Source organism: Bordetella genomosp. 13 (genome assembly GCF_007679965.1).
GTDB lineage: Bacteria > Pseudomonadota > Gammaproteobacteria > Burkholderiales > Burkholderiaceae_B > Bordetella.
The window spans coordinates 55,408-169,399 of record NZ_VEHL01000001.1 but is presented as its reverse complement, the minus strand read 5'-3'; the positions used below and the strand labels follow the sequence as shown (position 1 = coordinate 169,399).

The 113,992-nt window shown below is 67.5% G+C and carries 97 protein-coding genes and 1 pseudogene (2 of these 98 running past the window's edge); 49 read left to right on the top strand and 49 right to left on the bottom strand.

Annotated features, from left to right (window positions below; genetic code table 11):
- From FS845_RS00785 to FS845_RS00765, 5 genes are all read left to right on the top strand, one after another.
- On the top strand, window positions 1-131 hold the 3' end of the coding sequence (locus tag FS845_RS00785; RefSeq protein ID WP_144629968.1) for a 2OG-Fe(II) oxygenase. It extends 562 nt beyond the left edge of the window; 131 of the gene's 693 nt are visible here — the last part of the coding sequence; its start codon lies off the left edge, out of view; the stop codon is at window positions 129-131.
- A 4-nt stretch (window positions 132-135) separates the two neighbouring features.
- Window positions 136-786, top strand: coding sequence for a DNA oxidative demethylase AlkB (gene alkB, locus FS845_RS00780; RefSeq protein ID WP_144629966.1), 651 nt, complete (start codon window positions 136-138; stop codon window positions 784-786).
- Window positions 787-874: 88 nt separating this feature from the next.
- Window positions 875-1,948, top strand: a complete 1,074-nt coding sequence (ada, locus tag FS845_RS00775; protein WP_144629964.1) for a bifunctional DNA-binding transcriptional regulator/O6-methylguanine-DNA methyltransferase Ada — start codon at window positions 875-877, stop codon at window positions 1,946-1,948.
- Window positions 1,945-2,412 (top strand): 2OG-Fe(II) oxygenase, encoded by a 468-nt coding sequence (locus FS845_RS26925; RefSeq protein ID WP_409929241.1) that lies wholly within the window; start codon window positions 1,945-1,947, stop codon window positions 2,410-2,412. Before ada ends, FS845_RS26925 begins: the two co-directional genes overlap by 4 nt.
- A gap of 172 nt (window positions 2,413-2,584) precedes the next feature.
- On the top strand, window positions 2,585-2,986 hold the full coding sequence (locus FS845_RS00765; protein ID WP_144629960.1) for a DUF4168 domain-containing protein: 402 nt from the start codon (window positions 2,585-2,587) through the stop codon (window positions 2,984-2,986).
- 57 nt (window positions 2,987-3,043) lie between these two features.
- Here the strand turns inward: FS845_RS00765 and FS845_RS00760 are convergent, their stop codons facing one another.
- Genes FS845_RS00760 through FS845_RS00750 form a run of 3 tightly spaced genes read right to left on the bottom strand, consistent with a single transcriptional unit; the run spans window position 3,044 to window position 5,407 of the window.
- Entirely contained in the window at window positions 3,044-3,526 is a 483-nt protein-coding gene (locus tag FS845_RS00760; protein WP_144629958.1) for a thioesterase family protein, read from the bottom strand.
- 57 nt (window positions 3,527-3,583) lie between these two features.
- The gene (locus FS845_RS00755; protein ID WP_144629956.1) at window positions 3,584-4,426 is read right to left on the bottom strand and encodes a class II glutamine amidotransferase; all 843 of its coding nucleotides are present in this window, start codon (window positions 4,424-4,426) and stop codon (window positions 3,584-3,586) included.
- 57 nt (window positions 4,427-4,483) lie between these two features.
- Window positions 4,484-5,407 (bottom strand): LysR family transcriptional regulator, encoded by a 924-nt coding sequence (locus FS845_RS00750; protein ID WP_144629954.1) that lies wholly within the window; start codon window positions 5,405-5,407, stop codon window positions 4,484-4,486.
- Between the two features lie 119 nt (window positions 5,408-5,526).
- Here FS845_RS00750 and FS845_RS00745 point away from each other — a divergent pair, with 119 nt between their 5' ends.
- Window positions 5,527-6,534 carry a zinc-binding alcohol dehydrogenase family protein gene (locus FS845_RS00745; RefSeq protein WP_144629952.1) on the top strand — a complete coding sequence of 336 codons (1,008 nt, stop codon included), beginning with the start codon at window positions 5,527-5,529 and terminating at the stop codon, window positions 6,532-6,534.
- A gap of 5 nt (window positions 6,535-6,539) precedes the next feature.
- On the opposite strand, the gene FS845_RS00740 is transcribed toward FS845_RS00745, so the two are convergent.
- A complete protein-coding gene (locus tag FS845_RS00740) occupies window positions 6,540-7,001 on the bottom strand; it encodes a carboxymuconolactone decarboxylase family protein (protein ID WP_144629950.1) in 462 nt (153 codons plus the stop codon).
- A 196-nt stretch (window positions 7,002-7,197) separates the two neighbouring features.
- Entirely contained in the window at window positions 7,198-8,637 is a 1,440-nt protein-coding gene (locus tag FS845_RS00735; protein ID WP_144629948.1) for a PLP-dependent aminotransferase family protein, read from the bottom strand.
- 119 nt (window positions 8,638-8,756) lie between these two features.
- Between FS845_RS00735 and FS845_RS00730 the strand changes: the two genes are divergently transcribed.
- Together FS845_RS00730 and FS845_RS00725 are read left to right on the top strand one after the other, a co-directional pair.
- On the top strand, window positions 8,757-9,200 hold the full coding sequence (locus FS845_RS00730; protein WP_144629946.1) for a GNAT family N-acetyltransferase: 444 nt from the start codon (window positions 8,757-8,759) through the stop codon (window positions 9,198-9,200).
- A complete protein-coding gene (locus tag FS845_RS00725) occupies window positions 9,197-9,823 on the top strand; it encodes an FMN-dependent NADH-azoreductase (RefSeq protein ID WP_144629944.1) in 627 nt (208 codons plus the stop codon). The genes FS845_RS00730 and FS845_RS00725 overlap by 4 nt, the downstream gene beginning before the upstream one ends.
- A gap of 14 nt (window positions 9,824-9,837) precedes the next feature.
- On the opposite strand, the gene FS845_RS00720 is transcribed toward FS845_RS00725, so the two are convergent.
- Window positions 9,838-10,692 (bottom strand): IclR family transcriptional regulator, encoded by an 855-nt coding sequence (locus tag FS845_RS00720; protein WP_144629942.1) that lies wholly within the window; start codon window positions 10,690-10,692, stop codon window positions 9,838-9,840.
- 220 nt (window positions 10,693-10,912) lie between these two features.
- On the opposite strand from FS845_RS00720, the gene FS845_RS00715 reads away from it, so the two are divergent.
- The 7 genes from FS845_RS00715 to FS845_RS00685 all read left to right on the top strand — a co-directional run bounded on the left by FS845_RS00715 (window position 10,913) and on the right by FS845_RS00685 (window position 17,968).
- Entirely contained in the window at window positions 10,913-11,968 is a 1,056-nt protein-coding gene (locus tag FS845_RS00715; protein ID WP_144629940.1) for an ABC transporter ATP-binding protein, read from the top strand.
- Window positions 11,969-11,971: 3 nt separating this feature from the next.
- Entirely contained in the window at window positions 11,972-12,862 is an 891-nt protein-coding gene (locus FS845_RS00710) for an ABC transporter permease (protein ID WP_144629938.1), read from the top strand.
- A gap of 14 nt (window positions 12,863-12,876) precedes the next feature.
- Entirely contained in the window at window positions 12,877-13,671 is a 795-nt protein-coding gene (locus FS845_RS00705; RefSeq protein WP_144629936.1) for an ABC transporter permease, read from the top strand.
- A 101-nt stretch (window positions 13,672-13,772) separates the two neighbouring features.
- Window positions 13,773-14,840, top strand: coding sequence for an ABC transporter substrate-binding protein (locus tag FS845_RS00700; RefSeq protein ID WP_144629934.1), 1,068 nt, complete (start codon window positions 13,773-13,775; stop codon window positions 14,838-14,840).
- A gap of 64 nt (window positions 14,841-14,904) precedes the next feature.
- Entirely contained in the window at window positions 14,905-15,678 is a 774-nt protein-coding gene (locus tag FS845_RS00695; protein ID WP_144629932.1) for an SDR family NAD(P)-dependent oxidoreductase, read from the top strand.
- A gap of 4 nt (window positions 15,679-15,682) precedes the next feature.
- Window positions 15,683-16,621: a 2-hydroxyacid dehydrogenase gene (locus FS845_RS00690; RefSeq protein WP_144629930.1), complete on the top strand. Its 939-nt coding sequence runs from the start codon at window positions 15,683-15,685 to the stop codon at window positions 16,619-16,621.
- A 48-nt stretch (window positions 16,622-16,669) separates the two neighbouring features.
- A complete protein-coding gene (locus FS845_RS00685; RefSeq protein ID WP_144629928.1) occupies window positions 16,670-17,968 on the top strand; it encodes an NAD(P)/FAD-dependent oxidoreductase in 1,299 nt (432 codons plus the stop codon).
- Between the two features lie 15 nt (window positions 17,969-17,983).
- Here FS845_RS00685 and FS845_RS00680 read toward each other — a convergent pair whose 3' ends face one another.
- Both FS845_RS00680 and FS845_RS00675 read right to left on the bottom strand, forming a co-directional pair.
- Window positions 17,984-18,862, bottom strand: coding sequence for a MurR/RpiR family transcriptional regulator (locus FS845_RS00680; RefSeq protein ID WP_144629927.1), 879 nt, complete (start codon window positions 18,860-18,862; stop codon window positions 17,984-17,986).
- 34 nt (window positions 18,863-18,896) lie between these two features.
- Window positions 18,897-20,243 carry an aspartate aminotransferase family protein gene (locus tag FS845_RS00675; RefSeq protein WP_144629924.1) on the bottom strand — a complete coding sequence of 449 codons (1,347 nt, stop codon included), beginning with the start codon at window positions 20,241-20,243 and terminating at the stop codon, window positions 18,897-18,899.
- Between the two features lie 152 nt (window positions 20,244-20,395).
- Here FS845_RS00675 and FS845_RS00670 point away from each other — a divergent pair, with 152 nt between their 5' ends.
- Complete coding sequence (locus FS845_RS00670) at window positions 20,396-21,367, top strand: Bug family tripartite tricarboxylate transporter substrate binding protein (protein WP_144629922.1); 972 nt, start codon at window positions 20,396-20,398, stop codon at window positions 21,365-21,367.
- Complete coding sequence (locus FS845_RS00665; protein ID WP_144629920.1) at window positions 21,364-22,851, top strand: M81 family metallopeptidase; 1,488 nt, start codon at window positions 21,364-21,366, stop codon at window positions 22,849-22,851. The genes FS845_RS00670 and FS845_RS00665 overlap by 4 nt, the downstream gene beginning before the upstream one ends.
- Window positions 22,852-22,858: 7 nt before the next feature.
- Here the strand turns inward: FS845_RS00665 and FS845_RS00660 are convergent, their stop codons facing one another.
- The 3 genes from FS845_RS00660 to FS845_RS00650 form a co-directional block, all read right to left on the bottom strand.
- Window positions 22,859-24,280 carry a PepSY-associated TM helix domain-containing protein gene (locus FS845_RS00660; RefSeq protein ID WP_144629918.1) on the bottom strand — a complete coding sequence of 474 codons (1,422 nt, stop codon included), beginning with the start codon at window positions 24,278-24,280 and terminating at the stop codon, window positions 22,859-22,861.
- 76 nt (window positions 24,281-24,356) lie between these two features.
- A complete protein-coding gene (locus FS845_RS00655; RefSeq protein ID WP_144629916.1) occupies window positions 24,357-24,869 on the bottom strand; it encodes a hypothetical protein in 513 nt (170 codons plus the stop codon).
- Between the two features lie 93 nt (window positions 24,870-24,962).
- Window positions 24,963-25,577, bottom strand: a complete 615-nt coding sequence (locus tag FS845_RS00650) for a TetR/AcrR family transcriptional regulator (protein WP_144629913.1) — start codon at window positions 25,575-25,577, stop codon at window positions 24,963-24,965.
- A gap of 135 nt (window positions 25,578-25,712) precedes the next feature.
- On the opposite strand from FS845_RS00650, the gene FS845_RS00645 reads away from it, so the two are divergent.
- The 3 genes from FS845_RS00645 to FS845_RS00635 are packed head-to-tail and all read left to right on the top strand — an operon-like array spanning window position 25,713 to window position 31,527.
- Window positions 25,713-26,849, top strand: coding sequence for an efflux RND transporter periplasmic adaptor subunit (locus tag FS845_RS00645; protein WP_144629911.1), 1,137 nt, complete (start codon window positions 25,713-25,715; stop codon window positions 26,847-26,849).
- Window positions 26,850-26,877: 28 nt separating this feature from the next.
- Window positions 26,878-30,051 carry an efflux RND transporter permease subunit gene (locus FS845_RS00640; protein WP_144629909.1) on the top strand — a complete coding sequence of 1,058 codons (3,174 nt, stop codon included), beginning with the start codon at window positions 26,878-26,880 and terminating at the stop codon, window positions 30,049-30,051.
- A 3-nt stretch (window positions 30,052-30,054) separates the two neighbouring features.
- Complete coding sequence (locus FS845_RS00635) at window positions 30,055-31,527, top strand: efflux transporter outer membrane subunit (protein WP_144629907.1); 1,473 nt, start codon at window positions 30,055-30,057, stop codon at window positions 31,525-31,527.
- A gap of 91 nt (window positions 31,528-31,618) precedes the next feature.
- On the opposite strand, the gene FS845_RS00630 is transcribed toward FS845_RS00635, so the two are convergent.
- Window positions 31,619-32,356, bottom strand: coding sequence for an NUDIX hydrolase (locus tag FS845_RS00630; RefSeq protein WP_144629905.1), 738 nt, complete (start codon window positions 32,354-32,356; stop codon window positions 31,619-31,621).
- Between the two features lie 129 nt (window positions 32,357-32,485).
- Here FS845_RS00630 and FS845_RS00625 point away from each other — a divergent pair, with 129 nt between their 5' ends.
- The 4 genes from FS845_RS00625 to FS845_RS00610 all read left to right on the top strand — a co-directional run bounded on the left by FS845_RS00625 (window position 32,486) and on the right by FS845_RS00610 (window position 37,490).
- A complete protein-coding gene (locus FS845_RS00625; protein ID WP_144629903.1) occupies window positions 32,486-33,349 on the top strand; it encodes a cysteine hydrolase in 864 nt (287 codons plus the stop codon).
- A gap of 129 nt (window positions 33,350-33,478) precedes the next feature.
- On the top strand, window positions 33,479-34,672 hold the full coding sequence (gene pncB, locus FS845_RS00620; RefSeq protein ID WP_144629901.1) for a nicotinate phosphoribosyltransferase: 1,194 nt from the start codon (window positions 33,479-33,481) through the stop codon (window positions 34,670-34,672).
- On the top strand, window positions 34,669-36,369 hold the full coding sequence (locus tag FS845_RS00615) for an NAD+ synthase (RefSeq protein WP_144629899.1): 1,701 nt from the start codon (window positions 34,669-34,671) through the stop codon (window positions 36,367-36,369). Before pncB ends, FS845_RS00615 begins: the two co-directional genes overlap by 4 nt.
- A 14-nt stretch (window positions 36,370-36,383) precedes the next feature.
- On the top strand, window positions 36,384-37,490 hold the full coding sequence (locus FS845_RS00610) for a bifunctional nicotinamide-nucleotide adenylyltransferase/Nudix hydroxylase (protein WP_144629897.1): 1,107 nt from the start codon (window positions 36,384-36,386) through the stop codon (window positions 37,488-37,490).
- A gap of 102 nt (window positions 37,491-37,592) precedes the next feature.
- Here the strand turns inward: FS845_RS00610 and FS845_RS00605 are convergent, their stop codons facing one another.
- On the bottom strand, window positions 37,593-39,098 hold the full coding sequence (locus FS845_RS00605) for a tripartite tricarboxylate transporter permease (protein ID WP_144629895.1): 1,506 nt from the start codon (window positions 39,096-39,098) through the stop codon (window positions 37,593-37,595).
- A gap of 10 nt (window positions 39,099-39,108) precedes the next feature.
- Complete coding sequence (locus FS845_RS00600; protein WP_144629893.1) at window positions 39,109-39,531, bottom strand: tripartite tricarboxylate transporter TctB family protein; 423 nt, start codon at window positions 39,529-39,531, stop codon at window positions 39,109-39,111.
- 398 nt (window positions 39,532-39,929) lie between these two features.
- Here FS845_RS00600 and FS845_RS00595 point away from each other — a divergent pair, with 398 nt between their 5' ends.
- The gene (locus FS845_RS00595; protein ID WP_144629891.1) at window positions 39,930-40,805 is read left to right on the top strand and encodes a glycosyl transferase; all 876 of its coding nucleotides are present in this window, start codon (window positions 39,930-39,932) and stop codon (window positions 40,803-40,805) included.
- Window positions 40,802-41,380, top strand: coding sequence for a ribonuclease E activity regulator RraA (gene rraA, locus FS845_RS00590; protein ID WP_144629889.1), 579 nt, complete (start codon window positions 40,802-40,804; stop codon window positions 41,378-41,380). Before FS845_RS00595 ends, rraA (FS845_RS00590) begins: the two co-directional genes overlap by 4 nt.
- 4 nt (window positions 41,381-41,384) lie before the next feature.
- Here rraA (FS845_RS00590) and FS845_RS00585 read toward each other — a convergent pair whose 3' ends face one another.
- The 4 genes from FS845_RS00585 to FS845_RS00570 all read right to left on the bottom strand — a co-directional run bounded on the left by FS845_RS00585 (window position 41,385) and on the right by FS845_RS00570 (window position 49,073).
- Entirely contained in the window at window positions 41,385-43,367 is a 1,983-nt protein-coding gene (locus tag FS845_RS00585) for an aconitase family protein (protein ID WP_144629887.1), read from the bottom strand.
- A gap of 3 nt (window positions 43,368-43,370) precedes the next feature.
- On the bottom strand, window positions 43,371-44,345 hold the full coding sequence (locus FS845_RS00580) for a Bug family tripartite tricarboxylate transporter substrate binding protein (protein ID WP_144629885.1): 975 nt from the start codon (window positions 44,343-44,345) through the stop codon (window positions 43,371-43,373).
- A gap of 129 nt (window positions 44,346-44,474) precedes the next feature.
- Window positions 44,475-45,377, bottom strand: coding sequence for a LysR substrate-binding domain-containing protein (locus tag FS845_RS00575; RefSeq protein ID WP_144629883.1), 903 nt, complete (start codon window positions 45,375-45,377; stop codon window positions 44,475-44,477).
- Window positions 45,378-45,530: 153 nt separating this feature from the next.
- Entirely contained in the window at window positions 45,531-49,073 is a 3,543-nt protein-coding gene (locus FS845_RS00570; RefSeq protein ID WP_144629881.1) for an indolepyruvate ferredoxin oxidoreductase family protein, read from the bottom strand.
- Window positions 49,074-49,173: 100 nt separating this feature from the next.
- Here FS845_RS00570 and FS845_RS00565 point away from each other — a divergent pair, with 100 nt between their 5' ends.
- Together FS845_RS00565 and FS845_RS00560 are read left to right on the top strand one after the other, a co-directional pair.
- A complete protein-coding gene (locus tag FS845_RS00565) occupies window positions 49,174-50,079 on the top strand; it encodes a LysR family transcriptional regulator (protein ID WP_144629879.1) in 906 nt (301 codons plus the stop codon).
- Window positions 50,080-50,379: 300 nt separating this feature from the next.
- Window positions 50,380-52,029 (top strand): methyl-accepting chemotaxis protein, encoded by a 1,650-nt coding sequence (locus FS845_RS00560; RefSeq protein ID WP_186332112.1) that lies wholly within the window; start codon window positions 50,380-50,382, stop codon window positions 52,027-52,029.
- Window positions 52,030-52,042: 13 nt separating this feature from the next.
- Here FS845_RS00560 and katG read toward each other — a convergent pair whose 3' ends face one another.
- Together katG and FS845_RS00550 are read right to left on the bottom strand one after the other, a co-directional pair.
- The gene (katG, locus tag FS845_RS00555; protein WP_144629875.1) at window positions 52,043-54,304 is read right to left on the bottom strand and encodes a catalase/peroxidase HPI; all 2,262 of its coding nucleotides are present in this window, start codon (window positions 54,302-54,304) and stop codon (window positions 52,043-52,045) included.
- Window positions 54,305-54,676: 372 nt separating this feature from the next.
- The gene (locus FS845_RS00550) at window positions 54,677-55,669 is read right to left on the bottom strand and encodes a LacI family DNA-binding transcriptional regulator (protein WP_144629873.1); all 993 of its coding nucleotides are present in this window, start codon (window positions 55,667-55,669) and stop codon (window positions 54,677-54,679) included.
- Between the two features lie 242 nt (window positions 55,670-55,911).
- Here FS845_RS00550 and FS845_RS00545 point away from each other — a divergent pair, with 242 nt between their 5' ends.
- On the top strand, window positions 55,912-57,054 hold the full coding sequence (locus FS845_RS00545) for an L-talarate/galactarate dehydratase (RefSeq protein ID WP_144629871.1): 1,143 nt from the start codon (window positions 55,912-55,914) through the stop codon (window positions 57,052-57,054).
- Window positions 57,055-57,204: 150 nt separating this feature from the next.
- Entirely contained in the window at window positions 57,205-58,179 is a 975-nt protein-coding gene (locus tag FS845_RS00540) for a Bug family tripartite tricarboxylate transporter substrate binding protein (RefSeq protein WP_144629869.1), read from the top strand.
- Here FS845_RS00540 and FS845_RS00535 read toward each other — a convergent pair.
- A complete protein-coding gene (locus FS845_RS00535; RefSeq protein WP_144629867.1) occupies window positions 58,166-59,233 on the bottom strand; it encodes a hypothetical protein in 1,068 nt (355 codons plus the stop codon). The genes FS845_RS00540 and FS845_RS00535 overlap by 14 nt on opposite strands.
- 180 nt (window positions 59,234-59,413) lie before the next feature.
- Here FS845_RS00535 and FS845_RS00530 point away from each other — a divergent pair, with 180 nt between their 5' ends.
- Window positions 59,414-59,908: a hypothetical protein gene (locus FS845_RS00530; RefSeq protein WP_144629865.1), complete on the top strand. Its 495-nt coding sequence runs from the start codon at window positions 59,414-59,416 to the stop codon at window positions 59,906-59,908.
- A 32-nt stretch (window positions 59,909-59,940) separates the two neighbouring features.
- Here FS845_RS00530 and FS845_RS00525 read toward each other — a convergent pair whose 3' ends face one another.
- Window positions 59,941-61,326, bottom strand: coding sequence for an L-serine ammonia-lyase (locus FS845_RS00525; protein ID WP_144629862.1), 1,386 nt, complete (start codon window positions 61,324-61,326; stop codon window positions 59,941-59,943).
- Between the two features lie 150 nt (window positions 61,327-61,476).
- Between FS845_RS00525 and FS845_RS00520 the strand changes: the two genes are divergently transcribed.
- Window positions 61,477-62,406 carry a LysR family transcriptional regulator gene (locus FS845_RS00520; protein ID WP_144629860.1) on the top strand — a complete coding sequence of 310 codons (930 nt, stop codon included), beginning with the start codon at window positions 61,477-61,479 and terminating at the stop codon, window positions 62,404-62,406.
- Here FS845_RS00520 and gstA read toward each other — a convergent pair.
- From gstA to FS845_RS00495, 5 genes are all read right to left on the bottom strand, one after another.
- Window positions 62,403-63,014, bottom strand: a complete 612-nt coding sequence (gstA, locus tag FS845_RS00515; RefSeq protein WP_144629858.1) for a glutathione transferase GstA — start codon at window positions 63,012-63,014, stop codon at window positions 62,403-62,405. The genes FS845_RS00520 and gstA overlap by 4 nt on opposite strands.
- Window positions 63,015-63,080: 66 nt before the next feature.
- Window positions 63,081-63,950, bottom strand: a complete 870-nt coding sequence (yghU, locus tag FS845_RS00510; protein ID WP_144629856.1) for a glutathione-dependent disulfide-bond oxidoreductase — start codon at window positions 63,948-63,950, stop codon at window positions 63,081-63,083.
- Window positions 63,951-64,011: 61 nt separating this feature from the next.
- Window positions 64,012-65,634 (bottom strand): methyl-accepting chemotaxis protein, encoded by a 1,623-nt coding sequence (locus FS845_RS00505; protein ID WP_144629854.1) that lies wholly within the window; start codon window positions 65,632-65,634, stop codon window positions 64,012-64,014.
- A 19-nt stretch (window positions 65,635-65,653) separates the two neighbouring features.
- Window positions 65,654-66,742: an NADH:flavin oxidoreductase gene (locus tag FS845_RS00500; RefSeq protein WP_144629852.1), complete on the bottom strand. Its 1,089-nt coding sequence runs from the start codon at window positions 66,740-66,742 to the stop codon at window positions 65,654-65,656.
- Between the two features lie 10 nt (window positions 66,743-66,752).
- A complete protein-coding gene (locus FS845_RS00495) occupies window positions 66,753-69,926 on the bottom strand; it encodes an efflux RND transporter permease subunit (RefSeq protein ID WP_144629850.1) in 3,174 nt (1,057 codons plus the stop codon).
- A gap of 289 nt (window positions 69,927-70,215) precedes the next feature.
- On the opposite strand from FS845_RS00495, the gene FS845_RS00490 reads away from it, so the two are divergent.
- From FS845_RS00490 to FS845_RS00475, 4 genes are all read left to right on the top strand, one after another.
- The gene (locus FS845_RS00490; protein WP_144629848.1) at window positions 70,216-71,163 is read left to right on the top strand and encodes a LysR family transcriptional regulator; all 948 of its coding nucleotides are present in this window, start codon (window positions 70,216-70,218) and stop codon (window positions 71,161-71,163) included.
- A gap of 141 nt (window positions 71,164-71,304) precedes the next feature.
- On the top strand, window positions 71,305-71,877 hold the full coding sequence (locus tag FS845_RS00485) for a hypothetical protein (protein WP_144629847.1): 573 nt from the start codon (window positions 71,305-71,307) through the stop codon (window positions 71,875-71,877).
- A gap of 288 nt (window positions 71,878-72,165) precedes the next feature.
- Complete coding sequence (locus FS845_RS00480) at window positions 72,166-72,966, top strand: MHYT domain-containing protein (RefSeq protein WP_144629845.1); 801 nt, start codon at window positions 72,166-72,168, stop codon at window positions 72,964-72,966.
- Between the two features lie 144 nt (window positions 72,967-73,110).
- A complete protein-coding gene (locus tag FS845_RS00475; protein ID WP_144629843.1) occupies window positions 73,111-73,737 on the top strand; it encodes a hypothetical protein in 627 nt (208 codons plus the stop codon).
- Between the two features lie 87 nt (window positions 73,738-73,824).
- Here the strand turns inward: FS845_RS00475 and FS845_RS00470 are convergent, their stop codons facing one another.
- From FS845_RS00470 to FS845_RS00455, 4 genes are all read right to left on the bottom strand, one after another.
- Window positions 73,825-74,856 carry a tripartite tricarboxylate transporter substrate binding protein gene (locus FS845_RS00470; RefSeq protein ID WP_144629841.1) on the bottom strand — a complete coding sequence of 344 codons (1,032 nt, stop codon included), beginning with the start codon at window positions 74,854-74,856 and terminating at the stop codon, window positions 73,825-73,827.
- A gap of 86 nt (window positions 74,857-74,942) precedes the next feature.
- Window positions 74,943-75,893, bottom strand: coding sequence for an alpha/beta hydrolase (locus FS845_RS00465; RefSeq protein ID WP_144629839.1), 951 nt, complete (start codon window positions 75,891-75,893; stop codon window positions 74,943-74,945).
- Window positions 75,894-75,980: 87 nt separating this feature from the next.
- Window positions 75,981-76,883, bottom strand: a complete 903-nt coding sequence (locus FS845_RS00460) for a LysR family transcriptional regulator (protein WP_144629837.1) — start codon at window positions 76,881-76,883, stop codon at window positions 75,981-75,983.
- A 75-nt stretch (window positions 76,884-76,958) separates the two neighbouring features.
- Entirely contained in the window at window positions 76,959-77,768 is an 810-nt protein-coding gene (locus FS845_RS00455) for an IclR family transcriptional regulator (protein ID WP_144629835.1), read from the bottom strand.
- Between the two features lie 114 nt (window positions 77,769-77,882).
- Here FS845_RS00455 and FS845_RS00450 point away from each other — a divergent pair, with 114 nt between their 5' ends.
- Genes FS845_RS00450 through FS845_RS00435 form a run of 4 tightly spaced genes read left to right on the top strand, consistent with a single transcriptional unit; the run spans window position 77,883 to window position 81,000 of the window.
- Window positions 77,883-78,869: a Bug family tripartite tricarboxylate transporter substrate binding protein gene (locus tag FS845_RS00450; RefSeq protein WP_144629833.1), complete on the top strand. Its 987-nt coding sequence runs from the start codon at window positions 77,883-77,885 to the stop codon at window positions 78,867-78,869.
- 32 nt (window positions 78,870-78,901) lie between these two features.
- On the top strand, window positions 78,902-79,669 hold the full coding sequence (locus FS845_RS00445; protein WP_144629831.1) for an SDR family NAD(P)-dependent oxidoreductase: 768 nt from the start codon (window positions 78,902-78,904) through the stop codon (window positions 79,667-79,669).
- Between the two features lie 27 nt (window positions 79,670-79,696).
- Window positions 79,697-80,209, top strand: coding sequence for a ribonuclease E activity regulator RraA (rraA, locus tag FS845_RS00440; RefSeq protein WP_144629829.1), 513 nt, complete (start codon window positions 79,697-79,699; stop codon window positions 80,207-80,209).
- Entirely contained in the window at window positions 80,206-81,000 is a 795-nt protein-coding gene (locus tag FS845_RS00435; RefSeq protein ID WP_144629827.1) for an SDR family NAD(P)-dependent oxidoreductase, read from the top strand. The genes rraA (FS845_RS00440) and FS845_RS00435 overlap by 4 nt, the downstream gene beginning before the upstream one ends.
- 27 nt (window positions 81,001-81,027) lie before the next feature.
- Here the strand turns inward: FS845_RS00435 and FS845_RS00430 are convergent, their stop codons facing one another.
- A complete protein-coding gene (locus FS845_RS00430) occupies window positions 81,028-81,924 on the bottom strand; it encodes a LysR family transcriptional regulator (protein WP_144629825.1) in 897 nt (298 codons plus the stop codon).
- Between the two features lie 153 nt (window positions 81,925-82,077).
- On the opposite strand from FS845_RS00430, the gene FS845_RS00425 reads away from it, so the two are divergent.
- The 5 genes from FS845_RS00425 to FS845_RS00405 all read left to right on the top strand — a co-directional run bounded on the left by FS845_RS00425 (window position 82,078) and on the right by FS845_RS00405 (window position 86,734).
- Window positions 82,078-83,079 carry a Bug family tripartite tricarboxylate transporter substrate binding protein gene (locus FS845_RS00425; protein ID WP_144629823.1) on the top strand — a complete coding sequence of 334 codons (1,002 nt, stop codon included), beginning with the start codon at window positions 82,078-82,080 and terminating at the stop codon, window positions 83,077-83,079.
- A 26-nt stretch (window positions 83,080-83,105) separates the two neighbouring features.
- Complete coding sequence (locus FS845_RS00420; protein ID WP_144629821.1) at window positions 83,106-84,143, top strand: Ldh family oxidoreductase; 1,038 nt, start codon at window positions 83,106-83,108, stop codon at window positions 84,141-84,143.
- A gap of 88 nt (window positions 84,144-84,231) precedes the next feature.
- On the top strand, window positions 84,232-85,209 hold the full coding sequence (locus tag FS845_RS00415; RefSeq protein WP_144629819.1) for a Bug family tripartite tricarboxylate transporter substrate binding protein: 978 nt from the start codon (window positions 84,232-84,234) through the stop codon (window positions 85,207-85,209).
- 2 nt (window positions 85,210-85,211) lie between these two features.
- Window positions 85,212-85,982, top strand: a complete 771-nt coding sequence (locus tag FS845_RS00410; protein WP_144629817.1) for an MBL fold metallo-hydrolase — start codon at window positions 85,212-85,214, stop codon at window positions 85,980-85,982.
- 8 nt (window positions 85,983-85,990) lie between these two features.
- A complete protein-coding gene (locus FS845_RS00405; protein ID WP_144629815.1) occupies window positions 85,991-86,734 on the top strand; it encodes an ABC transporter substrate-binding protein in 744 nt (247 codons plus the stop codon).
- A 102-nt stretch (window positions 86,735-86,836) separates the two neighbouring features.
- Here FS845_RS00405 and FS845_RS00400 read toward each other — a convergent pair whose 3' ends face one another.
- From FS845_RS00400 to phnA, 6 genes are all read right to left on the bottom strand, one after another.
- Window positions 86,837-88,186 carry an alkaline phosphatase family protein gene (locus tag FS845_RS00400; protein WP_144629813.1) on the bottom strand — a complete coding sequence of 450 codons (1,350 nt, stop codon included), beginning with the start codon at window positions 88,184-88,186 and terminating at the stop codon, window positions 86,837-86,839.
- A 94-nt stretch (window positions 88,187-88,280) separates the two neighbouring features.
- On the bottom strand, window positions 88,281-89,969 hold the full coding sequence (locus FS845_RS00395; protein ID WP_144629811.1) for an ABC transporter ATP-binding protein: 1,689 nt from the start codon (window positions 89,967-89,969) through the stop codon (window positions 88,281-88,283).
- Between the two features lie 25 nt (window positions 89,970-89,994).
- The gene (locus tag FS845_RS00390) at window positions 89,995-90,909 is read right to left on the bottom strand and encodes an ABC transporter permease (protein ID WP_144629809.1); all 915 of its coding nucleotides are present in this window, start codon (window positions 90,907-90,909) and stop codon (window positions 89,995-89,997) included.
- A 3-nt stretch (window positions 90,910-90,912) separates the two neighbouring features.
- Entirely contained in the window at window positions 90,913-91,740 is an 828-nt protein-coding gene (locus FS845_RS00385; protein ID WP_144629807.1) for an ABC transporter permease, read from the bottom strand.
- The gene (locus FS845_RS00380) at window positions 91,740-93,272 is read right to left on the bottom strand and encodes an ABC transporter substrate-binding protein (protein ID WP_144629805.1); all 1,533 of its coding nucleotides are present in this window, start codon (window positions 93,270-93,272) and stop codon (window positions 91,740-91,742) included. The genes FS845_RS00385 and FS845_RS00380 overlap by 1 nt, the downstream gene beginning before the upstream one ends.
- 215 nt (window positions 93,273-93,487) lie before the next feature.
- On the bottom strand, window positions 93,488-94,729 hold the full coding sequence (gene phnA, locus FS845_RS00375; RefSeq protein WP_144629803.1) for a phosphonoacetate hydrolase: 1,242 nt from the start codon (window positions 94,727-94,729) through the stop codon (window positions 93,488-93,490).
- Window positions 94,730-94,868: 139 nt separating this feature from the next.
- Here phnA and FS845_RS00370 point away from each other — a divergent pair, with 139 nt between their 5' ends.
- Window positions 94,869-95,777, top strand: coding sequence for a LysR substrate-binding domain-containing protein (locus FS845_RS00370; protein WP_144629801.1), 909 nt, complete (start codon window positions 94,869-94,871; stop codon window positions 95,775-95,777).
- Window positions 95,778-95,926: 149 nt separating this feature from the next.
- Here the strand turns inward: FS845_RS00370 and FS845_RS00365 are convergent, their stop codons facing one another.
- From FS845_RS00365 to FS845_RS00345, 5 genes and pseudogenes are all read right to left on the bottom strand, one after another.
- Entirely contained in the window at window positions 95,927-96,337 is a 411-nt protein-coding gene (locus FS845_RS00365; protein ID WP_144629799.1) for a hypothetical protein, read from the bottom strand.
- Between the two features lie 687 nt (window positions 96,338-97,024).
- Window positions 97,025-98,194 (bottom strand): reverse transcriptase family protein, encoded by a 1,170-nt coding sequence (locus tag FS845_RS00360; RefSeq protein WP_144629797.1) that lies wholly within the window; start codon window positions 98,192-98,194, stop codon window positions 97,025-97,027.
- Window positions 98,195-98,357: 163 nt separating this feature from the next.
- The gene (locus FS845_RS00355; protein ID WP_222129943.1) at window positions 98,358-99,638 is read right to left on the bottom strand and encodes a hypothetical protein; all 1,281 of its coding nucleotides are present in this window, start codon (window positions 99,636-99,638) and stop codon (window positions 98,358-98,360) included.
- A 475-nt stretch (window positions 99,639-100,113) separates the two neighbouring features.
- Window positions 100,114-101,051 (bottom strand): annotated as a pseudogene (locus FS845_RS00350) (IS481 family transposase).
- 788 nt (window positions 101,052-101,839) lie between these two features.
- On the bottom strand, window positions 101,840-102,103 hold the full coding sequence (locus FS845_RS00345) for a helix-turn-helix domain-containing protein (protein ID WP_144629793.1): 264 nt from the start codon (window positions 102,101-102,103) through the stop codon (window positions 101,840-101,842).
- A gap of 108 nt (window positions 102,104-102,211) precedes the next feature.
- On the opposite strand from FS845_RS00345, the gene FS845_RS00340 reads away from it, so the two are divergent.
- Together FS845_RS00340 and FS845_RS00335 are read left to right on the top strand one after the other, a co-directional pair.
- The gene (locus tag FS845_RS00340) at window positions 102,212-103,192 is read left to right on the top strand and encodes an AAA family ATPase (protein WP_049070659.1); all 981 of its coding nucleotides are present in this window, start codon (window positions 102,212-102,214) and stop codon (window positions 103,190-103,192) included.
- A gap of 202 nt (window positions 103,193-103,394) precedes the next feature.
- Window positions 103,395-105,761, top strand: a complete 2,367-nt coding sequence (locus tag FS845_RS00335) for a S8 family peptidase (protein ID WP_260986091.1) — start codon at window positions 103,395-103,397, stop codon at window positions 105,759-105,761.
- A gap of 343 nt (window positions 105,762-106,104) precedes the next feature.
- Here FS845_RS00335 and glmS read toward each other — a convergent pair whose 3' ends face one another.
- Window positions 106,105-107,937: a glutamine--fructose-6-phosphate transaminase (isomerizing) gene (gene glmS, locus FS845_RS00330; protein ID WP_144629789.1), complete on the bottom strand. Its 1,833-nt coding sequence runs from the start codon at window positions 107,935-107,937 to the stop codon at window positions 106,105-106,107.
- Between the two features lie 146 nt (window positions 107,938-108,083).
- On the opposite strand from glmS, the gene FS845_RS00325 reads away from it, so the two are divergent.
- Window positions 108,084-108,566 (top strand): Lrp/AsnC family transcriptional regulator, encoded by a 483-nt coding sequence (locus FS845_RS00325; protein ID WP_144629787.1) that lies wholly within the window; start codon window positions 108,084-108,086, stop codon window positions 108,564-108,566.
- Window positions 108,567-108,572: 6 nt separating this feature from the next.
- Here the strand turns inward: FS845_RS00325 and FS845_RS00320 are convergent, their stop codons facing one another.
- The 5 genes from FS845_RS00320 to glmU all read right to left on the bottom strand — a co-directional run.
- Window positions 108,573-109,355 (bottom strand): glycosyltransferase family 2 protein, encoded by a 783-nt coding sequence (locus FS845_RS00320; RefSeq protein WP_144629785.1) that lies wholly within the window; start codon window positions 109,353-109,355, stop codon window positions 108,573-108,575.
- The gene (locus FS845_RS00315; protein ID WP_144629783.1) at window positions 109,342-110,415 is read right to left on the bottom strand and encodes a glycosyltransferase family 4 protein; all 1,074 of its coding nucleotides are present in this window, start codon (window positions 110,413-110,415) and stop codon (window positions 109,342-109,344) included. The genes FS845_RS00320 and FS845_RS00315 overlap by 14 nt, the downstream gene beginning before the upstream one ends.
- Window positions 110,412-111,734 carry a UDP-glucose dehydrogenase family protein gene (locus tag FS845_RS00310; protein WP_144629781.1) on the bottom strand — a complete coding sequence of 441 codons (1,323 nt, stop codon included), beginning with the start codon at window positions 111,732-111,734 and terminating at the stop codon, window positions 110,412-110,414. The genes FS845_RS00315 and FS845_RS00310 overlap by 4 nt, the downstream gene beginning before the upstream one ends.
- A gap of 83 nt (window positions 111,735-111,817) precedes the next feature.
- On the bottom strand, window positions 111,818-113,191 hold the full coding sequence (locus tag FS845_RS00305; RefSeq protein WP_186332111.1) for an MFS transporter: 1,374 nt from the start codon (window positions 113,189-113,191) through the stop codon (window positions 111,818-111,820).
- Window positions 113,192-113,291: 100 nt separating this feature from the next.
- Window positions 113,292-113,992: the 3' portion of a bifunctional UDP-N-acetylglucosamine diphosphorylase/glucosamine-1-phosphate N-acetyltransferase GlmU gene (gene glmU, locus FS845_RS00300; RefSeq protein ID WP_144629777.1), read on the bottom strand. It continues 676 nt past the right edge of the window; the window shows 701 of its 1,377 coding nt (coding positions 677-1,377); the start codon falls outside the window, past its right edge — the gene reads right to left on this strand; the stop codon is at window positions 113,292-113,294.

The following is a 113,992-nucleotide window of genomic DNA, read 5'->3' as shown; positions in this document are numbered from 1 at the left end:
TGTTCGCCGTGCATCACCGGCCCGTGCCGGGCGCGCGCGGCAGCCGCCGCGCCCTGATGCGGCACGGCGTCAGCCGCCTGCATGCGGGCAGCCGCCATACGCTGGGCATCATCTTCCACGACGCGCTCTGACGCCATGCTGTTCGACGACTGGTTCGACTCCCCGCAGCCCGGCCGCCGCGAGGCCCTGGGCCCCCAGGCCTGTGTGCTGCGCGGCTTTGCGCTGGAATACGTGCCGCGCCTGCTGCCCGCCCTGCGCGAGATCGAGCGGACCGCGCCGGCGCGGCAGCTGGTCACGCCCGGCGGGCGCACCATGTCGATCGCGATGAGCAATTGCGGCGCGCTGGGCTGGACCTCCAGCCGCAACGGCTACCGCTATACCGCGCGCGATCCCGCCAGCGGCCAGCCCTGGCCGTCCATGCCCGCCCCATTCCTGGAGCTGGCGCAAGCCGCGGCCGACGCGGCCGGCCATCCGGGCTTCGTGCCGGACGCGTGCCTGATCAACCGCTACGACCCCGGCACGCGCCTGTCGCTGCACCAGGACCGCGACGAGCACGACCTGGACCATCCCATCGTCTCCGTCTCGCTGGGCATTCCCGCGGTCTTCCTGTTCGGCGGACTGCGCCGCGAGGACGCCACGCAGAAGGTGCCGCTGTTCCATGGCGACGTGGTGGTGTGGGGCGGCGCCGACCGCCTGCGCTACCACGGCGTGCAGCCGGTAAGGGAGGCCGAGCATCCCGAACTGGGCCGGCTGCGCATCAACCTGACGTTTCGCCGGGCCGGCTGACGGGCGGCGAATTCGACCGCAAGCTTCGGAGCGCCGCGGCGGGCGCGCCGCACTACAGTGTCCATACCCCCAGCCACGAGCCTACGCCATGCCCCGCCTCCAAGCCGCCCCTGCGAATACCGAAAGCGATCCGCGCTGGGCCGCGGTGCTGGCGCGCGATCCTGCCGCGGACACGCGCTTCGTCTATGCGGTGACGACCACGGGCGTATATGCGCGGCCCAGCAGCGCGGCGCGCCTGCCTCGTCCCGAGAACGTGGTGTTCTTCGACTCCGCCGAAGCCGCCGAGGCGGCCGGCTACCGTCCCAGCCGCCGCGCGGCGCCCGACCGCACCGAGGCCGCGGCCCGGCACGCCGCGCTGGTGGCCGACAGCTGCCGCTACATCGAACAGGCCGAAACCGCCCCAACGCTGCAGGAACTGGCCGTGCGCGCCGGCATGAGCCCGTATCACTTCCACCGCGTGTTCAAGGCCGAGACAGGCCTGACGCCCAAGGCCTACGCCGCCGCGCACGTCGCGCGGCGCATGCGGCAACAGCTGGGCGCGGCCAAGGCCAGCATCACCGACGCCATCTACGAGGCCGGCTTCAATTCCAACAGCCGCTTCTACGAACGTGCCGACCGCCTGCTGGGCATGCGCCCCAGCGACTATCGCGACGGCGGCAGCAACAGCGAGATCCGCTTCGCGGCGGCGCAATGCAGCCTGGGCGCCATCGTCGTGGCGCAAAGCGCGCGGGGCGTCTGCGCGATCCTGCTGGGCGACGATCCCGACACCCTGGTGCGCGAGTTGCAGGACCAGTTTCCCAAGGCCCGGTTGATCGGCGGAGACGCCGATTTCGAACAGGTGGTGGCGCAGGTCATCGGCATGGTGGAAGCGCCCGCGCTGGGCTTGAACCTGCCGCTGGACGTGCGCGGCACGGCCTTCCAGGAGCGCGTGTGGCAGGCGCTGCGCGAGATTCCGCCGGGCCGCACCGCCACCTACGCCGAGATCGCGCAGCGCATCGGCCTGCCCAGGGCGGTGCGCGCCGTGGCGCAGGCCTGCGCCGGCAACCGCATCGCCGTGGCCATTCCATGCCACCGCGTGGTGCGCAGCGACGGCGCCCTGTCCGGCTATCGCTGGGGCGTGGCGCGCAAGCGCGAACTGCTCGACCGCGAGGAAACCGCATGACGCTGGCCGAACTGCTGCACGACCGCGACAACGCGGCGCTGCGCGCGCGGTTGCAGGCGGATGGTCATGCCGTGTTGCCGCGCCTGTTCGACGCCGGGCAGTGCCAACGCCTGCGCGATGGCATCGACGCGGCTTATCGCATCGCCTGCCTGCGGGAGGACCAGTTCGAGCCCCTGGCCTGCGCGGAAGCCCCAGATGCAGGCCATGTACTGGTGCTGACCGTGCTGCTGTCGGATGCGCGGGATTTCTCGGGCGGCGAATGCGTGATGACCGAGCAGCGCCCGCGCCTGCAATCGCGGCCGATGGTGCGCAGGCTGCAGCAAGGCGACGCACTGCTCATGGTGGTCGGCGTGCGCGAGGTGCAGGGCACGCATGGCCCGTATCGCGCGATCCTGCGGCACGGCGTGGCGCGCGTGCGCGCAGGGGTACGTTGGTCGGCGCAGCGCACGTACCTGCGGTTTTGATGTTCCGAAATGCAAGTCCGACGCGCCGTGCCAATGCGCCGCCTCCCGGTGGGCAGGGACTGGCACGCCGCAAGCGCCGTGCCGACACATGCAAAAACATCGCGAAACTTGAACCTTGCCGCCTCGCTTGCGACCATTGAAGGCCGAGCAACGCAACGGAAAAGGAGCTCATATGCAGCGAACCACGCAAGCACTCCTGTCGGCAGCCATCCTGGCCGCTGGCCTGACTGTGGCCCCCGCGATGGCGCAAGGCAGCGCCGCCACGCCCAGCCAGCAACCCCAGCAACCGGCAGCGGTTCAACCTTCGGAGGCGCAGTTGCAGAAGTTCGCCAGCGCATCCCAGAAGGTCGCCATGGTGGCCGACGAATATCGCCCTCGTGTCCAGGCAGCATCCGATGACAGCTCCCGCCAGCAACTGCTGAAGGAAGCCGACCAGAAGATGGTGCGTACAGTGAATGCCGACGGCATGACGGTGGACGAGTTCAACGGCATCAGCCAGGCCATCCAGCAGGATCCCCAACTGCAGCAGCGCGTGATGGGCATGGTGCAGCAACAGCAAGGCGGCGCGCGCTGACGCGCCGCACGCCCCGTCGACACGACAGGGGCATTGTCTTTGAAGGGCCGGACCCGCTTAAAGTGATGCGGGCCGCTTCAAGGGCAGGATGCGCCGGTACCCGGGCGGCAAGGGTTCCCCGGCATGGTCCGTGGCGGCCCGCGCCAGCCGCGCGGCCAGTTCCGGCGCGAAGGGCCGGGCCTTGCGGGTCTGCAGATCCACGTGCAGCGATAGCTGCTCCATCGTGGCCGCCAGGTAATCATCGCGCGTCTGCCACAGTTCCATCAGCGCCAGCAGGCGCTTGTCATCCGACTCCAGTATGCGGACGCGCAACATCAGCGGATCTCCCGCCAGCACTTCGCGCATGTAGGCGACCTGGATGTTCATCGTGTAGATGCCGCACCGCGCGGTCCGCGTGTATTCGTGCCCGACGCCGAACTGCCCCAGCAGCTCGAAGCCGATGCGATCGAACACGCCGACGTAATGCGCGGCGTTCATGTGGCCATACGAATCGATCCACTGCGGATCGACGGTCAGCGTGGTACTGGGCAAAGTCGTCATGGCTGCCGAGGATTCAATGGGAAACGGCAAGAATACAGGGCTTGTGCCGATGAGCGCTCAACCGGCTTGCGGCAGTACCGGCACGAACGGGACCGCACGCAGGTCGCCGCCCGACACCACGACGGCGGTGGATTCGGGCACCTCCTGCCACGCGTCCACGCGGTCGCTCAAGGGCTCGGACAGCAGCAGGTAGGCGTCGTCGTCCAGCGCCGCGATGCGTGGGTCGTCCGGGTACAACTCGCGCAGATGGCGCACCGAGGCATTGTGGAACAGCGTGCGCGAATCGCGCTCGCTGGAATAGCGCACGGCCGTCAACCGCTGGCCATCGGTCACGCACACCGTCATGGTCAAGGGGTGCTCCACGCCCAGGCTGCCGCCGACCTGTTCCACCACGGCCGCCATGCGTTCCAGCGCGCACAGCGGGTCTGTTTCCAGCCCATAGGTCAGCGCCAGCAGGAACATCACTTCCGAATCCGTCGAGCCTTCCATCGCGCCGAAGTACTCCGGCGCGACCTTCAGGATCAGCTCGCGCCGCAGCAACGCGAAGTTGCGGATGAGGCCGTTGTGCACGAACAGCCACTTGCCATGGCGGAACGGATGGCAGTTGGTCTCCTGCACCGGCGTGCCGGTGGCCGCGCGCACGTGCGCCACGAACATCGGCGCCCAGATGGCGCGCGCGGCCTCGTGCAGATTGCGGTCGTTCCAGGCGGGATGCACGCTGCGGTAGCGGAACGGGATCTCGTCGCGCGGCCCGTACCAGCCCAGGCCGAACCCGTCGCCGTTGGTGGTGGTCGTGGCCATGCGCGCATGCAGGCTCTGTTCGATCAACGAATGCTGGGCCTTGAAGATGACGCTTTCCAACTGCAAGGGACTTCCGGTGTAAGCCATCCAACGGCACATGATCGGGTTCTCCAGGGCGGCACGCGGCCGCGTTGTCCTAGGAGTACGACCGCGCCGTCAGGCCGCGGGTTCCGGCAATTGCGCGGTCAGCGCCGTACAGCGTGCATGCAGCAGGCGCTGCAACTGCTGCACCGCCGGCGAATACTGCTTGCGGTGCGGGCACACCAGCACCAGCGGCGCGGCCTCGCCGCGCACCTGCGGCAGCAGCACTTCCAGGCGGCCCGCGCGCACGTCATCGCCCACGTCCAGCCACGATTTGTACGCGATGCCCTCGCCCGCCAGCGCCCAGCGCCGCACCACCTCGCCGTCGTCGGCATACAGGCGCCCGCCCACTTCCACCAGCCGATGCGGGCCGGCGGGCTGTGGAAAAACCCATTTGTCGTAGACACGTCCGCCGATCAGGAACGGCAGGCAGGCGTGCCGGGCGAGATCGTCCGGCGACTGCGGCCGGCCCTGCCTCCGCACGTAATCCGGCGACGCCACCAGCACGCGGCGGTTGTCGGGCGCCAGCGGCAGCGCGATGTAGCTGGCATCTTCCAGGCGGCCATAGCGTATCGCCACGTCGACGGGATCGCGGAACACGTCGGCAATGGCGTCGGACACGTGCAGGCGCAGCGTCAGTGCCGGATGCGTATGGCGGAACGTGGTCAGCCAGGGCAGCAGTACGTTGCGTCCCAGGTCGGACGGCGCGGCCACCTGCAGCACGCCGCCCAGCCGCGCGCCGTCGCCATGCAGGCGGTCGCGCCCTTCTTCCAGCGTGGCCAGCGTATCCTGTGCGTAGGGCAGGTAGCGCTCGCCCTCGGCCGTCAGGCGCAGGCTGCGCGTAGAGCGTGCGAACAGGCGGATGTCCAGTTCGCGCTCCAGCCGCTTCACTGCGGCGCTGACCTGGCCGGGCAGCAGGTCGGCCTCGCGGGCGGCGTTGGAAAAGCTGCCCAGGGCCGCGGAACGCACGAACAATGCCAGATCGTCCAGCCGGATCATTTTCACTCCAGAAGTGAAAGTCTTGGCTGATCTTAACGCTTTCCGGATAGCTGGCGGCGGCGCAATATGGCCTCCACGGCTCGCAACGGCCATTCACTTCCAACCTGGACACGCACCTCATGAAAGCCATCGCCTACACCAAGCACGGCCTGACGCTCGACGATCCCCGCTCGCTGGACCTCATCGACCTGCCCATCCCAACGCCCGGCCCGCGCGACCTGCTGGTCGGCGTGCGCGCCGTGGCCGTCAACCCGGTCGACACCAAGGTGCGCGCCTTCTTCGCCGTGGAGGACGCACGCGTGCTGGGCTGGGATGCCGTGGGCATCGTCGAGAAGGTCGGCAGCGACGTCACGCTGTTCAAGGCCGGCGACACCGTGTATTTCGCCGGATCGCTGCTGCGCCCGGGCAACCATGCCCAATACAGCCTGGTGGACGAGCGCATCGCCGGCCACAAGCCCGCCAGCCTGTCCGACGCGCAGGCCGCCGCGCTGCCGCTGACCTCGCTGACCGCCTGGGAACTGCTGTTCGACCGCCTGGGCGTGGCCGAGGACGGCGGCGCCGGCAAGAACCTGCTGGTCACCGGCGCGGCCGGCGGCGTGGGCTCCATCCTGGTGCAGCTGGCGCGCAAGCTGACCAAGCTGACCGTGATCGGCACGGCCTCGCGCGCCGAAACGCGCCAGTGGGTGCAGGACCTGGGCGCGCACCACGTGATCGACCACGGCAAGCCGATGGCCGAACAGCTGCAGCGGATCGGCGCCGGGCCGGCCCACTACATCGCCAGCCTGACCCACACCGACACGCACTATCCGCAGTTGGTCGAGGCGCTGGCGCCGCAAGGCCGCCTGGCCCTGATCGACGATCCCGCCACGCTGGACGCGCTGCCGCTCAAGCGCAAGTCGGCCTCGCTGCACTGGGAACTGATGTTCACGCGCTCGATCTTCGAGACGGACGACATGCAGCGCCAGCACGACATCCTGGAACGCGTGGCCGCGCTGGTCGACAGCGGCGTGCTCAAGACCACCATGGGCGAGCACTACGGCGTCATCAACGCCCAGAACATGCGGCGGGCCCACGCCATGCTGGAAAGCGGCAAGGCGCGCGGCAAGATCGTGCTGGAAGGATTCTGACGCGCTCAGGCCGCCAGTTTGCCCACCGCGCCCGGCGTCTTGCGAAAGCCCACGCCCAGGCGGTTCGCCGCGTTCATCAGCGCGATGGCGATCGACAGATCGGCCAGTTCGCGCTCGCTGAACACGGCGGCGGCTTGCTCGTAGGCCTCGTCCGGCGCGCCGGTCTGCTCCAGCCGCGTCAGCGATTCGGACCAGGCCAACGCGGCGCGCTCCTGGGCGCTGAACAGCGCCTCGGCCTCGTGCCACACCGGCACCAGCAACAGCTTGGATACGGGCATGCCGCGCGCGATCAGGTCGGCCGAGTGCTTGTCGATGCAATAGGCGCAGCCGTTGATCTGCGACACGCGCAGGTAGGCCAGGTCGATCAGCTCGAGGGGCAGGCTGCAATCCTGGAAGTAGGCGAAGGCGGGATAGAGGGACTGGTAGGCCTTGGGCGAGGCCTTGGCGGGATCGATGCGTTGGGTCATGGTGATTCCTGTGCAAGAAGACGCAGATAACAACGCCACGAATGTTGCACCACCGCATGGCAGGGGACCAGAGCCAAGAAATGGCTCGCCGACTGGGCCATGCCACGGCCTGGCGCCTTTCCTAGCGGACACGCGCGGGCCAGGTGGGCCCATGGCGAGGCCACGCGCGTGGCCCCGTCAATCGGCCTCACCTCGCCTATATCGATTCCAGTACCTGCCTGCCCAGCAGGTGCGCCTCGGCCTCGCTGGCGATGTTGGTGAAGCCCACCAGCAGGCCGGGCTCGACCGCCGCCTCGATGGCCCAGTCCGACAGGGCGTGCGCGTACAGGCCTCGTTCGCGCAGCCGCGCGGCCAGTTCGCTGTCCGACAGGCCCTTGCGCAGCCGCAGGATCAGGTGCATGCCCCCGGGCTGCGGCTCGATGCGCGCGTGCGGCCGCAGCGCGCGTTCCAGGCCACGCGCCGCGGCCTGGCGGCGCTCGCCGTACAGCTTGCGCATGCGCTGGATGTGGCGGGCGAAATGCCCCTGTTCAATGAACGCCGCCACGGTCTCCTGCGTCAGCCCGGGGCTGCCGCCCGTCACGGCGCTGCTGACCTCCTCGAAGCGCGCCACCTCGGCATGCGGCACCACCAGGTAAGCCAGGCGCAGCGCGGGAAACAGCACCTTGCTGAAGGTGCCGGCATACAGCACCCGGCCATCGCGATCCAGGCTCTTGAGCGCCGGCAACGGACGGCTGACGTAGCGGTATTCGCCGTCGTAGTCGTCCTCGACGATCCACGCGCCCTCGCGCGCGGCCCAGTCCAGCAGGATCTGCCGGCGGGGCAGCGACAACGACACCGACAGCGGACTTTGGTGCGCCGGCGTGACGACCACGCCGCTCGCCTGTGGCGCGATCTCGATGCCGCGCGCCACGTTCACACCTTCGCCGTCCACGGCCACGGGTTGCGCAAGCAGGCCGGCCTGGCGCAGCACGTCACGGGTTGGCGGATAGCACGGATCCTCGATCCAGACGCGGTCGCCGGGCCTGAACAGCGTGCGCGCGACCAGGTCCAGGGAATGGCGGTAGCCCGACGTGACGAACACCTGCCGAGGCGCGCAGGCGATGCCGCGCGCCACCTGCAGATAGGCCGCGATGGCGGTGCGCAGCGCCGGCAGCCCGGCCAGGGGCGGATACAGCATGTCGCCGGCCTGCATGGCCCGGATGCTGCGCGCGCCCAGCCGCGCCCAGATCTTGCGCGGAAAGGCGTCCAGGGCCGGTACGCCCATCTGGAAGGGGGGCACGGTGCCGTTCGTGGAAGCGAGCGCCAGCGAGGCATCCAGCGTCCTGCGCACCGGCAGGGGGTCGGCAGGCGGCGGCGCCGCGGGCGTGCGAGCCTTCAGGTCCGGCGCCACTACCGTGCCGGCCTGGCCGCGCGCCTGGATGTAGCCTTCCGCGGCCAGCAGGCCATAGGCGGTCTCGATGGTGCCGCGCGCAAGGCCCAGCTCGGCGGCCAGGGCGCGCGCCGACGGAATGCGCTGGCCCGATTCCAGCAGGCCTGCCGCGATGGCGTGACAGAAGCGCGAGTAGATCTGCCGGTACAACGGCTCGGCGGCATTGGGATCCAGCGGCGGCAGTCCACCGAAGGGCAGTGAGATCATGGACCAGTCACCCAGTTAATTCTTGGCTCTTCTTATTATGGCATCGGGCTTTTAGCATGTATCCATCGCAACCGTCGTCTCGACAGGCGCCGGCCCCCGAACCCGATAGCCACATCATCATGGACCACACCGACCTGCGCCACGCAGACACGCCCGACGAGCTGCGGGCCTGCTTTCCCGTCATGCTCGAATTGCGGCCCCACCTGCGCGATGAAAGCGATTTCATGGCTCGTATCGCTCGCCAGCGCGCCGAGGGCTATCGCCTGATGGCCGCCTGGCAGGACGGCCGTCCCGTGGCCCTGTCGGGCTACCGCGTGCAGGAGAACCTGGTCTATGGCCGCTTCCTGTACGTGGACGACCTCATCTCGTCCAAGACGAGTCGCGGCCAGCGCTGGGGAGCCCGCCTGCTGGACGAGATGGAGGCCATCGCACGCCGAGAAGGCTGCGTGCGGCTGGTGCTGGACACCGCCCTGTCCAACGCGCTGGCCCAGCGCTTCTACTTCCGCCAGGGCATGCTCACCGGCGCCATGCGCTTTGCCAAACCCCTCCAGGACCCCGCATGAACATCCTGCACATGACCTTCAGCCCCCGCGGCGCCGAATCCGAAAGCACCCGCCTGTCGCGGGTCGTGCTGGATGCCCTGCTGGCCGGGCATCCCGCTGCCGCCGTGCTCAGCCATGACTATGCGGCGCTGGCCCACGTGGACGCGGCGTACGCCGTGGAACTGGGCACGCCCCAGCCGCCGGAAGCCGTGGTGGCGCTGGGCGGCTCGCTGCACACCTCCGACACGCTGATCCGCGACCTGGAGGCCGCCGACTGCATCGTCATCGGCACGCCCATGCACAACTACACCGTGCCGTCGGGCCTGAAGGCGTGGATCGACCACGTGGTTCGCGTGCGCCGCACGTTCCAGCCCACGCCGCAAGGCAAGGTGGGCACGCTGCACGACCGGCCGGTGTACGTGGCCACGTCGTCCGGCGGCCTGTATTCGGGCGAGAACGCGCGCCAGCCCGACTTCCTCACGCCGTACCTGAAGGTGGCGCTGCGCACCATCGGACTGACCGACCTGACGTTCTTCTCGGTGCAGGGCACGGCCTACGGCGAGCCCGCGCTGGGGCAGGCCCGCGGCCAGGCGCATGCCGACATCGCGGCGCACTTCGCGGCGCCGGACGTCGCCGCTGCCTAGGACGGCAGGCAGCGCTAGGTTTCCACGCGCCCGCCCTGGCCCAGGAAGTGGTTGGGGCGGCGCAGCGCGGGATCGAACGGATTGATGCGCTCGCCGATCTGCCGCGCCTCCTTGCGCAACATCTCGATGATCATGGGCAGGCGTTCGGACGTCATGCGTTCGGACGGCGCCGCGATGCTCAGCGCCGCCACCACCACGCCGTTGCCGTCCAGGATCGGCACGGCCAGGCCCATCGTGCCCGGATACAGCGCCTGCGCCTGGCCGCTGGACAGCGCGTAGTCGTTCTCCAGGCACTGCTTGAGCAGCACCCGCATCGAGATCTCGTCCATGAAGCCCAGATGGCGCAGGCGAGGGATGTTGAAGCGGATGATCTCCTCGCGCTCGGCCTCGGGCAGGCGCGCCAGCAGGATCAGGCCTGCCTGTCCCAGCCCCAGCGGCGCCTTGCCGCCGATGTCGCCCGTATGCGAGCGCACCGGGAATGGTCCGTCGATGCGGTCCAGGCACACCGCGTCGAACCCGTGGCGCACCAGCAGGAACACGGTGTCGTTCAGCATGCCCGACAGGCGCAGCAATGCCGGCCGGCACAGCTCGCGCAACGTGGAATGGCGGTTGCCCGCGCTGGCCGCCATGGTGAAGAACGCCACGCTGAGCTGATACGCCTTGCCGTTGGCGGGCTGCTCGACCATGCCTTCCTGCACCAGACCTTGCAGCACGCGGTGGGCGGTGGCGGAGGCCAGGCCGGCGCGCGCCGCGATGTCCGTCATCCGCAGGCGCTCGCCCTGCGCCTCGGCCAGTACGCGCAGCACAGAGAATGCCCGTTGCAGCACGCCCTGCCCGCCCACGTCGGCGTCGTCCTTCTGCTTGTCCATGATTTCGTCTCGCTTTGAACGGAATATTTCCTCTGACATTCACACGTTAATTTCAATCATCGGAATTTTCTTCAGAAATTTTCCTTTCTACGGAAAAACACCAATGCCGGCCATCTGAACACCTTCCTACACTGGCCTCGTTCCAACCGGGCGCCGGCCGCCGTCGATGCGGTCACGGACGCCGTTGCATACGCCGCGGTGCGCGGCCACGAGGCACGACATGGCATTCCTGCAGCTCGACCACGTCTCCAAGTACTACGGCGATCTGCGCGTGGTCACCGACATGAACCTGGCGGTGGAGCAAGGGGAATTCGTATCGCTGCTGGGCCCCTCGGGCTGTGGCAAGACCACGACGCTGCAGATGATCGCGGGCTTCGCCGAGGTCTCGCAGGGCCGCATCACGCTGGACGGCCGCGACATCACGCATGCCAAGCCCAATACGCGCGGCCTGGGCATCGTGTTCCAGAGCTACGCGCTGTTCCCCCACATGACCGTCAGCGCCAACGTGGCCTTCGGCCTGGCCATGCGCCGCGTGGAACGCGGAGAGCGCGAGCGCCGAACCCGTGAAGCGCTGGCGCTGGTGAAGCTGGACAAGTACGGCGACCGTTATCCGCGCGAGCTGTCGGGCGGCCAGCGGCAGCGCGTGGCGCTGGCGCGCGCGCTGGTCATCCGCCCGCCGGTGCTGCTGCTGGACGAACCGCTGTCCAACCTGGACGCGCAACTGCGCGAAGAAATGCAGTTCGAGCTGCGCGCCATCCAGCGCCAGATCGGCACCACCACCATCATGGTCACGCACGACCAGGCCGAGGCGCTGTCCATCAGCGACCGCGTCGTGGTGATGCAGGAAGGCCGCGCCACGCAGGTCGACGCGCCCTATCGCATGTACGAACATCCCACCTCGCATTTCATCTCGCGCTTCGTGGGCAAGACCAACATGCTGCCAGCCACGGTCACGCGGGCCGGGCCGCAGGCCGAGGCGCGCAGCGGACCGCTGGCATTGCGGATCGAGGCCGATGGCCTGCGCGCCGGGGACACCATCAGCCTGTCGCTGCGGCCCGAGAAACTGGTGCCCGTGGCGCAGGGCCAGGGCAAGCTGGACGGCCGCGTGGCCACGCGCTATTTCCTGGGCAGCCAGTGGCAGTACGACCTGGACACGCCGCTGGGCCCGCTGGTGATGCTGACGCCCAACGACGGCCGCGCGCCGCATGCCGACGGCGACGTGGTCGGCCTGGACTGGGCCGCCGGCACGCTGCGCGTGCTTCAGGCCGAGGGCTGAACGATGGCCGCGACCTCGCACACGGCCAGCGCCCCGCCGCCGCCCAGGCCGCGCATCGACGGCCTGCCTGCCATCCTGGGCTCGCTGCCGCTGACCCTGCTGTTCCTGACGCTGGTGCTGGCCCCGCTGGCGCTGACGTTCCTGCTGTCCTTCGCGCAGTTCGACTACAACACCGGAATCCAGCCCGGCCACACGCTGGAGCAGTACAGGCAAGTCCTGACGGACTCGTATTTCCTGGAGATCTTCTGGCGCACGTTCTGGATCGCCGGACTGACCACGCTGATCTGCGCGCTGATCGGCGCGCCCGAGGCCTACGTGCTGTCGCGCATGCGCAAGCCCTGGCGTTCGATCTTCCTGCTGGCGGTGCTCTCGCCGCTGCTGATCTCGCTGGTGGTGCGCGCCTTCGGCTGGAGCCTGCTGCTGGGCCCCAATGGCCCGCTGGGCAAGGCCGCCGAGGCGCTGGGCCTGGGATCGCTGCTGTACACGCCCACGGCCATCATCGTCGGCCTGGTGCACGTGATGCTGCCATTCATGGTGATTCCGGTGTGGACCTCGCTGCAGAAGCTCGATCCCACCGTGGAACAGGCCGCCTATTCGCTGAACGCCTCGCGCGCGCAGACACTGTGGCGCGTGGTGCTGCCGCAGGCCATGCCGGGCGTGCTGTCGGGCAGCCTGATCGTGTTCGGCCTGTCCGCCAGCTCGTTCGCCATTCCCGCGCTGCTGGGCGGACGCCGCCTGAAGATGGCCGCCACCATCGTCTACGACGAGTTCCTGACCGAACTGAACTGGCCGCTGGGGGCCGCCATCGCGGTGCTGCTGCTGGTGGCCAACCTCCTCATCATGATGAGCTACAACCGCATGGTTGAACGCTCCTATCGCCGCAGCCTGGGCTGAACGGGGACGCGATCATGCAGAAGAACGGTCCCGTCGCGCTGGCATTCAACCTGCTGGTGGTGGCCTTCGTGCTGGCGCCGCTGGTCATCGTGTGCCTGACGGCGTTCACGCCCGGCTCCACGCTGAACATTCCCACGGCCGACTGGTCGCTGCGCTGGTTCAAGGCCGTGTTCGCGCATGCCGACTTCATGCAGGCGTTCCGCAACAGCCTGTGGCTGGCCTTCTGCTCGGCCACCATCTCGTCCGTGCTGGCCGTGCCCGCCGCCATCGCCATCACGCGCTACCGCTTTCCCGGCCGCGACGCGCTCAACGGCCTGTTCCTGTCGCCCTTGATGATTCCCCACCTGGTGCTAGGCGTGGCGCTGCTGCGCTTTTTCGCCATGATGGGCCTGACCGGCAGCTTCGGCTGGCTGATGCTGGCGCACGTCATCGTCATCACGCCGTACGTGATGCGCCTGGTGATCGGCGCGCTGGTGGGCTTCGACCTGTCGGTGGAGCATGCCGCGCAATCGCTGGGCGCCAGCCGCGCCGCGGTCTTCATGAAGGTGACGCTGCCCATGATCGTGCCCGGCGTTTCGGGCGGCTGGCTGCTGGCCTTCATCAACAGCTTCGACGAACTGACCATGTCGGTTTTCATCACCGCGCCCAGCACCGTCACGCTGCCTGTGCGCATGTACATGTACGCCACGGAATCCATCGATCCGATGATGGCGGCCGTCTCGGCCCTGGTCATCGCGCTGACGGCCGTGACCATGTTCGTGCTGGACCGGGTCTACGGCCTGGACCGCGTGCTGATCGGACAGAAGTAGCTGTGCAGGACACCACGATGCATTCCGCATCGAACGACACGCGGTGGCCGCTCACGGCGCCGTCGTTTCGATAGCCTTCGTGAGCAATGCTGGAGCAGGACATGACCGAACGGAAACGGGGCGCGCGCGCCCATCTGGTGAAGTGGATGGCCGGCGCGCTGGCGCTCGCGGGCGCGGTGGCCAGCGCACAGGCGCAGCAGAAGACGCTGTACGTGGGCATGAACGGCGGCGACATGGAGCGCGCATTCACGCAGCACGTGTTCCCGGCGTTCGAGAAGGCCAACGACGTGAAGATCGTGGTGGTGCCCGGGACCTCCACCGACGTCCTGGCCAAGGCGCAGGCCTACAAGGACAACCCCCAGATGCACCTGATGTTCCTGGACGATGGCGTGATGGCGCGCGCCATCTCGATGGGACTGTGCCAGCAGATGGCGGACGGCCCGGTGTTCAAGGAACTGTACCCCACCGCGGTGATGAAAGACCGCATGGCGGCCGGCATCGACGTGGGCATGACCGGCCTGGGCTACAACACGAAGATCTTCAAGGACAAGGGCTGGGCGCCGCCCACCTCGTGGATGGACCTCGCCGATCCCAAGTACAAGGGCAAGGTCGTGTTCCAGTCGGCCGCGGGCAGCACCTTCGGCCTGCACGCCTTCCTCATGTACAACCGCATCGAAGGCGGCGACGACAAGAACACCGAGCCGGGCTTCAGGAAGTGGCCCGGCACCATCGGCCCCAACGTCCTCGAGTACATCCCCAACTCGGCCAAGCTGGCCGAGATGATCCAGGGCGGCGAGGCCGCCATCTTTCCGCTTACCCCCACCGCCATCGCACGCCTGAAGAAGCGCGACATTCCCGTGGAATACGCGCAGCCCAAGGAGGGCTCGGTGATCCTGATGGTGGGCGAATGCGTGATCGCCAAAAATACCGAGCCCGAGCTGTCGCAGAAGTTGGCGCACTACCTGCTGTCGGCCGAGGCGCAGTCGGCCGCGCTGCAATACGGCGGCCACTTCCCGTCCAACCGCAAGGTGCAGCCGGACGAGCAGAACGCGGCGCTGCTCAAGCAGGTGCAGGGCTACATGGAGAATGCCAAGATCCTGGACTGGGACGACATCAACGCCACGCGGCCGGCCTTCAACGCGCGCTGGAACCGCACGGTGGAACGTTGATCCATCGGTCCATCGATCGCGCCGGACCCGTCGCGTCCGGCTTTTCCATCAGCGAGGCACCCGCATGAACAGCACCACACGTTTCGATTTCCAGGGCAAGGTCGCCGTCGTCACCGGCGGCGCGCAAGGCATCGGCGCGGCCTGCGCGCGGCGCCTGGCGCAGGCCGGCGCCTCGGTGGCCATCTGGGACGTCGATCGCGAAAACGGCCAGGCGCTGGCGCGCGAACTGGGCGACGCCGCCCTGTTCGTGGCGTGCGACGTCAGCAGCAAGGCCGCCGTGGACGCCGCGCTGGCGACCACGCTGGCCTGCTTCGACCGCGTCGACCAGTTGGTGAACAACGCGGGCATCGTGCGCCCCGCGCCGTTCCTGGACATCACCGAGGCCGACTGGGACCTCGTCATCGGCGTCAACCTGAAAGGGGCCTTCCTGGTCGGCCAGGCAGTGGCGCGCGCGATGGTCCAGCACGGCGGCGGCGCCATCGTGCACATGAGCTCGGTCAACGCCGTGACGGCGATCCCCACCATCGCCTCGTACAACGCCAGCAAGGGCGGCATCGCCCAGCTGACGCGCGTGATGGCGCTGGCCCTGATCGACCACGGCGTGCGCGTCAACGCGGTGGCGCCGGGCACCATCGCCACCGAGCTGGCCAAGAGCGCCGTCATGGCCGACGAGGCCAGCCGCAACCGCATCATGAGCCGTACGCCCATGCGCCGCCTGGGCGAACCCGAGGAAGTGGCCGACGCCGTCGCCTATCTGCTGAGCGACGCGTCCAGCTACATCACGGGCGAGACCCTGTACGTCGACGGCGGCCGGCTGGCACTGAACTACACGGTGTGATCCCATGCGCATCACGGTCAACTCGGGCGGGCCCGCGGCGCTGGACGAATGGCGCGAGGGCTTCCAGGCGTGCGATCCGACCATCGAGGTGGTCGGCTGGGACGATGCGCAGCGCGATCCGGCGGGCATCGCCTATGCGCTGGTCTGGGCGCCGGAGGCCGGCCGGCTGGCCGCCCTGCCCGACCTGAAGCTGGTCATCAGCGCGGGCGCCGGCGTGGACGGCATTCTCGCCGATCCGCAACTGCCGCCGCGGCTGCCCATCGCCCGCATGATCACCGACAGCACGGCCGGCGTGATGGCGGAATACGTGCTGACCGCCGCGCTGATGCTGATGCGCCAGGCGCGCCGCATGGCGCTGGACCAGGCCGAGCGGCGCTGGCGGGTGCTGGACGCGCCGCCGCGCATCGCCGAGGTGCGGGTGGGCGTGATGGGGCTGGGCCAACTGGGCGCGCATACCGCGCGGCGGCTGGCGGAGATCGGCTTCCGGGTGGCGGGCTGGTCGCGCCGCCGGGCTGACCTGCCGGGCGTGCAGGCCTATGCCGGCCCCGACGAGCTGCCTGCCTTCCTGTCGCGCACCGACGTGCTGGTGTGCCTGCTGCCGTCCACAGACACCACCCGCGGCATCCTGAACGCCGACACGTTCGCCCGCCTGCCGCGCGGCGCAAGCGTGATCAACGTGGGCCGCGGCGACCACCTGGCCGTGCCGGACCTGCTGGCCGCGCTGGACAGCGGCCACCTGGACGGCGCGGTGCTGGACGTGTTCGACGTGGAGCCCCTGCCGCAGGAGTCGCCGCTGTGGCGGCACCCCGCCGTCATCGTCACCCCGCATTACGGATCCACGCCCAGCCGGCGCGAACGCGCGCAAAAGGCCGTCGAGATGATGCAGCGCTGGGAGCGCGGCCTGCCGTTGCCGCAGCTCTACGACCGGCAGCGCGGCTATTGAACGGCGCCCCCGAAACACCGAACACCGCCTTGCCCTCCTAGGATAGCCATGAGCCGCATCATTCCCGACCCCATCTCGCTGCAGGCGCAGACGCCCCCGGCGCACACTGACGTCGTCATCATCGGCGGCGGCATCGTGGGGATCTGCGCGGCGTTGTACCTGAGCCGCAAGAATGTGCGCGTCGTCGTCTGCGAGAAGGGCTTGATCGGCGCCGAACAGTCTTCGCGCAACTGGGGCTGGGTGCGCCAGATGGGCCGCGACGTCGCCGAGATCCCGCTGAGCATCGCCAGCCAGCAGCTGTGGCGCGACTTCCAGGCGCAGGGCGTCGAGACGGGATTCCGCCAGACCGGCATCGCCTACGTCTACCGTTCGACGCGCGAGGAAACGCTGTACCAGGCGGCGCACGCCGAGGCCAACCAGTTCGGCGTGGACACCCGCCTGCTGGACAAGCGCGACCTGGCGCGCCAGGTGCCCGGCGCGTCCGCGGAATTCATGGGTGGCATGTACACGGCCAGCGACGGCCGCGCCGAGCCCGCGCTGGCCACGCCCGCCATCGCGCGCGCTGCGCAGGCGGCCGGCGCACGCATCCTGACGGGCTGCGCGGTGCGCGGGCTGATCCAGGAAGGCGGTCGGGTCGCCGGCGTGGTGACGGAGCGCGGCGAGATCCGCTGCGCGACCGTCGTGCTGGCCGGCGGCGCGTGGTCGCGGCTGTTCGCGCGCACGCTGGGAATCTCGCTGCCGCAGCTGAAGGTGCTGGGCAGCGTGGGCCGCGTATCCGCCGTCGACGGACCTACCGACATGCCGGTGGGCGGCGACAACTTCTCGTATCGCCGCCGGCTGGACGGCACCTACACCATCTCGCTGCGCAACCGCACGATGGTCCCGCTGGCGCCCGACAACTTCCGCCTGTTCCGCCAGTACTGGTCGAGCTTCGCGCGCAACCGCAGGGAACTGCGGCTGAACGTGGGCAACCATTTCATCAAGGAATGGCAGACACCCCGGACCTGGCAGCTGGACGAGATATCGCCGTTCGAGCGCGAGCGCATCCTGGATCCCAGGCCGTCCGAGGCCACGGTGCGCGAGGGCCTCGCCAATCTGGTGCAGGCGTTCCCGGTGTTCAGAAACGCGAAGCTGATCCAGACGTGGGCCGGCATGATAGACGTCACGCCCGACGCCGTGCCCATCATCGGGCCGGCCGCGTCCATACCGGGGCTGTTCGTCTCGACGGGATTTTCCGGGCACGGCTTCGGGCTGGGGCCCGGCGCGGGCCTGCTGACGGCGCAGATGGTGATGAACGACACGCCGGTAGTGGATCCGACGCCGTTCAGGCTGGAGCGGTTCGGCTGAAGGGCACGGCCGCGGTCAGCCTGGCCGGCCGTCCTGGTACACCGAGAACTGCCGCAGCTGCGCCTCGCTGCGCGCCACCTCGCGCAGCCCGGCCTTGCCGGCGCCCGCCAGCAGCAGGGCCGCCAGGGCCTGCGCCACGGCCAGGGCGGGCACGACCGACGGGAACAGCGACGGCGTGGCGTTGGGCACGACGATCAACGCACGGGCCTGGGCCGCGATGGGCGACACCGTGCTGTCGGTCACGCTGACGATGCGCACGCCCAGCTCGCGCGCATGCGCCACGGCCGAGATGGTGTCGCGCGCATAGGGCTCGTAGCTGAACACCACCATGGCGTCCTCGCGGCCGGCGCCGCGCAACTCGTCCGCGAAGATGCCGCCCATGCCGGTCAGCAGCGTCGTGTTCTGCTGGAACATGCCGCACGCGTAGTTGAAATAGAACGCGGCGGGAAACAGGCTGCGCAGCCCGACGACGTAGATGCGGCGCGCATCGGCCAGCACGTCGCGCGCGGCCTCGAGCCCGTGCAGCACGGCGGGCTCCGTCATCCGCGACAGGTTGCGGCCGTCGGCATCCAGCAGGTCGCGCAGCAACGGCTCCGCCTGCCGGCCGGCACCGCGGCGCTGCAGATCCGTGGCGCGGTCGGAAAATGAACCCGCGCCCTGCGCCAGCCATTCACGGTAGACGGCCCGCATCGCCTCGTAGCCGTCGAATCCCAGCTGACGGGCCAGGCGGTGCATGGCGCTGGCCTGCAAGCCCGCGTTGGCCGCCACGGTGCGCATGGAATGCAGCGCGATGTCTTTCGGGTGGTCTACCGCATGGCGCGCGGCGCGCTGCAGCGTGGCGGGCAGGCTGGAATACTGGGCTTCGATCAGCTTGTCGAGGCTGCGCTTGTCCATCGGACTTCCTGGAGGCGGGAACGTGGAAAAGCGCTCATTCTAAGGCTCGTGCCTGGCCGATCGCCGCTTCCACCGCCTGCGCCAGGCAGTCCAGCGCCGCGTCAAGTTCCGCTTCGGTGGTCACGTACGGCGGCGCCAGCAGGACGTGGTCGCCGCGCTCGCCGTCGATGGTGCCCCCGCCCGAATAGCACAGCAGGCCGCGCGCCAGCGCCTCGTCCTTGATGCGCGCATGCAACTGGGCACGCGGCGCGAACGTCTTGCCGGCCTTGCGATCCGCCACGAACTCCAGTGCCTGGAACAGGCCGCGGCCGCGCACGTCGCCCACGTGCGGGTGCTCGCCGAAGCGCTCGCGCAGCCGCTGCTGCAGATAGGCGCCCAGGTCGGCGGAACGCTGCACCAGCCCGTCGCGCTCCACCACGGTCTGCACCGCCAGCGCCGCCGCGCACGCCACCGGATGGCCCACGTACGTATGCCCGTGCTGGAAGGCCCCGGAGCCCGCCGCGTACGCCTGGACGACCCGGTCGTGCGCGACCACGGCAGCGATCGGCTGGTAGCCGCCGCCCAGTCCCTTGGCCAGGCACAGCAGGTCGGGCACGACCTGTTCGGCCTCGAACGCGTGGTAATGCCCGGTGCGGCCCAGCCCGCTCATGACTTCGTCCAGGACCAGCAGCACACCATGGCGGTCGCATACCTCGCGGATCTTGCGGAAATAGCCCGGCACCGCACACACGGCGCCCGCCGTGGCCCCGCCGACCGTCTCGGCGATGAAGGCGGATACCGAATCCGCGCCCAGCTCCAGGATGGTGTCCTCGAGTTCGCGCGCCAGGCGCGTGCCGTAGTCGTCGTCGGACTCGCCCGCCTGCTTGTAGTGATGGGCGAAGCACGGCGACACGTGCCGCGTGGGCACCAGCAGGGGCTGGAACAGCGCGCGCCGGCCGCGATGCCCGCCTATGCCCAGCGCGCCCAGCGTATTGCCGTGATAGCTCTGCAGCCGCGCGATGGTGTGGCGGCGCTGCGGCTGGCCGCGCTCGACGTGGTATTGCCGCGCCATCTTCAGCGCCGTTTCCACCGCCTCGGAACCGCTCGACAGGAAATAGACATTCGACAATCCGGACGGGGAGCGGCGCGCCAGGAAGTCGGCCAGCCGTTCGGCCGGCTCGTTGGTGAAGAAGCTGGTGTGCGCGTATTCCAGCTTGCGCACCTGCGCCACCACGGCCTCGACCACTTCGGGATGGACGTGGCCCAGGCACGACACCGCCGCGCCGCCGGACCCGTCGTAGTACCGCTTGCCATCCTGGTCGATCAGGAAGCTGCCCTCTCCCCCCACGACTGTAGCCAGCGTCTTGCGGGGATTGCGGTGAATGATGTGCGTCATGGCGATTCCAGGAGACCCTCAGGAACTTGACCGGCCGGAGCGGCGGAACATATGATCTATTTTAGATGAATATAGATCATATGTTCATTTTTATCTCAATGACGTCATCCCTCAAGGCGGAAAACATGGCACGGCACGGCAAACACTCCACGCGGCGGATGCGCCGCAACCTCCTGGCCGGCACCGCGCTGGCGGCGCTGCTGGCGGCCGCCGGCCCGGCCGCCGCGGCCGATGACTGGCCGACGCGCCCCATCACGTTGATCGTGCCTTTCGGTGCGGGCGGCACCACCGACCTGCTGGCGCGCCTGGTGGCCGAGGGCCTGTCCAAGGGACTGAAGCAGACGGTGGTGGTGGAGAACAAGCCCGGCGCCGGCGCCAACATCGGGGCGGGCCTGGTGGCACGTGCCGCGCCGGACGGCTACACCCTGCTTCTGGGCACGCCGGGACCGCTGGCCATCAATCCGCACATCTACCAGGACATGAGCTTCGATCCCGCCAAGGATTTCACGGCGGTGTCGTACGTGGCGGACGTGCCGAACGTGATCCTGGCCTATCCCGGCACCGGCCTGAAAACCATGAAGGATCTCATCGACAGGGCCCGCGCCCAGCCGGGCAAGCTCAACTGGGGGTCGCCCGGCGTGGGCAGCACGGGCCACATCCAGCTGGAGCTGCTGAAACAGCTGACGGGCGTGCAGATCGAGCACGTGCCGTTCAAGGGCGGCGCGCAGGCCGCCGCCGATCTCATCGCGGGCCACATCCAGCTGGTCGGCGACAACGTGCCCACCTCGCTGGGCTACGTGCGCGCGGGCAAGGAAGTGGCGCTGGGCGTGGCCAGCGAGCACGAACTGGACGTGCTGCCGGGCGTGCGCCCGGTGAAGGACACCGTGCCCGGCTACGTGCTGAACTCCTGGTTCGTGGTCGTCGCGCCGGCCGGCACGCCGCGTCCGGTCGCCGAACGCATCAGCGCCGTCATCGACGCGTTCGAGAAAGAGCCCGCCACCCAGGCCAAGTTTCGCGAACTGGGCGCCATTCCCGTCGGCGGCCCGCCTCAGCAGCTGGCGCAGCACCTGCAGGCCGAGCAGGCCCGCTTCGGCAAGCTCCTGGCCGACATCAAGGACAAGGTGAAATGACGCGCAAACGCCTGGCGGTGGCGCGGTTCTGGTTCGAGGGCAATGCCTTCTGCCCGGCGCCGACCACCTTCGCCCACTTCGAACAGTACGAATGGCGCAGCGGCGCGCAGGCGCTGGAGGCCATGCGCGGCACCGCCACCGAGCTCGGCGCGGTGGCGCGGTTCGCCGATACGCGTCCCGATTGGGACGTCGTGGTGCTGCGTTGCGCATCCGCCCTGCCCGGCGGCCCCATCGACGAGGCGGTGCTGCAGCGCTACACCGCCGACCTGCGGCAGGGCCTGGCGGACGGCCCGTGGGATGCGGTGTACCTGTCGCTGCACGGCGCGGCCATCACGCGCCATCGCGAGACGCCCGAACTGGACATCGCGCGAATGGTGCGCGCGCAGCTGCCCGAGGTGCCGCTGGGCGCCAGTTTCGATCTGCACGGAAACATGCCGGCCGACTGGGCCGCGCTGCTGGACGTGGCCAGCGTCTATCGCACGCACCCGCACGTCGACATGGACGAGACCGCCCAGCGCGTGCTGGATGGCCTGGTCCGCTGCGTCGAACAGGGCCTGCGCACGCGCCGCGTGCTGCTGAACGAACGCGTGGTGCTGCCCAGCATCAACATGCGCACCGCCGCGGGCCCGATGCACGAACTCGAAGCCGCCGCGCGCACGGCGACGACCGGTCCCGTGCTGGAGGTCTCCGTATTCGGCGGGTTTCCGTATTCCGACACCGCCTGGACCGGGGCGTCGGTAATGGTATCCAGCGATGCCGCGCAGGACCCGGAAGGCGATGCCGCGGCCGCCGCCGCGCGGCGCGTCATGGATCGGGTCCACGACCTGGCCGGCCAGTTCCGCCTGCAGCTGCCCACGCCGGCGGACGCGGTGTCGCGCGCGTTGCACAGTGAAGCGCCGGGGCTGCTCGCCGTGACCGACTCGGGGGACAATCCGATGTCCGGCGGCGCGTCGGACACGCCGGGGCTGTTCCGTGCGCTGCTGGATGCCAGGCCGCAGGTTCCGAGCCTGTACGCGGGCTTCGCGGCGCCCGACGTCGTGCAGGCCGCCGTGGCGGCCGGCCAGGGCGGCACGCTGGACGTGGTTCTCGGCGGACGCCATGGCCCGCATTTCGGCCCGGGCGTGGCCGCTCGCGTCAGCGTGGAGCGTCTGACCAACGGCATCTTCCGCAACAGCGGACCGATGCAGACCGGCGTCGAAAGACAGTGCGGGCGCAGCGCGGTGCTGAAGCTGCTGGACCAGCCCTCGGTGCGCGTCATCGTCACCGAGCGCGTGGTGGCGCTGGACGACCCGGCGCTCTACGCCTTGCACGGCATCGACCTGGACGCGCTGCGGCTGCTGTGCGTGAAGGCGAAGAACCATTTCCGCGCGGCTTTCGCCGACCGTTGCGCGGAGATCATCGATTGCGATGCGCCGGGCCCCGCCTGCCAGGACCTGTCGCAGTTGCCGTTCCGCAATCCGCACATCGCGGCGGGCTATCCGTAGCGGCGCCTCACGCGGGACGCGCCTGCGCGCGCTCGCCTCTCCACAGGCTGCGCACCACGTCCACCGCCAGGAACGCCAGCAGGCTGACGCCCATCACGGGCAGGCACCAGCCCAGCACCACGGCGACGGTCGCCACCACGGCGCGCAGCCCGCCGGACAGGCCCAGCCACGCCTGGGTCAGCGTCAGGGCGCCGGTGCCCGCAACGGGCCGCCGCAGCCACCACATGCGGTAGCCCAGCACGACCATCGCGGAAAGCGCCGTGCCGATGGCCGCCATCAGCAGCTGGTTGGGCCAGCCGAACAGGATGCCCATGTGCATGTCCACGCCCCAGCGGATCAGCTTGGCGATCAGGGGAAAGGTGGCGAAGTCGGCCCGGCTGGTGATGGCATGCGAGGCGGGGTCGATGACGACGGTGTCGACCTGCGTGGGCCAGGACCGATCGACTTCGCGGACCATCCAGCCCTGGTCGGCCGCGCGCGGCGGGCGGATCTCCAGTTCGCTGGCGTCGATGCCGCCCCGGCGCGCGGATTCGAGCACGCGGTCGAAATCCTGCGCGACCGCGGCCGTGGGCGCGGGCGCGGCGCTGGAGGCGTGCATGCCGTGATGATCGGCGTGCTCGCCGCCCATGGGCATGGCAGTGCCGCCGGGGGCCGCCACCGCCATCGACACCGACGGGGTGATCCAGCCCAGCTGCGCGCGCAGCTGGTCCACGCGCGCGCCCGCCCAGTTCGACCAGGTCAGGCCGGTGGCCGACAGGAACAGCAATCCCACCGCCAGCCAAAGGCCCAGCAGCGTATGCCAGCGCCGCGTCCGCAGGCGCGGGCTGCGCGCGGCCGCGGCGGCGCCATTGCGTTGCCGCGAGACGAACCACAGCGCCAGGCCGCCCAGCGAGGCGATCCAGGTCCACGACGCCGCCAGTTCGCTGTAGTTGCGGCCAAGCTCGCCCAGCATCAGGTTGCGGTGCAGATAGTCCAGCGTGGTGCGAAACGGCAGCGAGCCGCTGGTGCCGTAGACGATCATGTCGCCCCGGACGTCCAGCGTGACCGGGTCGACGAACAGGGCGCGGCTCTCGGAATCGCCCAGGCCGGGCTGCGAGAACATCACGCGCGTGGTGTCGCCGGGACGCGGCGCGGGCCGCACCGCGAACAGGCGCGGCCCGGCGCCGATGCGCGCCTGCGCGGCCTCGACCTGGCGCGCCAGCGGCTGGGCCTGCCCTGCGCTTTCGGTGCGCAGCTGGTCGGCGTACAGCCAGTTCTCGATCTGGGGCGTCAGGACGAACAGCGTGCCGGTGACCGCGGCCACCAGGATGAAGGGACCGACGAACAGTCCGATGTAGAAATGCAGGCGGGTGACCAGCGCCAGTAAGGGGCTGCCGGCCGCGGCCCGGGCGCGCGGACGCGCGCCAGTATCCAGGGTGTGGGTAGACATGGGAATCTCGGAGAACAACGAGCGCCGCACGATCGTGCGCGGCCTTCGTGCGCGCATCGGCGCGCACCCGTACGTGTCATCCAAGACCGTGCGGCGGGGCGCGCGGCCCCAGCGGCGGACCGGCCGCCGGCATGGGCGGGGCCGGACTGTCGGCGGCGGGCGGCGGCGGCGCGCGGCGCGTGGCCGGCAGCGCCGCCACGGCCAACGTAACGGCCGAGGAATCCAGCGCCTGATGCGCGATCAGCCCGAAGGGGCATTCCTGCCCTGCCGCGCTGCCGGAATGCCCGGGACCGTGATCCGGGTGGCCATGCGCCATGGACGCCATCGCGCCCGCGCCGGCCGTGTCCGTCATGTCCGCATGATCCATCCCCGCATGCATCCCGCCCATCGACATCGGGACGCGCGGTGCCAGCGGCAGGCCGCCCGCCGCCGCGCAGAACGCCAGCGCCAGGCGACCCTCGCGCAGGGCCTGCGCATCGGGCATGTACCCCACCGGCACCAGCGCGCGCAGCGTCAGCGCGAACAACAGCAGGCCGAGCAGCGACAGGCTCGGCCGATGTGTCGTAGAGGTGCGAGGGAAGTGGAACATTCGGGGCATTCTAAGCGGCGGCGCATGCGGACCATGCCCGCCCGGTTCGCATCAATCGATTCCCGCTTCAGGCGTGCGAGCCCTCCGCAAGATCTATGCCCGCCCGAACACCACGCGCCGGAAGAATCCGCCCAGCACCGCCTCGGTCAGCGCATCGGTGACTTCCTGCGGATCGAAGGTGTGGCTGAACTTGATGCCGTCGCATAGGGCCACCAGGCCCAGCGCAAGCTCTTCGGGCGTCATGCCCAGCGAGGCGCCGGTGCGCTGCATGAACTGCCGCGCATAGTCGGCCACCGCGGCGCGCTGCTCGCGCGTGAAGGCGAGGAAGGCGTCGCGGAACTGGGGATCGCGGGCCGCCTGCAGCTTGGCCTCGACCCACAGCAGGAAACAGTCGTCGTTCTGGTACAGCTGGCTGTAGAAGGCCACGATGCGGGATTCCAGCTGCTCGCGCGTGGTTTCGCCGTCGAAGATGGCCTGCATTTCGCTGGTGTGGGCCTCGTGGTCACGGCGCAGCAGTTCCATCAGCATTTCGGACTTGCCGCCGAAATTCGAATAGAACGCGCCGCGCGTATAGCCGGCTTCTTCCGCGATGTCCTCGACGCTGCTGGCGCCGTAGCCCTTGGCGACGAACAGGCGCTGCGCCGCGTCCAACAGGCGCTGGCGCGTCTGGTGGCGGCTCTGCTCGCGCGTCAGTCGGACTTTTTCCATCGCGGCAGTGTAGCACTCGGACCGATTTCAGATTCATAGTTGTATTTGAATACACAGTCGAATTAGAATTCGCTCCATCGCAGTCCGCCGCGGTGCCGCAATATCGGCGCCGCCTCATCCCGCGCCGAGGTTTTCATGCCTGCTCCTGGTCCGCGCCCTTTCGCGCGTTCGCCGATTTCTCCTGCGCGCGCCGCCGCGCTGCTGCTGTGCCTCGGGGCGCTGGGCGGCTGCGGCAAGGGCGAGGCCCCGCCGCCCGTGCCGCGGCCCGTGGTCGCCATGCCCGCGCAACCCGACGCCAGGGCGCCGCGCATCACGCTGCCCGGCCAGGTCGAGTCGCGATACAGCACGCAGTTGTCGTTCCGCGTCGGCGGCAAGATCATCGAACGCAAGGTGCGCCTGGGCGATGCAGTGAAAGCCGGACAGGCCGTGGCGCGGCTGGATCCAGCCGACGCCACCAAGAACGCGGCCGCGGCGCAGTCGCAGCTGTCCGCGGCGCAGCATCAGCTGGAGTACGCGCGCCAGCAACTGGCCCGCGACCGCGCCCAGGCCCGCGAGCAACTGATCGCCGCCAGCCAGCTCGAGCAGACGCAGAACGCCTACGCCTCGGCCCTGGCCCAGCGCGACAGCGCCGCCCAGCAGGCCGCGCTGGCCAAGGACCAGCTCAGCTACACCACCCTGGTTGCCGACCATGCCGGCGTCGTCACCGCCGAGCGCGCCGACACCGGCCAGAACGTCGCTGCGGGCGATGCCGTCTACAGCCTGGCCTGGGCGGGCGACGTGGACGTCACCTGCGACGTGCCCGAGAACGTGCTGGCGGGCCTGGCCGTCGGGCAGCGCGCCGCCGTCACGCTGCCGGCCGCCCCCGGCCGTACGCTGCAGGCCACGCTGCGCGAGCTGGCGCCCGCCGCAGACCCGCAGACCCGCACCTTCCGCGCCCGCTTCACGCTGCACGATGCCGGCGCCGATGCGCGCCTGGGCATGACGGCCAGCATCGCGCTGGACCAGGCCCCGAGCGGCGCGGCCACCTACACGCTGCCTTCCACCGCCCTGTTCCACGACGGCCCCGAACCCGCGGTCTGGGTGGTCAAACCGGGCGAGGACGTGCTGGAACTGCGCCGCGTCACGGTGCAGCGCTTCAACGAACGCACCATCACCGTGTCCGCCGGCATCGCGAAGGACGAACGCATCGTTTGGCAGGGCGTGCACACGGTCTCGGCCGGCGAGAAAGTGCGACCCGTGCCGCCGCTGCATCCCGAGGATTTCGCGTCATGAGAAAGTTCCCCCTCGCGAGGACGCGCGCATGAGCACCCCGCAAGAGCAGGCCGCCGCGGTGGCCCACGGCCACTCCGAAGAAGGCCGCTTCAATCTCTCGGCCTGGGCGCTGCGCCACCAGCCGCTGGTCGTCTTCCTGATCGCGCTGGCCACGCTGTTCGGCGTGATGTCCTACTCGCGCCTGGCCCAGTCCGAAGACCCGCCCTTCACCTTCCGCGTCATGGTGATCCGCACCTTCTGGCCGGGCGCCACGGCGCAGCAGGTGCAGCTGCAGGTCACCGACCGCATTGCCCGCAAGCTGCAGGAAACGCCCAACACCGACTTCATGCGCAGCTATTCGCGGCCCGGCGAGTCGCTGGTGTTCTACACGATGAAGGACTCCGCGCCTGCCGCCGAAGTGGCCGAGCAGTGGTACCAGATCCGCAAGAAGGTGGGCGACATCCAGGGCATGCTGCCGCGCGGCGTGCAGGGCCCGTTCTTCAACGACGAATTCGGCGACGTCTACACCAACATCTACACGCTGGAAGGCGACGGCTTCTCGCCCGCGCAACTGCGCGACTACGCCGATGCGTTGCGCACCGTGCTGCTGCGCGTGCCCGGCGTGGCCAAGGTCGACTACTTCGGCGAGCAGCAGGAACGCATCTACATCGAGATTCCCAACGCGCAGCTGGCGCGCCTGGGCGTGTCGCCGGAGGTCATCGGCCGCGCCATCGACGCGCAGAACGGCGTGGCCTCGGGCGGCGTCATGACCACCGCCAACGACCGCGTCTTCGTGCGCCCCAGCGGCCAGCTGGGCAACGCGCAGGCGCTGGCCGAGACGCTGATTCCCATCAACGGCCGCTCGGTGCGGCTGGGCGACATCGCGACCATCAAGCGCGGCTATCTCGATCCCCAGGAATCCGAGATGCGCGCCGGCGGCAAGCCGGTGCTGGGCATCGGCATCACCATGCAGCCCGGCGAAGACGTCGTGAAGCTGGGCCGCGCGCTGGACGCGCGCACCGCCGAGCTGCGCGGCCACCTGCCCGCGGGCCTGTCGCTGACGCAGGTCTCCAACATGCCCGAGGCGGTGTCGCGCTCGGTCGACGAGTTCCTGGAAGCCGTGGCCGAGGCCGTCGGCATCGTGCTGCTGGTCAGCCTGGTGTCGCTGGGCGTGCGCACGGGCATCGTGGTGGTCATCTCCATTCCCATCGTGCTGGCAGTGACGGCGTTGTTCATGTCGATGTTCGACATCGGCCTGCACAAGGTCTCGCTGGGCACGCTCGTGCTGGCGCTGGGCCTGCTGGTCGACGACGCCATCATCGCGGTCGAGATGATGGCGGTGAAGCTGGAGCAAGGTTGGAACCGCACGCGGGCGGCGGCCTACGCCTATACCAGCACGGCCTTTCCCATGCTGACGGGCACGCTGGTCACCGTGGCGGGCTTCCTGCCCATCGCGCTGGCCAAGTCGGGCACGGGCGAATACACGCGCTCCATTTTCCAGGTGTCGGCCATCGCGCTGATCGCCTCGTGGTTCGCCGCGGTGGTGCTGATTCCGCTGCTGGGATACCGCCTGCTGCCCGAGCGCAAGCGCGAAGCGCACCTGCCGCACGACCACGAACACGACATCTACGACACGCGCTTCTACCGCCGCCTGCGCACCTGGGTGGCCGCCTGCGTGCGGCGCCGTTACTGGGTGCTGGGCTTCACGGTGCTGCTGTTCACGGGCGCGCTGGCCGCGTTCAGCCTGGTGCCGCAGCAGTTCTTCCCGAACTCCGACCGGCCCGAACTGCTGGTGGACCTGAGCCTGCAGGAAGGCGCGTCCATCACCGCCACCAAGCAGCAGGTCGAGCGCCTGGAAAAGGCCCTGCATGGCCGGCCCGAGATCGACCACATGGTCAGCTTCGTGGGCACGGGCGCGCCGCGCTTCTACCTGCCGCTGGACCAGAAACTGCCGCAGTCCAATTTCGCGCAGTTCATCCTCACCGCCAAGTCGGTGGAGGAACGCGACAAGCTGGCGCAATGGCTGGGCCCGGTGCTGCGCGAGCAGTTCCCGGCCGTGCGCACGCGCATGTCGCGCCTGGAGAACGGGCCGCCGGTCGGCTTTCCGGTGCAGTTCCGCGTCAGCGGCGACGACATCGGCACCGTGCGCGGCATTGCCGAGAAACTGGCCGGCCGGATCCGCGACGACGGCCGCACCACCAACGTGCAATTCGATTGGGACGAGCCTTCGCAGCGCTCGGTGCGATTCGAGATCGACCAGAACAAGGCGCGCGCGGTGGGCATCACGTCGACCGACGTCTCCGACTTCCTGGCCATGACGCTGACGGGCACCACGGTCACGCAATACCGTGAACGCGACCAGCTGATCAGCGTGGACCTGCGCGCCGCCCCCGAGGACCGCGTCGATCCCGCCCGGCTGGCCTCGCTGTCCATCCCCACGCCCAACGGCCCGGTGCCGCTGGGCAGCCTGGGCAGCGTGCGCAGCGCGCTGGAATACGCGGTGGTGTGGGAGCGCGACCGCCAGCCCACCATCACCGTGCAGGCCGACGTGACGGGCAGCGCCCAGGGCATCGACGTCACCCACGCCATCGACGCCGGCATCTCCCAGCTGCGCGCGGAACTGCCGGTGGGCTACCGCATCCAGATCGGCGGCTCCGTCGAGGAAAGCCAGAAGGGCCAGTCGTCCATCAACGACCAGATGCCATTGATGGCCATCGTGGTGCTGACGCTGCTGATGATCCAGCTGCAGAGCTTCTCGCGCGTGATGATGGTGGTGCTGACCGCGCCGCTGGGACTGATCGGCGTGGTGGTGGCCCTGCTGCTGTTCGACAAGCCGTTCGGCTTCGTCGCCATGCTGGGCGTGATCGCCATGTTCGGCATCATCATGCGCAACTCGGTGATCCTGGTGGACCAGATCGAGCAGGACATCGCGGGCGGCGCGCCGCGCGTGGACGCCATCGTGGGCGCCACGGCGCGGCGTTTCCGGCCCATCACGCTCACGGCCGCCGCCGCCGTGCTGGCGCTGATCCCGCTGTTGCGCAGCAACTTCTTCGGCCCCATGGCCACCGCGCTGATGGGCGGCATCACCAGCGCCACCGTCCTCACCCTGTTCTTCCTGCCGGCCCTGTATGCCGCGTGGTTCCGCGTGCGCAACGACGAGCGCAACGAACCCGCGGGCGTGCCTCCGGGCGCCGATGCCGGCCACCTGCGGGAAGGAGCCTGAACCATGCACGCACTGAACCGCCTGGCGCGCGCCGGCCTTCCTGCCCTGCTGTCCCTGGCGCTGGGCGCCTGCGCGCTCGGTCCGGACGGCACGCCGCCGCAGACGCCCCAACCCGCGCAGTACGGCGTGGCCGCCACGCCCGCGCAGACCGCCGCCGCGCAGGGCGTGGCGCAGCGATTCGAGGCCGGCGCCCCGCCGGTCGCCGATTGGTGGACGCGCTACGGATCGCCGCAGCTCGACGCGCTGGTGGCCGAGGGCCTGGCAAACAGCCCCGACCTGGCGGCCGCCGGCAAGCGGCTGGCCGCGGCGCGCGAGCAGCTGCGCGCGCAGGTCGGCGAATCGCTGTTCCCCACGCTGGACGCCGGCGCGCAGACCGACCGGCAGCGCGCGCTGACCATGCCCGGCATCGAGCCGCCCACCGCGCTGTACAACACCTTCGTCGGCCAGTTGCGCGCGCAATACACCTTCGACCTGTTCGGCGCGGCTCGCTATGCCAACGCTTCGCTGGCCGAACGCGTCAACCAGCAGGCCTACGAGCTGGAGGCCGCGCGGCGCGCGCTGGCGTCGAACATCGTCACCGGCGCCATCAACGCCGCGGCCTTGCGCGTGCAGGTCGACCTGACGCAGCGGCAGGCCGTGCTGGCGCGCGAGGTGGCGCGCGATGCGCAGCGCCGCTTCGAGCTGGGCTCGGCATCTCAGCAAGAAGCCCTGGACGCGGACCAGAACGCCGCGGACGTGGAAGCCAGCCTGCCGGGCCTGCGCAGCCAGTGGCGAGCCATGCGGCATGCGCTGGCCGTGCTGCTGGGCCGCACGCCCGACCGGGCGCCGCCCGACCTGGACCATGCCAGCCTGCGCGTACCGGACCGCGTGCCCGTCAGCGTGCCCTCCACGCTGCTGGCCCACCGGCCCGACATCCAGGCCGCGGACGCGACCTTCCGCGCGGCGGCGGCCGACATCGGCGCGGCCACCGCGCAATTGCTGCCCAGCCTGTCGATCTCGGCCTCGCTGGGACGCGGCGGATTCAACTGGTCGGATGCGCTGGCCGCCGGCACCGGCTCGATCTGGAGCCTGGGCGCGTCGCTCACGCAGCCGATATTCCACGGAGGTGCGCTGCTGGCGCAACGCCGTGCCGCGCAGCGTTCCTACGAGGCGGCGGGCGAGCAGTACAAGCAGACCGTGCTGGCGGCGTTCCGCAACGTGGCGGACACACTGGCCGCGCTGGAAGCCGACAACGAAGCCCTTGCCGCCGCCGAACGCGCGCGCCAGGCCGCCGAGACCTCGTACGCCAACACGGCCCGGCGCGTCTCGCTGGGCGCGCTGCCCGGCTACCAAGGCCGCGCGGCCGAACAGCATTTCCTGCAGGCGCGGCTGCGCGAGGTGCGCTATGCCACCGACCGCATGAACGACACGGCGGCGCTGTTCCATGCGATGGGCGGCGGGCCCGCGGCGGACGAGGCTGTGGATAACGGCAAGTGACAGCGAGCGGCGCCGATGGAGCCGCCGCCGCGATCGCTTCGAATGGGACGTGCCATCGCACGCTGCACGCGCGCCTGGTGGATGGCGCCCGTCAGGCGTTCAGGCCCCGCTGCACCAGCGACAGCTCGCGCCGGAACGCCTCGCGCAGCCGATACACCTGCGCGGGCCGGTGCGCGGCGCCGGTCACCAGCTCGCCTTCGACGGGTTCCAGCATGCCCAGCTCTTCCACCTTGCGGCGAAAGCTGACCTTGTTGATGGACTCGCCCAACACGGCCTCGTAGACGGCCTGCAATTGCGGCAGCGTCATGCGTTCGCCGCACAGATACACGGGCAGCGACGAATACTGGCTCTTGGCGCGCACCCGCGACACGGCCAGCCCTACGATCTCGGCGTGGTCGAACGGCAGATCGGGCAGGTCCGCCACGGGTGCCACCGACAGGCCCTTGCCACACTCCGGCAGCAGCTCGGCCGGCACCAGCGCGTAGTACACCACCGACAGCGACCAGCCGCGCGGATCGCGCCTTTCGCCGGAATACGTGGCCAGCTGCTCCAGGTATGGACTGACGATGCCGGTCTTCTCGCGCAGCATGCGCGCCGCGGCATCCCAGGCGGTGGCGTCTTCGCGCGGGCGGATGTAGCCGCCGGGCAGGGCCGGCATGCCGGCGTACGGATCGGCCCGGCGTTCCAGCAGCACCACGTGCAGCGCCCCCTCCCGCAGCGTCAGCAGGACCACGTCCACGGTGCAGATGATGGCGTGCGCAGCGGCGGGCTTGGCGGCGGACTTGGCGGCGGACTTGGCGGAATCGGCGGGCTTGGACGCTGGGGTCATGGACAGTTTGTTCAATCGAGCAACGAACAAGAGTAGCAATGCGGGCCAGGCGTGTCACGGCTCCCAACTTAGTTGCACAATTAATCTAACAAGCGTACAGTGGGTCCATCGACGCAGACGGAGACACGCATGACCGCCAACATCCAGCTTCTGATCATCGATCCGCAGAACGACTTCTGCGACCTCCCCCTGGCATGGCAACCGCCCGAGCCCGCCAGCGGCAACGTCATGGCGCCCAGCCTGCCCGTGGCCGGCGCGCACGCCGACATGCTGCGCGTGGCCGAGATCGTGCGCGCCGGCCAGGGCGTCCTGTCGGCCATCACCGTCACGCTGGACACGCACCATCGCGTGGACATCGCGCATCCCGCGTTCTGGCGGCAGCCGGACGGCTCGCCCGTCGCGCCCTTCACCGCCATCACCGCGGCGGACCTGCGCGCCGGCCGCTGCCAGCCGCGCGATCCCGCCGCCCTGCCGCGCGCCCTGGCCTACGTGGATGCCCTGGAGGCACGGGGCCGCTACACGCTGATGGTGTGGCCGGTGCACTGCCAGGTGGGCAGCTGGGGCCACAACGTGCACGCCGCGGTGCAGGCCGCCTGCACTGCCTGGGAAGAGGCCGGCCTGCAGCCCGTGGAGTACGTGAACAAGGGCATCAACCCCTGGACCGAGCATTACAGCGCCCTGCAGGCCGAGGTGCCCGACGACGCCGATGCCGGCACGCAGCTCAACCGCGCGCTGCTGGCCCGCCTGGATGCCGCCGACACCTTGCTGGTCGTGGGTGAAGCCAGCAGCCACTGCGTGCGCGCCACCGTGCAGGACCTGGTCGATCACCTGCCCGGCGGCCGCCCGGAACGGCTCGTGCTGTTGTCCGACTGCATGAGCCCCGTGCGCGGCTTCGAGGCCCAGGCCGAAGGCTTCCTGGCCGACATGCGGGCCCGCGGCGTGCGGATCGCGGGCAGCGCCGACATCCTGGCGCAGCTGCGCGGCATCGCCTGAAGGGGGGAAAAAAGGCCCCCGCGCCGCGCCTTCGGCTTGCTGCCCCCGGAGGGGGCCGTCTTTGCCTTGGGACGGCCCGGCGGCAAAGGCCCCCACGCCGCAGCCGCAAAAAGAACAAGGAGCACCACCATGCAACCCGTCATCCAAAGCCTGCTGGATACCGACCTGTACAAGTTCACCATGTGGCAGGCCATGCTGCACCGGCACCCGGCCACGCAGGCGGAATACACCTTCGTGTGCCGCAACCGCCCGGCCTATCCGCTGGCCGAGCTGGCGCAGGACGTCCGGCGCGAGCTCGATCACCTGTGCAGCCTGTCCTTGCAGCCCGACGAACTGGCCTATCTCGGCGGCCTGCGCTACATCAAGTCGGACTTCATCGACTTCCTGCGCATCTTCCGCTACCAGCGCGCCTTCATCGACGTGCGCACCGACGGCGACGACCTGCGCATCGTGGCGCGCGGTCCGCAGGTGCACATCATGGGCTTCGAGATCCCGGTGCTGGCCATCGTCAACGAACTGTACTTCCGCCGCTTCGATCAGCAGGAGGCCATCGCCGAAGGCACGCGCCGGCTGGATGCCAAGATCGCGCAGCTTCAGGCCTTCGCGCAGGAGGCGCCGCGCGCCCACCCGTTCGAGTTCTTCGACTTCGGGCTGCGGCGCCGCTACAGCGGCGCGTGGCAGCGGCAGGTGGTGGCGCGGCTGCGGGCCGAACTGCCCCGATACTTCAAGGGCACGTCCAACGTGCTGCTGGCCAAGGACCTGGACCTCGTGCCCATCGGCACGATGGCGCACGAGTACCTGCAGACCTTCCAGGCGCTGGGCGTGCGGCTTCGCGACTTCCAGAAGACCGCGCTGGAAGAGTGGGTGCAGGAATACCGCGGCGACCTGGGCATCGCGCTGACCGACGTGGTGGGCATGGATGCCTTCCTGGCCGACTTCGACCTGTATTTCGCCAAGCTGTTCGACGGCCTGCGCCACGATTCCGGCGATCCTGGCGAATGGGGCGAGAAGGCGCTGGCGCACTACGCCCGGCTGCGGGTCGATGCGCACGCCAAGCGGCTGGTATTCTCGGATGGACTGGACGTGTCGCGCGCCCTGGCGCTGTACCGGCAGTTCGGCGACCGCACGCAACTGGGCTTCGGCATCGGCACGCACCTGAGCAACGACGTGGGCCTGACCCCGCTGAACATCGTGATGAAGCTCACCGCGGCCAACGGGCAGTCGGTGGCCAAGCTGTCGGACACCCCGGGCAAGACACTGTGCAACGATGAAACCTTCCTGGCCTACCTGCGCCAGGTATTCCACGTCGGGAGCCCTGCATGATCACGCTGACACTGGCCCAACTGAACTACACGGTCGGCGACGTCGCCGGCAACGTCGACTGCATGACCCGGGCGGCGCGCCGCGCCGCGCAGGAGGGCTCGCAGATGGTGGTGTTCTCCGAATTGTCGCTGACCGGCTACTACCCCGGCGACATGCTGGACGACACCCCCTTCAAGGCCAAGGTCGAGGCGGGCCTGCAGGCGCTGCGCGAGGCCTCGCGCGAACTGCCCGGCCTGGCCTGGGTGGTGGGCGCGCCCATCGCGCATACCCGGCCTGGCAAGAAGTGGCACAACGGCCTGCTGGTGCTGCGCGACGGCGAGGTGCTGCTAAGCTATGCCAAGCAACTGCTGCCCACCTACAACATCTTCGACGAGCGCCGCCACTTCGAGCCCGGTCCCGACATCGCGCCCGTGCTGCAGATCGGCGATGCGCGTGTCGGCTTCCTGATCTGCGAGGACGGCTGGAACGATCTCGGCGCCGACTACGAGCTCAACCCTTTCCGCCGCCTGCAGGAAGCGTCGCCCGACTTCGTGGTGTCCATCAACGCCAGCCCCTCCGAGATCGGCAAGCGCGAACTGCGCCACAAGGTGTTCACCGAGGCCAGCGCGCAGCATGGCCTGCCGCTGCTGTACGTGAACCAGGTCGGCGGCCAGGACCAGATCGTCTATGACGGCGCCTCGTTCGCCGTGCAGCCCAGCGAGGGCGTGGTGTTCGAGACGCATCGCTTCGACGAGGACGTGGCCACGCTGCGCTTCGACGGCGGCCGCTTCCTGACCGCGCAGGGCGGCGCGCCGCGGCGCGTCGACCCGCAGGGCCTGGCCACCATGGCCTTCTACCGCGCGCAGATCGTGCTGGGCCTGCGCGACTACGCGCGGCGCTGCGGCTTCCGTCAGGTGGTGGTGGGCTCGTCGGGCGGCATCGACAGCGCGCTGACCCTGGCGTTGGCCGTCCAGGCCATGGGCGCCGACAACGTGGCCGCCGTCACCATGCCCTCGAAGTATTCGTCTTCGGGCTCGGTGGACGACTCGGTCACGCTGTGCCGCAACCTGGGCATCGCGCTGTACACGCATCCGATTGCCGAGACGGTGGAGGTCTATGCGCGGCAGTTCGAGGCCAGCTTCGGGCATCCGCTGCAGGGCCTGCCGCTGGAGAACCTGCAGGCGCGCATCCGCGGCACCATCCTGATGGAATACTCCAACACCTTCGGCCACCTGCTGCTGACCACCGGCAACAAGTCGGAGCTGTCCGTGGGCTACTGCACGCTGTACGGGGACACCAACGGCGGGCTGGGTCTCTTGGGCGACCTGTACAAGACCGAGGTGTTCGCGCTGTCGCGCCACCTGAACGAGACCGCGGGGCGCGAATTGATCCCCGCCGCCATCATCGAGAAGCCGCCCTCGGCCGAACTCGCGCCCGGCCAGAAGGACACCGACAGCCTGCCTCCGTATGAGGTGCTGGACGAGATCCTGCGCTTCGTCGTCGAGGCCGAACGTCTGGCGCCCGACGAATACCGGCAGGCGCGCGACTTCGTCGAGCATCTGCGCGGCACGCCCGACGGCAGGACGCTGATCGACCGCGTACGCCGCATGGTGGCGCGCAACGAATACAAGCGCCGCCAGTCGCCGCCCATGATCCGCGTGCGCGCCAAGGCCTTCGGCGCCGGCCGCCAGATGCCCATCGCCGCCAAGTACGACTGACACGAGCAGATTCCATGACCGCTGCCTCCCGCACCGACATCGCCGTCTACATCGGCCGCTTCCAGCCCCTGCACAACGGCCACCTGGCCCTGCTTCGGCAGGCACTGGACCTGGCCGCCCACGTCGCCGTGGTCATCGGCTCGGCCCACCAGGCGCGCACGCCGAAGAATCCCTTCACGTGGCAGGAGCGCGCCGACATCATCCGCCTGGCCCTGCCCGAGGCCGACCGAGCCCGCGTGCACTTCCTGCCCATACGCGACTACTACGACGAAGCCCGCTGGGTCGAGGCGGTGCGGGCCGACGTGGCCGGCCTGGGCACGCGACTAGGCCTGGCGGCCAAGCCCGCGGTGTCGCTGGTCGGCCACTTCAAGGACGCCACCAGCGGCTATCTCGGCCGCTTTCCGGGCTGGACGCTGCACGCGGTGGAGCGCTCCGATCCGGTGGACGCGGTGCACATACGCGATGCCTTGTTCGGTGCGGCAGGTACGGCAGCGGCCAGCGGCAAGGTCCATGGCACAGGCACGGCAGGCTTCAGCCTGGAACCCGCCCTGGCCGCCCTGCGCCCCGTCGCCCCCGCCAGCACACTGGATTTCCTGCGCGCCTGGGCCGCGCTGCCCTACTATCCCGCGCTGGCGCGCGAATGGCAGATGCTGCGTACCTACAAACAGGCCTGGTCGGCGGCGCCCTATCCGCCCGTGTTCGTCACCGTGGACAGCATCGTGCGCTGCGCCGGCCGCGTGCTGCTCATCAAGCGTGGCCAGCCGCCTGGCGTGGGGCTGTACGCCGTGCCCGGCGGCTTCATCGAGCAGCGCGAGACGGCCTATCAATCCGCCCTGCGCGAGCTGCGCGAAGAAACCACGCTGGGCCTGCTGGAAGCCAGCATGCAGGCATCGCTGAAGGGCCAGGCCGTGTTCGACCACCCCGACCGCAGCCAGCGCGGCCGCACGATCTCGCACGCGTTCTATTTCGACCTGGGCGACCGACCGCTTCCCGACGTGCAGGCCGACGACGACGCGCAGCTGGCGCAGTGGGTGCCGATTTCGGATCTGTCCGGCATGGAGGACCGCTTCCACGACGACCACTTCCACATGCTGGATCATTTCCTGGGCATCACGCGCTAGGCACGCGCGCGCCGGACAAAAAAAGAAGCCCGGGGCGTGCAACACGCGCCCGAGCCAGGAGCCAACTGCAAACAGCTTTGTTCTATGCCTTCGCGGGCGGTGTCAATCTGCGTCGACGAATGCTTCTTCCCGCTTCTTGCGCAGGGCCGGCAGGGCCACCAGGATCAGCAGGACGGCCGCGGCGCCCAGCAGCGAGGCCGACAGAGGACGCTCGACGAAGGTGAAGAAGTCTCCTCGCGACAGCAGCAGCGCGCGGCGGAAGTTCTCTTCCATCATCGGTCCCAGCACCAGGCCCAGCAGCAGCGGCGCGCCTTCGCAGCCCAGCTTGCTCCACAGGTATCCCACGATGCCGAAGGCGGCGAACATGAAGATGTCGAAGGTGTTGTAGTTCAGCGAGTACACACCGATGGTGCAGAACACCAGGATGGCCGGGAACAGCATGCGGTAGGGCACTTTCAGCAGCTTGACCCAGATGCCCACCAGCGGCAGGTTCAGCACCACCAGCATCAGGTTGCCGATCCACATCGAGGCGATCAGGCCCCAGAACAGTTCCGGGTGGCTGGTCATGACCTGCGGGCCGGGCTGGATGTTGTGGATGGTCATCGCGCCCACCATCAGCGCCATCACCGCGTTGCCCGGGATGCCCAGGGTCAGCAGCGGGATGAACGAGGTCTGCGCGCCCGCGTTGTTGGCGGACTCGGGACCCGCCAGGCCGGCCGGATGGCCCTTGCCGAAGCGCTCGGGATTCTTCGAGATCTTCTTTTCCAGCGTGTACGACGCGAACGCCGACAGCACCGAACCGCCGCCCGGCAGGATGCCCAGCGCCGACCCCAGCGCCGTGCCGCGCAGGATGGCGGGCGCGGCTTCGCGGATCTCCTGCTTGCTGGGATACAGCGAGCCCATCTTGTCGGAGATCTCGACGCGGTTTTCCTTCTGCTCCAGGTTGGCCATGATCTCGGCCAGGCCGAACACGCCCATGGCCACGACGGCGAAGTCGATGCCGTCCTGCAGCTCGGGAATGCCGAAGTCGTAGCGGGCCACGCCCGAGTTGACGTCGGTGCCCACCATGCCCAGCAGCAGGCCCAGCAGGATCATGCAGATCGCCTTGGGCAGCGAGCCCGAGGCCAGCACCACCGCGCCGATCAGGCCCAGCGCCATCAGCGAGAAGTACTCGGCGGGACCGAACGCGAAAGCCACTTCGGCCAGCGGCGGCGCGAAGGCCGCCAGCAGCATTGTCGCGACGCTGCCCGCGAAGAACGAGCCCACCGCCGCCAGCGACAGCGCCGCGCCGGCCCGGCCGTTGCGCGCCATCTGGTGGCCGTCCAGCACGGTCACCACCGCCGACGTCTCGCCAGGCAGGTTGACCAGGATGGCCGTGGTCGAGCCGCCGTACTGCGTGCCGTAGTAGATGCCGGCCAGCATGATCAGGCCGGCCACCGGGGGCAGCACGTACGTGATCGGCAGCAGCATCGCGATGGTGGGCACGGGGCCCAGGCCCGGCAGCACGCCGACCAGCGTGCCCAGCAGGCAGCCCAGGAAGGCATACAGCAGGTTCTCGGGCGTGACCGCCACCGAGAACCCGAGCATCAGGTGATCGAACAGTTCCATATCTCGCTCCTCAGTTGCTCAGCACGCTCGGCCAGAGCGGAAAGATCAGGCCCAGCCCGCGGATGAACGCGATGTACGAGAACAGGACCAGGAAGAGGCCGTTGGCGACGGCGACCTTCCAGTTGAATTCGTGGCTGGCGAAGCTGCTGACCACGACCAGGATGAAGACGGACAGGTACAGCCCGAGGTACTGCAGCAGCACTCCGTACAGGATGACCGACCCGACGACCAGCGCCAGGATGCGGAAGTCGAAGCGGTCGACGGTGGTTTCCGTGGCCTTCTTCGCCAACGCGCCCAGCATGACCACCGCGCCCATCAGCGCCAGCACCATGCCGAGCCAGAAAGGGAAATAACCCGGGCCCATGCGTGCCGCCGTACCCATGCTGTACTGGGTGGCCTGCAGCGAAAACCCACAGCCCAGGGCGATGAACATCACGCCGGACCAAAAGTCTTGTTTGTTTCTTATCAAACCGCTGTCTCCATGGATGGGGCGCTCCGGTAAAACCGCCGGGCGGACCAAGCCGGATTGCGCACTACGCCGTGTTGCCTGAACTTTCATCTATCTTTCGTGGATGAAAGCCGCAGGAAAGCAGGGATGGTACGTGACATGTTTTGGCCTGAGAACCCGCAAGCCCATGATTTCGCAGGGTGTTTTCACCCCTCCGGATTCCAAATTGGAATAGGGGGATTGGGGATTACACGGTTGCGGCGAATTTGGATAAAGGCAACATCCCCTGCCCGCTGTCGGGATCGGCCCTTGCCGTAGGCATCGATTCATGGCGCAATAACCGATTGCGGGATCGGCATCAAGCCACCACCAGCGGAGGAAAAATGAGCGGCGCCATCAAGATTTTCGTGGGGTGCGACCCCAATGACTGCGATCTCGAGCAGATGATGGTGCTCGACTACAGCGCACGCAAACACACCTCGCGCCCCGTCGAAATCACGTGGATGCGCCTGTCGCGCGATCCCGCCAGCCCCTGGTACAGCGATCCCGAAGACGGCGAAGGCTGGCGCACCGGCAACTGGGCGACGCCGTTCTCCGCCTTCCGCTGGGCCGTGCCCGCCGCCTGTGGCTACCAGGGCCGTGCCCTGTACATGGACGCCGACATGCTGGTGCGCTGCGACCTGGCCGAACTCTGGGACATGCCCATGGCCGAAGGCACCATCCTCACGGGCAGGCGCCGCGGCCAGGACGGCTGGCTGTTCTGCGTGTCGCTGTGGGATTGCGAACGCGCGCGCAAGCACCTGCCCACGCTGGAATCGCTGCGCACCGACCGCCACGCGCATCGCAAGATGAAGCGCCTGCTGGTCGAGCATCCCGAGCTCATCCAGCCCATGGATGCCCGCTACAACTGCATCGACGGCGAGGGCCTGCCGCTGGACGAAATCCGCATCCTGCACTATTCCGACATGGGCACCCAGTTCTCGCATCGCCATGCCCTGCCGCGCCTGCAGGCCGAGGGCCGCCGCCACTGGTTCGACGGGCAGATCGTGCCGCATGCGCGGCAAGACCTGGCCGCGCTGTTCGAGCAGTACTACGAAGAGGCGCTGGACGCCGGCTTCAGCCTGGACGACTACCGCAACGGCGTCCCGTTCGGCCCGTTCAACAAGGCCAGCCAGAAACACTACGTGGGCTCCCGCCAGGCCAAGCCGCGCGGCCTGCTGCAGAAGCTGACGGCGCGCATCGCGCGGCTATCCGCGTGAACACTCCGTCGAACATGTCCAACACCTTCATCCCGCCCGACTATCGCAATACGCCCGACGCCACCTGGTCCACCGCGGACCTGTGCGATCTGGCGCTGAACGATCCTTCCCTGGAATTGCGCATCTTCCCGCCCGCCTATCGCGCGTTCGGCGGGCGCTCCTGGTACTTCGGGCAGGTCGTCGCCGTGCCCGCGCCCGACGGCGGCGGCGGCGTATCGCTGGCCACGCTGCTGGCCGAGCCGGGACACGGCAAGGTGCTGCTGGTCGACGGCGGGGGTTCGTCGGCCGCCGCCATCCTGGGCGACCGCATGGCCGGCATCGCGGTGCAGAACGGCTGGAGCGGCGTCGTCATCCATGGCCACGTGCGCGACGTGCGCGAACTGGCCCGCATGCCGGTGGGCATCCACGCGCTGAACGCCGTGCCCAACCGCGCCGCCTCCATGCCCACCGTCGCGGCGGGCCCGCAGGTCACGCTGCACGGCATTACCGTGCGCAGCGGCCAATGGCTGTATGCCGACGAGGACGGCATCGTCGTGCTGGCGCGCCGGCATACCGAAGGCAAGCCGGCCGCCTGAGTCCTCAGTCGGGATGCCGGGCCTTCAGCTCGGCATACGACGCCAGCTCGCCCGCCAGGGCGCTGGCCGCCACGGTCAGGGGGCTGGCCAGCCACACGTTGCCGGGCCCCGAGCGGCCCGGAAAATTGCGATTGATGGCGCTCACGGTGACCTGCGACGGCTCGGTCGACGAGCCCGGTCCGCAGTTGGCGCAGGCGCCGCAGGACGGCTGCAGGATGCGCGCGCCCACCGCGGCAAAGGTCCGGTCGTAGCCGCGCGCCACGCAGTAGTCGCGCACCGCCGTCGTGCCGTACTGCAGGAACAGCGTCACGCCGCCTGGAAGGCGCAGGCCCCGCCGCACCGCCCACGCCAGCACGTCGTGGTAATGGTCGAAGTCCTCGCGCTTGCCGGCCGTGCAAGAGCCTCCGTAGGCGATGTCGACGCGGGGCCGCACCGCCAGGCGTGACAGCGCCATGCCGTTGCCCGGATCGCCCGGCGCCGCCACCATCGGCTCCAGCGCGCCGCAGTCCACGCGCAGCTCCAGCGCATAGACGGCGTGCGGATCGCTGTGCATCCATGGTTCGATCCGCGCCTGCACGCCGCGCCGTTCGCGCAGGAAGCGCACCGTTTCGGCGTCCGGCGCCACGATGCCGGTCAGCCCGCCCAGCTCCGCCGTCATGTTGGTCAGCGTGGCGCGCTCGTCGATGGACATCCCCGCGACGGCCTGCCCGGTGAACTCGAACACCTTGCCCACGCCGGCGCCAGCGCGGATCTCGGGCAGGGCCAGCAGATGCAGCACCACGTCCTTGGCCGTCACGCCAGGCGGCAGGGCGCCGTCCAGCGCGACGCGCAGGCAATCCGGCATGGTCAGGCGCACGGCCCCGGTGACGAAGGCATTGGCCATGTCGGTGGTGCCCACGCCGAAGGCCACGCAGCCCAGCGCGCCGCTGTGCGGCGTGTGCGAGTCGGTGCCCACCACCACCTGGCCGGGCAGCGCGTAATGCTCGGCCATCATGGCGTGCGAGATGCCGGCCACGTTGGTGCCCGGGTCGGCGGCGGCCTGCGCCTCGGTCAGCGTCTGGTGCTGCCGCAGGCCATAGTCGCGCACGAAGTCGCGCTGCGCCTGGCACATGGCCCAGACGTTCGGCACGATGCCGGCGCGCACGTGGTTGGGGCTTTCCTCGACGTACGAGGTGTGGTCCTCGAACACCACGATGCGGTCCGTGTCCACCAGCCGCAGCGGCCGGCCGAAGCGGGCGTGCAGCATGTGGCTGGCCATGCCCGTGTAGTACTCGTGGATGAAGCGCCAGTCGGCGCGCACGAAGACGCCGTCGCCGGTCGCGGGATCGGTCGAGGTCACCGGCGTGCGCAGCAGATGGCGCCGCACGATCTTCTCGAACAGCGTGCGCGGCGGCGCGTCCGGGTCGTCCCGCGCATCGGTCGGCGCGGTATCGCGCAGGTGCGCCTGACCGAAGGCCAGCAGCCCGCCCGCATGGACGACCGCGGCCGCCAGGCCGTCGCGGCCCGCGACGATCTCGTCCACGGCTATCGTCTCGCCGCGCAGCAGGCGCGGCAACAGGCCCATGTCCGTGCTGGTGTACAGCCCGATGTTGTCGGCATTCTGCCGGTAGATGCGCTCGAAGCTTTCCGCGATCACCAGCCGCACGCCGGCCGATTTCTCGGCCATGGGGCTGTGCTCGCGCGACGAGCCCTTGCCATAGCGCTTGCCGCCCACCACCACGTTGATGCCGCAAGACCGGATGGCATCCACGCCGATGGGCTTCTGGCCGTCCGTCTGCAGGCCGGTGTAGGGATAGCGCCCCAGCGCCTGGTCGAAGTGCGTCAGGATAGGGACCGGCGTGATCTCGTCGGTCGAGATGTCGTCGCGCAATGGGCCGGCCTGCGCCGCGTCCAGCCGTTGCCCCGCCAGTTGCGCGGCGATGCGCGCGGGATCGCGCGACAGGAACAGGATGCGGACGGGGCCGTCGATGATCGATGTTTCCGGCATGGACTACTCGGGAGAAATGCCCGCGGCCGTCACCAGCGACCGCGTCCTGGTGATCTCCGCGGCCAGTGTCTGCGCCGCCTGTTCCGTGGTGCCGCCCTGCGCCACGAAGCCCTGCGGCTGCAGCGTGGCCAGCACGGTCTTGTCCTGCATGGCCTGCTGCGTGGCGGCCTGCAGCTTGCGCACCACGTCGGCCGGCAGTTTCGCCGGGCCGATCAGCGCGATCCACGCATCGTAGGCGTAGCCGGGCACGCCGGATTGCGCCAGCGTCGGCACGTCGGGCAGCACCGGCACGCGCTCGGGCGTGCTGACGGCCAGCGCGCGCAGCTGGCCCGCCTGCACCTGCGCGATCACCGAGGGCACGGCAAGAAAGGCCGTCTGCACCTGGCCGGACATCACGTCGGTGATCAGCGCATTGCCGCCGCGGTACGGGATGTGCATCATGTCCACGCCGGCCCGGGATTTCAGCAGTTCGCCGGCCAGGTGCAGCACGCTGCCCGTGCCCGATGAGCCATAGTTGATCCTGCCCGGCTCGGCCTTCGCGGCCTTCAGCAGGTCGGCCACGCTGCGGTACGGCGAATCCTTGGCCGTGACCAGCACCAGCGGCGTCGTGCCGACGACGGACACCGGCGTGATGTCGCGCACCGTGTCATACGGCATGCTGCGGTACAGGCTGGGATTGATGGCATGGTTGGACGACACCATGGCCAGGGTGTAGCCGTCCGGCCTGGCCGACACCAATTGGCGCGTGCCCGGAATGCCGGCCGCGCCCGACAGGTTTTCCACGATCATGGGCTGTCCCAGCGACTTGCCCAGCGCGTCGGCCACCACGCGCGCGACCACGTCGGCGGTCGAGCCGGGCGAGGTGGGCACGATCAGGCGGATCTGGCGGTCGGGGTAGTCCGCCGCGGCGGCCGTCGGCCCCTGCAACAGGGCGCTGCAGGCGAGCGTACAGCCCGCCACGAATCTGGCGATGGTCATCCGTGTCTCCTTGGTGTCGCGGCGGGGTCTGACGCCCCGTGCCGTCGTGCAAGGACTCGACTATACGTAGCGGCAGGCATGCCGCCGAAGTGCCGATTCGGCAGGCCAGCCGTCGCGAACCGAGATGGCTCAGGCGGGCTGCGACAGGAACCGCACCAGCGTGCCGGCCGTGGCGGACAGCGTGTCCTCGGCGGGAAACACGATGCAGATCTCGCGCTGGGCCCAGGCGTCGGCCAACGGAACCACCGCCACGTCCAGCGCCTGCATGTACATCTCCGCCACCTGCTGCGGCATCACCGCGATGCCCAGGCCGGTGTGCGTCATGCGGCACAGCGCGTCCAGGCTGGCCACGCGTATCTTCACGGCCAGCGTCGCGCCCAATGCCTGGGCCTGCACGGCCAGCAGCTGCGTCAGCGCGCTGTTCTCGCGCAGCCCCACGAAGGTCTCCTGCGCGATGTCGCGCAGGGCCAGTTGCCGGTTCGCGGCACGGGGATGCCCCGACGGCAGCATCACGGCCAGGCGATCGCGCCGGTAGGGCCGCGACTGCAGGCCATGCAGGTCGGCCACGCGATTGCAGATGCCGAAGTCGGCGTCGCGCTCGCGCACCAGGCGCAGCACGTCGGGGCTGTGCTGCTCTTCCAGGTCGATGTCGACCTCGGGAAACAGGCGCTGGAAGGCGGCCACGTCCTCGGGCAGGAACTGCACGATGGCCGACAGGTTGGCCACCACGCGCACGCGGCCCTTCACGCCCGCGTACAGGCGCGACAGCTCGGCGGCCATGGACTCGACGTCGCCGATGATCTGCCGCGCATGGCGCAGCACGGCCTGGCCCGCGGGCGTGACGTTGACGCCGCGCGCGTGGCGCTGGATGAGCGGCAGGCCGACCAGCGATTCCATCTCGGCGATGCGGCGGCTGACCGCCGACGGCGCGATGAACTCGCGCTCCGCCGCGCGCGCGATGCTGTTTTCCTGGCACACCGCCACGAACAGGCGCAGCGAAGTGAAGTCGAGTCTGCGAAGGATGTTTTCCATGGCTGGGCCCGGGCGCCGCGCGGCCGTCGTTGATAGACGGCCGATCGTACTATCTTGCGCGCGAGGCCATCGGCGCGCCTGCCCGGCACCCGCCCCCCGGGGCCGCCTCCGGTCGCCGTCGCTGCCGCCGGACGCCGCGCGCCATCGCGACGGCTACGCCGCCAATGCAATCCCGCGCCCCGCGCGATATGTCGCCAGCAATGCCTCGCGCCGCTGCTCGGCCCGTTCCACGTTGCGCTCCTTCACGTGGCCATAACCCCGAATGCCGTCCGGCAGCTCCGCCAGTGCCAAGGCCGCATCCGCATTGGCGGCGTCCAGCGTGCGCGAGAACTCCTCGCACAGCGCCAGGTATTCGTCGGCCAGCCGGCGCTCCATTCGGCGCTCGGCCGTCCAGCCGAACACGTCCAGCGGCGTGCCGCGCAGCCGCTTCATCGGCGCCAGCGCGCGAAAGGCCCACTCCACCCACGGCCCGAACGCACGCTTGCGCAGGCGGCCGCGGGCATCGCGCGGCGCGATGGCGGGCGGCGCCAGGTGGTACGTCAGCCGGTAATCCTTGCCCGGCTCTCCCTCGAACTGCTCGCGCAGGCTCTGCATGAAGGCGGGATCGCCATGCAGGCGCGCCACCTCGTACTCGTCCTTGTAGCTCATCAACCTGGCCAGGTTGCGCGCCACCGCGCGCGTCACCGGCAGGTCGCGCGCTACCGCCAAGCCGGCCTCGCGCGCGCGCACCGCCGCCACCGCGTCCACGTATCGCTGCGCATACGCGGCATTCTGATAGGCCGTCAGATGCGCCGCCAGGCGCCGTATCGTGCCGTCCAGCGACTCGGGCAGTGCGGCCACCGCCGCCTGGCGCGGCGGCCGCAAGGCCTGTGCGCCATGATGCGCGGCCTGCCGGCCCAGCTCGAACGCCGCCAGGTTCTTCTGCACCGCCACGCCGTTGCGCTCGATGGCGGCGCGCAGGCTCTCCAGCGCCAGCGGCACGCCGCCCTTCTGCCACGCATAGCCCAGCAGCATGGGATTGGCATAGAGACTGTCGCCCAGCAGCGCCTCGGCCAGCGGCCCGGCCTCGATGAAATCGCAACGGCCGCCCGTGCTGGCGCGCAGCGCGTCTTCCGCGCGTCCGCCGGGAAATCGCCAGTCGGGCTGCGCCAGGAAGGACGCGGTAGGCGCCGCGGTGCTGTTGACCACCGCGCGGCCGCCCTCGGGACGGATGCGCGACAGCACGTCGGGCGAGGCCGCCACCAGCGCGTCGCAGCCGATCACCATGTCCGCCTGTCCCATCGCCACGCGCGTGGCCTGCAGGTCTTCGGGCCGGTTGGCCAGCTGCACGTGGCTGAGCACCGCGCCGCCCTTCTGCGCCAGGCCCGCCATGTCCAGCACGGTGACGCCCTTGCCCTCGATGTGCGCGGCCGTCCCCAGCAGCGCGCCTATCGTCACCACGCCCGTGCCGCCGACGCCCGCCACCACCAGCCGATAGGCCGCGCCCTCGGCGATGCGCGTGGCATCGGGCAGCGGCGCCTCGGCCAGGCCCGGCCCGCCGTACGCCGCGCCTGCCTTGCGCGGCACCGCGCCCTCGGCCGTGACGAAGCTGGGGCAGAAGCCCTCGACGCACGAATAGTCTTTGTTGCATGACGACTGGTTGATGCGGCGCTTGGTCCCCATGGGCGTGGGCAGCGGCTCCACCGACAGGCAGTTGGACTGCACCGAACAATCGCCGCAGCCTTCGCACACGGCCGCATTGATGAAGGCGCGCCGGGGCGGATCAGGGTACTCGCCGCGCTTGCGGCGGCGGCGCTTCTCGGTGGCGCAGGTCTGGTCGTAGATCAGCACCGTGGTGCCCGGCACCTCGCGCAGCGCGCGCTGCACCTCGTCCAGCGCGTTGCGGTGATGCACGGCGATGCCGGCGGGCAGGGCCAGCGCCCCCACGTACTTGTCGGGCTCGTCCGTCACCACGACGGCTCGCGTCACGCCTTCGGCCAGCATCTGCGCGGCGATGCCGGGCACCGTCAGCGTGCCGTCCACGGGCTGCCCGCCCGTCATCGCCACCGCGTCGTTGTAGAGGATCTTGTAGGTGATCGAGGCCTTGGCAGCGATGGCGGCGCGTATCGCCAGGAGGCCCGAATGGAAGTACGTGCCGTCGCCCAGGTTGGCGAAGATGTGGCGTTCCGACGTGAAATCCTTCTGCCCCAGCCAGGCTACGCCTTCGCCGCCCATCTGGCTGAAGGTGTCGGTATTGCGGTCCATCCACATGGCCATGTAATGGCAGCCGATGCCCGCCACCGCGCGCGAGCCCTCGGGCACGCGGGTGGACGTGTTGTGCGGACAGCCCGAACAGAACCACGGCTTGCGTTCTTCCACCAGCGTGGGCCGGCGGGCCTCGCGCTCCTTCGCGTCCAGCACCGCCAGGCGGGCGGCGATGCGCGCGCGCAGGGCCTCGGGGAGGTCGGCCTTGTCCAGCCGCGCGGCGATGGCGCGCGCGATCAGCGCGGGCGACAGCTCGTAGCGTGCCGGCAGCAGCCAGCCGCCGCGCGGCGTCGACCATTCGCCGCCGCCGTTGTCGCGCTCGTCGAACTTGCCGTACACGCGCGGCCGCACGTCGTCGCGCCAGTTGTACAGCTCTTCCTTCAACGCGTATTCCAGGATCTGGCGCTTCTCCTCCACCACCAGGATCTCTTTCAGCCCCGTGGCGAAGGCGCGCGCGTCCTGCGCGTCCAGCGGCCAGATGCAGCCCACCTTCAGCAGCCGGATGCCCGCGGCCTGGCAGGCGTCCTCGTCCAGGCCCAGGTCGTTCAACGCCTGCCGCACGTCCAGATAGGCCTTGCCGGCGGTCATGATGCCGAAGCGCGCCTCGGGACTGTCCAGCACCACGCGGTTGAGCTTGTTGGCGCGCACGTAGGCCAGCGCGGCATACCACTTGTGATCCAGCAGGCGCGCCTCCTGCGCCAGGGGCGTATCGGGCCAGCGGATGTTCAGGCCGCCCTCGGGCAGGGCATCGGCCGGCAGCACGGGCTGCACGCGCGCGGGATCGAACTGCACCGACGCGCTGGATTCCACCACGTCGGTCACGCACTTCATCGCCACCCACAGGCCGGTGTAGCGGCTCATGGCCCAGCCATGCAGCCCATAGTCCAGGTATTCCTGCACGTTGGCGGGATACAGCACCGGGATGCCGCTGGCGATCAGCACGTGCTCGGACTGGTGCGCCACCGACGACGATTTCGCGGCGTGGTCGTCGCCTGCCAGCAGCAGCACGCCGCCATGCGGCGCGGTGCCGGCCGAGTTGGCGTGCTTCAGCACGTCGATGGACCGGTCCACGCCCGGTCCCTTGCCGTACCACATGCCGAACACGCCATCGCGCGTGGCGCCCGGGAACAGGCCCAGCTGCTGGCTGCCCCACACGGCCGTGGCGGCCAGGTCCTCGTTCAGGCCAGGCTGGAAGACGACGTCGTGCGCCTGCAGATCGCGCCGCCCCTTCCACAGCGCCTGGTCCAGGCCGCCCAGCGGCGAGCCGCGATAGCCCGACACGTAGCCGGCAGTGTTCAGCCCGGCGGCCCGGTCGCGGGCCTTCTGCAACAGGGGCAGGCGCGCCAGCGCCTGCGTGCCGCTGAGGTACAGGCGGCCCGTCTGCAATGCGGCGGGGGGGTTGGACGATGGATCGGCGGCCGCCAGGACGGCGGCGGGCAGCGGGGCGTTCATGCGGGTCTCCTCGAGGCCTTAAAGGCTCTGCGAGGCAGTGTAGGAACCCCGACAGGCATCGTATATTCATATATTCAAGTACCAGATATATAGAAAACACATGACCCGGGACGTCAGCCTGCGCCAGCTCCGCTACTTCGCCGCCGCGGCGCGCACCGGCCGGCTGTCCATGGCCGCCGCCGACGAACACGTGTCGCAGTCGGCGGTCACCAACGCGGTACTGGCCCTGGAGGCGCAACTGGGCGTGCGCCTGTTCGACCGCCATCCGCACGGCGTCACGCTGACGCCGGAGGGCCATCACTTCCACCAGCGCGTGCGCGAGGTGCTGGACACGCTGGACGATGCCCTGCGCGAGCCCGGCTTCCAGCGCTACGCGCTGCGCGGCTCGGTGCGCATCGCCGCCTCGTACACCGTGCTGGGCTACTTCCTGCCCGAGCTGCTGGCGCGTTTCCGGCGCCGCTATCCCGACGTCGTGCTGGACCTGATCGACATGGACCGCCCGGACATCGAGGCCGCCGTCGGCAGCGGCGACGTGGAACTGGGCGTGGCGCTCATCTCCAACATGGAGCGGCGTTCGCGCTTCGGCCACCACGTGCTGGTGAAATCGCGCCGCCAGCTCTGGACGGCGTCGGACCATCCCTTGCAGGCGCTGCCCGCTCCCACGCTGGCCGACGTGGCCGGCTATCCCTACATCCTGCTGGAAATGGACGAGGGCGAACAGTCGACGCTGGGGTATTGGCGCAAGCATGGCGCGGCGCCGGACATCGCGTTCCGCACCCGTTCGATGGAAGCGCTGCGCGGGCTGGTGGCCCATGGCTTCGGCGTGACGGTGCTGTCGGACATGGTCTATCGCCCGTGGTCGCTGGAAGGCAAGAAGATCGACGCCGTCCCCTTGGCCGACGCCGTGCCGCCGATGGAGGCGGGGCTCCTCTGGCATCCGCGCGCGGCGCTGGCCAAGCCGGCCAACGCGTTCCGGCAGTTCATGATCCACGCCTGCGGCGGTTGAGCCGGCCCGACGAGCATTCGCCCCGACGACAACGGGCTTTTACCCACTTTCCGGCCGCCAAGTTTGCGTGCGCTCACTTTTTCCGAATCCAGCGCTAAAAATCCTGCAAAATCGGCGATCTTCTACGATCTGTGACAATTCAGTCATAGCGTGTCACAGTGCTGACCATAGAATTTCCTGCCACTCCCAACGCACTCCTGCCTGTGCGCCGTCATGGCGCGGCCTAGCTCGAGAACGGCGACAGGATCCACCGTCTTTCGCGCGCGCCGCACGGCCGCCACCCCACAGGTACCCTTTTCGATGAAAGTCCAGATCCGCACCGTACGCAGCAAATTGTTGGCCGCCTTCGGCGTCATCTTCGTCCTGATGCTGGCCGTGTCCCTGCTGTCGCTGACGGCCTTGCAGCACGTGAACACCGGCTTCACGAACTATCTCGAAGGCATCGACGCGCGCGCCAAGCTGGCGGAGCGCGTGCGCGCCGCCGTCGATGCCCGTGCCATCGCCGCCCGCAACCTGGCGTTGACGACACAGCCCTCGGTCCAGGCCGAGGAAAAGCGCGTCCTCGACGACGCCCATGCCGACGTGAAGAAATACCTGTCGCAACTGACCTCGCTGGCCGAGACCGCCGCGGACAGCAGCCCGAAGACGCGCGAACTGATCGCTGCCATCAGCCAGGTGGAAAGCGCATACGGCCCGCTGGCGCTGCAGATCGCCGATGCCGCGCTGGCCGGCCGGCAGGCCGAGGCCTTCAGGATGATCGACGAGCAGTGCCGCCCCATGCTGGCCCGCCTGATCGCCGCCACCGATGCCTACGCCAGCTACACCGAGCAGCGTCTGCAAACCATCGTCGAGGAACGCCAGGCCCAGTACGCCTTCGACCGCAACTGGGTCATCGCCCTCTGCGTGGCGACGCTGGCCATCGCGATCGGGCTGGCCATCGCCATCACGCGCAGCATCACCCAGGCGCTGGGCGCGGAGCCCGCCGACCTGGTCGGCATCACGCGCCGCGTGGCGCACGGCGACCTGTCCGCCATCCGCGGCGCCGACACCGCCCCCGAAGGCAGCGTGCTGGCGTCGATGGGCATCATGCAGCACGGCCTGGTGACGCACCTGCGCTCGATCTCGCTGGCCGCGCAGGGCGTGGCGGCGGGCGCCTCGCACATCGCCGAAAGCAATCTGGATCTCTCGTCCCGCACCGAGCAGCAGGCCAGCTCGCTGGAAGAAACCGCGTCGGCCATGGAAGAGCTGGCCACCGCCGTGCGCCAGACCGCGCAGAACTCGATCAAGGCCAGCCACCTGGTGTCGCAGGGCAACGGCATCGCGCAGCAGAACGGCAGGATGATGGAAGCGATGCGCGACCAGATGCACCGCATCAGCGCCTCGTCGGGCAAGATGGGCGAGATCATCACCACCATCGAGTCCATCGCCTTCCAGACCAACATCCTCGCGCTGAACGCGGCCGTGGAAGCCGCGCGCGCGGGCGAGCAGGGCAAGGGCTTCGCCGTCGTCGCCTCGGAAGTGCGCACGCTGGCCCATCGCAGCGCCACCGCCGCGAAGGAGATCAAGGACCTGATCGGCGGCTCGGTCGCACAGGTCGAGCAGGGCCGCGGCCTGGCTGAGCAGGTGCAGGAAACCATGCAGGAGATGGTGCGCAACGCGGGCGAGATCTCCCGGATCATCCATGAAATCACCGAGGCCAATGCCGAGCAGAGCAGCGGCATCGACCAGATCAACGCGGCCGTCGAGCAGATAGACACGGCCACCCAGCAGAACGCGGCGCTGGTCGAAGAGACCGCCTCGGCCGCGATCTCTCTGCAGGAACAGGCGCGCACGCAGGCCGAGGCGCTGGCCTACTTCCGCTTCGAGACCAGCGACGCGCAACACGCCGAGGTCGAAATGGAAACGGCCGGCAAGATGCCGGCCGCCACATTGCGATTGGCTTCGGCGTAAACGCCGTTCTACGTCACGCCAGGTCGTAGCGGTCCAGGTTCATCACCTTGGTCCACGCGGCGATGAAGTCGCGCACGAACTTCTGCTCGCCGTCGGCGCTGGCATAGACCTCGCCCAGCGCGCGCAGCTGCGCATGCGCGCCGAACACCAGGTCGATGCGCGTGCCGGTCCACTTCTTCTGGCCGGTCTTGCGGTCATAGCCTTCGAACAGGTCGCGCTCGGGCGTCACCGGCTTCCACTGCGTACCCATGTCCAACAGGTTGCGGAAGAAGTCGGGCGTGAGGGTCCCGGGACGATCCGTGAAGACGCCATGCGCTTCCTGGCCCACGTGCACGTCCAGCACGCGCAGGCCGCCCAGCAGCACCGTCATCTCGGGCGTGGTCAGCGTCAGCAGCTGCGCGCGGTCGATCAGCAGCGCCTCGGCCGGGATGCGGAACTTGGCCTTCACGTAGTTGCGGAAGCCGTCGGCGACGGGCTGCAGCGCGTCCACCGATTCCACGTCGGTCTGTTCCTGCGACGCGTCCATGCGGCCCGGCGCGAAAGGCACCGTGATGCGGTGGCCGGCCTTCTCGGCGGCCTGCTCGATGGCGGCACTGCCCGCCAGCACGATCAGGTCGGCCAGCGAGATCTTCTTGGCGCCCGACTGCGCGCCGTTGAACTCGGCCTGGATGCCTTCCAGCGTCTTCAGCACCCGCGCCAGCTGTTCCGGCTGGTTCACCGCCCAGTCCTTCTGCGGAGCCAGGCGGATGCGCGCGCCGTTGGCGCCGCCGCGCTTGTCCGAGCCGCGGAACGTCGAGGCCGAGGCCCAGGCCGTGGACACCAGCTGCGACACCGTCAATCCGGACGCGGCGATCTTCTGCTTCAGCGCGGCGACGTCCTGTTCGTCGACCAGCTCGTGGTCGACGGCGGGGATCGGGTCCTGCCAGTTGAATTCCTGCGCGGGCACTTCGGGGCCCAGGTAGCGGGCGCGCGGACCCATGTCGCGGTGGGTCAGCTTGAACCACGCGCGGGCGAAGGCGTCGGCGAACTCTTCGGGGTTCTCGTAGAAGCGGCGCGAGATCTTCTCGTAGGCCGGATCCATGCGCAGCGACAGGTCGGTGGTCAGCATCGTGGGCAGCAGCTTCTTCGATGCATCGTGCGCGTGCGGGATGGTTTCCTGCGCGTCCTTCGCCACCCATTGGTGGGCCCCGGCCGGGCTCTTGGTCAGTTCCCATTCGTATTCGAACAGGTTGGCGAAGAAGCCGTTGCCCCATTTCGTGGGCGTCGTGGTCCAGGTCACTTCCAGGCCGCTGGTGATGGTGTCCGCGCCCTTGCCGGTGCCGAACGCGTTCTTCCAGCCCAGGCCCTGGTTCTCCAGGTCGGCGGCCTCGGGTTCGGCGCCCACGTTGTCGGCGGGGCCGGCGCCGTGCGTCTTGCCGAAGGTGTGGCCGCCGGCGATCAGCGCCACGGTCTCCTCGTCGTCCATCGCCATGCGGGCGAAGGTCTCGCGGATGTCGTGCGCGGCGGCGATGGGATCGGGGTTGCCGTCCGGACCTTCGGGGTTCACGTAGATCAGGCCCATCTGCACCGCGGCCAGCGGGTTCTCGAGCTTGCGGTCGTCGTTGCGGCTCTCTTCCTGGCCATGCATCTGGGCGTCGGCCACCAGCACGCCGTCGTCGCTGCCGTCGCGGCCCGCGGCGCCCTTGCCGTAGCGCACGTCGCCGCCCAGCCAGGTCTTCTCGTTGCCCCAGTACACGTCGTTGTCGGGTTCCCAGGTGTCCACGCGGCCGCCGGCGAAGCCCAGCGTCTTGAAGCCCATGGTCTCGAGCGCGACGTTGCCGGTCAGCACCAGCAGGTCGGCCCACGACAGCTTACAGCCGTACTTCTGCTTGATCGGCCACAGCAGGCGGCGCGCCTTGTCCAGGCTGACGTTGTCAGGCCAGCTGTTGAGCGGCGCGAAGCGCTGCTGGCCGCGGCCCGCACCGCCACGGCCGTCGCCGATGCGATAGGTGCCGGCGCTGTGCCAGGCCATGCGCACGAACAGCGGGCCGTAGTGGCCGAAGTCGGCGGGCCACCAGTCCTGCGAATCGGTCATCAGCGCCGCCAGGTCCTGCTTCACCGCGGCCAGGTCCAGGCTCTTGAATGCTTCGGCATAGTCGAAGTCCTCGCCCATCGGATTGGACTTCTCGGAGTGCTGGGTCAGCAGGTCCAGTCGCAGCTGTTGCGGCCACCAGTCACGATTGGTGGTGCCGCCGCCGGCGGCATGATTGAAGGGACATTTGGGGGCGTTCGACATATTTTCATTCTCCTGGAACAGCGGACGCTTGGGGCAAGAGCGGCACGCGCCATGCGCGGACCGCTTGAAACCCGAAGCGTAAAACAAAGCGTGCATCCGCGGAAACGGCGATGGGTATGCCGGCAACCCGCATTTGTCTATGAAAACGGGTGGCGTCAATCGCCGCGATAAGAAAATAAAATCGGGTTTGCGCCGTATATGACTTCGGCGTGACGTGCCTTATGCGGATCGACCGGGAAACGCAGCCGCGCATTATCGGAACGAGTCATCGGGATGTCAGGAAACGCGCGCCGAACGGCGCGCCGGCATATTGGGCGACGCTCGTTTCCGACACGGGGGTGACGCGTATTCAAACGCCACGACGAATCGCCGTCACGCCGCGCGCGTCGACTCGCGCTCGATGATCTCGAATCCCACGTCCACGGTGCGCTCGCCGACTTCCTGCCCCGCGAAGCGCGCCATCAGCAACTGCGCCGCCAGCTCGCCGATGCGCGCGCCATCGACGTGCACCGTGGTCAACGACGGCGCCAGGTACGCCGAGAAATCCGCGCCGCCGAAGCCGCACACCGCCACATCCCGCGGCACGCGCAGGCCTTGCACGCGCGCCTCGGTCAGCACGCCCTCGGCCAGGCCGTCCGAGCTGCAGCAGATCGCCTGCAGGTCCGGGTGATTGGCCAGCAGTTGCGCACAGGCGCGCCGTCCCGATGCCACGCTGCTGGGCGCGGGCACGACCGCCGTGGGCACCTCGCCGCCCATGGCTTCCCGGAAGGCGTCCGCGCGCATGACCGCGCGCCGGTCGTCGCCGATGGCCAGTCCCACGCGGGTCCAGCCTTTGGCCTGGAAGTACTCGGCCACCGCCCGGCCCACCTGTTGGTGCGAGAAGCCCACCACCATGTCCACGGGATCATCGACGGATTCCCAGGTCTCGACCACCGGAATGTCCGATTGGCGCAGCCGCCGCGCCGCCGGCGAATCGCCCAGCATGCCCGCCACCACGATGCCGTCCACGCGCCGTCCCATCATCGCGTCCAGTAGCGCGGCTTCGCGGGCACGGTCGTAGCCCGCCTGGCCCAGGATCAGCTGGTAGCCCTCGCGGTCCAGCGCCGCCGTCAACGCCTGGATGGTAGGCAGGAACTGCGGCACGGACACGATGGGCACCAGCGCGGCCACGGTGCGGCTGCGGCGCGTCTTCAGGCCGCCGGCAAGCAGGTTGGGCACGTAGCCCACCGCAGAGGCCACCGCCTGCACGCGCGCGGCGGTGGCCTGCGACACGCGGCCCGGATTGCTCAGAGCGCGCGAGGCCGTGATGAGCGACACGCCGGCTTCGCGCGCGACGTCATGCAGGGTGATGGATTTGGGTTTCATGGCGATCCGCCGATCATGGTTACGGGTATTCCCTAACTTTTCGCGGCCGAATGGACAACGTTATCCTTATTCTACCGAGTCAGCTGCTGCAACGGTGCGTGTGCCGGTCCATCCGGGCGCCGCGCCCCTTCCGAAGCGGATTTTCCCTTGTTCACGGCCGGCCGGTGTTTTTATTTACCCATCAAGGACAACGTTGTCCATCCATCCGGATCGGGCCGCGGAGACAACCTGGACGCATCGCCATGACCACCGAATTCCCCGCCGACCGCATCGCCTGGATGCGCATCTCCTCCTGCTACCTGCCCCTGGCCACGCCCATCAGCGACGCCAAGGTGTTCACCGGACGCCAGAAGCCGATGACGGAGGTCGCCATGCTGTTCGTCGAACTGCAGACGGAGAACGGCGACGAGGGCCTGGGCCTGAGCTATTCGAAGCGCGCCGGCGGCCCCGGCCAGTTCGCCCATGCGAAAGAGATCGCCCCGACCCTGATCGGCGAGGATCCCAGCGACATTGGCCGCCTGTGGACCAAGCTGTGCTGGGCCGGCGCGTCGGTCGGCCGCAGCGGCCTGTCCACGCAGGCCATCGCCGCCTTCGACGTGGCCCTGTACGACCTGAAGGCGCGCCGCGCCAAGCTGCCGCTGGCCAAGCTGCTGGGCGCCTACCGCGATTCCGTGGCCTGCTACAACACCTCGGGCGGCTTCCTGCACACGCCGCTGGACCAGTTGCTGGTCAACGCCAGCGCCTCGCGCGAGCGCGGCATCGGCGGCATCAAGCTGAAGGTAGGCCACCCCGACCACCAGCACGATCTGAAGCGCGTCGAGGCCGTGCGCAAGCACCTGGGCGACGACGTGCCGCTGATGGTCGACGCCAACCAGCAGTGGAACCGCCCGGCCGCGCAGCGCATGTGCCGCACCTTCGAGCAGTTCAACCTGGTGTGGATCGAAGAGCCCCTGGACGCCTACGACCACGAGGGCCACGCCGCCCTGGCCGCGACGTTCGACACGCCCATCGCCACCGGCGAGATGCTGACCAGCGCGGCGGAGCACTTCGACCTGATCCGCCATCGCGGCGCCGACTTCATCCAGCCCGACGCGCCGCGCGTGGGCGGCATCACGCCCTTCCTGAAGATCCTCGGCCAGGCCGAGCAGGCCGGCTGCATGCTGGCCCCGCACTTCGCCATGGAGCTGCACGTGCACCTCGCCGCGGTCTACCCGACCGAGCCCTGGGTCGAGCATTTCGACTGGCTGGAGCCGCTGTTCAACGAGCGCCTGGAGATCCGCGACGGCCGCATGCTGGTGCCCTCGCGCCCCGGCCTGGGCATGTCGCTGAGCGACCAGGCCCGCAGCTGGACGCGCGAGCAGGTCGAGATCGGCAAGCGCGCGTGATCAGGTTTTACCTTCGGCTTGCCGACCACGCCCCGAACGCATCGCGTCCTCGGGGCGTGGTCGCAGCCGGTCCATGAATCAGGTGGCTTCCAGCCGCCATCCCACGAAATCGGCGCACAGACGCCACGACGCACAACAACGGAGAGACAGATGAAACGCCTGCTGAGCACCCTCGCACTGGGCCTGGCCGCCGCCACGACGGCCCTGCCCGTCCTGGCCCAGAACGCCCCCTGGCCCAACAAGCCCGTCACCTTCCTGGTGCCCTTTCCGCCGGGCGGCTCCACCGACCTGATTTCCCGCACCGTCGGCGCCAAGCTGCAGGAGAAACTGGGCGGCACCTTCGTCACCGAGAACCGCCCGGGCGCGGGCGGCACCGTGGGCACGTCGCAAGCCAAGCGCGCCGCGCCGGACGGCAGCACCATCCTGGTGTCCTCGCTGGGGCCGTTCGTCATCGGCCCGCACCTGGTCAAGGACCCCGGCTACGACGCGCTGAAGGACTTCGACTACATCACCGTCGCCGTGCAGGCGCCCAACGTACTGGTGGTCAACGCCAACTCGAAGATCAACTCGGTGCAGGACGTGCTGGCCGCGCTCAAGGGCAAGGACGGCTTGACCTTCGCCTCGGCCGGCAACGGCACGTCGGACCACCTGACCGCAGAGCTTTTCTGGCAGGAGACCCGCACCAAGGGCACGCACGTGCCCTACAAGGGCGGCGCGCCGGCCATCATCGACCTGATCGGCGGCCAGGTGGACGCCAGCTTCAGCAACATCAACACGTGCCTGACGCACGTGCAATCGGGCAAGCTGCGCGCCCTGGCCGTGACCAGCGCCAAGCGCTCGCCGCTGCTGCCCGACGTGCCGACGATGGAAGAGCTGGGCTTCAAGGGCGTGACCGTGACCTCGTGGCAAGCCTTCGCGGCGCCCAAGGGCTTGCCGACCGACATCCGCGACAAGCTGCGCAAGGGCATCGTCGAAAGCCTGAACGACCCGTCCGTGAAGCCCAAGCTGCTGGAACTGGGCTTCGAGATCGTGGGCAACACGCCCGCCGAATTCACCAAGTTCCAGGCGGAGGAATTCGCACGCTGGAAGAAGGTGATCGAGGTGGGGCAGATCACGGCGAATTGATGGACATGATGCCGATATCGCTCGTCACCATGCCCTCCACTGTTTTGACCGTGTCCTCGATCGTTTCCTCGGACGCTTCCGCGTCCTTGCGAGCCGTCTCGTCGCCGCGCTCCACCTTCTGCTTGGCCAGCGCCAGCAGGGCCTTCAGGTCGCGCAGCGCCTCGCGCAGGTTCCTGGCGTCTTCCCCGCGCTGGCGGTCTTCCGAGCGACGCAGGTTGGCGGCGTCGAGCTCCTTGCCCACGGTGCTCTGGACGGTCTCCTCGGCCGAATCGTCCTGCGATGTGGCAGCGTCGTCGAAGCCGGATGCCGCGCTGGCCTCATCCGCCGTGCCCGACGCAGCCGCTTCGCCGGCACCCGCCTGCGTTGTCGCGTCGGTAGCCACGTCCGTCGTGGCGCTCACTTTCGCATACGCGGCCGCGGCCTGCGCGGCTTGGCTGGCGACGCCGCCGCGCGCATCGCCCTGCCCGGCATCGGCCGCGGCATCGGGCATGGCCTGAACCGGGGTCGCGCTGTCGGAGAGCTGCGGCACATCCGCCATCGGCGCCGGCATGGCGCCGACGCCACCGCCCGCCGTCGAAGGCGCGCCCGCCCCCTGCTTCAACGTGTCAGCCGCCGCCGAGAGTTGGCCGGCAAGCTGGCGGATCTCGCGCAGCACGCCCTTGGCGGCTTCGGGCCCCATCAGCGCGAGCATCTTCTTCAACACCTCGATGCGCTTCTTGATCTCTTCGATGCGCGCGCGGGCCAGGTCCTTCCTGGACGCCATCACGTCCGTGGACAGCCGCGATATGGCCTGGCCGTATTCCAGCACCTTGTTCAACGCGTCGTTGCTGAGCGTGACGCGCGCGGACAGGTACCGCGTCGCGGTTTCCTGGTCGCCCTGCGCCGCCGACATGAGCAGCCTGGCGGCGTCGGCCTGCGTGCCGGAGGACGGCGCAGTCGACCCCGCTGAATTCTTCTTGATCGAAAAGTCCGACGTCATGTCTGGCTCCGCCCGATTGCGTTGACCGGCAAATTCCCATGCCGCCGGACCGGACGGGCACAGGTCATCCTTCAACTACGGCCGCGCTTCCGGGCGACTTAAACCAGGCCGGGCCGCGTGTCCGGCACGCGGCCGGATGAGAGATGCACGCATCGAAGTTTGCAGATTGATGCCGATTGTGGACAGGATCGGAGCCGCCGCCTATAACCTCGCATGCACGGCACGCCAACCCTGGCCCCTATCCCCCCCGGAACCATGACCATTTCAAGCTTCCTCAAGAAGTTGTTCTCGTCGTCTGGTGCGTCCGTGCCCACCTCCCAGGGGGCAGACACCGAGGCCCGGGTCCGCGAGAAAGCCGCGCTCGCCGTTTCCCGATTCCAGCAGCGCGCGCAGGGGCGTCTCGACTATTCGGAACAAAGCCTGTCCGCCGTGGAAGAGATGCTGGCGGAAGCGTCCGGGCATACCGGGCAGATGGCGTCCGGGGAAGTCGATGCGCTGGTCAACCTCATGGGATCGTACGTGCTCGAAGTCGCACACCGGCAATTCGGCGGGATCTACCAGTGGTATGACGCGGCGGACAAGCCCGTGCTGGTCGTCGGCAGGCCCGAGTTCGGCGTGGCGATCATGCCGTTCGACAAGATCCGGGGCCGGCTGGGCGGCGACGAGGGCGATCACATCGTATTCTTCTACGAGGGCTTCGCCGAGCGTGCGAGGACGGCCGCGCCCGGCACGGACGCGCTGTATCTCTGATCGCAGGGCGCAGGGGGAACGGCCGCGCCGCCTCAGCATTCGACGATATTCACCGCCAGCCCGCCGCGCGCCGTTTCCTTGTACTTGGTCAGCATGTCCGCGCCCGTCTCGCGCATGGTCTTGATGACCTTGTCCAGGCTGACGTGATGCGAGCCGTCGCCGTGCAGCGCCATGCGCGCCGCGTTGATCGCCTTGACCGCGGCGATGGCGTTGCGCTCGATGCATGGAATCTGCACCAGTCCGCCGACCGGATCGCAGGTCAGGCCCAGGTGATGCTCCATGCCGATCTCGGCCGCGTTCTCGACCTGCGCGGGCGTGCCGCCCAGCACCGCGCACAAGGCCCCGGCGGCCATCGAACAGGCCACGCCGACCTCGCCCTGGCAGCCCACCTCCGCGCCGCTGATGGACGCGTTTTCCTTGTACAGGATGCCGATGGCGCCGGCCGTCAGCAGGAAATCGACGACGCCGCGCTCGTCGGCTCCGGTGATGGCGTGCGTGTAGTAGTGCAGCACGGCGGGGATGATGCCGGCCGCCCCGTTGGTCGGCGCCGTCACCACGCGGCCGCCCGCGGCGTTCTCCTCGTTCACCGCCAAGGCCCACAGGTTCACCCAGTCCAGCACGCGCAGCGGGTCGTCGGGATGCTGCGTGTATTCGCCCAGGCGCCGCGCCAGGTCGGCCGCGCGCCGCTTCACCTTGAAGCCGCCCGGCAGCACGCCCTGCGTCCGGCTGCCGCGCTGTACGCAGGCCTGCATCACGTCCCAGATCTTCAACAGGCCGCCGTCGATCTCGCCGTCGCTACGCCAATGCTGTTCGTTGCGGCGCATCAGGCCGGCAATGCTCAGGCCATGCAGGCGCGTCAGCCGCAGCAGTTCGTCGCCGGTGCGGAACGCCAGCGGCAGCACCGTGACGTCGGGCGCGATGATCTTCTGCTTCTGGCCATCCGCCGCCACGGCGTCGCTGACGACGAAGCCGCCGCCCACCGAGTAGTACACAGCCTGGCGCACCAACGCGCCTTCGGCATCGAAGGCCTCGAAGCGCATGCCGTTGGCATGGAAGGGCAGCGGCTTGCGGTGGAACAGCAGGTCGCGCTTCTCTTCGAACGCCACCGCATGCGTATCGCCCAGGCGTATCGATTGCGTCGTGCGCACGGCCCGCAGCAGCGCGGGAATCCGTTCCACGTCCACCGTATCCGGCTCCTGGCCAGCCAGGCCCAGCAGCACGGCGGTATCGCTGCCGTGTCCCTTGCCGGTGGCGCCCAGCGAGCCATGCAGGGACACGCGCACGCGCGCCACGCGGGCCATCTCGTCATGCGTATCCAGCGCGCGTGTGAACAGCCGTGCGGCGCGCATGGGCCCGACGGTATGCGAGCTGGAGGGCCCGATCCCGATCTTGAACAAATCGAACACGCTGACTGCCATGGCCTTGCTTCCTGCTGTGCGCTGAACTGCCCGTTGCCGTCATGGCGGGGACGTATACGCTCATGGTAGAAAACGGCCTATCGTCATGTCTACTGATTTAAATTAACGATATTAGTTAGCCGAACTGTTGAATTATCCGGACACCGCCAGATGGACCTGAACCGCCTGCTTACCCTGCGCGAACTGGCGCGCTGCGGCACCATGGCCGCGGCCGCGGAAGCGCTGCACCTCAGCCCCTCGGCCATTTCGCAGCAGATCGCGCAGTTCGAACTGGAACTGGACACGACGCTGACGGAGCGACGAGGCCGCGGCGTCGCGCTGACGCCGGCCGGCGAGGCCCTGGTGCGGCATGCGGAACGCATCATGGGCATCATGGACGAAGCCCGGTCCGAACTGGCCCGGTTGCGCGACGACGTCGCCGGCGAACTGCGGGTGGCGGCTTTCCCGTCGGTCGCCGTGGCCGTGCTGGCCAATGCGGTGCAGGCGCTGAAGGTCGCGCATCCGCGCCTGAGGGTCGTCGTGAAAGAGATGGAGCCGCAAGAGGGCCTGTCCGCGCTGGGCGCGTGGCATACCGACGTGGCCATCATCGACGACCTGGCCGCCGATCCCAGCGGCCGCCACGATGCCTACGAGCTTCAGCCCCTGGCGCAGGACGCGATGCACATCCTGCTGCCGGTCGGCCATCCCCTGGCGCAACGCCCCTACCTGCGCGTGGCCGACCTGCGCGACGACTCCTGGGCGCTGGACTCGACCTACAGTTCATTCGGCGAGTTCATCGGCAACCTGTGCCGGCGCGCGGGCTTCGAACCGCAAATCAATGCCCATTGCACGGGCTTCGAGATGGTGGCGGCCATGGTGGCCTCGGGCAGCTCGGTGTCGATCGCGTCCGGCATGCGCATGGCCAAGCCGCTGCCGGGCGTGAAGGCGATGAAGATGCGCCCCGAGATCCAGCGCAGGATACTGCTGGCGTATCGCAAGGGAGAACGCGACCATCCTGCGATCCAGGCCTGCCTGGCAAGTCTGAAGGACAGCGCGGTCCGGGCGATCGCACGGATCTCCACGAACCGCGGTGCCGCCTAGCCCAGGGCGATGCCTTCGGCTTGCATCGCCGCGCGCACGCTGGGCCGCTGCGCCACGCGCGCCATGAATCGCTGGATGGCCGCGTACCCCGAGATGTCCACGTTCACGCGCGCGGGCCAGCTCAATACATTGAACAGGTATGCATCCACCGCCGAGAACCGCGCGCCCAGCACGTAGTCGTTCACGGCCAGATGCTCTTCGATGTACTCGAACTTGCTGGTCAGGTTGCCTTCGGCGAAGCGGGTCTTCGACGCCGGGTCCACGAACGGCGAGAACAGCACCGCCATGCTTTTGTGCAGGTCGGTCGCGATGAAGTTCAGCCACTCCATCGCCTTGTAGCGCTCGCGCGTGCCGAAGGCCGGCAGCAGCGCTGCTTCGGGATGCTGGTCCGCGATCCACTGCAGGATGACGGCGCCTTCCGTCAGCAGGTCGCCGCTGTCCAGTTTCAGCGCGGGCACGAAGCCCTTGGGCGTCACCTGCAGATAGTCGCCTTCGATCGTGGTCTTCGTCTTGAAATCGACCGCGACCAACTCGAATGCCTGGTCGGCTTCCCGCAATGCAATCTGAGGCGCGAGCCCGCAAGAACCGGGAGAAAAATAGAGCTTCATGGGATCCTGTGTAGGGTGAGAATGAAAGGGCCGGGGACGGCAGCCCCCGGGGCGGTCTGGCCGGCGCTATCGCGGCAGCCGGTCGAAGTCGGCCGCTTCGTGGCGTTCGCGCAGGAACTCGCCCGGCGCGCCGGACGTGCGGTTGACGATGCGGCCGCGCGCCACGGCCGGACGCGCGGCGATCGCCTCGTACCAACGCAGCAGGTGCGTGTATTGCTCCACGGCAAGGAACTCGTGCGTGCCGTATACGCCGTACAGGCTGCCGGGATGCCAGGGCCAGACCGCCATGTCGGCGATGGTGTACTGGTCGCCCGCCAGGAACTCGTGCGCGGCCAGGTGCGTGTCCAGCACGTGCAGCTGCCGCTTGGTCTCCATCGCGTAGCGGTCGATGGCGTACTCGATCTTCAACGGCGCATAGGCATAGAAGTGGCCCAGGCCACCGCCCACGAACGGCGCCGCCCCCATCTGCCACATCAGCCAGTTGAAGGTCTCGGCGCGCGCGCGCGGCTCGGTCGGCAGGAACGCGCCGAACCGCTCGGCCAGGTAGACCAGGATCGAGCCGCTTTCGAACACGCGCGTGGCCGGATCGGTGCTCCGGTCCACCAACGCAGGAATCTTCGAATTGGGATTGACGTCCACGAAGCCGCTGCCGAACTGGTCGCCCTTGAAGATGTCGATCAGCCACGCGTCGTACTCGGCGCCGGCATGCCCGGCCGCCAGCAGTTCTTCCAGCAGGATCGTGACCTTCTGCCCATTGGGCGTGCCCTGCGAATAGAGTTGCAATGGATGCTTGCCGACGGGCAGCTCGCGTTCGAATCGAGGCCCGGACACCGGCCGATTGATGCTGCCGAACTGGCCGCCATACTCGGTCTTCGGGCTCCACACCTTCGGAGGCACGTAGCCCGCGGGCTGGTTTTCAAGAGGTTTGTCGGTCATCGATGGCTCCTTGCGATCCGGCCTTCAGCCGTAGTGACTTGGAAAAAAACGCCTGGCGCCTTCAGGCCGGCAGGGCGATGTAGGTATCGCTTGCACGCGGCGGCTCCACCACGGCAACCGGGCGTGTCGCGCCGTCTATCCTGAACATCGACACCAGCGATGCCAACTGGTCGGCCTGCGCCTTCAAGCTGTCCGCGGCGGCCGCGCTCTGCTCCACCAGGGCGGCGTTCTGCTGCGTGACCTGGTCGATCTGGTTGATGGCATCGCCCACCTGCCCCACCCCGATGGTCTGCTCGGACGTGGCGTTCGATATCTCGGCGATCAACTGCCCCACGCCGCGCACCTGGGCGACGATGTCCCGCATGCGCTGTCCGGCCACCGTCGCCTGCCCGGTACCCTGCGCGATGGTCGCGACACTGTCGTCGATCAGCACCTTGATCTCCTTGGCAGCGGACGCGGATCGCTGCGCCAGGCTGCGCACTTCCGTGGCCACCACCGCGAAGCCTCGGCCCTGCTCGCCCGCCCTCGCTGCCTCCACCGCCGCGTTCAACGCCAGGATGTTGGTCTGGAACGCAATGCCGTCGATCAGGCCGGTGATGTCGCTGATCCTGCGCGAGGCCTCCTGGATCTTCGACATGGTCAGCACGACGTCCTCGACCACCTCGCCGCCGCGCGTGGCGGCCTCGCTGGCCGAGGCCGCCAGGCCGCTGGCCTGGTTCGCCGTATCGGCGTTCGATCGCGCCGCGCTGCGGAACTGCTCCATGGATGCCGCGGCCTCTTCCAGATTGCCGGCTTGCTCTTCCGTGCGCCGGCTCAAGTCGGCATTGCCGTCGGCGATCTCGCGCGCGCCGTGCGCAATGCTCATGCTGCAGGTGCGCACGTCGCCCACCAGCGCGGACAGGTCCCGGCTCATCCGTTGCATGGCGCGCAGCAGGGTCGCGACTTCGTCCCGGCCGTGGGCCTCGATATCGCGGGTCAGGTCGCCGCGGGCCACCGCCTCGGCGATCAGCACGCCCTGGCCCAACGGTTTCGTGATGCTGGTGGTGATCGTCCTGGCCAGCAGGACGCCCAGGCCCAGCGCGGCAATGATGGCCGCGATGGACATGTAGAGTCCCTGCCGGTATTCCTGAGCCGCGGCCAGCGACGCCTCGTCGCTGCGCTCGTTGCTCCAGGCCGTGGCGGCATTGAGCGCGCCGATGGCCGCCACATAGGTGCTCGCGGTGGCGCCCGCCGCCAGGGCGCGCGCTTGCTGGAAACTCGACTCGCCTTCGCTGGACAGCTCAAGCAGTCGCACGTCGCTGGCAAGGTAGTCCGACCAGCTTCGCTTGACCTCGTCGATCCTCTGCCGTGCCTCGCTGAAGGGCAGGAGCGTCTCGTACTTCAGGAACAGCGCCGGCACCTTGTCGTTGACGATCTGGGCGCGGATGGCCAACTGTTCCCGCCGTGCGCTGGACTCGTCCAGCATGTAGCGCAGGCTGGACCTGCGCGCCTGGTTGAAGGCATCGTTGATCTCGCTCAGCGTCCTCACGCTGGGCAGCCAGCGGTGTCCCAACTCCTGCGCGACGGCATTGATCTTCTGCTTCTGCACGATGCCGAAGATGCCCAGCAGCAGCAGGACCATCAGGACGGAGCCGAAGGCCAGCCCGAGGCGCTTGCCGATATCCAGGTTGCGTATGAACGGCATGGGATTCTTCCGGTGACGCCTATAGGGAGCCCGGCAGCACGAAGTTCGGCCAGCCGCGCATGTGGTTGATGAAGCGCTCACTCAAGCCGCCGCTGCGCAGATACTGCGCCACCACCGGCAGCTTCGGGCTGTCGTACAGCGGATTCGCGTGCACCTGCAGCGGAAAGTCGCGCTGCAGAATGCCGGCCCGCCCGATCAGCACGAAGTCGCATCCCTGCTCCAGCAACTGCGCGGCACGCTGCGCGCTCATGATCTTGCCCGCCACGCCCAGGCGCACGCCCTTGCGCGGGATGCTCGTGAAGACATCCAGCATGGGCCGTCCGCGATACGCGCCGTCCTGCACGATCTGAGCCGAGTCCCACAGCGCCAGGTCCAGGTAGTCGATCAGCTCACGGTCTAGGATGTCGGCCGTGATCTCGCGCAGCTCTTCCAGGCGCAGCCCGTAGCGTTCGACGGACAGGCGCCAGCCGATCTGGAACCCGGGACCGCATGCCCGGCGTATGCCCTCGATCACCTCGAGCGTGAGGCGCGCGCGGTTCTCGACGCTGCCGCCGTACTGGTCCGTGCGGTCGTTCAGGTACGGCGACATGAATTCCGACAGGATCCATCCGAACGCGCCGTGGATCGCCACGCCGTCGAACCCCGCCCGCTGCGCGCGCAGGGCGGCGGCGATGAAACTGTCGCGGATGCGCTGCACCTCTTCCGTAGCCAATGCCCGGATGCCGGGCAAGGTGTCGCTCGAGGCCGGCGACGGCACGCCGCCCAGCAAGGGATTGGCGCGATGCCCCGCATGATGCAGCTGCACCGCGGACAGGCCACCGCCCTGCCGGATGGCGTCGGCCATCTCGGTCAGGCCGGGCAGGTGGCCATCGTCATGGATGCCGAGTTGTCGCGCGAATGCGATACCGCCCGCCTCGACCGTAGTGGCGCAGGTTTGCACCAACGCATAACCGCCCGTCGCGACCTGCGCGATCCAGTCCTGGTCGAACTCGGACGCGACGCCGTCGCGCTCGCTCTGCTGGTTGGTCAGCGGCGCCAGCATGAAGCGGTTCCTCATGGCGGGGCCATGCAGAAGGGTAAGGGGCTTGAACAGATCGGATACCGGCATGGAAGACTCTTCAATGGACATCGAGCGAGGGAGCATCGTGATGCGTGGCAGAGCGCAGCGGCTTTCCCTTGCCCAGCGCGCGGATCACCACGTAGAACAGCGGCGTCAGGAACAGGCCGAACAGCGTGACGCCCAACATGCCGAAGAACACGGAGATGCCCATCGCATGGCGCATCTCCGCGCCCGCGCCCGTCGACATGACCAGGGGGATGACGCCCATGATGAAAGCCAGCGAGGTCATCAGGATGGGCCGCAGCCGCAGGCGGCAGGCCTCGATCACGGCCTGCAGCGTGGACTTGCCGGCCATCTCCAGCTCACGGGCGAACTCCACGATCAGGATGGCGTTCTTCGACGCGAGGCCCACCAGCACGATCAGGCCGATCTGGGTGAAGAGATTGTTGTCGCCCTTGGTCAGCCACACGCCGAACAGCGCCGAGAAGATGCTCATCGGGATGATGAGGATGATGGCCAGGGGCAGCGTCAGGCTCTCGTATTGCGCGGCCAGCACGAAGAACACCAGCAGCACGCACAGCGGCAGGATCCACACCGCGGTGTTGCCCGCGATGATCTGCTGATAGGTCAGATCCGTCCATTCGAAGCCCATGCCCGCCGGCAGGGTCTCGGCGGCAATGCGTTCGATGGCCGCCATCGCCTGGTCGGAGGAATAGCCGGGCGCGGGGCTGCCGCTGATGTCCGCGGCCGTGAAACCGTTGTAGCGCACCACCTGGTCGGGACCATAGGTAGGGTTGACCGTCAGCACCGAGCCCAGCGGCACCATCTGGCCGGACTCGTTGCGCAGGTGCAGCTGGCCGATGTCGTCCGCCTGCGAGCGGAACTTGCTGTCTGCCTGCATGCGCACCTGATAGACGCGGCCCAGGAAATTGAAGTCGTTGACGTAGTACGAGCCCAGGAAGGCCTGCAGCGTGCTGAACACCGCCAACGTGTCCACACCCATCTGCTGCGCCTTCGCACGGTCCACGTCGACCTTCAGCTGCGGAACGTTCACCGTGTAGGTCGAGAACAGCGGACTGAGCTCCGGCGCCTCGGAGGCCTTCTTGATGAACGCCTGGGTCGCCTTGTACAGCGCGTCGTACCCCAGGTCGGCACGGTCCTCGATCTGCAGCTTGAAGCCGCCCAGGGTGCCCAGGCCATACACCGGCGGCGCGGGAAAGACCGCGGTGAAGGCATTGCGGATGCTGCCGTACTCCTTGTTCAGGTCGGCCGCGACCTGGTCGGCGGAGATCCCCTTGCGGTCCTTGAAGGGCTTGAGCAGCACGAAAGTAAGCGCCGTGCTCGAGCTCTTGGTCACGCCGTTGATCGACAGGCCGCTGTACGTCACGGTCTCCTGTACGCCGGGATGCCTGAGCGCGACCGTGTTCATCTGCTTCATCGTCGCCTCGGTGCGGTCCAGCGTCGCGCCCTCGGGCAGCTGCGCCAGGCTGACGACGTACTCCTTGTCCTGCGCGGGCACGAAGCCGCCCGGCACGTGGTCGGTCAGCCACCACGTCGCCGCCAGCAGGCCCGCATACACGGCAAGCAGCGCGCCCTTGTGCTTCAGCAGGCCCCCCACGCTGGCCCCATAGCCTTCGGAGGCCCGGTCGAACGTGCGGTTGAAGCGCGCGAAGAAGCGGCCGAACACCTTGTGCATGGCGCGGGTCACCGCGTCGGGCGCATCGCCATGCGCCTTCAGCAGCAGCGCCGCCAGGGCCGGCGACACCGTCAGCGAATTCACCGCCGAGATCAGCGTCGAGATGGCGATGGTGACCGCGAACTGCTTGTAGAACTGCCCGGTCAGGCCGCTGAGGAAGGCCAGCGGCAGGAAGACGGCGGACAGCGTCAGCGCGATGGCGATGATGGGCCCGCTCACCTCGCGCATGGCCAGATACGTCGCCTCGCGGGGGTTCAGGCCGCGCGCAATGTTGCGCTCCACGTTCTCGACCACCACGATGGCGTCGTCGACCACGATGCCGATGGCAAGCACCAGGCCGAACAGCGACAGCGTGTTGATGGAATAGCCCGCCAGCAGCAGGAAGGTGAACGTGCCGACGATGGACACCGGCACCGCCAGCAGCGGAATGATGGACGCGCGCCAGGTCTGCAGGAACAGGAACACGACCAGCACCACCAGCGCCACGGACTCCAGCAGGGTATGGATCACCGCGTCGATGCCGGACTGCACCGCGCGGCTCGGCTCATAGACCACGCGGTAGGCCAGGTCCTTGGGAAACTGGCGCGACAGCTCCTGCATGACCTGGTGCACCTCGCGGGAAATCTCCAGCGAGTTCGCGCCGGGCGCCTCCTGCACGGCCAGCGCGATGGCGGGCTCGTTGTTCAGCGTGGCGCGGATGCCGTAGTCTTCCGCGCCCAGCTCCACGCGCGCCACGTCGCCCAGCCGCGTAATCGCGCCACGCGCATCGGACTTGATGACGATGCTCTTGAACTCCTCGGGCGACTTGAGCCGGCCGTCGGCATTGACGTTCAGTTGGAAGGCCGTGTCGACGGACGCGGGCGAACTGCCGATGGTGCCCAGCGCGGCCTGGATGTTCTGGCGCCGGATGGCGCTGGCGACGTCGGTCGGGCTCAGCCCGCGCTCGGCCAGCGCCGTGGGATCCAGCCAGACGCGCATGGCATAGGCGCCGGGTCCCCACGGCGCCACGTCGCCGACGCCGGCGATACGGGCCAGGCGGTCCTTCACGTGCAGGATGGCGTAGTTGCTCAGGTAGTCGCCGTCATAGGTTCCGTTGGGCGACACCATGTGCACGGTGATGGCGATGACGGGCGAACTCTTGATCGCCGTCACGCCCAGGCGCTGCACGTCGTCGGGCAAGCGCGGCTGGGCCTGCGACACGCGGTTCTGCACGAACTGCTGCGCCTTGTTCGGATCAGTGCCGAGCTTGAAGGTCACGGTCAGGTACAGGTGGCCGTCGCCGCTGGCCTTGGACTCCATGTACAGCATGTCCTCGACGCCGTTGATGACCTGCTCCAACGGCGCGGCCACCGTTTCGGCGATGGTCTGGGCATTGGCGCCCGGGTACTGGGCGTGCACAACGACCGACGGCGGAATGGCCTGCGGATATTCCGAGACCGGCATCTGGAAGGCCGCCACGATGCCCGCCAGCAGGATCAGCGCGGACAGCACGCCGGCGAAGATGGGCCGGTCGATGAAGAACCTGGAGATGTTCAAGGCCGGGCTCCGGTGCGGGTGCGGGCGGGCGCCTGAAGCAACATGGCGGCTGCCGGGCGGTGCTGCGTGAGGGAAGACATGTGACGTGCTTGGCGAGGTTGGACGGCTTGAAGTCTGAGCCCGCCCGCGCCGCGCATCCAGACCCGAAAATGGCTAACTTTCTTGCCTGATTTGGAATAATTCCCGATGTCGTCCGCCAATATCCCGTTGTAGACTCCGCCTTCGATGCCCAGGAAATCTCTATTCTTATTGCCGGGCAGGCAATAAACCCTGGGCCAGGAGAGCCGCCGTGGACCGCCTACAGTCGATGCAGATCTTTGCCCGCGTCGTCGAGATGCACAGCTTCAGCCGGGCCGCCGAGAGCCTCTCGCTGCCGCCGTCGCGCGTCACCCGGGCGGTGAAGGAGCTGGAGACATTCCTGGGGGTGCGCCTGTTGCAGCGGACCACGCGCCACATCAGCCTGACGCCGGACGGCACGCTGTACTACGACCATTGCCGGCGGCTGCTGGCGGACATCGAGGCGGTCGAATCCAGCTTTCCGGGCAGCGCCGGCCAGCCCCGCGGCCGCCTGCGGGTCGACATGACGCTTTCGCTGGCGCGCCTGGTGGTGCTGCCGTCCATCGACGACTTCCAGTCCCGCTTTCCGGACGTCGAGCTGACGTTGACGGTGGCGGACCGCACGGTGGAACTGGTCCAGGAGGGCATCGACTGCGTCATCCGGGCGGGCACGCCCGAAGACTCGCCGACACTGGTGGCCAGGCGCATCGGCGGCTTCGACTGGGTGACCTGCGCCTCGCCGCAGTACCTGGCCCGGCACGGCACGCCGACGTCCCTGGAGGACCTGGCCCGGCACCAGGCCGTCGGCTATCTGTCCAGCAAGACCGCCCGCCCGCTGGATTGGCACTTCGTGGTCGACGGCGAGGAGCGCTGCATCAGGATGCGCGAGCGCCTCATCGTCAACGACACGGACGCCTATGTGGCCTGCGGCCTGGAAGGCCTGGGCCTGATCCGCGCGGGCAGCTACATGGTGCTGCAGCACCTGCTCAGCGGACGCCTGCGCCAGGTGCTGGCCGGCTACACCGCCCCGGCCGCGCCGCTATCCGTGCTTTATCCCAAGAACCGCCATCTGTCGCCCACCGTGCGCGCCTTCGTGGACTGGGTGGGCGAGATCATGCGCAAGGCCGAAGCCGGCTGGCGCGCTGACTTGCAGGCGCTTGCCGAGCCATCCGAGAGTTAACAAAGGGTTAATGCCAGATAATCGCCTTAGAGATAACCACGCCGCACGTTTTACACGCTGCAATCATTCACCGACGCCTTGTCGTGCTCGTGCAGCACTCCAACCAGGATAATCCGACGGTTCGGCAGGCAGCGCCCGGCGATGCGCCCGGATGGAACCCCATTACTGACAGGAAACCCGATCGTGCGATACCCACAGAACAAACGTCTCGGCCTGGGCGTGCGCACGTCCCTGGTCTTCGCGGCGGCGATTTGGTCGGCTTCGGTTCACGCGGCCGACAGGAATGCCGACCTGAAGTGGTCGAAAGACGCCTCGATCGAGTGCAGCTTCGTCGCGCCGGCCTCGTTGGGCGACGGGCCGAAGTCCTGGATCGGATCGTGCCCCGGCGGCAGCGAGGCCAAGGCCACGGGCATCGGCATGCTGCGCACCCGCAATGGCGACAAGCCGGGCCCGGCCTTCTATGGCGAGATGCGCGCCGGCGTCCCGATCATCGGCGTCGTCGATGACGGCAACGGCTATCAGGCGGGCCTGTTCGCAAACGGCGACATCGGCCTGGGCGACCAGGAAAAGCAGGACGTCACCGACAGCTTCGAATTCGCCGTGATCGCCGCCAAGCGCGTCAGCGAGCATTACGCCGCGCAGAAAAATGCGGCCTCCGCCAAGTACTACAAGGACGTCGCCAAAAAACTGGACAAACAGTTGGACGCCGACTGAGCATCAAGGGCCAGACGAAACGCCGGCCTGCATGGCTGGCTTTTTTTATGTCGCACGAACATAACCGTTCGCAAACTGGCGAATATCCGTTGCACCATTCCAGTCGCACCCTCGCGATTACCCGGGCAAACCCTAATGTCAAAAAAATGTCGATAGATAAGACTAGGCGGGCATTCAAAAAATGCCCGCACTATGCCCGGTAATACCTCATTGCGCGGCAATCACCGGACGCCTTCATTGATAAAAGTGCCCGGTAAACGCGAATACATAGCCTTATCCGGAGCAACCATGAATCCCGGCGACATCGTTCCCCTGTCATTCGAAGACGGTTTGTTGATACTGTCGTTCGTGATTGCGTTGCTGGGCTCGTACGTCGCGCTGAGCGCGGCCGCGCGCATACGCGACAGCGTGCGCGACGGCGAATCCTGGCGAGGCTTCGCCGTGATCGGCGCGGTGGCCATGGGCGGCATCGGCATCTGGGGCATGCACTTCATCGGCATGCAGGCGCAGAACATGCCGTTCGACGTGGAATACGCCCTCTTCCCCACGCTGATCAGCGCGCTGGTCGCCATCGCATTCTCCGGCGTGGCCTTCTGGTACGTGGGTCGCAGGCCGTTCTCGCTGTTCCGCTGTGCCGTGGCCGGCCTGCTGGCCGGCCTGGCGGTGGCGGCCATGCACTACATCGGCGTCAGCGCCATGCGCATGCCGGCCTTCTTCCAATGGAACGTGCCGCTGGTCGTGCTGTCCGTGGTGATCGCGGTGCTCGCGGCCACGGCGGCGGTGTGGCTGGCCTTCAACGTGCAGCGCGAGTGGCAGCGCATCATGGCGGCGGTACTGATGGCGGTCGCGGTGTGCGGCATGCACTACACCGGCGTGGCCGCGGCCGTGGTCGTATGCACCAGCCCGCTGGCGGCGGACGAGGGACTGCGCGTGGGCGGCCTGTCGCTGCCCTACGTCGCCTTCGCGGGCGCCATCCTGATCCTCATCGCGATGCGCTGGCAGCTGTACCGCAGCTACAAGAAATACCAGCGCCGCCTGGCGCAGCGCATGGATGCGCTGCTCAACGATGGGCGTGCGCCGGTGCGCTGAACGCAGCGTGGCGACGCCGCCGCGGGCCGGACGAGGCCCGGCAGGCGACGTCGATTGCGGCACCAGACCCGCAGCAGGATAAAGGGGTATCGCGGCGCGGCGCTATGATCGAAAGCGTCCCCGTCATCCGCGCAGGTACTCCGCATGATCTTGGCGCAACCCGTCGCTCCATACCTCGTGGCCCATTGCGGGGTTCCCGATCCCATCGTCGCCTCGACGCTGCGCCTGTACGAAGAGCCGCAGCGGCACTACCACAATGTCGACCACCTGGCCCGGATGGTCGACGCCGCCCAGGCGCACGGCATCGCGCTGGACCAGGCCCAGGCGCTGGCGCTGCTGTTTCATGACGCGGTCTACGTGGCCGGCGCGCCCAAGGGCGCGAACGAGCAGTTGTCCGCGCTGCTGCTGCGCGCCAGGGTGCACGGGCTCGTGGATGCCGGCGTGACGGACATGGCCGCCCGGATCATCGTGGACACGACCTCGCACTTCCCGTCGCATGCGCGGTCCACCGTGGTGCTGGACCTGGACCTGCTGGGCCTGGCGGGCTCGCTGGACGAGGCCCGCCGCGACGGGGAACTGATCTACAAGGAAAACGCCCATCTGGTCGACGGATGGGCGGACTATGCGAAGCGGCGCTCGCAGTTCCTGCAGACGCTGCTGGATCGTCCGAAGATCCTGTACAGCCAGGAACTGCAGCATCGCGAGAAACAACTGCGGACGAACCTGCGCGAGATCATCCGCACGCCGGACGTACGCCTGCACGCCGTGTAGCGGCCGCTTCCTGGAGTATTTCGGCCCCCGGCGGCTGCACGGGCAACGGCCGCGCCCGAGCAGCACCGGGCGCACGCCCGCCCCCGCTCAGTTCACCGTCGCCCCCGTCTGCTTCACCACCTTGCCCCATTTCACCGACTCGGTAGCCAGCAGCTGGCCGAATTGCGCCGAGCTGCCCATGCTGGGCGTCAGGCCCGCTTGCGCCAGGGCCTTGCGGGCCTCGTCGTCCTGCATGACCTTCGCGGTCACGTCGTGCAGCCGCTGCACGACCTCGGGCGGCGTGCCGGCCGGCGCCAGCAGGCCCAGCCAGATATTGGCTTCGTAGCCTTTCACGCCGGCTTCGTCCAGGGTCGGCACGTCCGGCAGATCGGGGGAGCGCTCGGTCGTGGTCACCGCCAGCGCGCGCAGGCGACCGGCGCGGATCTGCGGCAGGGCGGCCGTCACGCCCAGAAAGCCCATGGACACCTGGCCGCCCATGATGTCGTTCAGCGCCTGCCCGCTGCCGCGATACGGCACGTGCATCAGCTGCACGTCCGTCATGCTGGCGAACAGCGCGGCGGCCAGGTGCTGGCTGCTGCCGTTGCCGGACGACGCATAGTCGATGCGGCCCGGCTTGGATTTGGCCAGCGCGACCAGCTCGGCCACGCTCTTGGCCGGCACCGTCTGCGGATTGGTCACCAGCACATAAGGGCTGTCGACCAGCTTGATGACGGGCGAGAAACTCTTCAAGGGATCGTAGGGCAGCGACTTGTACAGCCACGGCGCGATGACGTGCGTGGTGGAGATCAGCGCCAGCGTATAACCATCCGCCGGCGACTTGGCCACGAAGTCGGTGCCGATGGTCGAGCCCGCGCCCATGCGGTTCTCGACCACCACCGGCTGTCCCAGCGCGCCGCCCAGCTTCTCGGCCAACAGGCGCGCCACCACGTCGGTGAAGCCGCCCGGCGAAAAGGGCACCACCAACCGGATGGGCGCGCTGGGATAGGGGCCGGCGGGCGTGGGCGCCTGCGCGCGCGCCGCGCCGGCCAGCAAGGCGCCGGACGCCACAGCGGTGAAAACGGATCGGAACGCATACCTACTTACGGCGCGCGCGGCGGCGCCTGCAAAGCCCTGTCGCATCTTCGTCTCCTCGTTTCGTGTCCGGCCGCCCCGTCGCGCGGGGCGGTCAGGCAGGCGGCCCGGTGGTCCGGGCTCGCGGTGTGTCTTCAGCGATAGACCGGTTCCGGCTGCGTGTAGAACGCATGCAGGATGTGATAGACCATGTAGTAATTCTTCTGCTGGAAGCTGGCGTGCGAGATGCCCTGCATCACCGTGAACTGCTTGAAGCTGTTGGGCAGCCGGTCGAAGAACGCCATCAGGTCTTCCACGGAAGCGATGCCGTCGTACTCCCCGCGCATCAGGATCACCGGCAGGTCGATCTTCTCGGGATCGACCAGGGGCAACTTCGAGCACATGTCCACGTAGGTGCCGGTGGGCATGGAATTGTCCAGCGACAGGATCGCGTCGGCGAAGGCCGACACGGTGTTCGCATCGGCGCAGCCGGGATGGTCGCGCGAGAAGATGCTCTCGACGAAGGGCCGGTCGATGGGGCGGCGATTCTTGGCGATGAACTCCGGCAGGCGCTGCTTGCGCTGCGCCAGCGTCGGGCTGCCTTCGCCCGTCCACACGAACGCATCCAGCGCCAGGCGCGCGACGCGTTCGGGATGCCGCTGCGCGAACAGCGCGGCCTTCAGCGCGCCCGACGAGATGCCGTACAGCATCAGGCGCTTGTTCTTGGCGCGCTCCAGGATGTAGGCGCTGCCGGCGGCCAGGTCGAGCGCGCCGTTGGAGATGTCGGAATTGATCGGGCGATGCTTGCTGGAGCGGCCGTAGCCTTCGTTGTCCATGCACCAGGTATCGAAGCCGCGCGCCGCGAACCAGTCCATGGCCGAGGAATCGGGCCGGCCCGGCACGCTCAGGTCGAAGGTCGGCTGCGACGCCATCGACGAGCCATGCACGAAGAAGATCGTACCGGCGTGGGCCACCCCGGCCTTGGCCGGCTTGTGCCACAGGAACAGGTCGACGTCATCGCGCCGCGTCCAGTGTTCCTCTCCGCCGTGCCAGGTGACGGCGTTGGTGCCGCCCAGGCCGTCTTGCGCGGGTACTGCTGGAGCCATGTAACCACCTCATCATCCGTTGCGTTGGAGCTTCCGATGGTGAGCGCGGCCTGGCCGCGATTCAATGCCGTTTGGTGAACAGACTGTTCATGCGTCCCAGTAGGGCGCGTCGCCGAACTCGCCGACCAGGAAATCCAGGAACAGCTTGGTGCAGTGCGCCATGGTGGGATTGGGCAGGTATGCCGCATAGAGCGCGCGCTCGGGCAGGCGATAGCCGGGCAGCACGCGCTGCAATGCGCCATCGCGCAAGGCCTGGCCGGCCGCGAACGTGGGCACGACGGCGATGCCCAGGCCGCCCAGCGCGGCCTGCACGACGGCATCCGCCGTGTTCGCCTTGAAGTTGCCCTTGGGCTTGACGGCGCACTCGCCTTCGGGCCCGACGAAATTCCACTCGCCGCGCGCATTGACGAAATACACCAGGCAGTTGTGCGCGGCCAGGTCGGCCGGCGTCTCGGGCGCGGGATGCCGCGCCAGATAGGCGGGGCTGGCGCAGGCCACGAAGCGCATGGGCGCCAGCCGCCGCGCCACCAGGGACAGCAGCACGGGCTCCTGCACCTGACGGATCACGATATCGGCGCCGCCGGTGACGAGGTCGGGAAACTGCTGGCTCAGGTCCACGTCGATCGACACGTCGGGATAGCGCGTGAGGAACCGCGCGACGGCCGGCAGCAGGTGGCGTCGGCCGAAGGTCATCGCGGAACTGATGCGGATGTGGCCGCCCGGCGCGCTGCGGAACCGCTCCATCTCGCGGCGCGCGTCCTCGGCATGGGCGAGCAGCTGGCGGCAGCGTTCGTGAAAGACTTCACCCGCCGCCGTCAGGCCCAGCTTGCGGGTGGTGCGATGCAGCAGCTTCACGCCCAGCGCATGTTCGAGATCGGCCACGTGCTTGCTGGCCAGGGCCTTGGAGATGCCCAGCTTCTCGGCCGCGCGCGAGAAACTCTTGGTATCGGCGATCACCGAGAACGTCAGGAATTCGTTCAGGTCGAGCATATGTGGCCGGAGTCGGATGCGGCAGCGTCCTGTGCCACGACCGGTCCACCGTGCCGGGTGTCTCAGCCTGGAGGCTCAGGACTGCTGTTGCAGAATCAGCGAACCAACCTCCTGCGCGTGCACCCGCAGGAGGTCGGCAAGTACGGGCAGTCTATCGTCACCCATGCGGTCGGCGATCGCGGAAATGCTGAGGGCGCACAGCGGACGCCCATCGCGGTCCACGACCGCGACGCCGATGGCGCATATCCCCGACACGATCTGGCCGGGCATGAAGGCGTAGCCGTTGGCGCGCGTGGCCCGGACCTGGTCCCGGATGGATTCGACCGAATAATTCGGATAGTCCGCCAGCCACTTCAGGTTGCGCTCGAGTATGCGTTCGATGGCCGCATCGTCCAGAGCGGCCAGCAATGCCAGGCTGCCCGCGCCGACCCCCAGCGGCCGCCGGTCGCCGACGTCCAGCACCAGCGTGCGCACGGGATAACCGCCGAGCACGCGGCCGATGCAGACCGCGCCGGAGCCCTCGATCACCGACGAGAACACCGTATCGCCGCTGACGCGGGCGATGTCCTCGAGCGCTCGTTGGCAGGCGCTGGTGTAGGCCTGGGCGACGGCGTTCGCGCCCAGCAGCGCGATGGCGGATCCAAGCCGGTAGCGCTTGCTTTCCACGTCCTGGTAGACCAGGCCCGCTTCGACCAGCGCGGCCAGCAGGCGGTGCGTGGTGCTCTTGCCCAGCCCGGCCTCACGGCCGACGTCCGTGAACGTGGCGCCCCGCGCAGCGAACTGGCCGACCGTCTTCAGCACGGTAGCCAGGCGGGCGACCACTTTCATCGATCCGTCCGCGCCGGCGTCCTCGGACGCCTTGTCGACCAGGGGGCTTTTTTGCATGGGCGGATTCTACCGAAGTCGTTGACACCAAAATCCTGCTGCTGCTAGAGTTCCGTTATAGAGAACTAATAGTTCCGTCTAAAGGAACTTCTATCAACGTACAGGAGTGGGACTATGTTTCACAAGGGGTTCAGCCGCCGGCGGATGCTCGGGTTGGCGGCAGCAGGCATCGCAATCGCAACGGGCGCGGCACACGCGCAGGAGAGCTGGCCCAGCCGTCCCATCCGGATCGTCGTCGGCAACAGCGCGGGCGGCACGCAAGACCCGCTGGCACGCATCGCCGCGGCAGGGATGAGCAAAGAGCTCGGCGTGCCGGTCGTCGTCGAGAACCGGCCCGGCGCCAACAGCAATATCGGCGCGGAACTGACGGCCCGCGCCAAGCCCGACGGCTACACGCTGTTCGTGTATTCCACGTCGACTGCCATCAACGCGACCCTCTACACCAAGCTCAACTACGACCCCATCAAGGACTTCGATTTCGTCGGCCTGATCGGCGGCTCGCCCAACGTGCTGGTCGTCAATCCCAACCTGCCCGCGCACAGCGTGGCCGACCTGGTGCGGCTGGCGAAGGAATCGAAGACCGGCATCAACTTCGCGTCGTCGGGCACGGGCTCGTCCACGCATCTGTCCGCCCAGATGATGACGATGCAGTCCGGGTTGAACATCGTGCACGTGCCCTACAAGGGCGCGGCACCGGCCCTGTCGGACCTGATGGGCGGGCAGGTCGACGCCATGTTCAACGCAGCCACCTCCACCGTTGCGCTGGTCCAGGCGGGCAAGCTTCGCGCCCTGGCCGTCACCAGTTCGAAGCGCATGGAACAGCTGCCTGACGTGCCCACGCTGGCCGAATCGGGCTTTCCCGGTTTCGACGTGATGACCTGGAACGGCCTGGTCGTGCCGGCGGGCACGCCCAAGCCCATCGTGGCCAAATTGAACGCCGCGCTCAACAAGACGCTGGCCATGCCGGCCACCGTGAAGGCGTTCGCGGATTCGGCCACCTCCGCGATGCCCGGATCGGAAGAGGACATGCGAAAGCTGGCCGTGGAAGAAATCGATCGCTGGCGTCCCGTGGTGAAGGCCTCGGGCGCCACCCTGGACTGATGGAGACGAGCATGCATGCTGGCAGGCTCGTCATGACCGGCCGCCTCCTGGAAGGCCGGACGGCCGTGCTTTTCGGCGCCGCGCGCACGCGTGGCATGGGCCTGGCCACGGCCCGGCTGTTCCACGAGCATGGCGCCAGGATCGTGCTGCTGGACTTCGACGCAGCCGAAGTCGACGCCGCCGTCGCGCAGTTCCCGCCCGGCAGCGCATTGGGCAGGCAAGTCGACGTCAGGGATCCCGAATCGTGCAGGGCCGCGATTGCCGATGCGCTCGGATGGGATGCCGCGCAGGGACGCATCGACGCCGTCATCAACTTCGCCGGCGTCACGCAGAAGCGTGCGTTCGCCGACATCGGCCAGGAAGACTTCGACCTGTTGTGCGCGATCAATCTGAAAGGGGCGTTCAACGTGTCCCAGGCCGTTCTGGGCATATTGCGCGAGCAGCGCGGCGGCAGCCTCGTGCATATCTCGTCGCTGGGCGCGCAGCAGGGCGGCCTGTACGGAGGCGCGCATTATTGCGCGACCAAGGCCGGCATCCTCGGCATGGTCCGTACCCTCGCGGTGGAATACGGCAAGGACAACGTGCGCGTCAATGCCATCGCTCCCGGACTGATCATCACCGACTTCTCCCGCAGCGGCCGGACCGACGAAGAAAAGCAGGCCTCGGCGACAGGCTGGCCCCTGCAACGCGCCGGTAGCGTGCAAGAGATGGCCGGCGCCTGCCTGTATCTGGCCTGCGACCTGTCCACGTACGTGACGGGTGCGACCCTGGACGTGAACGGCGGCGCATACCTGCGCTAGCCGCCGTCCGCACGGATGAATCATCACATGCCTATCCATACCGCCGACATATCCGATGCCGACCCGCAAGGGTCGCGCGTCTGCGACGTCGATTTCCGCGACTACGGGGGAAGGCGCATCTTCAGCGGCCCGTGCATCACGCTGAAGACCGGCGCGGACCACCGCCAGGCCTTTGCCCTGCTGAACACACCGGGCGCGGGCCGCGTGCTCGTGATCGACGGCGCAGGGCCCACGGCCCACGCACTGCTTGGCGCGACCATGAGCGCGAATGCCGCTCGGCTGGGCTGGGCTGGGGTGATCGCCTTCGGCTGCATCCGCGACAGCGACGAACTCGCCCATCTGGACATCGGCATCAAGGCACTGGGCACGGTCGTGCGCAAGGCGCCCGCCGAGGTGCCAGGCACGTTGAACGTACCGGTGCAGATCGGCTCCGCCGTTTTCATGCCCGGGGACTGGGTGTACGCGGATTCCGACGGAATCATCGTGCGCTCGTCGCCCTTCGAACCCCCATCCCGCAAGCTCGAGGAACACGCATCGTGAAACGTCGCCTGGAAGGCAAGGTGTGCCTGTTGATGGGAGGCGGCGCGGCGTCAGCGGAAGGCAGCCTCAGCAATGGCCAGGCCGCCGCCGTCACGTTCGCACGCGAAGGGGCGTCATTGGTCGTCGTCGACGTCCGGCTCGAAGCGGCGCAGCGGACGGTGGCGCAGCTCGCGCGGGAAGGCCACGAGGCGATCGCGGTGCAGGCGGACGTCAGCAAACTCGAGGACGTGACCAGCGCGGTGTCGGCGGCCATGGAGCGGCATGGCCGCATCGACATCCTCTACAACAACGTCGGCATTGAGTACCGCGGCGGTCCGGTGGATACGCCCGAAGAGGAATGGGACCGCGTGCACGACGTCAACATCAAGAGCGTCTTCCTCGCGTGCAAGCTGGTGATACCCTTCATGGAGCGCCAGGGCGGAGGCAGCATCGTCAACGTGTCGTCGACCGCCAGCCTTCGATGGAGCGGCATCTCCTACATCTCGTACAGCTCGTCCAAGGCGGCGCTGAACCACATGTCGCGCATCATCGCCCGCCAGTACGCGAGCAAGCAGATACGCTGCAACGTGGTGGTGCCGGGGCTGATCGACACGCCGCACACGCGTGCCCTGTTCGGCGACAAGACGCCCGACGAGTTCGCCGCGATCATGGAAGACCGCAATTCCCGGTGCCCCATGGGCCGCCAGGGAACAGGCTGGGACGTGGCGAACGCCGCGCTGTTCCTCGCGTCCGACGATGCGGCTTACGTAAGCGGCTCCTTGCTGGTGGTGGACGGCGCGGCTTCCGTGTGAAGCCGCGCGGATAACCAGCGCAGGCGCCTAACGCCGCGACTCGACCCGTTCCGCCAGCAGCTCGTAGAACAGTTTGGCCACCGGATTGAGCGTCTTGCCGCGCGGATGGATCAGGCCGATGGTGCGCGTGACGGCCGGCTCGCGCAGCGGGACGCTGACCAGCGCCCCGTGATCCGCGGGCGGCATGGCCAGGCGCGGCACCACGCCGATGCCCAGCCCGGCCTCGACCATGCTCACCAGCGCCGGCACGTGCTGCACTTCGCAGAAATGGCGCGGACGTTCGCCGCTGAGCGCCAGGGCCTGGTCGATCAGGAAGCGGTTGCCGCTGCCCTGCGCCAGCGTGATGTACGGATGGTCGGCCAGGTCCGCCCACTTCACGAAGCGGCGCCTCGCCAATGCGTGCCCGCGGCTGACCGCCACCACGAAAGGCTCTTCCAGCAAGGGCTTGAACTCGATCTCCGCATCGTTGGTGCCGATGTAGGTCAGGCCGAAATCGGCGTCGCCGCGCGCCACGGCCGTCAGCACCTGCGAGGACGACTCGTCGATGATGCGGATGCGGATGCGCGGGTATTGCGCGTGATAGTCGCGGATGACGTCGGGCAGGAAGTACGCGACCGCCGACGGCACGCAGGCGATGGTGACCATGCCCGACAGCCTTTCGGCCACGTCCTGGATGCCCACCAACGCGCTCTCCAGCTCGTTCAACACGTTGCGCGCGCGCGGCACGAAGCCCCGGCCGATGGTCGTCAACTCGACCTTGCGCGTGGTGCGCGTGAACAGCTGCACGCCCAGCGCCGCCTCCAGCTTGTCGGCGCGGCGCGACAGCGCCGATTGCGACAGATGCAGGGCCTCGGAGGCCGCGCGAAAACTTCCCAGGTCCGCCACGGCCAGGAAGGCGCGCAAATCCGCCAGATCGAATTTCATGCGTTTTTGACAAGAATAGATCGAATTTTTGCACTTTACTCGATATTGAGGCTTGGGCACGATAGCCGTCAGCCGCTCCAAGAGGCGGCGCTCACCGGATCGTCGCGCACGGCGCGACTCGCCCTGGTGAGAGCTCATACGGAGACCTCATCGATGCCCTCGCTTCACTGCCTTTTCCCGCGGCGCCTGGCCGCCCTCGCCACTGCCCTGGCTGCCCTTTCCGCCGGCGTCTTCCCCGCGCACGCTCGGGCCGCCGACTGGCCCGAACGCCCGATCCGCCTGCTGGTGCCCTATGGCCCGGGCGGCAGTTCCGATGTGGTGGCGCGTGCCGTCGCCGCCGAGATGTCGCGCGACCTGGGCCAGCAGATCATCGTGGAGAACAAGGGCGGCGGGCAGGGCACCATCGCCACCACCGAGGCGGCGCGCGCCACGCCCGACGGCTACACGCTGATCCTGGGCCACGTGGGCACGCTGGCGGTCAACCCGACCATGATGCCCAGGCTGAACTACGATGCGCGCAAGAGCTTCGCGCCCATCGTGCTGCTGGCCAAGCTGCCCATGGTGTTCGCCGTCGGCGGCAAGCTGCCGGCCAGGACGCTGCCCGAGTTCGTACAGATGGCCAGGGCCAAGCCGGGCGAGCTCAATTACGGCTCGGCCGGCAACGGCAGCGCGGGCCACCTGGCCTTCGAGATGCTGAAGACGGCCGCCAGCATCGACGTGCTGCACGTGCCCTACAAGGGCACCGGCGCGCAGGTGAACGACCTGCTGGCCGGCAACATCGACGCGGCCGCCGCCGGCACGCCGGGCCTGTTGCCGCACGCGCAGGCCGGCAGCATCCGCATCATCGCCGTGGGCTCCGAGCAGCGCCTGCCCGTGCTGCCCGACGTGCCCACCGTGGCCGAACAGGGCTATCCGGGCTTCGAAAGCTCGCAATGGTTCGGCCTGCTGGCGCCCGCCGGCACGCCGTCGCCCGTGATCGCACGCCTGCACCAGGCCGCCACCAAGGCACTGGCCACCGATGCCGTGCGCACCCGCCTGGCGCACGACGCCAGTGAGCCCTCCGGCGCCGGCCCGGCGGAATTCGCCGCGTTCATCGACGCGGAAGAAAAGCGCTGGAGCAAGGTCGTGAAAGACGCGCGCCTCTCCATCGAATGACCCCATCCTCATCAGGAAGAATCAGCATGCCCAACGCTCGTGAGAAAGTCCTCGTCCCCGAAATCGAACTCAAGGCCCTGGGCATCCAGGCGTTCCAAGGCCTGGGCCTGCCGCACGCGGATGCGGCGGACGTCGCGGAAGTCCTGGTGCTGGCCGACCTGTTCGGCCTGTCCACCCATGGCCTGTCGCGCATCGAGTCGTATGGCGAGCGACTGCAGGTGCAGGGCATCAACGCCCGCGCCAATGTCCAGGTGCAAAGCCCCGCGCCCGCCATCCGCCTGATCGACGGCGACAACGGCGTGGGCCCGCTGGTCGGCATGCACGCGCTGCGCGCCGCCATGGCCGCGGCCGAGACCTGCGGCGTGGGCATCGCCTTCGCCCGCAACAGCAACCACTTCGGTCCCATCTCGCCGTATGGCCTCTTGGCCGCCGAGGCCGGCTACGCCAGCATCATCGGCAGCAACGCCACCACCACCATCGCGCCCTGGGGCGGCACCGATGCGCGCGTGGGCAACAGCCCCATCGGCTTCGGCGTGCCCAACCCCGGCGGCAAGCATTTCCTGCTGGACATGGCGATGAGCGTGGTCGCCCGCGCCAAGATCCGCAACGCCCTGAAGGCCGGCACGGCCATTCCCGACAGCTGGGCCACCGACGCGCAGGGCCTGCCCACCACTGATCCCAGGCAAGCCCTCGACGGCTTCCTGCAGCCCATCGGCGGCCACAAGGGCTATGGGCTGGCGCTGATGGTCGATCTGTTCGCCGGACTGCTGTCCAACGCCGCCTATCTGACGCACGTGAAATCCTGGGTCGATGCGCCGGACCAACCGCAGAACCTGGGCCATTTCTTCCTGCTGATCGACACGCGCCGCCTGGGATCCACGCAATGGCTGGCGGAGCGCATGAACGACTTCGCCGCGATCCTGCACGACAGCCCGCCCGCCGACGCCTCGCGCCCCGTCATCCAGCCCGGCGAGATCGAGCTGGCGCGCATGGCGTCGCAGCGCGAACACGGCATCGCCATCGATGCCGACGTGCTGGCGCTGCTGCAGAAGCACGCCGGCTGAGCGAGCGCCGACCACAGGCGCGCCCATGCGGGGACGTCAACGCGCGAACCCCGGCGCACCGGCGCGATGCGCCACCCGAGGAGACAACATGAAGAGAACCCATCTGATCGCGGCCTTCGCACTGGCCACTACGGCCATCGCGTCCAGCCCCGCTGCAATGGCCGAGTATCCCGACAAGCCGATCCGCATGATCGTGCCCTACGTGGCGGGCGGCGCGGCCGACATCACGGCGCGCGTCATGGCCGCGCGCATGACCAAGGATCTGGGCGCGACCGTGGTGGTCGAGAACAAGCCCGGCGCCAACGGCATGATAGGCACCGACATGGTCGCCAAGGCCGCACCCGACGGCTACACGCTGCTGCTGGATGCCAGCGGCCCGCTGGTCGTGAACCCCTCGCTGTACGCCAGGACGCCCTACGATCCGATCAAGGACTTCGCGCCCATCAGCCAGATCACCAGCTACCAGTACGTGCTGGTCGTGCCGCAGCAGTCGAAGATACAGGGCATTCCCGACCTGATCGCCGCCGCGAAGAAGTCGCCGGGCACCGTCACGTACGGGTCGGCAGGCGTCGGGGCGGGCGGGCACCTGGCGGGCGAACTGTTCGCCGTGCAGACCGGCACGCAGCTGTCGCACATTCCGTACAAGGGCAACGCGCAGGCGCTGACCGATGTGCTGGGCGGACAGCTGACCTTCACGTTCGACACCGTGGTGACCGCCACGCCGCACATCCGTTCCGGCAAGCTGCGTGGCTATGCGGTATCCGGCCCGCGCCGCGCCCCCGGCCTGCCCGACATCCCCACGCTGCGCGAACTGGGCTACAAGGATTTCGAGGTCACGCAATTCCAGGGCCTGCTGGCGCCGGCCGGCACCGATCCCAGGATCATCGCCAAACTGCATGATGCCGTCGTGCAAGCCGCCCGCGATCCCGACATCGTCCAGAAGCTGGCGACCGAGGGCGGCAACGACATCGTCGCCGGCACGCCCGAGGCCTTCACGCAGCAGATGAAGGAAGACCTCGCGCGCTACCGCAAGCTGATCAAGGACGCCAACGTCAAGGCGGAGTGACCATGTACCAGATCGACATCCTCATCCAGGGCTATCCCGGCCGCGCGGTATGCCACGGCGGGCTGGGCTGGAGCACCACCACGCTGCTGCGGCAGGATGGGCGCAACATCCTGGTCGACGTAGGCGCCTTCGGCGTGCGGCACCTGCTGGGCCATCATCTGCATGGCTGCGGCGTCGCGCCCGAGGCCATCACCGACGTGGTGCTGACGCATGCGCACTACGACCACGCCGTCAACTTCACACTGTTTCCCAACGCCACCGTGTGGATCGGCGCGCAGGAACTGGACTGGGCCGCGGCGCAGCCGCCCGGCTTCAACCCCCTGCCAGAACTGTACGTGCGCGAGCTGACGCGCCTGGACCGCGTGCGCACGCTGCAGGACGGCGAGACCTTCCTGCCCGGCATGACCGCCATCGCCGCGCCCGGCCACACGCCGGGCCATCTGCTGTTCTACGTCGATACGGCCGACCAGACCATCCTGTTCACCGGCGACGCCGCCAAGAACCGCGCGGAACTGGTATCGGGCACCGTGGCCGACACCCTGGACCGAGACGCCAGCCACGCCAGCGTGGCGCAGATCTGGACGCTGTGGCGGCGCAAGCCGGACACCTTGCTCGTGCCTGGCCACGACGTCGGCATGAAGCTGGACGCGGCCGGACAGCCGGTCTACGTCGCCGAACGCCAGGCCGCCATCAACGCGTGGTTCGGCGACGACCTCACCACCGAGCGCATCGATCTGTGCTGCGCCCCTCAACTGCGACGCTTCAGCGTCTGATCCCCACCATGAAGATCTCTCCCGACATCATCGCCGCCTTCACGCCCACCGGCCCGCTGCGCGCCACCATCAACCTGGGCAACCCCATCCTTGCGCGGCGCGACGCGCAGGGCGCGCCCGCCGGCGTGTCGGTGGACCTGGCCCACGCCTTCGCCGAACGCCTGGGCGTATCGCTGGAACTGGTCGTGCTGGAAAGCGCCGGCAAGGCCGTGGAGACCGTGACGGACGACGCGGCGGACATCGGCTTCTTCGCCATCGATCCCAAGCGCGCCGCCAGCATCACGTTCACGGACGCCTATGTGCTGATCGAAGGCGCATACCTGGTCAAAGACGCGTCGCCGCTGCGCTCGATGGACGACGTGGATCGCGCGGAGCATCGCGTGACGGTGGGCAAGGGCAGCGCCTACGACCTGTACCTGACGCGGGAACTGAAGCACGCCACCATCACGCGCGCGGCCACGTCGCCCACGGTGGTGCAGACCTTCCTGGCAGAAGGCACGGAAGTGGCGGCGGGCGTGAAGCAGCAACTGGAGATGGACGCGCAGCGCCATGGCGGGCTGCGTTTGCTGCCCGGCAGCTTCATGACGATACGCCAGGCCATGGGACTGCCCAGTGGCCGGGGAGCCGCCGCGGCGCGGGTGCTGCACGCCTTCGTGGAAGACATGAAACGCAGCGGCTTCGTGGCCGACGCGCTGGCGCGGCACGGCATAGAAGGCGCGGCCGTGGCGCCCGCGGCAGCCCCCATCGGGTAATCGCATGGACTCCATGCACGCCGGCCGCGGATCGGATGGATCGACACTCCCGGCCCCGAGCCCGGTCTCGTGTCCGCAAGGACTCGAGACCGGGACCCGGAACTACGGCATGCAGCGCGCCGCCATCGTCGGCAGTAGAACGCGCGGCTCGACATCCGGTGCGTGCAATAGCCGGGCTATGGATAGACCGTCGATGCCCTCCGCCGCGATACCCAGGAAGTCAAGCGCGGTGGGGGCAATGTCGATCAGGCTGGTTGGGCTGGACAGGACGGCCGGCGGATAGGCCGCATGATTGAGCGCCAGGAACGGCCGCGTCTCGTCCGGCCCCCAGCCGCCATGCTGGCCAACCCCGGGCTGGCCTGGCTTGCCCGGTTCAACGACGGACCAGCGCATGCCTCGCACGCCATGCGGATTCTCGTGCGCCGTCCGCGCGGTATTGATCGCGGCCACGATTCCCTGGCCATCGGAGAGCCCCACGCGCGGCAGTTCGTGCGCCGCCACGACGGCGTCCACCCACGGCGCTTCGGCCAGGCGACCGAGAACGGCGGCCACGCGGGCCCGTGCAGCACCGACGGCATACAGCAGTGCGGCGGTGCCCTGGCCCGCGACCGCGACCTGCCCCGTCAGCACCTCGTCCTGCAGGCCGTGCGCACACAGCCAGGCCTCGACATTCACATAGCCGCCGATGGATTCCTGACCGTGGTCGGACCCGACCATCAGCAGGACGTCCGCGCCATCCGTGCGCAGTCCCTCGACGGCGGCGATCACCTCCGCCACCCGCTGGTCGGTCTGCCGCAGTGCGTCCACGTGCATCGCGCTGCCCAGCGGCACGGCATGCATGGTCAAGTCAGGATTGGAGAGCCATAGCAGCGCAATCGCCGGTTTGCGTGTGGGAAGGATGTCCTCGCAGAAACGCCGCGTCATGGCCCGGTCGCCCGCCAGATCGTGTGAGACGTCCAGCGCCTCGAGGCCGGTGATCGGCTGGCCGCCCGGCGCGTACGAACCCGCCCGATGATAGACGTGCCCGAAGTGGTCGGGATCCAGGAAATAGGCCGCCCCGGGCGACACGTTCGAATAGGCGATGAAGCCGCCCTTGCCCGCCACGCGCTGCGCCAGCGTCGGCACACGCAGCGTGCTGCCGGTGGCGCGCCGCATGTGGGCGCGAAAATCAGGATGGCCTACGTCGCGGACCACGATCTTCCCGTCCTCGGGCAGGCCCATGCGGTTGCCGTGCAGGCCATGGCTGGCGGGCAGGCACCCCGTCGCCACGCTGGCGGCCGACACGCGGGTGACGGACGGGAATACCGCATGATGCGCAGCGCACGAGGTCGACGCCGCCAAGAACGCATGCAGCGCCGGCATGAGGTCGGGCGTGATCCAGTCGCGCGCCAGCCCGTCGCAGCATACGAATACGACGCGGCGCGCGCTGTCGATGGTTGATCCTGCCGTCACATGGTTCTCCTGTCAGTAGCTGTAGGCGACGGCGACGGGCGGGCGCCACGCGCGCCCGTGCCGCACGACGGCCGATTCCAGGCCCGCCGGGCCGCTAGCACGAAGCGGCCTTCGGACACACCGCGTCGATAAGCCTCGCGCTGGCCATGGCCATGCCGGCCACCGGCGGCGCGGGCGTGCGATGACACAACGGGCTGGGATCCAGGCCCGCTGACAATCGTCCCGCCTGCAGCAGCGCCCGCGTGTACGCGTGGCGCGGATTGCCGAACACGTCCCCGGTCGCGCCATGCTCCACGACCTCGCCCTGGCGCATCACCAGCACTTCGTCGACCAGAGACGCCATGACGTTAAGGTCGTGCCCGATGAACACCAGCGTCAGGCCATGCTGCCGCCGCAGCGCGGCCAGCAGCATCAGGATCTGGTTGCGCACCGTGGCGTCCAGCGCGGACACCGGCTCGTCGCACACCAGCACGCGCGGCCGCATGGCCAGGGCCCGGGCAATGACTACACGTTGGCGCTGGCCGCCGGACAACTGGTGCGGATGACGATCGAGCAGGGCGGGGTCGAGCCCGACTTCCTCGAGCATGGCGCCGCACCGGCGGCGCTGACCGTCGCCGATACCCAGCGCCGACAGCGGCTCGGCCAGCGTCTGGAACAGCGTGCGGCGCGGATTCAGGCTGCCCGAGGTGTCCTGGAACACGTACTGGCACACCTGTGCGAAGGCGCGACGCGAGCGTCTGTCGACCGGATCCATGCCGAAGACGCGCACGGTGCCGGCACTGGGCGCGAGCAGCCCCATGACCGCCTGGGCCAGCGTGCTCTTGCCCGATCCCGATTCGCCCGCGATACCGAGCGTGGTGCCGGCCTGCAGGCGAAGCGAGACGTCCCGCAACGCGCGCTTGGGACGCCAGCGGCCATAGCCCACGCAAACGCCGTCGAGCGCCAGCGCCGTGTCGTCCGCACCGGTGGCGCCGAAGACGGCCCGCCGCCGCGGCGGGTTCGCCGGCAGGCCATGCGCGGTATGCGCCGCCACCAGCGTGCGGGTGTACGCATGCCGGGGCGTGCGCAGGATGTCGGCCGCCGGCCCCTGTTCGACCAGATGGCCCTTGCACATCACCGCCACGCGGTCCGACATGGCCAGCACGGCGTCCAGGTCGTGGGAAATGAACAGCAGGGCCATGCCGCGCCGGCGCTGTATCCCGCGCAGCAGCGCCAGGATCTGCGCCTGCGTGGTGACGTCCAGTGCCGTCGTCGGTTCGTCGGCGATCAGCAACGCGGGCTGGGCCGCCAGGGTCATGGCGATCATGGCGCGCTGCTGCTGGCCGCCGGACAGTTCGAAGGGATGGCGGTCGAACGTGGCACCCGGATCCGGCAGACCGACCTCGTCGAGCAGCGCGATGACGCGCGCCTTGCGAGCGGCTCGCCGCTCGCCCGCCACGGGCTTCAGGTTCTCCAGTATCTGAGCGCCCACCGTCATGATGGGATTGAGCGACGCCATGGGATCCTGGAACACGATGCCGATCTGCCGCCCCCGTACCGCGCGCCAGGCGGCTTCATCCAGCTGCATCAGTTCAGTGTCCTTGTAGCGGATGCTGCCCACGGGCGCGATCTCGTCGGGCAGCAGGCCGAGACAGGCCAGCGACGTGAGCGACTTGCCGCTGCCGGACTCGCCGATCAGGCCGAGCGATTCGCCGGCATGGATATCCAGCGCGACGTCATGCAGGATGCGGGTGCCGCGATGGTCCGCGCAAAGGTTGCGTATGGAAAGCAGAGGATGAGGCATATGAGGGGATTCAGCGTAGACGACCCTAGTGCCGCGCCAGGCGCGGATCCGCCCAGCGCTGCAGCGCGGCCGCGGCCAGATTGACCAGGACGACGAAGGAAGCCAGCGCCATGACCGCGACCTGTATGACGGGATAGTCGCGGCTGCGTATGGCCTCCAGCGTCAGTCCGCCCAGGCCCGGGTGCGCGAACAGCGCTTCCATCGTCAACGCGCCGCCCACCAGACCGCCGAGGATGACGCCGGACAGGGCGATGACCTGCGACAGGCAATTGGGCAGGATATGGCGCCAGGTGATGCGCCAGGCGGGCAGGCCCTTGGCGCGCGCGGTGCGCACGAAGCCGGCCCGCGTGGTCTCCTTGAGTTCTTCGTACAGGGGTTTGGCGATCTGCCCCGCGATGTCCAGTCCCAGGATGAGGATCGGCAGCAGCATCTGCCCGCGTATGGGCAGCCATTTGAGCCAGATCGAGAACACCAGGATGCCCAGCACGCCGGTACAGAAGCTGGGTACGGCGACGGACCACACGTTGAGCCCTTCGATCACCGGGCCCAGGCGCAGCCGCGGCCAAGCCAGCGCCGCCACGGCCAGCCCGACGCCCAGCGCCAGTCCCACTGCCAGGCTGAGCGCCGCCAGCCTGAGGGTATGCGGCAAGGCATCGCGCAGCATGGCGCCCACCGGCGAACCGAACCGCATGGACTCGCCGAACTCGCCCTGCGCGGCGTTGCCCAGCCAGCGTTCGAACTGCACCGCCAGGCTGCGGTCCAGGCCAAGGTCGGACCGCAGGGACGCCAGGGCCGCGGCGTCGTAGTCGCCGCGCGCCGCGTAGTAGTCGGTGATGTCGCCAGGCGCCGCACGCACCAGCAGGAAAAGCGTGAAGGAGATCACGGCCACGGCCAGCAGTTGGCGACCCAGCTGCGCGGCACCGTTCAGGAACAGGTTCACGGGTCAGGCTCCGGCGGGATGCGCCATGGGATCGAAGCGGCGGCGCAGGCGGTTGCCCGCTACGGACAGAGACAACGAGGTCAGTGCCAACGCGACGACGGGAAAGAGCAAGGCAGTCGGCGCCTGTTCGGCAAACGGCACCGCGGTGGCGATGATGCGGCCCCAGGTGGGCACGTCGGGCGCCACGCCCAGCCCGAAGAAGCTCAGCACCGATTCGGTGACCACCGCGCGCGGCACCACGATGGCCAGCTGCGTGAGCAGCGTGCCGGCGATGTTCGGCAGAACATGGCGCCAGGCGATGGCGACGGAGGACAGTCCCAGCACGCGTGCGGCGCGCACGTAGCCCGACGCCATCTCGCGCTCGTACACGGCCCGCGCGACATAGCCGAACAGCGGCGTGAAAGAGATGCCCACCGCCACGACCACCGACGCGGTGCCCACGCCCAGGGCCACCATCAGCGCCAGCGACAACAGGATGGGCGGCAGCGTGCGGATCATGTCGAAGACCAGGTAAACCGCCGCACGCGCGCCCCCGCCCGTCGCGCAGGCCAGCAGTCCCAGGCCGGCGCCTGCGACCAGCGCAATGAGGCCCGCGCACGAGGCGACCAGCAAGGTCAGGCGCGTGCCCGCGACAAGGCGGGCAAAGACGTCTCGCCCGAAATTGTCGGTGCCCAGCCAATGCGCCGCCGAAGGCGCCAGGTTGCGCGCCAGCAGGTCCTGCGCATAGGGATCCCGGTCGAGCAGGCCGGGCCCCGCCACAGCCAGCATCAGCGCGGCCAGCAGTGCGAGCCAGGGCCAGCCGTGGACGAAACGGGCGAAAGCCGTGCGCATCACGCCGCCAGCCAAGCGCGGGCCAGGCCGCCATCGACGCGGTTCTGGCTCCATGTGTAGCCCGTGGCATAGCCGCGCACCGTGCCGGCCACGCCGATGGCGTCAGCCGCATGGCCCAGGCCCAGCGTGTACTGGCGTTGCATGACGTGCTTCCAGGCCTCGAGATAGGCCGCGCGCGCCTGGCCGGCGCTGGGCGCGGATACGGCGGCAACGATCCTGGCGTCCAGCTCCTTATCCTGGATGCCGCCCCACAGCATGGGGCTGGGGCCGTCGGACAGCAGGCGCGCATAGCGCAGATAGACGTCGGCCCGCGGCCCCGAATGGAAAGGCGCGAGGTCCCAGTCGTACTTGCCGAGTGCGCGCTGCGCGCCGATGTCGTCCAGCGCCTGGTGGTCGATCTTGAAGCCCAATTGGCGCACCATCTGCACGGCGACCTGGGCATAGTCGTTCTGCCAGGACACGACCTTCAGCGTGTGCTCGGCGGGGTTCACGCCAGCATCCTTCAACAGCTGCCTCGCGCGCGCCAGGTCGGGCCTGGCATAGGGGTCCTGGGCCTCGAGGTCGCTGTCCCAGTAGAAGGTCTGGGGCCGCATGGGCTGGTCGCTGGCCACGGCCTCCTTGACGATGAAGCGCATGTAGGCCTGCTTGTCCATGCTCAGCGCGATGGCCTGGCGTACGCGGGGATCCTGCATCAGCTTGCTGGGATTGCGGTTGTTGAAGGACATGAAGTACCAGGCGGTGTCCTTCAGGAACTGGACATCCACCTTGTCCTGGCGCAGCGCGGCCAGCTTGTCGTTGCCGACATAGGCCACGTGCAGGTCGCCCGAGCGCAACGCCAGGCTGTTATCGCGGTCGCCGCGCAGGTCGAACTCCACGGCATCCAGGTAAGGCAGGCCCGCCTGCCAGTACTGCCGGAAAGCCGGCGCGCTGAACTGCACGTCGGGCTGCCACCTGCCGAAGGTGTAAGGGCCGGTGCCGATGGGCTGGCGTATGGTGTCGTCCCAGCCGGGAGACTCGGGCGCCACGATCCACAGTTCGGACAGCAGGTTGAGGAACGGCGCGTAGGACTCGCTCAGCTCGACCTGCAGCGTGTCCGGCGCGGTGACAGCCAACGTGCTCACTTTCTTCATTGCCCCCGTGAGCCAGCCGCCCTTGACCTTGTCGCGCACGCGCTCGAAATTGGCCTTGACGTCGGCTGCCGTCATTTCGCGGCCGTTATGGAAGCGCACGCCCTTGCGCATCACGAACGTATAGCGGCGGCCATCGGGCGAGATGTCGAAGCGCTCCGCCAGGAAAGGCTTGACCGCGCCATCATCGGCAATGCTGGTCAGCGTTTCGACGTAGACCTGCTGTACCGCGATGGAGCCGGCGTGGCGATGAGGATCCGAGGTATCCAGGCCCAGCAGCGCGATCTTCAAGGTGCCGCCACGGCGCGGCGTTCCCGTCTGTGCGGCCTGTGCCAGCGCGATTCCGGGGGGCAGGGCGACGACGCCGGTAGCGGCCAGCAGCTTCAGTAGGGTGCGACGTTGCATTTCCAGTATCCAGTTCCAGGTTTGGTATTTTTTTATTTGGAATCCATGATGGTGATTCTTGATTTCATGGCAATTACAATCCAACAAAAAAAACGCCAGCAAACCATTGAATTAAAAGAAAAATACAAAAACTCAAGGCGAGCTTATGCATAATCCGTATTTTCTAGAATACGGATTTTTATTATTCGAATCGCGATCCGCCCGGACGCCTGTTTTTAAGCAGCTACGCCGTTCAGCGCGAAGTCGAAGATGTCGAAGTTGCGCAGTCCGCCCGCGGCGGCTCGCTGCCGGTATTCCGGCGTCAGCGGATGCGACAGGAAGAAGGGCACAGGCTGCTCCGAATAGCCGCCATGCGAGCGCAAGGGGTGGTCGCTGACGGTGGAGAGATCGTGTTCGTCGGCCCGCGAGCCCAGCACGAAGGCCTCTTCCGAGATCACGACGAAGTCCGCCTCGCGGTCCAGCGGCAGGCCCAGCGTGTCGGCAGCGGCTTCGCGCGACAGGACCTGATGCACGCCCTCGATGGCAGCCGCGGCGTGCATCATGGCCGGGATCTGCGACGGATCCTTGGCATAGCCGCGCACGAACGATCCCAGGGCGCCATGGTGGCGCACGAAGGGATCGGTGATGGGACAGATGACGCGCACGCTGCCCTCTCCAAACTGGGCTTCAAGGCGATCCTGAAGGAAGATGACGTTGGGCTTTCCCTGGGCATCGGTCTTGCGCGACATGCCGTGGTCGGCGATGCAGGCCACGACCGCGCCGTCCTCCACCAACGCCTGAAGACGCTGGTCGATGGCCGCCAGGAAAGCGTCGGATTCAGCCGCGCCGGGCGCGTGCTTGTGCTGGACGTAATCCGACAGCGACAGGTAGAGCAGACGCGCGCGGCCCTGGCGCAGCAGCGCGATGCCCGCATCCAGCACGAACAGCGACAACTCGCCGGAGTACATGTCGGGCAACGGGCGGCCCACCAGCGCGGCCACGTCCGCCACGCCGTGTTCGGCCTCGGTGCACTGGCCGGCCTTCTCGGAGGAAAAGCAGATGCCGCGCAGATTGTGGCCCAGGACCTTGCGCAGCTTGTCCTTGGCCGTGACCGCGGCCGTGGCGACGCCGGCCTGCGACATCAGGCCCAACAGCGTCTCGCCGCGCAGCAGCGCCGCGTCGGTCATCATGATTTCGCTGCCGGTTTCGCGGTCCAGGTAGTAGTTCCCGCCGATGCCATGCACGGCCGGCGGCGCACCCGTCACGACGGACACGTTGTTCGGATTGGTGAAAGACGGCATGACGCAGTCGGCGACGGTGCCATAGCCTTGCTGGTAGAAGCGGGCGATGGCGGGGCACACGCCGTCGGCAATGCCGCGCTCGATGTACTCGGGGTCGCAGCCGTCGATACAGACGACAACCGTGGGACGGGTGGGCAGGGCATAGTCGCGGCCGTGCAGGCGGATGGATTGAGGCATGAGCGATAAGCGTGGCAAGTGGGAAACGTGCAGGCAGAATATCGTGCGCAAATTGCTTTTGCTGTGATACGTTCTGCCCATGTCGTGAGTTTTATTCACGCATCTGGTCATTAATTAGTCATTTTTCAGGCGCTTAACCATGTCCCGGATTCCGCCATTGCCCGCGCTGCGGGCTTTCCTGGCCGCCTGCCGGCGCGGCAGTTTCACCGCAGCGGCCGAGGAGTTGAACGTGACCCACGGCGCGGTCAGCCGTCAGGTACAGCAACTGGAGGAATGGCTGGGCCAGACGTTGTTCGAACGCTCGGGCCAGCGCATGGCCGCCACGCCGCACGCCCTGGCGTTCGCGCAAGAGGTCGGGGAAGCCATGGAGCGCATCGAGGACGCGGCGCGCCGCTATGGGCGCGGCAGCGCGTCCAGCCTGCTGCGGGTCAATGCGCCGGCCACGTTCGCCATGCGCTGGCTGATCCCGCGCCTGCCGGACTTCTACACGCGCCATCCTGGCGTGATGGTCCGGGTGCAGACGGCCACGACGGGGCAATTGGGATTGGCGGGCAGTTTCGATGCCGCGATCCGCATCGGGGCGCTGAACAACAAGCACTTCACGGCGCTGCCTTTCCTGGACGAATGGCACGCGCTGCTGGCTGCGCCAGCGCTACTGCATCGGCAGCCGCTGTGCACGCTCGACCAGTTGGCGAACCATGTGCTGCTGGACTCGGAGACGCGGCCGGGGCTGTGGCAGCAATGGCTGAACATGGCCGGATATCGCGACGATGCGTCGATACGCCGGCAGCGCTTCGACCATTACTACGTTACCTACAGCGCCCTGGTCGACGGCCTGGGCGTGGCCCTCGGCCCCCTGCCCACCCTGGACCGCGACGTGGAAGCGGGCCGCCTGGTGCCCTGCTTTCCCGATGTGAAGACACCGCCACAGCGCTACTGTTGCCTGACGCCGGTCGGCGTGCCCAAGACGCTGGCGCACCGCAGATTCGAGGATTGGCTGGTGGAGCAAGGCCAGTTGCTCAAGCCGGAGCAGGCCGGCCCTGCGTAAAGATCGGGGCGCCGTCACGGCGGCCATGGGCGCGACGCGATGCCGAGTCGGCTGGCCATTCGAAGACCGGCAACAGGTCGCGCCCGGCGCAACCCTGCGCCTCGCGGCAGGCCATACGCCCGGCCACGCCGTCTCCCTCCTCCTGGCCGTCAGCGCAGATCCCGGATGGCACCGCCAGCGCTGCCGTTCTCGTTCTTTACGGCGCTACGCACCGCGTCCAAGGCCTGCATCGTGACTTGCATCAGGTCTTGCAGACGGGTCATCTCGATGCTGACCCGCGAGGACAACGCCGCAATCTGACTGTCGAGTTCGGCGCCACGTCGCTGCGGGTCATGCTCGGGCGAATCCGCGCCCAGCAACAACGCTTTCTCCCTCCCCAGGCTACGCAGCTCTTCATTGAGGCCCTGCAACAAGCGCGCCTGCTCGTTCGCCTTGTCCTGCAAGAGCGTGTGGCGATCCATCAGGACGGCTAACGCCACGGCCTGTTCCGAGAGCCCGCTTGCGCCGATCGCGGCCGAATCGATGCGCGGAAAGTTGCCGGGGAGGGAATTGATGGCCATGTCCTGATCCTGTGGCGTCATGTGAATGAACATGAGTAACCGCCGCGCGGGCGCGGTTCCACTGCCCGCCGTCCAAGACGGATTCGGGGCCCCCTTCCCGTTCATGCTGACCGGAAGTGGGGCCCCGAGGCCGGCGCCGGAGGGCAGGGACCGGATGCCGCGATGTGCCCGGTCTTTACCTCCATCCCAGTCAAACGGCCATTAGAGGTACACCAACTGCATCGTCGCCTGAAAGAAGGAAATAAAGTCGGTCGCAGATGCCGCTTGCAACCCCTTGATCTTGAAAGACTTCGAAGATTAGAAAAGTTGGATCAAAGTCGGTCCCACCCCAGGCCTTCCCGCCTTCAGCGCAAGAAAATTGAACAAAAGTCGGTCGCACGAAGTTCGAGTGCGTTAAGCCAGGTCGCTAGCTACGAAAATGGCTGCCCACCTCGTGGCTCACACAAATTTTGTGCCAAGCGGAACAGCCGTGCACTTTTTTGAAGCGGTGTGACACAAGAAGCGGGCGGGACGCCCGGCACCGCCGTTGTATGGCAACTTCAGGCAAAGAACTGTCGGTCAGCATTCAATCTTGGCGACCGCTTTAGGCTGGAGCGTGTCACTCTCAGTCAGAGGTTTACGCGACCGTCGCGGGTCATTGGGAGAGCAGTATCTTTACGACTTGTGCAATTTGAGATTTTTTTGCGACTATGTGGGCCATTCGATCGCATCTAGGTCTCGGCGGATTCTCGATCCGTAAGTCGGCTCAATTTGCGTTGCAAATGCTGCCAAGCCGTACAAGACGTTGCGAAGGCTGGCCACAGCAATGAACCCGCGCTTCTTGGCGTGTCGAACTGGGCCAATATCATCCCTCTTGAGGTAGTACAGATGCATGCGCATCTTCTCCTTGAACTCCCTAGGCAGACGAGGCGTCAGATCGTCGACCAAGAGGCCAAGAACGACCTTCCGAGCTCGAGGAGGAATGATCTCAGTCTTGGCCACGTTCGGTGAAAAACCATACTTGCCAAGAATGCGGTATGCCGAGCCAACAAGGCCAGCTGCGAGATCGCGCGTGAAATCCTTGTCTTTAGTCGAGAAGACAATGTCATCCGCGTATCTCGTATAAACCATTCCTGCGGAACTCGCGAGCATGTCGAATTCTGCATCAGCGGCCTGCATTGCAATGTTCGCGAGCATGGGGCTTGTAGGGGCACCCTGGGGGAGGTGCCCTATTCTGCCCTCGGCGTGGTTGTAGCTAGCAATTCGATAAATCCGATTTCGTTTGCGCAACCACTGCGGATGAGAGCGACGCGGCGTGAATCTGCCAAGACGTGTGCACAGCCTCGCCAGTTCAAATGCCACAAGCGCCTGGTACCCAAGTGCTCTAAACGCTCTGTAGGCCGCAATTTCAGATATCGACTCGAAGAAATTCCGGACGTCGACTTTGACGAGCCAACGGGCTCCACAGTGCGGCTCAGCCGCCTTCACTAATGTACATTCTGGCGCGAATGCTTTGCTGGCAGGGTGAACGGTTGGTGCATGATTCAAAACATTCGTCACCAACCATCGCTGAACCCCTAGCAACCGTGGGTCTGGAGCGCAAATTGTGCGAAATCTCGCATTGCCACTTGGCGCGGGGCGCTTGTGTATCGCAAACACACGGTAAGGATTCTCAATAGCCCGGCCCACGACTGCACGAAGAAAGCCATAGTCGCAATCGGCAAGGTAGGCCAGATGCCGTAACGTCAGGACGGGCTGTAGCCGCGCGTTTGTACGAACGATCGCAGTACCAGTCTGCGTCGCCGCATTCAGAATCTCCGGCGCAATGCCTTGACTACGTCCGACGGATTGATAATGTTGAGAACGCCAGTTTTCCATCTACTTTGACCCCCGCGGGGGTGAGATTACCCGTCACGATCCGAAGTCCTCGCCACGGTAGAGTGACGGGTAACCTTAGCCGCAAGCGGATGCTATTCCAGAGGATCTACAGTAGTCTGAGTCCGGTACCAAAAGTATGGTTCAGTAGCGCGAAGCCACTTCTTCAACTAGATGGAAAAACCGGTGCTCTCAACGAAGTTGGATAATACGGCGGTTTTTCAGTGTCGACACGGGTATTTTCACGCTGTCGTTGCTGCGCAACTGTGCGGCGCAGGTGCCGCAACTGCCCCAAGCCTTCGTCGGTAAGAACGCGGCGTTCGCCCACCCAACCTAGCCCCTCAAGGTCCTTACATACCTGCCTGACCTCTAAGCTGGACAGCCCCGTTTTAATTGCGAGAATGTCGTCTCCTCGGTGGGCGCGGGAAATGGCGGCCAGCACTAGATAGCGCTTTTTCACCTCGACAGGTGCGTCCCGGGCAGCAGGGGACTTCGCTAAGACGGTGTTTCCCAGCGCCTCCAGTCGAGCGGCTATGGTTTCCGGACGCAGACTTCGCCCAAATCCGGTTGTTGGCAGACTGGCCGTTACTCTTGCCGGAAACAGTGGAATCCAACCGTTTGCCCGCTTTGAAGTCTTGTGGAAGATGCGCGGTGTGTTGTTTGGAGCTCCATGGGCAAAGGCCATCAAAGCTCCCACGCCACCAAACCCCAAGAAGGGATTATCCCCGCCTATGTCGGTTTTCGTGCCAACGGGGTCATATCTTGCGCAGAGGCTGGCACATGCATTGGCTTTAGCGGTATCGAACGCGCTGAAGATTGTCGGGCATGGCTGCACACATGAGGTGAACGGTTTGCATGGATGCCTTGCGATGCGGGCTTGTCCAATCTGCGTCATAGCATAGGCAATCACGCCAAAATTTAGGAGCCGGCCTGATTTCCAGCTTCGCACCGAACGAACCTTCCACGCTGCGGATAGATAGTCGTATGCGCGTTTACCTGAACCAACGAAGTCGGTTAGTATCCAAAACGCGCGCGCCCGTGTCTTACGAATTTCGTCAGGCCCCGGATGGTTAAGGAAGCGCTTGGGTTGTTGTCGGCAGAGATCAGTGATGAGCTGCGCAACGATTCCTTCGCTTCCAACTTCCGGTTTGTACGCCTTTGTCGCTTTGACCGGTGCTGGACCCACGCCATATGCACGCTTTATCTTGCCAGAGGACTCTTTAAAAAGACGATGAGGGACGCCTAATCGATGCCCCACCTCCCGCTCCGCGTACAGCGCAATCGGCCCGTCAACGAATTTCGCGTGGTGCAGCACTTGCTCCATCAGTCCGGACGCTAACTCGTCTCTAGACACAAAGACGAAAATGCCGAGCATTTCGGTGGCAAGCTGCTGATCTCGAAGAGCAAACTGGCGAAGCCAAGCCTTCGCGGCTTCAGACTCGAGCATCGACGTTTCGGCTGGCATTTATTCCTAGGCTTCCATTCATGTCGGGCGGTGATCGCGAACCGCGGCGTTTGGCTGTTCTTCGATCGTCTTAGGGGGAAAGCGATGCCGCACCACGCTGCAAGTGTGCCAAACCTCCGGCGCATTGAATTTCTCATATACAGTCTACCTCACCCGCGTCTTCCGCTGGCTCACGGGTTCATCCCAAAAGCAGTCGCGAAATGCATACCCTATGCGACGAGCATTTTGGGGCAGAGGTCCAATTCGCGTCGAGGTCCAGCTAAGGCCTCCGCTACTGCAGATGGCTAAGATTCCGTCGAAACCGCTGCAAAACAGACATTTCCTGTCGAAGCTCGAATGGCTGTAATGGGTCGTCATCGGCCGGTCGCCTAGGGCAGCTCCCGGCTAGAAGCGTTCAGTTCCATAAGTCCGTTTCCGAAGCGACGCGACAAGCAGCCCTCCTAGCCCCAGGGGCGTCCTAGGTGTCGAGTTTCAATAGGTTGTTTACTCCGAGCCTGGAGGCAGGAGGGTTGTATCCGAGGGCAGAGTGAGGCCGTCGGATGTTGTAGTAGGCCAGGAACGCCGGTAGCCAGTCACCGCGCTCGTCGCTGGTGTTCCAGGTCCGACCATAAGCCCATTTGCGCAGACAGGTCTGGATGAACCGCTCAGCCTTGCCGTTGGTCTGGGGCCGGTAAGGCCGGGTGAAGGTGTGCTTGATACCCAGAGCCAGGCAGGTCTTGGCGAACAGGCCGGAACGATACGCCGAGCCATTGTCCGTGATCAGGCGTTTGATATTTACGCCCAGAGCCGCGTAGTGGGCCACAGCAGCTCGCAGAAACGCAACCGCTGAGTCTTTCCCCTCGTTGGGTGCATCTGCACGAAGCCCAGCCGCGAGTGATCGTCAATGGCCACATGGGCGTACTCCCAGCCCGCGCCGCGGCTACGCGTAGTGCGATCGCCGTTGATCCGGTGGCCTACCCGCTCGATGCGTCCCAGCTTCTTGGTGTCCATGTGAAGCAACTCTCCTGGCGCCGCGTGCTCATAGCGCTGCGCTGGGCGAGCCGGCTCCAGCGCACGCAGGCTCGATAGCCCCAACCTTCGCAGATGACGGCTGATGCTTGCCACGCTGCGCCCGACCACCCGCCCAATGCTGCGCATAGGCATGCGGGCGCGCCTGAGCTGTTCGATGCGATTGCTCAAATCATCATCGATTCGGCTGCGCGTTCGAGCCGGCCGAGAACTGCGGTCCATCAAGCCGGCCAAGCCGTCTGCAGCGAAGCGGCATCGCCACTTCAATGCCGTCGTTCGGCTAACTCCCAGTGACTGCGCAGCCGCCTTCAGACCCTGCTCGGCTATTCGCTGCACCAGCAAGTGACGACCATGCGGCGTAAGTCTGGCATTCTTATGGCTGTTCATCCGGTCGAGTTTCCTGAGTCACTGAAGCGTAGAGAACTCCAGTTTCCCAGACTCTTCCGGGTGAACAACCTATTGGAACATCACACCTAGAGGCGTTGGCCACGCTATGCAGCGTTTCGCCCGAGGAGAAAGAGGAGTGGTACCGCCGCCTGCAGGAGGCGATCAGCTCCGTGAGCATGAGCCCGCTTGAGTTCTGCCGCAGTGAGAACTATGAACTGGCCCCGAGCCGACTCGGCAGAATGCTGGAATTGTGGTCGTTCGGTTGCGCAAACATCTCACCGTCGGCGAGTGCCGTCGCGCGCGACGCGGCCTTGGCGATACGAACGCGGGGGTAGCATCGAGCCGGGCAAGCGCAGATCCGGACACCATTTACAACCCGCCTTGCGCGGGTACAGCGAACACGGAGATCGCTGCTGGGAAGCGCTCAATCTCATCCGGTCGGTCGCTTCGAGTGGGCATAGTTTATCAGCCATCCCGCCCATTCGGTGGGGCACGAAAAGCGACATAGATTGGCGCGATCGCTCCCAACGCAGCGAACCGTCCGAGGGGCACTAAAGAGCGTGGTGCTAAGATAAAGCAGCGCGATAGCCGATAGGCTCAGAGATGAGCGGATGCGCTGCCCGCCGACTAGGTCGGTTCCACCAAAAGTGGAGGAGAGAGGCTATCGGACTACGGAGCCCCGCCATGTGCGGGGCTTTCGCTTTGTGCAATACCCCAAGACAGTCGAATGCACTGCGCGTCCCATCAAAGACCGCCCCCATCCGCCCCGGGCTTTTTGCTTCGCATTGTCAGCCACCTAGAAGCATCACGGTCAGTCTCGCGTGCTGCAACGCCTTAGAAAGATCAGGCGATGTTTGACCATCGTGGCCGACGTGCAAATTGGCCACCATTTCTAAACATGAATTGATCACCGTAACTGGTGCGCCGAGCTTGCCACTTTCATAGCGAGAAAGGCAACTCTGATCAACGCCGAGTATGGCCGCGAACTCTCTTTGCGAACGCGAACCTCGTGCCATCTTCAAAAGTTCGTTTTGTGAACGGGGATAGATCATAAAAGGAACGGACGCCAATGCGATAACTACATCAAGATGTTATAATAGCATCATATGGTGGCGTTGTTATGCGTCGCCAAGTAGCATTGCTTCTGGACGAGAGAAAACATGGCACGCGCTGATCAACTTAAGGCGCTCCTACGAGCGCATGTGGGGCAGGACCCCGAGCACTTCTACACTGTGGCCATGCAAATGGCTGCGGACGAGGCGCGCCGTGGTCATGTCAAACTTGCGGCGGAACTTCGCGACTTGATCGATTCCGCGAAGGTTAAGGTCAAACCGATTCGATCTGCTCGTCCGATAGCGTTGGCACAACCTAAGGGGGAATTGGGCGATCTCTTGACTGCTCGATATCCGGAACAACACTTGGCTGAAATGGTTGTCGCAGAGACTGTTGCGCTGAAGCTTCAGCGAGTGCTCCGTGAACAACGCCACGCCGAAAAGCTCCGACTTCATGGTCTCGTACCGCGACGCAAACTTCTGCTCGTTGGGCCACCCGGCACAGGTAAAACCATGACGGCAAGCGTGCTGGCGGGAGAACTCAAGCTACCCTTGTTCACCGTTCGCTTCGATAGCCTGATCACTAAATTTATGGGTGAAAGTGCCTCGAAGCTCAGATTGATTTTTGAAGCACTGCATACGACTCGCGGTGTCTATTTTTTTGATGAGTTTGACTCTCTCGGCCTTCAACGCGGCAGTCAACATGACGTCGCAGAGATGCGCCGAACGCTGAACATGTTTCTTCAGCTACTTGAACAGGACGACTCAGATAGCTTGATCGTTGCGGCGACGAATCACGCGAAGGATTTGGATGTTGCGTTGTTCCGTCGATTTGACGACGTGATTCGCTATGACCAGCCGGATGTCGCCCAGATCAGAGTTCTTCTGAAGAATAAGTTAAGTGGATTCGTGAGCAAGGGCTTCGCCCTTGGGCCAGTTGTCGACGCTGCATCGGGTCAGTCCCATGCAGAGATTTCTCGCGCATGTCTTGATTCCATCAAAGAGGCCGTAATGGATGGATCGGACGAAGTAAGCGCTGAAAACGTTATGCGGCATCTTGAGGAACGGGCCGTAGCCCACCGAGGGTAGCGCGAAGATAAATTGGCGGGTAAAGTCAGGTTACTAAAAATGACAAAGAAGACAAATGCCCGATCCAATCCTGCCTCATCTGCGCGTAGATGGCTTTTCTGAGGCCTTCGATTTCAAATCGCCATCATCGGCCCCTCGCCGCCCCGCAGCACCCAGAGATCGGGCTGCGCACGGCCGAAAGCTAATACGCCAACTCCAAAACTTGGAGCGCACGATTCCAAACACTCAGGCCGAACGTGTTGCCGCAGGTCTCGAAGGGCAAAGCGGAATCACAGTCGCGCTCGAAATTCAGCCAATTGGAGCCCTCGACTTTCAAAGTGTCGAGTGGAAAAGAGACGGTATTGAAGTCTTAAATGTCCAGCAAGAGGCAGAGGCAGAAACAGTTATTCTGCACATCCCCGACGGAAAATTGACAGCCCTCGTGCAACGCATTCAGGCCTACCTGAATGTGGACACGTCCAGAGGGAAACCAAAACACATGGCCCTAGTCAATGCAATCGAGCAGATACGAAATGCCGTTTTCGACGATCTTTGGACAGATCTAGCTCCCCCGCCTGAAGGCGGTGACTCACTTTGGTTTCAAGTTTGGCTTCGCGCCACTCGTGAGCATGCCAAGGATGTGGTCGAACGATTTAGAGAAGCTGCCGCCAAGTTGGAAATCGAAGTCGAGTCGGGACACGTTTCCTTTCCTGGAAGGGTCGTCGTAGCCGTACGGGCCACTCGAGACTCAATTCAAAAGGCCGCCGTCCTCTTAGACATGGTCGCGGAAATTCGCGGTGTGTCACCTACGGCGGAGTTTTTCCTATCGGAGCTTGCTCCGCACCAGCAAGAAGCTTGGATTCATGATCTGGTCAAACGCAGCAATCCGCTGGAAGGCATTGAGCAAAATCGGGTGACGCTGTTGGATACAGGCGTGAATGCCGGCCATCCACTACTGAGGGTTGGGCTTCCCAGAGCCAATATGCACGCTTACGATCCCGCTTGGCTTGTTGATGATCGGGACGGACATGGGACGGAGATGGCAGGCCTCTGCCTATACGGTAATCTCGTACCGACCCTCGCGCACGACGACCCCGTAGATATCGCCCATCACTTGGAATCGGTCAAGATTCTCCCCGACGATGGCGATAACGCCCCTCATCTGTACGGACACATTATTTCGCAGGCTACTAGTCGCGTCGAAGTCAGCGCTCCAGCAGCGCGCCGCGTATTTGTCATGATGACAACCTCGATAGGCGATATCGGCGGGGAGCCGTCAGAATGGTCTGCCACTATTGATCAGCTCGCTTTCGGTCGACCGGCTATCGAAGTCGGAATCGGCGCCGATGAGGATGAAGACAAGCGGACGCAAAGACTCTATGTGCTCGCGGGAGGCAACGTCCAATGGTCCGAGTGGCACCAGTATCCCGACGTAAACCACGTACGTACCGCAGAGGACCCCAGCCAAGCTTGGAATGCTCTGACAGTTGGAGCCACCACAAATCTGATTGATGTGGATGCACAGAAGCATCCAGGATTGAGGGTCATTGCTCCTCTGGGCGGTCTTGCACCGGCCACCCGCACTTCTGTTCTTTGGAAATCGAAGTGGCCATTCAAGCCAGATGTCCTAGCTGAGGGCGGGAATGGTACTGTCGATGCGGGTAACAACGTGACGGTGGGTCCTGAATCGCTACGCCAGCTAACCACTGCTGCTGACATGCGCCGCGGACCCCTGTGTGAAACAGGCGACACAAGCGCTGCCACTGCTGAGGTAGCACGACTTTGTGCCCGCCTCGCTTGGCAGTATCCAGACTATTGGCCGGAGACTATCCGCGCGCTTGCAGTACAGGGCGCAAGGCATACTACGCAAATGCGCAGCATGCTCCCCGTCCAGCCGAGTCAGCTCGCGAAAAGAAATTTTCTAAGAACGTTCGGGCATGGGCTGATCAACGAACAACTGTCGCTATCGTCTGACGTCAACAGACCAACGATGGTCATTCAGCAGGAGATACAACCACTCCAGCGAGAAGATGGAAATATCAAATTCGGTCAGGTGGTGTTCCATGAATTGCCGTGGCCAGCGGAAGAGCTTCTACCCCTAGCCGAGTCCGAAATTTCGCTCCGAATCACTCTTTCCTACTTTGTGGAGCCCAATCCAAGCAAACGAGGTTGGCAGAGTAAGTTTCGATATCAATCGTATGGATTGCGCTTTGCCCTGAAGGGCGCGACAGAAACCGACCAAGAATTCGCTGAACGTGTAAACGCGCTCGAGCGAGATGAGGATGATGAAGAAAGCCACGGCGACCCCGATCGCGCTGGGTGGTCTTACGGCCATCAGCTTCGGACAAAAGGGTCTTTACACTCCGACGTTTGGACTGGATCCGCAGCCGAGTTGGCAGCTAAAGGAACAATTGCAGTGTTCCCGGTAGGAGGCTGGTGGAAGGATTGGAAAGATGCGAGGCAATGGAACACCAGCGTACGGTATTCACTGGTACTGACTCTAGAAGCTCCTGAGGATATAGGGGTGGACCTCTATACGCCAATAAAAAATCAAATTGAGGTCGTCCAAGAGATCGCTATTCCCAGGTAAACGGGCCGCGGGGGGGGGGTCACATGACCTATACCGGTTCCTCCATCCTCTAGAAAGGCGGACCGCTCACCTCGCGATGGCCCTACGACCAGCGGAGTGCAGCCCCTCGTTCACTCAGACGCGCAGTTCCTAGCCCCACCCGGACAGTGCTTGGCGCGCACCGAGCTAATCGGATGCACCAAAAGAGGGCCGCTCTGCGGCCCTCTCCCTCGCTCTAACAACCGATGAGCCCAACTTAGCCTCACAATCGGCGACGAAATGGTCCGTTCGAGTCGCGACCGACTTTACTCCGCGCGACCGACTTTATTTCTCGTTTTCACGCCTAGCCGTCGATCTAAGATCCTCACTCCACCGTCACACTCTTCGCCAAATTCCGCGGCTTATCCACATCCGTCCCCCGCGCGCAAGCCGTGTGATACGACAACAACTGCAGCGGCACCGTATGCAGGATCGGCGACAGCAGCCCGTAATGCTCCGGCATCCGAATCACATGCATGCCCTCGGCATTGGCGATCTTGCTGTCCGCGTCCGCGAACACATACAGCTCCCCACCCCGCGCGCGCACTTCCTGCATGTTGGACTTCAGCTTCTCCAACAGCGCATCGTTCGGCGCAATGGTCACCACGGGCATGTGCTCCGTCACCAGCGCCAGCGGACCATGCTTCAGCTCGCCCGCCGGATACGCCTCGGCGTGGATGTAGCTGATTTCCTTCAGCTTCAGCGCGCCTTCCAGGGCGATCGGATAATGCATGCCGCGGCCCAGGAACAGGGCGTTTTCCTTGGACGCGAAGCGGTCGGCCCACGCCATGATCTGCGGCTCCAGCGCCAGCACCGAGCCGATGGCGGCGGGCAGGTGGCGCAGGGCCTTCAGGCCTTCGGCTTCTTTCTCGGCGGACAGCAGGCCGCGCGTCTGCGCCAGCGTCAGGGTCAGCAGGAACAGCGCGGTCAGCTGGGTGGTGAAGGCCTTGGTCGAGGCCACGCCGATCTCGACGCCGGCGCGCGTGATGTACGACAGCTCGCACTCGCGCACCATCGCGCTCGTAGACACGTTGCACACGGTCAGCGTGTTCTTCATGCCCAGTTCGCGCGCGTGCTTCAGCGCGGCCAGGGTGTCGGCGGTTTCGCCGGATTGCGAGATGGTCACCACCAGCGCCTTGGGATTCGGCACGCTGTCGCGATAGCGGTATTCGCTGGCGATTTCCACGGACACCGGGATCTTGGCCACGGATTCGATCCAGTACTTGGCGGTCAGGCCGGCGTAGTAGCTGGTGCCGCAGGCCAGGATCAGCAGCGAATCGATGTCCTTGAAGATCTTGTGGGCCTTGTCGCCGAACAGTTCGGGCGAGATGGCCTCGATGTCCTGCAGCGTGTCGCCCACGGCGCGCGGCTGCTCGAAGATCTCTTTCTGCATGAAGTGGCGGTACGGGCCCAGCTCGGCCTCGCCCGTGTGCACCTGCACCGAATGCACCTTGCGCTCGACGCGCTTGCCTTCGGCGTCCAGCACCCAGACGCGCGCCAGCTGCAGGTCGACGACGTCGCCGTCCTCCAGGTACAGGATCTGGTCGGTGGTGCCGGCCAGGGCCAGCGCGTCCGACGCCAGGAAGTTCTCGTTCTGGCCGACGCCCACCACCAGCGGCGAGCCGTGGCGCGCGCCGATCACGCGGTGCGGTTCGTCGCGGCAGAACACGGCGATGGCATAGGCGCCCTGCAGGCGGCGCACGGCCTGCTGCACGGCCTCCAGCAGGTCGCCCTGGTACAGGTGGTTGACCAGGTGGGCGATGACCTCGGTGTCGGTCTGGCTTTCGAAGACGAAGCCGGCGCCCTGCAGTTCGTGGCGCAGTTCGTCATGGTTCTCGATGATGCCGTTGTGCACCAGCGCGATGCGCGGCTCGTCCTTGCCGACGGCGGAGAAGTGCGGGTGCGCGTTGTGCGTGGCCGGGGCGCCGTGGGTGGCCCAGCGGGTGTGGGCGATGCCGGTGAAGCCGGACAGCTTGTCCTGGGCGGCCTGGTCGGCCAGTTCGGCCACGCGCTGCGTGCTGCGCGTGCGGCGCAGATGGCCGTCCATGTAGAGCGCCACGCCGCAGGAATCGTAGCCGCGGTACTCCAGGCGCTTCAGGCCTTCAATAAGGATGGGGGTGATGTCGCGTTGAGCGACGGCGCCGACGATGCCGCACATGGGGTGTTCTCCTGAAAGGACTTGCCCGCATTGTGCCTGCCACGCAAAGAAATCGGATTTCTTTATCCACTCTATTATGTAATTTAATTTTCTTACAGAAACGTGATTAAATATTCTTCCATTACAGCCATATAAATGGATGAATCGTGCAAGAACCGTCTGTTCCCATCGCGTTGGATGACCTGGACCTGCGCATCCTCGAACTGATGCAGCAGGACAGTTCGCTGACGAACCAGGAACTGGCCGCCCGCGTGCACGCCTCGCCCCCCACCTGCCTGCGCCGGGTGCGGCGCCTGGTGGAATCGGGCGTGATCACGCGGCAAGTGGCCATCGTCGATCCCGGCCGGCTGGGCAGCACGCTGACGGCCATCGTCGAGATTACGCTGGACGTGCAGGCGGCCGAGGCCGTGGATGCCTTCGAGCAGTTGGCGCAGGCCGAGGCCGCGGTGATGCAGTGCTACCGCGTCTCGCCGGGGCCGGATTTCGTGTTGGTGGTGCAGGTGGCGGACATGCCCGCCTACCATGCGTTCGCGCACCGGGTGTTCACCGGGCACGCCAACGTGCGCAACGTGCGCACGTTCTTCTCGGTGCATCGCGCCAAGTTCGAGACGCGCGTCCCGATAGCCTGAACCGGCTTACTGCCCAGGCCCGCCGCGCCGTTGCAGCGACAGCAGCTTCACGTAGCGGAAGAAGCTGCCGGACGCGCCCGCGCAGGCCACGATCAGGCCCGCGCTGCCATCGAGAAATCCGCGCCGCATGATGTAGATGCGCACGAAGGTCCAGAAGCCGTGCCCCAGCGCGCCCAACGCGGTGGTGCGCTTGCCGCGCCGATACATCATCAGCGCGGCATCGGACGAATAACGGTTCACCTTGGCCAGCAGGGCCTCGATGTTGGCGTACGGAAAATGCAGCAGGTGGCCGCGCAGCACGCCGCTCTCGCCGTCGATCTGCACCTTCTCGTGCACGGCGGCGTCGGTGAAGCGGGCGCTGCCGCGCTGGAACAGGCGCAGCACGTGGTCGGGCCACCAGCCCGTGTGCCGCATCTGCCGGCCCTCGAATTCGGACAGGCGCGCCACGCGATAGGCCTTGTGCGCGGGCGCGGCCAGCGTGGCCTGGATCTCGGCGGCCAGCTCGGGCGTGACGCGTTCGTCGGCATCCACCGACAGCACCCAGTCGCCGGTGGCGTGGTCCAGCGCGCGGTTCTTCTGCGGGCCGAAGCCGGGCCAGTCGGCCGTGACGTGCACCTGCGCACCGCGCGCGCGGGCGATGTCGCAGGTGTCGTCGGTGCTGCCCGAGTCGACGATGATGATCTCGTCGGCGAAGGCCACGGAATCGAGGCACGCGCCGATGTGGCGCGACTCGTTCATGGTGATGATGATGACCGAGAGCTTCGGCCGGTTCGGTTCAACGCTTGCCATCGCCACGCTCCAGCACGTCGCGGTACAGCGACAGATAACGCAGGCCCATCTCGCGGATACTGTGTTCGCGCTGCGCGTAGTCGCGTCCGCGGCGCGCGGTCTCGCGGCGCAGGGTCTCGTCGCTCAGCATGCGGTCCAGCCCGGCCGCCACGGCCTCGTGGTCGCCGATGGGGCACAGGATGCCGCGGCCGTCCGCCAGGCTTTCCTTCTGGCCGCCGGCGTCGGTGGACACCACCGGCACTTCGCGCAGGAAGGCATCCAGCACACTGGTGCTCAGGCCTTCCAGGCTAGAGGTGAGCACGAACACGTCCGCCAGCGGATACAGGCCTTCGGGATGATCCTGGAAGCCCACGTAGCGGTAGTACGGCTGCAGGCCATGGGCCTGGACCAGGCTTTCCACGGCGGGCCGCGACGGGCCGTCGGCGCCCATGTGGACCAGCGTGAAATCCTGCCGGCGCTGCGCCAGCGCGGCCACGGCGCGCAGCAGCGTCTCGGGATCCTTCTCGCGCGTCATCGACGCGGCCGTCATGATGACACGGCGCCCTTGCAAGCCGTGCTCGGCGGCGAAGGCGGCCAGGCGCGCCGGATCGACCGGCTGCGGATCGGGCACGGCGCTGTGCACGACGATGGGCTGCGCGCCCAGCCGGCGCGGCTCGTCGGCGGCGCTTTCGCTGACGGCGCAAAGCAGGTCGGCCTGGCGCCACTTGAACGCGGTGGCGCCCTCGCGCCGCGTGACCGGCATGGCCGTGCGGCGCGTGACCACCAGCGGGCGGCGATACAGCCACTTGGCGGCGACCGCCCAGGTCAGCGTGTTGGCCGTCTGGCAATGCAGGATGTCGTATTGCTTGCCGTGCAGCGCCAGGAAGGCGCCCATGGCCGCGGGCTTGCGCCGGGTATGCACCGTGAAGCCTTCCGCCGCGGCTCGCTGGGCCAGCGGAAAGCCTTCGCGCGCCAGCAGCTCGACCTGATGGCCTTCCTCGCGGAAGACGCGCATGCAGAACATGGTCTGGCGTTCTCCGCCGCGCCAGTCGCGTTCGAAGTTCAGCTGCAGCAGCTTCATGCGCGGCCGATGCCCTGGTACTCGAAGCCTTGCTCCGCCATGTCCAGCGGTTCGTACAGGTTGCGGCCGTCGAAGATCACCGGCGCCTTCAGCAGGCTCTTGACGCGCTCGAGGTCGGGCGCGCGGAAGACCTTCCATTCGGTCACGATGAGCAGGGCGTCGGCGCCGTCCAGCGCCTGGTACATGTCTTCCACCAGCTTGACGGACGGATTGCCGGCGATGGCGCGCGCGGCCTGGTGCATAGCCACCGGATCGTAGGCCAGCACGCGCGCGCCGCGCGAGGTCAGGTCGGCGATGGCGGTCAGGCTGGGCGCCTCGCGCATGTCGTCGGTGTTGGGCTTGAAGGCCAGGCCCCACAGCGCGAAAGTGCGGCCGGCGAGGTTTTCGCCGAAGCGCGCCACGACCTTTTCGGACAGGCGCAGCTTCTGCACGTCGTTGGCCTCTTCCACGGCACGGATCACGCGCATGGGCATGCCGTGGTCGGCAGCCATGCGCTCGAGCGCCTGCACGTCCTTGGGAAAGCACGAGCCGCCATAGCCTACGCCGGGATACAGGAACTGGTAGCCGATGCGCGGATCGGCGCCGATGCCGCGGCGCACGTGCTCGATGTCGGCGCCCAGCGATTCGGCCAGGTTGGCCATCTCGTTCATGAAGGAGATGCGCGTGGCCAGCATGGCGTTGGCCGCGTACTTGGTCAGTTCGGCGGACCGCACGTCCATCACCATCAGGCGTTCGTGGGTGCGCTGGAAGGGCGCGTACAGGCGGCGCATGATGCCGACGGTGTATTCGTCGTCGGCGCCCACGACGATGCGGTCGGGACCCATGAAGTCCTTGATGGCGGCGCCTTCCTTCAGGAACTCGGGATTGGAGGCCACGCTGAAGGGAATGTCGACGCCGCGCTCGGCCAGCACGCTGGCGATGGTCTCGCGGACCTTGTCGCCGGTGCCCACCGGCACGGTGGACTTGTCGATGACGACCTTGCGGCTGTCCATGTGGCGCGCGATGTTGCGCGCGGCGGCCAGCACGTAGGTGAGATCGGCGGAACCGTCCTCGCCCGGCGGAGTGCCCACGGCGATGAACTGCAGGTCGCCGAAGGCCACGCTTTCTTCCACGTCGTCCGTGAAGCGCAGGCGGTTGCCCGCCGCGTTGCGCGAGACCAGTTCGTCCAGCCCGGGCTCGTAGATGGGAATGGAACCTTGGCGCAGCATGGCGACCTTGGCCGAATCGGTATCCAGGCACAGCACCTGGTTGCCCATTTCCGCCAGGCAGGCTCCGGTAACCAGGCCTACGTAGCCGGTACCGATCACGGTGATTTTCATGCGACGAACGCCCCAGATTTCGGCGGAGCCACATGCCCCGCCGTCGTGGGGCGATTATAGAAGCCTGTTCATACGGCTCCGTGTCAGGCCGAACGGGCGGATCTGAGGGTGTTGACGGCCACCGCCCCCGCCGCGCAGGCCGCCGCCAGCGCCAGGGCGACCGTGGGCCCGTGGCTGGGGATGGCGCCGAACGCGACCGCTACCAGCGCGGTGCCGAAGCTCTGGCCGAAGACCCGCGTGGTGGCCTGCAGCCCGCCCGCCGCGCCGCTGCGCTGGCGGGGCGCGGCGCCCAGCATGGCGCGGTTGTTGGGCGTCTGGAACAGGCCGAAGCCCAAGCCCGCCGTGAACATGCCGGCCATGATCCAGGAATTCGGCGCATTGAGCGGCAACGCCGACAGCCATGCCAGGCCGAGCACCATACCGCTGGCGCCGACGCCGCTGAGCACGGCCGCCGAATAGCGGTCGGATATCCGGCCGGCCACCGGCGCGATCAGCGCGGTGCCGATGGGCCACGCCGCCATCAGCAGGCCGACCTGCAGGTGCGGCCGGCCCAGCACCTGCTGGAAATAGAAGGGCAGCGTGACGTATGACGCCATCTGCGCGGCGAAGGTGGCGGCCGACGCCGCCACGGCGAAGGCGATGGCGCGCACCCGCAGCAGGTCGACCGGCACCAGCGGGGCTTCCTGGCCGCGTGCACGGCGCAGCAACAGGAGACCCGCCACCGCGGAAATGGCCACCAGCCCGATGCCGCCCAGGACGTCGTGCCCGAGGTAGTCGATGCCGGTGATGAAGACGCCCAGCACAATCATGACCAGCACCGCGCTGAGCCAGTCCATGGGCGCGCGCGTGCGCGGGATCTCGGGCAGGTAGCGCAGCCCGAACATGATGGCGATGCCGATGGGCAGGTTGACGGCGAAGATCCAGCGCCAGTCGGCCACCGACAGGATCAGCGATCCGATGGTGGGCCCCAGCACCGACATGATGGCCACGGTGGTGGCATTGACGCTGATGCCGCGCCCCAATAGCCGCAGGGGATAGATGTTGCGCATCATGCCGCCGACCAGGGACATCAGCGCGGCCGCGCCCATGCCCTGCGCGACACGGGCGAGGCTCAGCTGCCACAGCGATCCCGACAGCGCGCAGGCCACTGAAGCCAGCGTGAACAGCGTCAGGCCCAGGGTGAACATGCGGCGGATGCCTACCCGTTCGGCCAGGGCCGAGACGGGCAGCAGCATCACCACGACGGCCACGCTGTAGGCATTGCTGACCCAGACCGCGCGCGAGGCCGGCGCGTTCAGGTCGGTGGCGATGGTGGGCAGCGCCACGTTGACGATGGTGGCGTCCAGCACCGCCAGGCTGATGCTGAACAGGACGGTGGCCGCCGCCCAGTGGCGCTGCGGGGTGGGCAGGCCATCGGGCGCCTGCGGGCGCGGCGGCGCGGCGTCTTCGGCGCTCATGGGCATGCCTTCGCGGTGCTCGCCAGGCAGATCGGGCGCGTCCGCCGACTAGCCTTCGCACCACCCGCTTGCGCGTCCGTCGCTGGGTACATCGGAACCATCACTTCTTCTGCTTGACCGGGCGCTGCCAGTTCTCGATGGTGGTCTGGCGCGCGCGCGAGATGGTCAGCTGGCCGGCCGGCGCGTCCTTGGTCAACGTGGTGCCCGCGCCCAGCGTGGCACCCTTGCCCACGCGCACGGGCGCCACCAGCTGGGTGTCGGAACCGATGAAGGCGTCGTCCTCGATGACGGTGCGGAACTTGTTGGCGCCGTCGTAGTTGCAGGTGATGGTGCCGGCGCCAATGTTGACGCGTTCGCCCACGTCGGCATCGCCCACATAGGCCAGGTGATTGGCCTTGCTGTCGGCGGCCAGCACGCTGTTCTTCACTTCGACGAAGTTGCCCACGTGCACGCGGTCGGCCAGCCTGGCGCCGGGGCGCAGGCGCGCATAGGGACCGATGCGCGCATCCGCGCCCACGGTGGCCTCGACCAGGTGGCTGTAGGCCTCGATCTGGGTGCCGGCCTGCACCGTGACGTCGCGCAGCACGCAGTAGGGGCCGACGCGCACGCCGTCGGCCAGTTCGACACGGCCCTCGAACACGCAGCCCACGTCGATGAAAACGTCGCGGCCGCAGCGCAGCGTACCGCGCACGTCGAAGCGCTCGGGATCGGCCAGCGTGACGCCGGCTTCCAGGTGGCGGCGGGCCTGCTCGCGCTGCCAGCTGCGCTCCAGCGCGGCCTGCTGCACGCGGCTGTTCACGC

Excerpts from the sequence above, each read along its gene's own strand:
- alkB (WP_144629966.1), top strand. The coding sequence starts at position 136 with ATGCTGTTCGACGACTGGTTCGACTCCCCGCAGCCCGGCCGCCGCGAG.
- ada (WP_144629964.1), top strand. The coding sequence starts at position 875 with ATGCCCCGCCTCCAAGCCGCCCCTGCGAATACCGAAAGCGATCCGCGC.
- FS845_RS26925 (WP_409929241.1), top strand. The coding sequence starts at position 1,945 with ATGACGCTGGCCGAACTGCTGCACGACCGCGACAACGCGGCGCTGCGC.
- FS845_RS00765 (WP_144629960.1), top strand. The coding sequence starts at position 2,585 with ATGCAGCGAACCACGCAAGCACTCCTGTCGGCAGCCATCCTGGCCGCT.
- FS845_RS00760 (WP_144629958.1), bottom strand. The coding sequence starts at position 3,526 with ATGACGACTTTGCCCAGTACCACGCTGACCGTCGATCCGCAGTGGATC.
- FS845_RS00755 (WP_144629956.1), bottom strand. The coding sequence starts at position 4,426 with ATGTGCCGTTGGATGGCTTACACCGGAAGTCCCTTGCAGTTGGAAAGC.
- FS845_RS00750 (WP_144629954.1), bottom strand. The coding sequence starts at position 5,407 with ATGATCCGGCTGGACGATCTGGCATTGTTCGTGCGTTCCGCGGCCCTG.
- FS845_RS00745 (WP_144629952.1), top strand. The coding sequence starts at position 5,527 with ATGAAAGCCATCGCCTACACCAAGCACGGCCTGACGCTCGACGATCCC.
- FS845_RS00740 (WP_144629950.1), bottom strand. The coding sequence starts at position 7,001 with ATGACCCAACGCATCGATCCCGCCAAGGCCTCGCCCAAGGCCTACCAG.
- FS845_RS00735 (WP_144629948.1), bottom strand. The coding sequence starts at position 8,637 with ATGATCTCACTGCCCTTCGGTGGACTGCCGCCGCTGGATCCCAATGCC.
- FS845_RS00730 (WP_144629946.1), top strand. The coding sequence starts at position 8,757 with ATGGACCACACCGACCTGCGCCACGCAGACACGCCCGACGAGCTGCGG.
- FS845_RS00725 (WP_144629944.1), top strand. The coding sequence starts at position 9,197 with ATGAACATCCTGCACATGACCTTCAGCCCCCGCGGCGCCGAATCCGAA.
- FS845_RS00720 (WP_144629942.1), bottom strand. The coding sequence starts at position 10,692 with ATGGACAAGCAGAAGGACGACGCCGACGTGGGCGGGCAGGGCGTGCTG.
- FS845_RS00715 (WP_144629940.1), top strand. The coding sequence starts at position 10,913 with ATGGCATTCCTGCAGCTCGACCACGTCTCCAAGTACTACGGCGATCTG.
- FS845_RS00710 (WP_144629938.1), top strand. The coding sequence starts at position 11,972 with ATGGCCGCGACCTCGCACACGGCCAGCGCCCCGCCGCCGCCCAGGCCG.
- FS845_RS00705 (WP_144629936.1), top strand. The coding sequence starts at position 12,877 with ATGCAGAAGAACGGTCCCGTCGCGCTGGCATTCAACCTGCTGGTGGTG.
- FS845_RS00700 (WP_144629934.1), top strand. The coding sequence starts at position 13,773 with ATGACCGAACGGAAACGGGGCGCGCGCGCCCATCTGGTGAAGTGGATG.
- FS845_RS00695 (WP_144629932.1), top strand. The coding sequence starts at position 14,905 with ATGAACAGCACCACACGTTTCGATTTCCAGGGCAAGGTCGCCGTCGTC.
- FS845_RS00690 (WP_144629930.1), top strand. The coding sequence starts at position 15,683 with ATGCGCATCACGGTCAACTCGGGCGGGCCCGCGGCGCTGGACGAATGG.
- FS845_RS00685 (WP_144629928.1), top strand. The coding sequence starts at position 16,670 with ATGAGCCGCATCATTCCCGACCCCATCTCGCTGCAGGCGCAGACGCCC.
- FS845_RS00680 (WP_144629927.1), bottom strand. The coding sequence starts at position 18,862 with ATGGACAAGCGCAGCCTCGACAAGCTGATCGAAGCCCAGTATTCCAGC.
- FS845_RS00670 (WP_144629922.1), top strand. The coding sequence starts at position 20,396 with ATGCGCCGCAACCTCCTGGCCGGCACCGCGCTGGCGGCGCTGCTGGCG.
- FS845_RS00665 (WP_144629920.1), top strand. The coding sequence starts at position 21,364 with ATGACGCGCAAACGCCTGGCGGTGGCGCGGTTCTGGTTCGAGGGCAAT.
- FS845_RS00660 (WP_144629918.1), bottom strand. The coding sequence starts at position 24,280 with ATGTCTACCCACACCCTGGATACTGGCGCGCGTCCGCGCGCCCGGGCC.
- FS845_RS00655 (WP_144629916.1), bottom strand. The coding sequence starts at position 24,869 with ATGTTCCACTTCCCTCGCACCTCTACGACACATCGGCCGAGCCTGTCG.
- FS845_RS00650 (WP_144629913.1), bottom strand. The coding sequence starts at position 25,577 with ATGGAAAAAGTCCGACTGACGCGCGAGCAGAGCCGCCACCAGACGCGC.
- FS845_RS00645 (WP_144629911.1), top strand. The coding sequence starts at position 25,713 with ATGCCTGCTCCTGGTCCGCGCCCTTTCGCGCGTTCGCCGATTTCTCCT.
- FS845_RS00640 (WP_144629909.1), top strand. The coding sequence starts at position 26,878 with ATGAGCACCCCGCAAGAGCAGGCCGCCGCGGTGGCCCACGGCCACTCC.
- FS845_RS00635 (WP_144629907.1), top strand. The coding sequence starts at position 30,055 with ATGCACGCACTGAACCGCCTGGCGCGCGCCGGCCTTCCTGCCCTGCTG.
- FS845_RS00630 (WP_144629905.1), bottom strand. The coding sequence starts at position 32,356 with ATGACCCCAGCGTCCAAGCCCGCCGATTCCGCCAAGTCCGCCGCCAAG.
- FS845_RS00625 (WP_144629903.1), top strand. The coding sequence starts at position 32,486 with ATGACCGCCAACATCCAGCTTCTGATCATCGATCCGCAGAACGACTTC.
- pncB (WP_144629901.1), top strand. The coding sequence starts at position 33,479 with ATGCAACCCGTCATCCAAAGCCTGCTGGATACCGACCTGTACAAGTTC.
- FS845_RS00615 (WP_144629899.1), top strand. The coding sequence starts at position 34,669 with ATGATCACGCTGACACTGGCCCAACTGAACTACACGGTCGGCGACGTC.
- FS845_RS00610 (WP_144629897.1), top strand. The coding sequence starts at position 36,384 with ATGACCGCTGCCTCCCGCACCGACATCGCCGTCTACATCGGCCGCTTC.
- FS845_RS00605 (WP_144629895.1), bottom strand. The coding sequence starts at position 39,098 with ATGGAACTGTTCGATCACCTGATGCTCGGGTTCTCGGTGGCGGTCACG.
- FS845_RS00600 (WP_144629893.1), bottom strand. The coding sequence starts at position 39,531 with ATGTTCATCGCCCTGGGCTGTGGGTTTTCGCTGCAGGCCACCCAGTAC.
- FS845_RS00595 (WP_144629891.1), top strand. The coding sequence starts at position 39,930 with ATGAGCGGCGCCATCAAGATTTTCGTGGGGTGCGACCCCAATGACTGC.
- FS845_RS00585 (WP_144629887.1), bottom strand. The coding sequence starts at position 43,367 with ATGCCGGAAACATCGATCATCGACGGCCCCGTCCGCATCCTGTTCCTG.
- FS845_RS00580 (WP_144629885.1), bottom strand. The coding sequence starts at position 44,345 with ATGACCATCGCCAGATTCGTGGCGGGCTGTACGCTCGCCTGCAGCGCC.
- FS845_RS00575 (WP_144629883.1), bottom strand. The coding sequence starts at position 45,377 with ATGGAAAACATCCTTCGCAGACTCGACTTCACTTCGCTGCGCCTGTTC.
- FS845_RS00570 (WP_144629881.1), bottom strand. The coding sequence starts at position 49,073 with ATGAACGCCCCGCTGCCCGCCGCCGTCCTGGCGGCCGCCGATCCATCG.
- FS845_RS00565 (WP_144629879.1), top strand. The coding sequence starts at position 49,174 with ATGACCCGGGACGTCAGCCTGCGCCAGCTCCGCTACTTCGCCGCCGCG.
- FS845_RS00560 (WP_186332112.1), top strand. The coding sequence starts at position 50,380 with ATGAAAGTCCAGATCCGCACCGTACGCAGCAAATTGTTGGCCGCCTTC.
- katG (WP_144629875.1), bottom strand. The coding sequence starts at position 54,304 with ATGTCGAACGCCCCCAAATGTCCCTTCAATCATGCCGCCGGCGGCGGC.
- FS845_RS00550 (WP_144629873.1), bottom strand. The coding sequence starts at position 55,669 with ATGAAACCCAAATCCATCACCCTGCATGACGTCGCGCGCGAAGCCGGC.
- FS845_RS00545 (WP_144629871.1), top strand. The coding sequence starts at position 55,912 with ATGACCACCGAATTCCCCGCCGACCGCATCGCCTGGATGCGCATCTCC.
- FS845_RS00540 (WP_144629869.1), top strand. The coding sequence starts at position 57,205 with ATGAAACGCCTGCTGAGCACCCTCGCACTGGGCCTGGCCGCCGCCACG.
- FS845_RS00530 (WP_144629865.1), top strand. The coding sequence starts at position 59,414 with ATGACCATTTCAAGCTTCCTCAAGAAGTTGTTCTCGTCGTCTGGTGCG.
- FS845_RS00525 (WP_144629862.1), bottom strand. The coding sequence starts at position 61,326 with ATGGCAGTCAGCGTGTTCGATTTGTTCAAGATCGGGATCGGGCCCTCC.
- FS845_RS00520 (WP_144629860.1), top strand. The coding sequence starts at position 61,477 with ATGGACCTGAACCGCCTGCTTACCCTGCGCGAACTGGCGCGCTGCGGC.
- gstA (WP_144629858.1), bottom strand. The coding sequence starts at position 63,014 with ATGAAGCTCTATTTTTCTCCCGGTTCTTGCGGGCTCGCGCCTCAGATT.
- yghU (WP_144629856.1), bottom strand. The coding sequence starts at position 63,950 with ATGACCGACAAACCTCTTGAAAACCAGCCCGCGGGCTACGTGCCTCCG.
- FS845_RS00505 (WP_144629854.1), bottom strand. The coding sequence starts at position 65,634 with ATGCCGTTCATACGCAACCTGGATATCGGCAAGCGCCTCGGGCTGGCC.
- FS845_RS00500 (WP_144629852.1), bottom strand. The coding sequence starts at position 66,742 with ATGCCGGTATCCGATCTGTTCAAGCCCCTTACCCTTCTGCATGGCCCC.
- FS845_RS00485 (WP_144629847.1), top strand. The coding sequence starts at position 71,305 with ATGCGCCCGGATGGAACCCCATTACTGACAGGAAACCCGATCGTGCGA.
- FS845_RS00480 (WP_144629845.1), top strand. The coding sequence starts at position 72,166 with ATGAATCCCGGCGACATCGTTCCCCTGTCATTCGAAGACGGTTTGTTG.
- FS845_RS00475 (WP_144629843.1), top strand. The coding sequence starts at position 73,111 with ATGATCTTGGCGCAACCCGTCGCTCCATACCTCGTGGCCCATTGCGGG.
- FS845_RS00470 (WP_144629841.1), bottom strand. The coding sequence starts at position 74,856 with ATGCGACAGGGCTTTGCAGGCGCCGCCGCGCGCGCCGTAAGTAGGTAT.
- FS845_RS00465 (WP_144629839.1), bottom strand. The coding sequence starts at position 75,893 with ATGGCTCCAGCAGTACCCGCGCAAGACGGCCTGGGCGGCACCAACGCC.
- FS845_RS00460 (WP_144629837.1), bottom strand. The coding sequence starts at position 76,883 with ATGCTCGACCTGAACGAATTCCTGACGTTCTCGGTGATCGCCGATACC.
- FS845_RS00455 (WP_144629835.1), bottom strand. The coding sequence starts at position 77,768 with ATGCAAAAAAGCCCCCTGGTCGACAAGGCGTCCGAGGACGCCGGCGCG.
- FS845_RS00450 (WP_144629833.1), top strand. The coding sequence starts at position 77,883 with ATGTTTCACAAGGGGTTCAGCCGCCGGCGGATGCTCGGGTTGGCGGCA.
- FS845_RS00445 (WP_144629831.1), top strand. The coding sequence starts at position 78,902 with ATGACCGGCCGCCTCCTGGAAGGCCGGACGGCCGTGCTTTTCGGCGCC.
- rraA (WP_144629829.1), top strand. The coding sequence starts at position 79,697 with ATGCCTATCCATACCGCCGACATATCCGATGCCGACCCGCAAGGGTCG.
- FS845_RS00430 (WP_144629825.1), bottom strand. The coding sequence starts at position 81,924 with ATGAAATTCGATCTGGCGGATTTGCGCGCCTTCCTGGCCGTGGCGGAC.
- FS845_RS00425 (WP_144629823.1), top strand. The coding sequence starts at position 82,078 with ATGCCCTCGCTTCACTGCCTTTTCCCGCGGCGCCTGGCCGCCCTCGCC.
- FS845_RS00420 (WP_144629821.1), top strand. The coding sequence starts at position 83,106 with ATGCCCAACGCTCGTGAGAAAGTCCTCGTCCCCGAAATCGAACTCAAG.
- FS845_RS00415 (WP_144629819.1), top strand. The coding sequence starts at position 84,232 with ATGAAGAGAACCCATCTGATCGCGGCCTTCGCACTGGCCACTACGGCC.
- FS845_RS00410 (WP_144629817.1), top strand. The coding sequence starts at position 85,212 with ATGTACCAGATCGACATCCTCATCCAGGGCTATCCCGGCCGCGCGGTA.
- FS845_RS00405 (WP_144629815.1), top strand. The coding sequence starts at position 85,991 with ATGAAGATCTCTCCCGACATCATCGCCGCCTTCACGCCCACCGGCCCG.
- FS845_RS00395 (WP_144629811.1), bottom strand. The coding sequence starts at position 89,969 with ATGCCTCATCCTCTGCTTTCCATACGCAACCTTTGCGCGGACCATCGC.
- FS845_RS00385 (WP_144629807.1), bottom strand. The coding sequence starts at position 91,740 with ATGCGCACGGCTTTCGCCCGTTTCGTCCACGGCTGGCCCTGGCTCGCA.
- FS845_RS00380 (WP_144629805.1), bottom strand. The coding sequence starts at position 93,272 with ATGCAACGTCGCACCCTACTGAAGCTGCTGGCCGCTACCGGCGTCGTC.
- phnA (WP_144629803.1), bottom strand. The coding sequence starts at position 94,729 with ATGCCTCAATCCATCCGCCTGCACGGCCGCGACTATGCCCTGCCCACC.
- FS845_RS00370 (WP_144629801.1), top strand. The coding sequence starts at position 94,869 with ATGTCCCGGATTCCGCCATTGCCCGCGCTGCGGGCTTTCCTGGCCGCC.
- FS845_RS00365 (WP_144629799.1), bottom strand. The coding sequence starts at position 96,337 with ATGGCCATCAATTCCCTCCCCGGCAACTTTCCGCGCATCGATTCGGCC.
- FS845_RS00360 (WP_144629797.1), bottom strand. The coding sequence starts at position 98,194 with ATGGAAAACTGGCGTTCTCAACATTATCAATCCGTCGGACGTAGTCAA.
- FS845_RS00355 (WP_222129943.1), bottom strand. The coding sequence starts at position 99,638 with ATGCTCGAGTCTGAAGCCGCGAAGGCTTGGCTTCGCCAGTTTGCTCTT.
- FS845_RS00345 (WP_144629793.1), bottom strand. The coding sequence starts at position 102,103 with ATGATCTATCCCCGTTCACAAAACGAACTTTTGAAGATGGCACGAGGT.
- FS845_RS00340 (WP_049070659.1), top strand. The coding sequence starts at position 102,212 with ATGGCACGCGCTGATCAACTTAAGGCGCTCCTACGAGCGCATGTGGGG.
- glmS (WP_144629789.1), bottom strand. The coding sequence starts at position 107,937 with ATGTGCGGCATCGTCGGCGCCGTCGCTCAACGCGACATCACCCCCATC.
- FS845_RS00320 (WP_144629785.1), bottom strand. The coding sequence starts at position 109,355 with ATGGCAAGCGTTGAACCGAACCGGCCGAAGCTCTCGGTCATCATCATC.
- FS845_RS00315 (WP_144629783.1), bottom strand. The coding sequence starts at position 110,415 with ATGAAGCTGCTGCAGCTGAACTTCGAACGCGACTGGCGCGGCGGAGAA.
- FS845_RS00310 (WP_144629781.1), bottom strand. The coding sequence starts at position 111,734 with ATGAAAATCACCGTGATCGGTACCGGCTACGTAGGCCTGGTTACCGGA.
- FS845_RS00305 (WP_186332111.1), bottom strand. The coding sequence starts at position 113,191 with ATGAGCGCCGAAGACGCCGCGCCGCCGCGCCCGCAGGCGCCCGATGGC.